Source organism: Neisseria sp. P0016.S008, from assembly GCF_051957775.1.
GTDB lineage: Bacteria > Pseudomonadota > Gammaproteobacteria > Burkholderiales > Neisseriaceae > Neisseria > Neisseria flavescens_B.
This window is the reverse complement of record NZ_JBQCWB010000006.1, coordinates 56,915-140,153: the sequence shown is the minus strand read 5'-3', so window position 1 is coordinate 140,153 and position 83,239 is coordinate 56,915. Positions and strand designations below refer to the sequence as shown.

79 protein-coding genes, 1 tRNA gene, 2 pseudogenes and 1 CRISPR repeat array are annotated in these 83,239 nt (G+C 50.6%); of the genes and pseudogenes, 41 read left to right on the top strand and 41 right to left on the bottom strand.

The annotated features are described in order from the left end of the window. Window positions 1-205, top strand: a pseudogene (locus ACTHS8_RS09015) (hypothetical protein); the annotation flags it as partial. 36 nt (window positions 206-241) lie between these two features. On the opposite strand, the gene ACTHS8_RS09010 reads toward ACTHS8_RS09015, so the two are convergent. Next, window positions 242-1,054: a cytochrome C assembly family protein gene (locus ACTHS8_RS09010; protein ID WP_440373510.1), complete on the bottom strand. Its 813-nt coding sequence runs from the start codon at window positions 1,052-1,054 to the stop codon at window positions 242-244. Window positions 1,055-1,236: 182 nt separating this feature from the next. Between ACTHS8_RS09010 and ffh the strand changes: the two genes are divergently transcribed. Next, window positions 1,237-2,607, top strand: coding sequence for a signal recognition particle protein (gene ffh, locus ACTHS8_RS09005; protein ID WP_003684000.1), 1,371 nt, complete (start codon window positions 1,237-1,239; stop codon window positions 2,605-2,607). A gap of 102 nt (window positions 2,608-2,709) precedes the next feature. Here the strand turns inward: ffh and ACTHS8_RS09000 are convergent, their stop codons facing one another. The 14 genes and pseudogenes from ACTHS8_RS09000 to ACTHS8_RS08935 all read right to left on the bottom strand — a co-directional run bounded on the left by ACTHS8_RS09000 (window position 2,710) and on the right by ACTHS8_RS08935 (window position 14,298). Next, entirely contained in the window at window positions 2,710-3,009 is a 300-nt protein-coding gene (locus ACTHS8_RS09000) for a hypothetical protein (protein WP_440373509.1), read from the bottom strand. A 141-nt stretch (window positions 3,010-3,150) separates the two neighbouring features. Beyond that, complete coding sequence (locus ACTHS8_RS08995) at window positions 3,151-3,846, bottom strand: thiol:disulfide interchange protein DsbA/DsbL (protein ID WP_254321154.1); 696 nt, start codon at window positions 3,844-3,846, stop codon at window positions 3,151-3,153. A gap of 170 nt (window positions 3,847-4,016) precedes the next feature. Further along, window positions 4,017-6,127 (bottom strand): annotated as a pseudogene (locus ACTHS8_RS08990) (TonB-dependent receptor). Window positions 6,128-6,286: 159 nt separating this feature from the next. Further along, window positions 6,287-6,820, bottom strand: coding sequence for an alpha/beta hydrolase (locus ACTHS8_RS08985; RefSeq protein WP_440373508.1), 534 nt, complete (start codon window positions 6,818-6,820; stop codon window positions 6,287-6,289). A gap of 10 nt (window positions 6,821-6,830) precedes the next feature. Further along, window positions 6,831-7,175, bottom strand: coding sequence for a hypothetical protein (locus ACTHS8_RS08980; RefSeq protein WP_049330844.1), 345 nt, complete (start codon window positions 7,173-7,175; stop codon window positions 6,831-6,833). After that, entirely contained in the window at window positions 7,162-7,941 is a 780-nt protein-coding gene (locus ACTHS8_RS08975) for an exodeoxyribonuclease III (RefSeq protein WP_003684015.1), read from the bottom strand. Before ACTHS8_RS08975 ends, ACTHS8_RS08980 begins: the two co-directional genes overlap by 14 nt. A gap of 45 nt (window positions 7,942-7,986) precedes the next feature. Then, entirely contained in the window at window positions 7,987-9,300 is a 1,314-nt protein-coding gene (argA, locus tag ACTHS8_RS08970; protein ID WP_440373507.1) for an amino-acid N-acetyltransferase, read from the bottom strand. After that, window positions 9,297-9,692, bottom strand: coding sequence for an MJ0042-type zinc finger domain-containing protein (locus ACTHS8_RS08965; RefSeq protein WP_039862294.1), 396 nt, complete (start codon window positions 9,690-9,692; stop codon window positions 9,297-9,299). The genes argA and ACTHS8_RS08965 overlap by 4 nt, the downstream gene beginning before the upstream one ends. 99 nt (window positions 9,693-9,791) lie before the next feature. Next, window positions 9,792-10,433, bottom strand: a complete 642-nt coding sequence (gene pyrE, locus ACTHS8_RS08960; RefSeq protein WP_003682682.1) for an orotate phosphoribosyltransferase — start codon at window positions 10,431-10,433, stop codon at window positions 9,792-9,794. A 170-nt stretch (window positions 10,434-10,603) separates the two neighbouring features. Beyond that, window positions 10,604-11,074, bottom strand: a complete 471-nt coding sequence (gene rlmH, locus ACTHS8_RS08955; protein ID WP_440373506.1) for a 23S rRNA (pseudouridine(1915)-N(3))-methyltransferase RlmH — start codon at window positions 11,072-11,074, stop codon at window positions 10,604-10,606. Window positions 11,075-11,235: 161 nt separating this feature from the next. Next, complete coding sequence (gene pyrH / locus ACTHS8_RS08950) at window positions 11,236-11,955, bottom strand: UMP kinase (RefSeq protein ID WP_002243681.1); 720 nt, start codon at window positions 11,953-11,955, stop codon at window positions 11,236-11,238. A 216-nt stretch (window positions 11,956-12,171) separates the two neighbouring features. Then, on the bottom strand, window positions 12,172-13,026 hold the full coding sequence (gene tsf / locus ACTHS8_RS08945; RefSeq protein WP_107724181.1) for a translation elongation factor Ts: 855 nt from the start codon (window positions 13,024-13,026) through the stop codon (window positions 12,172-12,174). 123 nt (window positions 13,027-13,149) lie between these two features. Further along, window positions 13,150-13,878 (bottom strand): 30S ribosomal protein S2, encoded by a 729-nt coding sequence (rpsB, locus tag ACTHS8_RS08940; protein ID WP_002230071.1) that lies wholly within the window; start codon window positions 13,876-13,878, stop codon window positions 13,150-13,152. A 177-nt stretch (window positions 13,879-14,055) separates the two neighbouring features. Further along, window positions 14,056-14,298, bottom strand: a complete 243-nt coding sequence (locus tag ACTHS8_RS08935) for a hypothetical protein (protein ID WP_070695203.1) — start codon at window positions 14,296-14,298, stop codon at window positions 14,056-14,058. A gap of 78 nt (window positions 14,299-14,376) precedes the next feature. Here ACTHS8_RS08935 and ACTHS8_RS08930 point away from each other — a divergent pair, with 78 nt between their 5' ends. Then, window positions 14,377-14,967, top strand: coding sequence for a 5-formyltetrahydrofolate cyclo-ligase (locus ACTHS8_RS08930; protein WP_440373505.1), 591 nt, complete (start codon window positions 14,377-14,379; stop codon window positions 14,965-14,967). A 95-nt stretch (window positions 14,968-15,062) separates the two neighbouring features. Further along, window positions 15,063-15,650 carry a GNAT family N-acetyltransferase gene (locus ACTHS8_RS08925; protein WP_250601559.1) on the top strand — a complete coding sequence of 196 codons (588 nt, stop codon included), beginning with the start codon at window positions 15,063-15,065 and terminating at the stop codon, window positions 15,648-15,650. Window positions 15,651-15,807: 157 nt separating this feature from the next. Here ACTHS8_RS08925 and mnmG read toward each other — a convergent pair whose 3' ends face one another. Together mnmG and amgK are read right to left on the bottom strand one after the other, a co-directional pair. Beyond that, window positions 15,808-17,703, bottom strand: coding sequence for a tRNA uridine-5-carboxymethylaminomethyl(34) synthesis enzyme MnmG (gene mnmG, locus ACTHS8_RS08920; RefSeq protein WP_440373504.1), 1,896 nt, complete (start codon window positions 17,701-17,703; stop codon window positions 15,808-15,810). An 84-nt stretch (window positions 17,704-17,787) separates the two neighbouring features. After that, window positions 17,788-18,792: an N-acetylmuramate/N-acetylglucosamine kinase AmgK gene (gene amgK, locus ACTHS8_RS08915; RefSeq protein WP_003749406.1), complete on the bottom strand. Its 1,005-nt coding sequence runs from the start codon at window positions 18,790-18,792 to the stop codon at window positions 17,788-17,790. Window positions 18,793-18,861: 69 nt separating this feature from the next. On the opposite strand from amgK, the gene ACTHS8_RS08910 reads away from it, so the two are divergent. The 3 genes from ACTHS8_RS08910 to ACTHS8_RS08900 all read left to right on the top strand — a co-directional run bounded on the left by ACTHS8_RS08910 (window position 18,862) and on the right by ACTHS8_RS08900 (window position 23,171). Further along, the gene (locus tag ACTHS8_RS08910) at window positions 18,862-21,261 is read left to right on the top strand and encodes an LPS-assembly protein LptD (RefSeq protein WP_440373503.1); all 2,400 of its coding nucleotides are present in this window, start codon (window positions 18,862-18,864) and stop codon (window positions 21,259-21,261) included. Further along, on the top strand, window positions 21,258-22,247 hold the full coding sequence (locus ACTHS8_RS08905) for a peptidylprolyl isomerase (RefSeq protein WP_440373502.1): 990 nt from the start codon (window positions 21,258-21,260) through the stop codon (window positions 22,245-22,247). Before ACTHS8_RS08910 ends, ACTHS8_RS08905 begins: the two co-directional genes overlap by 4 nt. A 114-nt stretch (window positions 22,248-22,361) precedes the next feature. Then, the gene (locus tag ACTHS8_RS08900) at window positions 22,362-23,171 is read left to right on the top strand and encodes an alpha/beta hydrolase (RefSeq protein WP_440373501.1); all 810 of its coding nucleotides are present in this window, start codon (window positions 22,362-22,364) and stop codon (window positions 23,169-23,171) included. Between the two features lie 257 nt (window positions 23,172-23,428). On the opposite strand, the gene ACTHS8_RS08895 is transcribed toward ACTHS8_RS08900, so the two are convergent. Together ACTHS8_RS08895 and rsmI are read right to left on the bottom strand one after the other, a co-directional pair. After that, complete coding sequence (locus ACTHS8_RS08895) at window positions 23,429-24,049, bottom strand: DUF1269 domain-containing protein (protein ID WP_440373500.1); 621 nt, start codon at window positions 24,047-24,049, stop codon at window positions 23,429-23,431. A gap of 222 nt (window positions 24,050-24,271) precedes the next feature. After that, complete coding sequence (gene rsmI / locus ACTHS8_RS08890) at window positions 24,272-25,159, bottom strand: 16S rRNA (cytidine(1402)-2'-O)-methyltransferase (protein ID WP_070624695.1); 888 nt, start codon at window positions 25,157-25,159, stop codon at window positions 24,272-24,274. 65 nt (window positions 25,160-25,224) lie between these two features. Here rsmI and ACTHS8_RS08885 point away from each other — a divergent pair, with 65 nt between their 5' ends. The 6 genes from ACTHS8_RS08885 (at window position 25,225) to ACTHS8_RS08860 (ending at window position 29,074) form a co-directional block, all read left to right on the top strand. Then, window positions 25,225-25,572 (top strand): YraN family protein, encoded by a 348-nt coding sequence (locus ACTHS8_RS08885; RefSeq protein WP_003680646.1) that lies wholly within the window; start codon window positions 25,225-25,227, stop codon window positions 25,570-25,572. A gap of 4 nt (window positions 25,573-25,576) precedes the next feature. After that, window positions 25,577-26,170 carry a phosphoheptose isomerase gene (locus ACTHS8_RS08880; RefSeq protein WP_003680645.1) on the top strand — a complete coding sequence of 198 codons (594 nt, stop codon included), beginning with the start codon at window positions 25,577-25,579 and terminating at the stop codon, window positions 26,168-26,170. A gap of 74 nt (window positions 26,171-26,244) precedes the next feature. After that, window positions 26,245-26,856 (top strand): BON domain-containing protein, encoded by a 612-nt coding sequence (locus ACTHS8_RS08875; RefSeq protein WP_150538015.1) that lies wholly within the window; start codon window positions 26,245-26,247, stop codon window positions 26,854-26,856. A gap of 67 nt (window positions 26,857-26,923) precedes the next feature. Beyond that, on the top strand, window positions 26,924-27,529 hold the full coding sequence (locus tag ACTHS8_RS08870) for a hypothetical protein (RefSeq protein ID WP_440373499.1): 606 nt from the start codon (window positions 26,924-26,926) through the stop codon (window positions 27,527-27,529). 42 nt (window positions 27,530-27,571) lie between these two features. Continuing rightward, window positions 27,572-28,372 (top strand): type I methionyl aminopeptidase, encoded by an 801-nt coding sequence (map, locus tag ACTHS8_RS08865; protein ID WP_223168821.1) that lies wholly within the window; start codon window positions 27,572-27,574, stop codon window positions 28,370-28,372. 405 nt (window positions 28,373-28,777) lie between these two features. Further along, complete coding sequence (locus ACTHS8_RS08860) at window positions 28,778-29,074, top strand: helix-turn-helix domain-containing protein (protein WP_003680641.1); 297 nt, start codon at window positions 28,778-28,780, stop codon at window positions 29,072-29,074. A gap of 95 nt (window positions 29,075-29,169) precedes the next feature. Here ACTHS8_RS08860 and ACTHS8_RS08855 read toward each other — a convergent pair whose 3' ends face one another. Genes ACTHS8_RS08855 through ACTHS8_RS08845 form a run of 3 tightly spaced genes read right to left on the bottom strand, consistent with a single transcriptional unit; the run spans window position 29,170 to window position 31,559 of the window. Continuing rightward, window positions 29,170-30,120, bottom strand: a complete 951-nt coding sequence (locus tag ACTHS8_RS08855) for a YheT family hydrolase (RefSeq protein ID WP_440373498.1) — start codon at window positions 30,118-30,120, stop codon at window positions 29,170-29,172. Between the two features lie 12 nt (window positions 30,121-30,132). Next, entirely contained in the window at window positions 30,133-30,759 is a 627-nt protein-coding gene (locus tag ACTHS8_RS08850; RefSeq protein ID WP_440373497.1) for a phosphatase PAP2 family protein, read from the bottom strand. Next, window positions 30,759-31,559 carry a competence/damage-inducible protein A gene (locus tag ACTHS8_RS08845; protein WP_440373496.1) on the bottom strand — a complete coding sequence of 267 codons (801 nt, stop codon included), beginning with the start codon at window positions 31,557-31,559 and terminating at the stop codon, window positions 30,759-30,761. Before ACTHS8_RS08845 ends, ACTHS8_RS08850 begins: the two co-directional genes overlap by 1 nt. A gap of 110 nt (window positions 31,560-31,669) precedes the next feature. On the opposite strand from ACTHS8_RS08845, the gene argG reads away from it, so the two are divergent. The 5 genes from argG (at window position 31,670) to ACTHS8_RS08820 (ending at window position 35,188) form a co-directional block, all read left to right on the top strand. Beyond that, window positions 31,670-33,013, top strand: a complete 1,344-nt coding sequence (gene argG, locus ACTHS8_RS08840) for an argininosuccinate synthase (RefSeq protein WP_070645264.1) — start codon at window positions 31,670-31,672, stop codon at window positions 33,011-33,013. 42 nt (window positions 33,014-33,055) lie between these two features. Then, window positions 33,056-33,271 carry a DUF4177 domain-containing protein gene (locus tag ACTHS8_RS08835; protein ID WP_003749376.1) on the top strand — a complete coding sequence of 72 codons (216 nt, stop codon included), beginning with the start codon at window positions 33,056-33,058 and terminating at the stop codon, window positions 33,269-33,271. Window positions 33,272-33,316: 45 nt separating this feature from the next. Continuing rightward, complete coding sequence (locus ACTHS8_RS08830) at window positions 33,317-33,913, top strand: DUF4240 domain-containing protein (RefSeq protein WP_070873822.1); 597 nt, start codon at window positions 33,317-33,319, stop codon at window positions 33,911-33,913. Between the two features lie 178 nt (window positions 33,914-34,091). Continuing rightward, complete coding sequence (locus tag ACTHS8_RS08825; protein ID WP_107724199.1) at window positions 34,092-34,541, top strand: DUF3290 domain-containing protein; 450 nt, start codon at window positions 34,092-34,094, stop codon at window positions 34,539-34,541. Window positions 34,542-34,555: 14 nt separating this feature from the next. Next, window positions 34,556-35,188, top strand: coding sequence for a DUF421 domain-containing protein (locus ACTHS8_RS08820; protein WP_049336846.1), 633 nt, complete (start codon window positions 34,556-34,558; stop codon window positions 35,186-35,188). 72 nt (window positions 35,189-35,260) lie between these two features. Here the strand turns inward: ACTHS8_RS08820 and ACTHS8_RS08815 are convergent, their stop codons facing one another. The 3 genes from ACTHS8_RS08815 to ACTHS8_RS08805 form a co-directional block, all read right to left on the bottom strand. Continuing rightward, complete coding sequence (locus tag ACTHS8_RS08815) at window positions 35,261-35,632, bottom strand: DUF488 domain-containing protein (protein WP_107867926.1); 372 nt, start codon at window positions 35,630-35,632, stop codon at window positions 35,261-35,263. A gap of 64 nt (window positions 35,633-35,696) precedes the next feature. Further along, complete coding sequence (gene trpC, locus ACTHS8_RS08810; protein WP_440373495.1) at window positions 35,697-36,479, bottom strand: indole-3-glycerol phosphate synthase TrpC; 783 nt, start codon at window positions 36,477-36,479, stop codon at window positions 35,697-35,699. Between the two features lie 143 nt (window positions 36,480-36,622). Continuing rightward, the gene (locus ACTHS8_RS08805) at window positions 36,623-38,095 is read right to left on the bottom strand and encodes a malate:quinone oxidoreductase (RefSeq protein WP_440373494.1); all 1,473 of its coding nucleotides are present in this window, start codon (window positions 38,093-38,095) and stop codon (window positions 36,623-36,625) included. A gap of 431 nt (window positions 38,096-38,526) precedes the next feature. On the opposite strand from ACTHS8_RS08805, the gene ACTHS8_RS08800 reads away from it, so the two are divergent. The 3 genes from ACTHS8_RS08800 to ACTHS8_RS08790 all read left to right on the top strand — a co-directional run bounded on the left by ACTHS8_RS08800 (window position 38,527) and on the right by ACTHS8_RS08790 (window position 40,571). Continuing rightward, a complete protein-coding gene (locus ACTHS8_RS08800; RefSeq protein ID WP_440373493.1) occupies window positions 38,527-39,021 on the top strand; it encodes a hypothetical protein in 495 nt (164 codons plus the stop codon). A gap of 82 nt (window positions 39,022-39,103) precedes the next feature. Beyond that, window positions 39,104-39,733, top strand: coding sequence for a 16S rRNA (guanine(527)-N(7))-methyltransferase RsmG (rsmG, locus tag ACTHS8_RS08795; protein WP_285071347.1), 630 nt, complete (start codon window positions 39,104-39,106; stop codon window positions 39,731-39,733). Between the two features lie 67 nt (window positions 39,734-39,800). Beyond that, window positions 39,801-40,571, top strand: coding sequence for a ParA family protein (locus ACTHS8_RS08790; protein WP_440373492.1), 771 nt, complete (start codon window positions 39,801-39,803; stop codon window positions 40,569-40,571). A gap of 145 nt (window positions 40,572-40,716) precedes the next feature. On the opposite strand, the gene ACTHS8_RS08785 is transcribed toward ACTHS8_RS08790, so the two are convergent. The 5 genes from ACTHS8_RS08785 to lpt3 all read right to left on the bottom strand — a co-directional run bounded on the left by ACTHS8_RS08785 (window position 40,717) and on the right by lpt3 (window position 48,990). Next, a complete protein-coding gene (locus ACTHS8_RS08785) occupies window positions 40,717-40,953 on the bottom strand; it encodes a hypothetical protein (RefSeq protein ID WP_314765977.1) in 237 nt (78 codons plus the stop codon). A gap of 240 nt (window positions 40,954-41,193) precedes the next feature. After that, the gene (locus ACTHS8_RS08780) at window positions 41,194-43,389 is read right to left on the bottom strand and encodes a DEAD/DEAH box helicase (protein WP_440373491.1); all 2,196 of its coding nucleotides are present in this window, start codon (window positions 43,387-43,389) and stop codon (window positions 41,194-41,196) included. A 14-nt stretch (window positions 43,390-43,403) separates the two neighbouring features. Further along, a complete protein-coding gene (locus ACTHS8_RS08775) occupies window positions 43,404-44,369 on the bottom strand; it encodes a DUF1837 domain-containing protein (protein WP_314765980.1) in 966 nt (321 codons plus the stop codon). 20 nt (window positions 44,370-44,389) lie between these two features. Further along, complete coding sequence (locus tag ACTHS8_RS08770; protein ID WP_440373513.1) at window positions 44,390-47,311, bottom strand: DUF3418 domain-containing protein; 2,922 nt, start codon at window positions 47,309-47,311, stop codon at window positions 44,390-44,392. Between the two features lie 101 nt (window positions 47,312-47,412). After that, entirely contained in the window at window positions 47,413-48,990 is a 1,578-nt protein-coding gene (gene lpt3, locus ACTHS8_RS08765; RefSeq protein WP_440373490.1) for a lipooligosaccharide phosphoethanolamine transferase, read from the bottom strand. A 472-nt stretch (window positions 48,991-49,462) separates the two neighbouring features. Here lpt3 and ACTHS8_RS08760 point away from each other — a divergent pair, with 472 nt between their 5' ends. Further along, window positions 49,463-49,873, top strand: coding sequence for a hypothetical protein (locus ACTHS8_RS08760; protein WP_440373489.1), 411 nt, complete (start codon window positions 49,463-49,465; stop codon window positions 49,871-49,873). Window positions 49,874-50,206: 333 nt separating this feature from the next. Then, window positions 50,207-51,355, top strand: coding sequence for a Fic family protein (locus tag ACTHS8_RS08755; RefSeq protein WP_107697223.1), 1,149 nt, complete (start codon window positions 50,207-50,209; stop codon window positions 51,353-51,355). 251 nt (window positions 51,356-51,606) lie between these two features. Here ACTHS8_RS08755 and hrpA read toward each other — a convergent pair whose 3' ends face one another. The 4 genes from hrpA to ACTHS8_RS08735 all read right to left on the bottom strand — a co-directional run bounded on the left by hrpA (window position 51,607) and on the right by ACTHS8_RS08735 (window position 54,762). Beyond that, window positions 51,607-53,001 (bottom strand): ATP-dependent RNA helicase HrpA, encoded by a 1,395-nt coding sequence (gene hrpA / locus ACTHS8_RS08750; protein ID WP_440373488.1) that lies wholly within the window; start codon window positions 52,999-53,001, stop codon window positions 51,607-51,609. A 108-nt stretch (window positions 53,002-53,109) separates the two neighbouring features. After that, window positions 53,110-53,496, bottom strand: a complete 387-nt coding sequence (rsfS, locus tag ACTHS8_RS08745) for a ribosome silencing factor (protein ID WP_002246503.1) — start codon at window positions 53,494-53,496, stop codon at window positions 53,110-53,112. A 58-nt stretch (window positions 53,497-53,554) separates the two neighbouring features. Continuing rightward, window positions 53,555-54,160 (bottom strand): nicotinate-nucleotide adenylyltransferase, encoded by a 606-nt coding sequence (gene nadD / locus ACTHS8_RS08740; RefSeq protein WP_107769492.1) that lies wholly within the window; start codon window positions 54,158-54,160, stop codon window positions 53,555-53,557. Further along, on the bottom strand, window positions 54,157-54,762 hold the full coding sequence (locus tag ACTHS8_RS08735) for a beta-class carbonic anhydrase (protein ID WP_440373487.1): 606 nt from the start codon (window positions 54,760-54,762) through the stop codon (window positions 54,157-54,159). The genes nadD and ACTHS8_RS08735 overlap by 4 nt, the downstream gene beginning before the upstream one ends. A 120-nt stretch (window positions 54,763-54,882) precedes the next feature. Here ACTHS8_RS08735 and ACTHS8_RS08730 point away from each other — a divergent pair, with 120 nt between their 5' ends. Together ACTHS8_RS08730 and ACTHS8_RS08725 are read left to right on the top strand one after the other, a co-directional pair. After that, complete coding sequence (locus ACTHS8_RS08730) at window positions 54,883-55,773, top strand: DUF4743 domain-containing protein (RefSeq protein WP_440373486.1); 891 nt, start codon at window positions 54,883-54,885, stop codon at window positions 55,771-55,773. Between the two features lie 15 nt (window positions 55,774-55,788). Next, window positions 55,789-56,730 (top strand): ABC transporter ATP-binding protein, encoded by a 942-nt coding sequence (locus tag ACTHS8_RS08725; RefSeq protein WP_440373485.1) that lies wholly within the window; start codon window positions 55,789-55,791, stop codon window positions 56,728-56,730. 74 nt (window positions 56,731-56,804) lie between these two features. Here ACTHS8_RS08725 and ACTHS8_RS08720 read toward each other — a convergent pair whose 3' ends face one another. From ACTHS8_RS08720 to ACTHS8_RS08700, 5 genes are all read right to left on the bottom strand, one after another. Further along, a complete protein-coding gene (locus ACTHS8_RS08720; RefSeq protein ID WP_440373484.1) occupies window positions 56,805-59,636 on the bottom strand; it encodes a valine--tRNA ligase in 2,832 nt (943 codons plus the stop codon). A 96-nt stretch (window positions 59,637-59,732) separates the two neighbouring features. Then, a complete protein-coding gene (gene zupT / locus ACTHS8_RS08715) occupies window positions 59,733-60,542 on the bottom strand; it encodes a zinc transporter ZupT (protein WP_004520220.1) in 810 nt (269 codons plus the stop codon). Between the two features lie 180 nt (window positions 60,543-60,722). After that, the gene (locus ACTHS8_RS08710; RefSeq protein ID WP_440373483.1) at window positions 60,723-61,979 is read right to left on the bottom strand and encodes a D-amino acid dehydrogenase; all 1,257 of its coding nucleotides are present in this window, start codon (window positions 61,977-61,979) and stop codon (window positions 60,723-60,725) included. Between the two features lie 83 nt (window positions 61,980-62,062). Further along, on the bottom strand, window positions 62,063-63,454 hold the full coding sequence (locus tag ACTHS8_RS08705; RefSeq protein WP_440373482.1) for an alanine/glycine:cation symporter family protein: 1,392 nt from the start codon (window positions 63,452-63,454) through the stop codon (window positions 62,063-62,065). Window positions 63,455-63,824: 370 nt separating this feature from the next. Beyond that, complete coding sequence (locus tag ACTHS8_RS08700) at window positions 63,825-64,682, bottom strand: ATP-grasp domain-containing protein (RefSeq protein ID WP_440373481.1); 858 nt, start codon at window positions 64,680-64,682, stop codon at window positions 63,825-63,827. A 126-nt stretch (window positions 64,683-64,808) separates the two neighbouring features. Between ACTHS8_RS08700 and ACTHS8_RS08695 the strand changes: the two genes are divergently transcribed. The 5 genes from ACTHS8_RS08695 (at window position 64,809) to ACTHS8_RS08675 (ending at window position 68,944) form a co-directional block, all read left to right on the top strand. Then, window positions 64,809-66,044 carry an FAD-binding domain-containing protein gene (locus ACTHS8_RS08695; protein ID WP_440373480.1) on the top strand — a complete coding sequence of 412 codons (1,236 nt, stop codon included), beginning with the start codon at window positions 64,809-64,811 and terminating at the stop codon, window positions 66,042-66,044. Window positions 66,045-66,191: 147 nt separating this feature from the next. Further along, window positions 66,192-66,911 (top strand): septum site-determining protein MinC, encoded by a 720-nt coding sequence (gene minC / locus ACTHS8_RS08690; protein WP_440373512.1) that lies wholly within the window; start codon window positions 66,192-66,194, stop codon window positions 66,909-66,911. Window positions 66,912-66,937: 26 nt separating this feature from the next. After that, a complete protein-coding gene (gene minD, locus ACTHS8_RS08685) occupies window positions 66,938-67,753 on the top strand; it encodes a septum site-determining protein MinD (protein WP_440373479.1) in 816 nt (271 codons plus the stop codon). 3 nt (window positions 67,754-67,756) lie between these two features. Further along, complete coding sequence (gene minE, locus ACTHS8_RS08680; protein ID WP_003680625.1) at window positions 67,757-68,020, top strand: cell division topological specificity factor MinE; 264 nt, start codon at window positions 67,757-67,759, stop codon at window positions 68,018-68,020. 3 nt (window positions 68,021-68,023) lie between these two features. Beyond that, on the top strand, window positions 68,024-68,944 hold the full coding sequence (locus ACTHS8_RS08675; RefSeq protein ID WP_004520212.1) for a hydrogen peroxide-inducible genes activator: 921 nt from the start codon (window positions 68,024-68,026) through the stop codon (window positions 68,942-68,944). 63 nt (window positions 68,945-69,007) lie between these two features. Here ACTHS8_RS08675 and ACTHS8_RS08670 read toward each other — a convergent pair whose 3' ends face one another. Beyond that, window positions 69,008-69,220 (bottom strand): glycine zipper 2TM domain-containing protein, encoded by a 213-nt coding sequence (locus ACTHS8_RS08670; protein ID WP_154954168.1) that lies wholly within the window; start codon window positions 69,218-69,220, stop codon window positions 69,008-69,010. Between the two features lie 254 nt (window positions 69,221-69,474). Between ACTHS8_RS08670 and ACTHS8_RS08665 the strand changes: the two genes are divergently transcribed. Both ACTHS8_RS08665 and ACTHS8_RS08660 read left to right on the top strand, forming a co-directional pair. Continuing rightward, window positions 69,475-69,924 carry a CopD family copper resistance protein gene (locus tag ACTHS8_RS08665; protein WP_049330770.1) on the top strand — a complete coding sequence of 150 codons (450 nt, stop codon included), beginning with the start codon at window positions 69,475-69,477 and terminating at the stop codon, window positions 69,922-69,924. A gap of 33 nt (window positions 69,925-69,957) precedes the next feature. Continuing rightward, window positions 69,958-70,932 (top strand): TerC family protein, encoded by a 975-nt coding sequence (locus tag ACTHS8_RS08660; protein WP_440373478.1) that lies wholly within the window; start codon window positions 69,958-69,960, stop codon window positions 70,930-70,932. A 67-nt stretch (window positions 70,933-70,999) separates the two neighbouring features. Here the strand turns inward: ACTHS8_RS08660 and ACTHS8_RS08655 are convergent, their stop codons facing one another. Continuing rightward, window positions 71,000-71,398: an Ag473 family lipoprotein gene (locus ACTHS8_RS08655; RefSeq protein ID WP_188209984.1), complete on the bottom strand. Its 399-nt coding sequence runs from the start codon at window positions 71,396-71,398 to the stop codon at window positions 71,000-71,002. 182 nt (window positions 71,399-71,580) lie between these two features. Here ACTHS8_RS08655 and ACTHS8_RS08650 point away from each other — a divergent pair. From ACTHS8_RS08650 to cas2, 9 genes are all read left to right on the top strand, one after another. After that, window positions 71,581-71,656: transfer RNA gene (locus ACTHS8_RS08650), tRNA-Lys, on the top strand. 300 nt (window positions 71,657-71,956) lie between these two features. Beyond that, on the top strand, window positions 71,957-73,399 hold the full coding sequence (gene aldA, locus ACTHS8_RS08645) for an aldehyde dehydrogenase (RefSeq protein WP_440373477.1): 1,443 nt from the start codon (window positions 71,957-71,959) through the stop codon (window positions 73,397-73,399). A 137-nt stretch (window positions 73,400-73,536) separates the two neighbouring features. Then, a complete protein-coding gene (locus ACTHS8_RS08640) occupies window positions 73,537-74,112 on the top strand; it encodes a hypothetical protein (RefSeq protein ID WP_440373476.1) in 576 nt (191 codons plus the stop codon). Window positions 74,113-74,352: 240 nt separating this feature from the next. Next, the gene (locus ACTHS8_RS08635; protein ID WP_283129670.1) at window positions 74,353-74,478 is read left to right on the top strand and encodes a hypothetical protein; all 126 of its coding nucleotides are present in this window, start codon (window positions 74,353-74,355) and stop codon (window positions 74,476-74,478) included. 75 nt (window positions 74,479-74,553) lie between these two features. Continuing rightward, window positions 74,554-76,065: a lysine--tRNA ligase gene (gene lysS / locus ACTHS8_RS08630; RefSeq protein ID WP_049323415.1), complete on the top strand. Its 1,512-nt coding sequence runs from the start codon at window positions 74,554-74,556 to the stop codon at window positions 76,063-76,065. A gap of 262 nt (window positions 76,066-76,327) precedes the next feature. Then, a complete protein-coding gene (locus tag ACTHS8_RS08625; protein ID WP_440373475.1) occupies window positions 76,328-77,752 on the top strand; it encodes an alanine/glycine:cation symporter family protein in 1,425 nt (474 codons plus the stop codon). Between the two features lie 270 nt (window positions 77,753-78,022). After that, window positions 78,023-81,271 (top strand): type II CRISPR RNA-guided endonuclease Cas9, encoded by a 3,249-nt coding sequence (cas9, locus tag ACTHS8_RS08620; protein WP_440373474.1) that lies wholly within the window; start codon window positions 78,023-78,025, stop codon window positions 81,269-81,271. Between the two features lie 66 nt (window positions 81,272-81,337). Beyond that, window positions 81,338-82,252 (top strand): type II CRISPR-associated endonuclease Cas1, encoded by a 915-nt coding sequence (gene cas1, locus ACTHS8_RS08615; RefSeq protein ID WP_440373473.1) that lies wholly within the window; start codon window positions 81,338-81,340, stop codon window positions 82,250-82,252. Continuing rightward, complete coding sequence (gene cas2 / locus ACTHS8_RS08610) at window positions 82,245-82,571, top strand: CRISPR-associated endonuclease Cas2 (protein ID WP_063076233.1); 327 nt, start codon at window positions 82,245-82,247, stop codon at window positions 82,569-82,571. Before cas1 ends, cas2 begins: the two co-directional genes overlap by 8 nt. A gap of 63 nt (window positions 82,572-82,634) precedes the next feature. Further along, window positions 82,635-83,198: direct repeats of the CRISPR family, unit length 36 nt; unit sequence ATTGTAGCACTGCGAAATGAGAAAGGGAGCTACAAC. Between the last annotated feature and the right edge of the window lie 41 nt (window positions 83,199-83,239).

The following is an 83,239-nucleotide window of genomic DNA, read 5'->3' as shown; positions in this document are numbered from 1 at the left end:
CTGTCTGCTTCGTTTTCTTCACCGCGTCAGCAGCGAAGAACCGAACTATACGCCTCACAACAAAACCAGTCAACACCTTTCTCGAAATTATTTTCAGAAATTTAACCACCACCCTGTTTTAACAGGGTTTTTATTTTATAAAAAACTCCAACAACCTTCCTACGCTATCCATACATACAAAAAACACAAAACAAAGGCCGTCTGAATTGCTCTTTCAGACGGCCTTTTTTATGATTTCTATTTATCCAATGCGTTGAAGGACAATTTCTAGGACGAATTTGCTGCCTACATAGGCCAAAATCAGACTGACAAATCCGACAATAGTCCAAACTGCGGCTTTTTTACCGCGCCATGCGGTCATGCTGTGCTTCAACAATAATGCGCCATAAATCAGCCACGACATAATACTGAAGATGGTTTTATGCGTGAAGGTCATCGGCTTGCCGAAAACGGTTTCTGCAAAAAACGTACCGCTGATAACTGAATAGGTCAATAAGACGAATCCTGCCCACATACCTTGGAACATGAGTTTTTCCAAACTCAATAATGGCGGCAAGAAGCTGACCAATGCGGAAAAACGGCGTTTGTGCAGATTGCGGTCGAGCAAAAGGATCAGAATGGCAAATAAGGTAACGATGCCAAATAGTCCGTATGCAAGCAATGATGATGCAATGTGTGACAGTGGCAATAAATCTACGATTTGGCGGCCTGAAAAATTACCCGGGAAAAGGAAACCCAACAATAAGGTCAATGCGGCACAGGGATACAATAAGAGCTGCACCCCGCGCAGACAGTAAAAGAAGCTGCCCAGGCAGTACATCATCAACATCAGCCAAACTATCAGACTGAGCGAATAACCAAAACCGGTAATCAATACCCTATCCTGCAATACCGGGAACATCAATGCTGCACCATGTACCAATAATGCGCCGCTCAAAATCAGCAACTCGGTTTTCAGCGGGTAAGACTTATTATTGTGCTTTTTATGTTGCACCCAGGAAAATGCGCCCAATCCAGCATACACCAGCATAAGGCAGATTAAGACAATCGGCATAAATATCTTTCTCAATAGACGTGTGAACACTAAATGGGCAGCCGGCAGGGTTTCAGACGGCCTTGCTGTGCGTGTTTGTGTTCTTGAAGCATAACTTCGGACTATCGTGTAAAATAATCCGAATTTTATTTTAACAAAGAATGCCCTGTATTGGGCAGCTATTCTCATTATCAAGGATAAGTATGTTAGACAACCTGACCAACCGCTTCAGCAAGGTACTTAAAAATATTCGCGGCCAATCAACGCTGACCGAAGACAATATTAAAGAAGCCTTGCGCGAGGTTCGTCTTGCCCTGCTGGAAGCCGACGTTGCATTGCCCGTCGTTAAAGAATTCGTCAACACAGTCAAAGAACAGGCCCTTGGCCAAGAAGTCGTCGGCAGCCTGACGCCTGACCAAGCCTTTATCGGCGTGGTCAACCAAGCCTTAGTCGAACTGATGGGCAAGGAAAACAAAACGCTGGATTTATCGGTTTCACCGCCTGCCATCGTTTTGATGGCTGGTTTGCAGGGTGCCGGTAAGACAACAACTGTCGGCAAACTCGCCCGCCTGCTGAAAAACGATCAGAAGAAAAAAGTTTTGGTGGTATCTGCCGACGTTTACCGCCCTGCCGCGATTGAACAGCTGCGCCTGTTGGCCGAACAGGTCGGCGTGGACTTTTTCCCATCCGATACCAACCAAAAACCGGTTGAGATTGCGACTGCCGCCGTCGATTACGCCAAAAAACATTTTTACGATGTCTTGATGGTCGATACCGCCGGCCGTTTGGCAATCGATGAAGAGATGATGAACGAAATCAAAGCGCTTCATGCGGCGGTCAACCCGGTTGAGACTTTGTTCGTTATCGATGCCATGTTGGGTCAGGATGCGGTGAACACTGCTCAGGCATTTAATGAAGCTCTGCCGCTGACCGGTGTCGTATTAACCAAGATGGACGGCGACTCGCGCGGCGGTGCGGCATTGTCCGTACGCCATGTAACCGGCAAACCGATTAAATTTATCGGTGTCGGCGAGAAAATCAACGGCCTCGAACCTTTCCACCCCGACCGTCTTGCCAGCCGTATTCTCGGCATGGGCGACGTATTAACCCTGATTGAAGACGTTCAAAAAGGTATTGATGAAGAAGCCGCCGCCAAAATGGCGAAAAAACTGCAAAAAGGCAAAGGCTTCGACCTCAATGACTTTAAAGAACAAATCCAACAGATGCGCAATATGGGCGGCTTGGAAAACCTGATGTCGAAAATGCCGGGCGAACTGGGTCAAATATCGAAACAAATCCCCGAAGGTACAGCTGAAAAAGCGATGGGCAAAGTAGAAGCCATCATCAACTCGATGACTCCAAAAGAACGCGCCAACCCTGCCCTGCTCAAAGCCAGCCGCAAACGCCGTATTGCAATGGGTGCAGGCACGACCGTGCAGGAAGTAAACAAATTGCTCAAACAGTTTGAACAAATGCAACAAATGATGAAGATGTTCAGCGGCAACGGCTTGGGCAAACTGATGCGCTTGGCCAAAGGCATGAAGGGAATGAAAGGAATGTTCCCGGGTTTGTAAACCGATTTGACAGAAAACGCCGTCTGAAAAGTTTCAGACGGCGTTTTTGTTTTTACTCTAGCAAGAATTACTATTCACATATAACTATGAAATCTATTCCTTTTAAGGATTTTCATAGCGTACCGATGCCTCTTCCAACATTTCCCATTGGCCACCACTACCATGGTAGGTTTCGGCACCAAGCCTGAAAACGGCATTGCAGTGCGTACATTGAAAATAATGTACCACGAAATCGTTCCAACCATATATGTCACGATTCCCCTGAGAATCAATATGGGTAATGTAACCACTATTGGCGATGGTTTTAGCAAAATCAAGGCTGGGACCATAAACTTTGTCGTAGGCTGGGGTAATGTCGATGAGCGTGCCGTCTGCTAAACGATCAGAGGCTCGCAGTAACATTTGCGATAATTCTTTCGGAACCCTGATACGAACGGTAGGTCGCAGGTCAGAACAGTAATCACACATTGTTTGGATCTTTCAGCATAGTAAAGGAAAACAAAGTGGAAGGAGCACGAAATCCTTACTCATTCAATCCTCAACTTATTGCGGCTTTTTCTGCTCTTCGCGTACTTTGTCCACCAACTGGTCAATCGTGGTCATGCCGGACTGCCAGTCTTTAAATTCAACTTGGTATTTGCCGCCGACGATAACGGTCGGTGTGCCGCTGATTTGGAATTTATTGGTCAATTCTTCCATTTGAGCCGCACGCGCTTGGCTTTCGGGCGCTTCAAATGCAGCCAATACTTTTTTGCCGTCAAACGCGGTTTGCTCGGACAGCCATTTTTTCAGGGTATCGGTATCGGCCAAGTTGATTTTTTGGTTAACCATCGCATCGAAAATATGGCTGTTGGCCTTATCTGATTCGCCGGCCATTTCCACTGCGGCCGCCAAACGTGCCAAAGGTTTCATTTCGTCACCCCACACGACATGCTCGCGACGCAGGTAGGTATCGTCTTTAAACGTTTTGGTGTGTTCGCTCAAAACCGGCTCCAAATGGGCGCAATGCGGGCAGAAGTAGCCGAAGAATTCCAATACTTCAACTTTGCCGGCCTGTTGTTGCGGAATAGGCGTAGACAATACAGTGTAGTTCACGCCTTCGGTCAATGGGGCTGGTGCTGCCGGAGCGGATGCGCTGCTTTGGGCGCTGTCTGCCGGAACGCTGGTTTCAGCCTGTTTGCCGCAAGCGGCCAATGCCAACAGGGTCAATGAAGTCAAAGCTAAGGTTTTCAGTTTCATAGGTATCTCTTTACATTCAAATCAATGTGCGGATTTTATGGCATTTTGTTGAAGGCGTGTTCAATTTGAGTGAAAAAATGTGTTTAGTTTTATTTCAGCCTTTATAAAGGCCGTCTGAAATATGACTTAGATAATTAGCCTTATTTTCAGACGGCCTTTGCCTGATTTCATCAGAAACGATAATTTACCCGGGCAGTATAGCCGCGCGGATTACCCGGCATAGAATCCGAACGCCAATATTTTTGATTGAGAAGATTGGCAGCGGCAAAGGTAACGTTAACATTTTTATGGTTCCAGCCGAGCATGGCATCAACTCGGGCAAAGCCTGGAAGCGTAGTCACTTCTTTGCTTCTTGAGTCGTAACCGTAGCGTTTGCCTGTACCGGTTACGCCGATTTCGCCATAGAGGTTTTCGGTTGGTGTGTAACGGAAAAACAGGTTGCCGGTAACGTTGCTGATGTTGTCCAAATGGATGCCCACGCGGTTGGGATTTTCCTTGTCCTCAACCACTTTCGCCTGCATCACGCCCAACGAACCGCGCAGATAGAGTTTTTTGGGGATGATTTGCCCGATGGCGGACAATTCCACGCCGCGCGAACGGTATTTACCGCCGACTGCCCAAGTGTAGGGATCATTTTGCGCGTCGGGGCGGTAGCGGATATTGAAGCGTTCGATTTGGTAGGCAGACAACGTAGTGCTGAGGAAGTCGTCCAGCCAACTGCTTTTCACGCCGGTTTCGTATTGGCGGGTGCACTCGGGGTCGGCGTTGAACACGGCGGCAGATGACGTGTCGATACTCAAATAGCCGCCGCGTCCGCCATAAGGCGCGAAGCCTTTGTTATACGAGGCGTAAAGTGTGTGGACTGGGTTGATGTTCCACACTGCGCCGATGTTGGGGCTGAACGAATGGCCGCTGTATTGGCGGTGGCTGCCGGTGAGTTTGTTTTCGGAATTAAAGGTATATTTGTCGTAACGGCCGCCGAGGACGAATTTCAAATCGGGCGTAGCGGAGAAGATATTTTGACGAAGATGCCGTAGGAGTCGGCTTTGTGGCGGTTTTGGGTCAGAATAGGCTGCAATCTGCCCGAAGCCGGCCAGCTTGCGCGGTCGTATGGATCGATGGAAGCGGAAAAGGCGCGGCTGTAACCTAAGTTCGGGTTGCGGTGTTCGCGGCTGTAATCCATGCCTACGGTCAGGTGGTTTTCAAAACGGCCGATGTTGTAGTCGCCGTTAAGCGTGAAGTTAGACGATAGGGTTTTGTTGTCGGTCTGCTGCCAAGCGTAGTTGCGTTTGATTCGGCTGCCGTTTTCGCTGCCTGCATAGAAATGGTCGAAATCCTGCGCTGCCGTGCGATGGGCGAGCTGCCATTGGGCGCGCCATTTGTCGTTGAAGGCGTATTCGAGGTCGGAACGCCAAACTTGCAGTTTGTCTTTGACAAAATCGTTCGGGTGGGCGAACCCCATGCGGTAAGGCAGTCCGAAGCGGTCGTACACGGACTTGGTCGGGCTGCGGTCGGGCGTGCGCTCCACATTGTCGTAGGTGTATTGCCCCGTCCATTTCAAGCCGTTGTCGAGTTTGACGGTAATGCTGGGCGAAACCATGACGTTTTTGCTGTCTATGCCGCTGCGGAACGAATTGGCGCGCCCGACTTCGCCGGTGAGGCGGATGGCGACGTTTTTGTTCAGCACTTCGTTAATGTCCATATTCAGGCTGCGGTTTGCCCACGAGCCATAAACCGCACCGATGTTGCGGCTTTGTTTGAAGTTGGCGTATTTGCTGACCATGTTGATGACGCCGCCGCCGTTGGTACGCCCGTAAAGCACGGAAGACGGGCCTTTCAGGATTTCCACGCGCTCGATGTTGGCGGTGCTGCGGCGCACCTGCCCGCTTTCGCGCACGCCGTCACGGTAAATATCGGATGCGTCGGCTTGAAAGCCGCGCAGGAAAATGCTTTCGCCGCGCATATCGTAGGCAGCGTCGATGCCGGCGTTGCCTTCAAGGATAGAACTCAAATCATTCGTGCCGTAATTTTTGTTTTTCTGGATATTGAGCGTATCGACGGTTTGCGGCGTTTCTTTAATGAGCTGTCCGTTGCGGGTAACGGCAGCTTCGTCGTAATTGATGTAGCCTTTGAGTACGCTGGTATCGGACTGTCCGACCACAGAAACAGTGGGCAAAGTAGCGGTGTAATGTTCACCATTGCCCTGCGTATCGGCGGCAGCAACAGGGAAGGAAGCGATAATCAGCGTGGGTAATAAAGCCAAATGAAATGGTATTTGCATTTTTATACTCAATTTAACAAAACAGCCGAATTATATTGCCTCGGATAATAAATGAGAATAGTTTTTTTTAATTATATTTAACATGATAGTTGTAAACAAAGGCCGTCTGAAACACATATCAGTTTCAGACGGCCTTTGTTTATTAATAGACACTTCAAACTACTTACTCAACAGCATTTCCTGCATCAGCTTCATGCCCCATTGCCAGCCACCGAGTGCACCGTTCAACTGGCCGGAATGCGGCGATTGAAGCAGGCGTGCATGCCAGCGGTCAGCCTGTTCTTGCGCCCAACCGCGTGGCGTGCCGTTTGTTTCGGCGATAACCAGCGCTGTACGGCAAGGGCAGCGGACACGCTGGAACGTATGGATTTCATCCTCGGGAAAAGCTTCTGGACGCGGCGAGACCAAAATAATATTGGTCAGGCGTTTTTGTGTCATGATGTCGGCTTGATACAACCATGCTAAAAATGCGGACACGCCGGCACCATGAGCCACGACGGCAATATTTCTGCTGACGATATGCTCGAAGGCCGTCTGAATGGCGTGTTGCCATTCGGAAATGGTTTGTCGCCCATCAGCTTCGGCAGTTTGAACAATCGGATAGCTGACCGCCCAGCGATCTATCCACATTTCCGCTTCATCCTCATCGCGTATCAGAAACAGTGCCATTTCTTCGAGTTCGAAGCTCTGCATTTCAGACTGCCTATTTGAGCAAGTCATTGAGTGTAAATGCAATCAGCAATGCGGCAGGCACGCTGAGGATGGCACAAGTCGCCAGACAAAGTACGATGTTGGCAATCAGCCGCCAGCCCTTCCAAGCAAAGCATTTGGCCGCAATCAGCAGGCAAGGCAGGGAAAACAGCAACCATACCAACGCCCAAGTCGGATTGGCCTTGGTCGGCGCAACCCAGCCGGACATCCGCGCCAGCATAAACACCGCCCACACCAGCATAGGCAATACAAATGCCGCCACAACCCACGCCGCGCCTACGCCGGTTTTGCCGTTTATATTCCAATCATATTTACCAAAAACCTTATTCGGCAACATAGTCATACTCCACAACTAAAGGGGCGTGATCCGAGAATTTTTCGTCTTTATAAACATGTGCGGAAACGGCTTTGGCGGCCAACTCCGGCGTAACCATCTGATAATCGATACGCCACCCGACATCTTTCGCATACGCTTGTCCGCGGTTGCTCCACCAGGTATAGCCCGGCACATCGGGATAAAGTGTGCGCCACATATCCGTCCAACCGAGCTTGTGGATGACTTTGCCTATCCATTCGCGCTCTTCAGGCAAGAAGCCCGAATTTTTCTGATTGCCCTTCCAGTTTTTCAAGTCGATGTTTTGGTGGGCAATGTTCCAGTCGCCGCAGACGACGATGTCGCGCCCTTCGTTTTTCATGGCTTCGAGCATGGGATAGAACGCGTCCAAAAAGCGGTATTTCACTTGTTGGCGCTCTTCCGCGCTGCTGCCGCTGGGCAGATACAGCGAAATTACCGACAACTTGCCGAAATCGCAACGGACAAAACGGCCTTCCCTGTCAAATTCTTCAATGCCCATGCCGATTTGCACATTGTCGGGTTTGCGTTTGCTGTACACCGCCACGCCGCTGTACCCGCGCTTTTCGGCGCAATGCCAGTAGCCGTGCATACCGTGCGGATTTTTCATATCGTCTGACAGGTCGGCCTCTTGAGCTTTCAGTTCCTGCACGCAGACGATATCGGCACCGGAAGCGGCGATGTATTCATAAAAACCTTTTTTATAGGCGGAGCGGATGCCGTTGACGTTGGCAGAGATAATTTTCAACATAAGATTTGAGTAATTTTTAAAAACGGATAATAGGATTGAAGTTTTTCAGACGGCCTGCAAGTCATAAACAAATACTTTGGAATTGCGGCCGTTGGCATTGTATTCCTGCCGGCGTTCGGCAGGCAGGTCATCGGCTGAGGCCGTCTGAAAGCCCCGTTCGACAAACCATTCGCCCGTATGCGTGGATAAGGCGAAAAGCGTTTTGATATTTAAGGCGCGTGCTTTTTGAAACAGATGTTCCAACAGCAATTCGCCGTATCCGCCATCGCGCGCTTCGGGCGACACCACCAGACAGGCCAATTCGCCGCAGTCCGGTTCGGAAAAGGTTTTCAACGCCACACAGCCGTAAATGTTTTGATCATGTTCCAATACAGAAAAACTGGAAATATGGTTTTCCAAATACTCGCGGCTGCGGTGTAACAAGATTCCTTGTTCCTCCAGCGGGCGGATTAAGGCAATGATGTGCGGAATGTCGTCGCTGCGTGCCTGACGGATGGAAACAAACGGCTCACGCGCAATAGATGTACCGCTGCCCTCGCGGGTAAACAGCTCGCGCAACAGGCTGCCGTCTTCACGGCCGTTGAGAATCTGCACCCGCGATACGCCGTTTTCCAACGCGCCTACCGCCGCATGCAGCAAATCGGCCGGCGCATCGGGATTGTCGTGTATCAGCTCCTGCACTTCGCCGACAGACAAAGTATTAGCTAACGAGCCGTCGGAGCGGCGGATACCGGCTTCTTCGGTCAAGAAAACCAGTTTCTCCGCCTGCAAAGCCATGGCCACTTCCTGAGCAGTTTCGCACATACTCAGATTGAAGGTTTTACCGCTGTACGAATGTCCCAAAGGGCTGATAAGCACCACCGCGCCGCCATCCAAACGCAAACGGATTTCTTCCGCGTCGATTTTGCGGACGGTGCCGGTATAGCCCATGTCCACACCGTCGATAACGCCCAACGGACGGGCGGTAATAAAGTTGCCGCACGCGATAACCGGCAGCTTACTCCGTTGCGGCGCGGATACGCTGCTGAACAAAGCTGCTTCCACATCGCTGCGGATAATCCCCGCCACCTGCTTCACTTCCATCAAAGTTGCTTCATCGGTAATCCGTCGGCTGCCGCTGTATTTCGGAACAAAATCCCGACCCGAAGCCAATTTGTCGAGCAAATGCCGCGAACCGTGCACCAAGACCAAACGCAAACCCAAGCTGGCCAACAGATTCAAATCTGCGGCCAAACGAATCAGGGTTTCGCCTTCCAACAGGCTGTCGGTCACGCCGACCACCATGGTTTTGCCGCGCAAATATTGGATATAGGGCGCGGCCTCACGAAAGCTGGCGACAAAATGGGCGATGGCACTCATAGCAGGGCAAGATAAAAGAGTTGCATAATCAAAACCGTCAGAGCAATCAACGATGCCAAAGTCCAGTTGAAACCGTCCTTACGCGTTTTGACCGCCGCCTGCTCTTCCGCCTTAGGCTCTTCCTTAAGCGCGCTGTTGAGCAAATCAGAAATTTCTTTGCGCGAGAGTTTGGAATGTTTGAGGATTTGCGCACCGATATTATGCACGAGGCGCACATCCGTTACCGCCACAGGCAGATGGGCCGGATCGGCCGGCAGGTTGCCCGACAGATAATCCTTGGCCTTAAACATCCCCGAACAACGCGTGCAGACCACGAAACCCTGCGCCACGTTCAACTGGGCATCTTTCACCCAATGCGGTGTTTTACAATGAGGACAAGAACAAGCAGGCATGAGTATTTTCCGTAAGTGTATTGAATCAAAAATATATTTTAGCCAATGTTTCAGGCCGTCTGAAAACTGTTTCAGACGACCTGAGCATGATGTTATGGTTTAAACCGCGCCGTAACGTTCGCGATAAGCTTTGACCGGCTCGAAGAAGCCGCCAAATTCGGCATTGTTTTGCAAGAGCGTAAACAAATCGTTCAAGTTGGCAATCGAAACCACCGGCAGGCCGTATTGTTTTTCCACTTCCTGCACCGCCGACAATTCGCCCGTGCCTTTTTCCATACGGTCGAGCGCAATGGCCACTGCGGCTGGCGTTGCGCCTTCGGCCTCAATCAGTTTGACCGACTCACGCACGGATGTACCGGCGGAAATCACATCATCGATAATCAGCACGCGGCCTTTCAAAGGCGCACCCACCAACACGCCGCCCTCGCCGTGGTCTTTGGCTTCTTTGCGGTTGTAGGCAAACGGTACGTTTACGCCTTTTTCCGCCAACATCATCGCTGTTGCCGCTGCCAAAATAATGCCTTTATAGGCTGGGCCGAACAGCATATCGAACTTCACGCCGCTGGCAATAATTGCCTCGGCGTAAAACTTCGCCAGCTGCAAAGTCGATGCGCCGTCATTGAACAAACCGGCATTGAAAAAATAAGGCGACTGACGGCCGGCCTTAGTTGTAAATTCGCCGAATTTCAACACGTTTTGTGCCAAAGCGAATTTGAGGAAGTCTTGACGGAAATCGGACATTTGGGTTCTCCCGAAAGATGTTGATTTATCAAAGAAACGATTATAAAGGATTCATGCGGAAAAATCAGGCCGTCTGAAAGCAGGTTCAGCCCCGCTTTAAACCGACTTGCCCTATTCCCTTTCAAACCGATAAGGCGGCATTGCCTTCTTATCCTAGCAATCAAAACGGATTATTCCCGATGATACGGATGGTTGTGCAAAATTGAAACGGCGCGATAAAGCTGCTCGGTCAATAAAACGCGTACCATGCCGTGCGGCAAAGTCAGGCTGGAAAGGCGCATCATCATGTTTGCCTGCTGTTTCAAACGGTCGGTCATGCCGTCTGCGCCGCCGATAATAAAGCAGACGTGTTCGCCGTTTTGCTGCCAGCCTTTCAAATGTTGTGCCAATTCGACCGAAGTCGGCGCTTTGCCGCGCTCGTCCAATACCACCAAAAACGCGCCCTGCGGTATGGCTTCCAACAGGCGTTTTTCTTCAGCCGCCATGCCCTGAGTCGCATTCACACCCGCGCCGCGTTTCTCTGGCTTGATTTCTTTCAGCGCATAATTGACATCGCGCCCGAAGCGTTTGGCGTACTCGCCGACGGCTTCATCCACCCAACGCGGCATTTTCGTGCCGACAGCCAAGACGGTGATATTCATGGAGTATCCTTTTGTTCTCGAATTGTCGGTTGGAAATTATGGTCAAGCAAGTTCTTAACCTGTTCAAACCATGGGAACTGCCCGCGCAACCGACTGAAAATAAAAGGCCGTCTGAAAGCCGAATGTATCCCGTTCGGCTGTTTCAGACGGCCTTTCAATGATTAGCAGTGAACCAGTGTACCTTCGTTTTCGCCGGTTACCACGCGTTTGAGCGAGCCTTCTTTAGCAATGCCGAATACCACGATATTGAGTTTGCGTTCGCGGCAGAGGGCGAAAGCGGTGGCATCCATCACTTTGAGGTTTTTCAACAAGGCTTCGTCAAAAGTAATGGTTTCGTAACGTGTTGCAGATGGGTCTTTTTTCGGATCTGCGGTGTACACGCCGTCAACGTTGGTGGCTTTGAGCATCACGTCGCAGTTCATTTCCGCACCGCGCAATGCGGCGGCAGTGTCGGTCGTGAAGAATGGGTTACCGGTACCGGCGGCGAAAATCACAACTTTGCCTTCTTCCAAATATTGAATGGCTTTAGGACGGGCGTAAGTTTCAGCGATTTGCTGCATGGAAAGTGCGGATTGTACGCGCGCTTTGATGCCTAAAGTTTCAAATGCGTCTTTGAGTGCCAACGCGTTCATCACGGTTGCCATCATGCCCATGTAGTCGGCAGTGGCGCGGTCCATGCTGCCTGCTTGTGCAGATACGCCGCGGAAAATGTTACCGCCGCCGACAACAATACCGACTTGCACGCCCATTTTAACGACTTCGGCAATTTCGCCGACAGTTTGAACGATGGTATCGTGATTGATGCCGAACGGATCGGAACCCATCAGGGATTCGCCGGAGAGTTTCAGTAATACGCGTTTGTATTTGATTTGTTGTGTCATGGGATACCTTGCTTTCTTGAATGTCGTCGGTCGGAGTTGGGCCGTCTGAATTTCAAACGGTCGGATTACAATGATATGGTGTGTCGTTCTATTATTGTTTTGTTTTCAGACGGCCTGAATATTCGGCCGTCTTAAAATAGGTACCGTAAACGGTTTTCTCAAAAAAAAGCACCCTGATTCGTTTGGAATCTAGGTGCTTTCTTTTTCATAAGTGCCTTACACTTTAGCAGCGGCAGCAACTTCAGCTGCGTAGTCAACAACGGCTTTCTCGATACCGTCGCCTACTTTGTAGCGTACGAAGCTAACCACTTCAGTGCCGTTTTCTTTAGCGAATTGGGCAACGGTTTGGTCAGGGTTCATTACGAATGCTTGGCCGTTCAGAGTGATTTCAGCCAAGAATTTGCGGATACGGCCTTCAACCATTTTAGCGGCGATGTCGGCAGGTTTGCCGGAAGCGATAGCTTGTTCGGTGTAGATGTGGCGTTCTTTTTCAACAGTTTCAGCATCTACTTCGGCTTCGCTTACGCATTGTGGTTTAGCGGCAACGATGTGCATACCGATTTTACGTGCTACGTCTTCAGAGCCTTTGAACTCAACCAATACGCCTTCGGTAGCCAAAGCACCGTGGATGTAGGCAACCAGTTGGTTGGCAGTGTCGATCACTTGGAAGCGGCGAACAGACATGTTCTCGCCCAATTTGGCGATGATGGCTTTGCGTTCTGCTTCAACCAGTTCGCTCAGTTCTTCAACGGTAGCCGGTTTTTTCTCGGCAGCAGTTTTAGCAACGAAGTTGGCGAACTCTACGAAGCCGGCGTCTTTAGCAACGAAGTCGGTTTCGCAGTTTACTTCAACCAATGCACCGACATTGCCGTTGATCGCGTAAGCCAATACGCCTTCGGCAGCAGTACGGCCAGCCAGTTTACCGGCTTTCGCACCAGATTTAATACGCAGGATTTCTTCGGCTTTGTCGAAGTTGCCTTCAGCTTCAACCAAGGCTTTTTTGCATTCCATCATGCCCAGGCCGGTAGCGGCGCGCAGGTCGGCAACCATTTTTGCAGTAATTTCTGCCATTTTGAATCTCCTAGATTTTTGGGAACACGGCCATTGCCGTGTTTGGAAATAGTGGCCGTCTGAAACGGATTTCAGGACGGGATTTGAGAAAAGGGGCATAACGCCCCTCTTCTGTGTACCGAATTACTCGGCAGCAGCTTCTTGGGCAGCGGCTACAGTTTCTTGCAGCGCTTGGTTTTTGCCTTCCAAAACTGCGTCAGCGATGCCGCGGCAGTACAGGCGGATAGCTTTAGCGGAGTCATCGTTACCAGGGATAACGTATTTCACGCCGTCAGGGCTGTTGTTGGTATCGACTACAGCGATAACAGGGATGCCCAATTTTTCAGCTTCAACCAGAGTACCTTTTTGGTAGCCAGTATCGATAACGAAAATCGCGTCAGGCAGGCCTTTCATGTTTTTGATACCGCCCAAAGAACGTTCCAGTTTTTCAACGTCTCGTTGCATTTCCAGAATTTCTTTTTTGTTGAAACCGCCTTCAGCAGCGTTTTCCAGGGCAGCAGTTTTTTCTTCCAGGCGTTTGATGGATTGCTTAACGGTTTTGTAGTTAGTCAGCATACCACCCAACCAGCGGTAATCAACGAAAGGCATACCGGCACGGGTAGCTTCTTCGCGGATGATGTCGCGGGCTTGGCGTTTGGTACCTACGAACAATACTGTACCTTTGTTGGCAACCAGACGACGTACGGCTTCTTGCGCCTCTTGGAACATCGGCAGGGTTTTTTCCAAGTTTACGATATGGATTTTGTTGCGCGCACCGAAAATGTATTGAGCCATTTTCGGGTTCCAGAAACGGGTTTGGTGACCGAAGTGAACACCGGCTTCAATCATCTGACGCATAGTAATTTGAGACATGTTATTTCCTTGAAAGGGTTAAAGAGCACACATTCAATCGCATAGAACTTGATAGGCGGCGCCTATTGTCAAGCACCCTTCGGCGAAAGTGGGCATAAGTTTTAAAAAATAAAAGAGTGTTTCCGAAATCGGAAACTGACGGATTATAGCGGATAAGGGGCCGTCTGAAAAGGGATTTTATACCTTCCCGTCCTGTTTTTCATCCGCCTGTACCGCCTTTTGGCGGGCCGCTTCAAACTCCGCCTGCTCCTGCCGTTTCATCAGGCGGTTGCGGCGGCGGATGGTTACGACGAAGACCGTGAACACGGTGGGCAACACTGCCCAAAAAACCAAATAAATCAACGCGCGCGCAATACTCGGCTGCGCGGCGGAAAACATCACGGCAACAAAAAGATAGCCGATGACGATAATGTGCCACATCGTGTGCGTCCTGTTTGAATGTTAACAAAATCGTTATAATCGCAACATTCTACCGCAATCCCGAAAGGCCGTCTGAAAATGAGGAATCCCGAAAAATCGGCACTACGCAAACAGTTCCGCCGCGCACGCGCCCAAATGAGCGCCGACGAGCGAAACGCCGCCATCGAAACCATCAACCGCCTGCTCAAGCCCTACATCAAAAAAGGACGGAAAATCGGCGTGTATTGGCCGATGGGCAAGGAATTGCGATTGGACGGATTTGTCCGTGCCGCACAAAAACGCGGCGCAAAACTCTACCTGCCCTATATCGAACCGAACACGCGGCGGATGTGGTTCACCCCCTACCCTGCCGACGGTGCCAAACAAGAACGCAAACGCGGCCGCGCTAAATTGCATGTCCCCCAATTTACCGGCAAAAAAATCCGCGTCCACCAACTCAGCCTGCTGATTGTCCCCATCGTCGGCATCGACAAACGCGGCTACCGCCTCGGACAAGCCGGCGGCTATTACGACGCCACCCTCTCCGCCATGAAATACCGCCTACAAACCCAAACCCTGGGCGTAGGCTTTGGCTGCCAACTGACCGACACCCTGCCGACCGAACCCCACGACCTACCGCTGGACGGGTTTGTATCGGAGTCGGGCGTGCTGATGTTCAAACATCATTAATCAATAGCTTTCAGACGACCTCAGAGATGCCGTCCGTTAAGACACTATAAAAGGTCGTCTGAAAACTCAAACCATCAAATACAAAGGAAACCCCCATGACTGATTTCTCATCCACTCCCGTTTTATCCTTCGATCGCGTCCGTCTCGAACCTTTAACAACGGCACACGAAGCCGGTTTGCGCGAAGCAGTTTGCGACGGCGAAGTTTGGAAGCTGAACGTAACCACCGCGCCCGAACCCCACCAAGTAGCTGACTATATCCGCACCGCCATACAAACCCGCCTCGCCTTTGCCGTCATCGACGAAGACACGGGAAAAATTGTCGGCTCGACTTCGCTTTACCACATCGACCCCGCCATCCCACGCCTCTACATCGGTTTCACATGGTATGCCCTGTCGGCACAGCGCACGCACATCAATACCGCCTGCAAAATCATGTTGCTCGACTACGTTTTCGACACTTTAAACTGCCGTTGCGCCTGCTGGCAGACCGACAACCTCAACACCGCCTCCCAACGCGCCATCGAACGCTTGGGCGCACACCAAGACGGCATCTTGCGCTGCCACAAGCTGCGGAAAGACGGCAGCGTGCGCGATACGGTTGAATACAGCCTGCTGCGTGAGGAATGGCCGCAGGCAAGGGTAAAACTGCTCGAAAAAGCGGCAGCTTATGACGCGTCCTGAAAAAACGTTTTCTTCTTCATTTTTTCATCAGAACACGCCCATCTTGCTGACAATCAGAACTCTTTAAAAAATTAACGAAATAAGGTGCAACACCGTCAATCCCCTGATAAATAAAGGCCGTCTGAAAGTTTCAGACGGCCTTTTTTCGGATTAAACCTTACTTGGCATCTTTAAATCCGCGTTTCAAATGCACCATCAGCAACGCCACCGCTGCTGGGGTTACGCCGGAAATTCGGCTGGCTTGTCCGACGGTTTCGGGTTTGTGTTGGTTGAGCTTTTGCTGCACTTCGGCGGATAAGCCTTTGACTTTGCTGTAATCAATGTTTTCAGGTAGCCTCAATGTTTCCAAATCGCGGCGGCTGTCGATTTCTTCGTTTTGGCGGTCGATATAGCCTTGGTATTTGACTTGGATTTCCACTTGCTCAATCACGTTTTCAGGCAGCCTGCACTCGGGTTGTGCGCCTTCGAGCGTCATCAGTGCGGCGTAGTCGAGGTTCGGGCGGCGCAGGAGGTCGTGCAGGTTGGCTTCGCGGCTGAGTTTTTGGCCGAATACGCGCAGTTGCTCTTCTTCGGCGAGTTTTTGCGGCGTGTACCACGTTGTTTTCAAACGTTGGATTTCGCGTTCGATGGCTTCGCGTTTTTCGTTGAACATGCGCCATTGTTCTTCGCCCACCAAGCCGATTTTGTAGCCGTCTTCGGTCAGGCGCATGTCGGCGTTGTCTTCCCTGAGTTGCAGGCGGTATTCGGCGCGGCTGGTGAACATTCGGTAAGGTTCGTTCACGCCTTTGGTGATGAGGTCGTCCACCAATACGCCGAGATAGGCTTGTTCGCGGCGCAGCAGGAGCGGGTCTTGTTCGCGGACGTATTGCACGGCATTCGCGCCTGCGAGCAGGCCTTGCGCGGCGGCTTCTTCGTAGCCGGTCGTGCCGTTGATTTGTCCGGCGAAAAAGAGGCCTTGGATGGTTTTGGTTTCGAGGCTGGCTTTGAGGTTGCGCGGATCGAAATAGTCGTATTCGATGGCGTAGCCGGGGCGCAGGATATGGGCGTTTTCCAAACCTTTCATGCTGCGCACGAGGGCGATTTGGATGTCGAACGGCAGGCTGGTGGAGATACCGTTTGGATAGTATTCGTGCGTGGTCAGGCCTTCGGGTTCGAGGAAAATCTGGTGGCTGTCTTTGTCGGCAAAGCGGTTGATTTTGTCTTCGATAGACGGACAATAACGCGGACCGACGCCTTCGATTTTGCCGGTAAACATCGGGCTGCGGTCGAAGCCTGAGCGGATGATGTCGTGGGTTTGCGTGTTGGTATGCGTAATCCAGCAGGACACTTGGCGCGGGTGCATATCGGCGCTGCCGCGTACAGACATTACAGGAATGGGTGTGTCGCCGGGCTGTTCGATCAGTTGGGAGAAGTCAATCGTGCGTCCGTCAATACGCGGCGGCGTGCCGGTTTTCAGACGGCCTTGCGGCAGGTTCAATTCGCGCAAACGGCCGCCCAAGGATTTGGCGGCTGGATCGCCGGCGCGGCCGCCTTCGTAGTTTTCCAAACCGATGTGGATTTTGCCGGACAAAAACGTGCCTGCGGTCAACACGACGGCGCGTGCTTTAAACTCCACGCCCATCGCGGTAACCACGCCGCTGATGCGTTCGCCATCAAGCGTTACGTCTTCGACGGCTTGTTGGAAAAGGTCGAGGTTTTCTTGGTTTTCCAACATTTCGCGGATGGCGGCTTTATATAGGATGCGATCGGCCTGCGCGCGCGTGGCTCGCACTGCCGCGCCTTTGCTGGCGTTCAAGCGGCGGAACTGGATACCGGATTTGTCGGTGGCCAACGCCATTGCACCGCCCAATGCGTCGAGTTCGCGCACGAGGTGGCCTTTGCCGATACCGCCGATGGAGGGGTTGCACGACATTTGGCCGAGGGTTTCGATGTTGTGTGAGAGCAGCAGGGTTTGCGCACCCATGCGTGCGGCGGCAAGCGCGGCTTCGGTACCGGCATGGCCGCCACCGACGACAATCACGTCGTAGGTTTTGGGGTAAATCATGTAAGTCATGTTTATGTGTTCTGTAAAGGTTTCAGACGGCCTTTTGTTGATCAGGCCGTCTGAAAAGTGGAATCAAATCTTAAAAAACCAAGCTTAAAAGGTATAGCCTGTTTCCAATTCGTCATCGCCGACCAATTCGACCAGCAACGCATAGAGCGGCGCCAAATCGTTGTAACGGCGCGATACGCGGCGCAAGTAGTTCAAGAAGCGCGGGATTTCAGGGCGGTATTTGTCTTTGCCGTCGCGGTAGTACAGGCGGGCAAAAATACCGGCTACTTTCAAATGGCGTTGTACACCCATCCATTCAAACCAGCGGTAGAACTCGTCAAACTCGGCAGGTACAGGTAACTCAGCAGCGCGTGCTTTTTCCCAATAACGGATGACCAAGTCCAATACAAATTCTTCTTCCCATTCGATAAACGCATCACGCAGCAGCGACACCAAATCATAGGAAATCGGGCCGTAAAGCGCGTCTTGGAAGTCCAACACGCCCGGACGACCTTTTGCCAGCATCAGATTGCGGACGATAAAGTCGCGGTGGACATACACTTTAGGCTGCGCCAACAGAGGCGGCAACAGCGTGTCGACGGTTTGCTGCCACAACTGACGTTGCTTGAAAGTCAGCTCGCGACCCAATTCTTTGGCCACAAACCATTCGGGGAACAAGTTAATCTCGCGCAGCATGACTTCGCGGTCGTATTCCGGCAGTTTGCCGGGTTGGCTGGCTTTTTGCAGTTCGATCAGTTCGTCGATGGCTTCGAGCAGCAGGGCTTTGTGGGCGGTTTCGCTGTTTTCCTGATTCATGGCGGTCAGGAATGTGGTATTGCCCAAATCGTTCAACACCATAAAGCCCAACGCTTCATCCACATGAAGCACTTGCGGCACGTTGACCATGTTAAACAGTTTTTGCACTTTCAAATACGGCGCAACACTCATCTTCTCAGGAGGCGCGTCCATACAGATAACGGTCTGGCCGTCTGAAAACGTCGCACGGAAATAGCGGCGGAAGTCGGCATCGGCTGCCGCAAAGCTCAATTCAAACGGCTGGTTCGGGTAAACAGACTCCAGCCAGTTTTGTAATTCGGTTTGTCGTTGCATAGCGGTATCGCAGAATTTCAGGTTACAATAACCGCTATTCTAACTGGCAAACCGATTTAAGGGGCGATTTTGGCTCGTTTATTTTCACTCAAACCCTTGGTACTCGCCTTAATTATGGGCTTTGGCGCAACAGCCGTGCGCGCGGAAGATGCTTCTGTTCCGCAGGCGGAAGACTATACCCCTGCCCACGCCGCCGAATCCAAACCGGCAAAAACCAGCCAAAGCGAAGCCGATCCGCTTTCCTTGGGCAGCACTTGCCTATTTTGCGACCACGAAGATGCCAAGCCGGCCGAAACCGCCGAAATCAAACGCAGCGGCGAGCCAGCCCTGCCTGCCGATTACACCCGCATCAACGCCGATAAAATAGAAGGCCAGACCCAAGTCGGCGTCCGTGCCGAAGGCGACGTCATTGTCGAGCGCAATGCCGATGTTCTCAACGCCGATTGGGCGCAATACGACCAAGCCACCGATACCGTTACCGCCGGCGACCGCTTTACTCTGTATCAAAACGGTTCGACCGTAACCGGTGATCAATTGGTTTACAACCTCAAAGATCAAACCGGTTCCGGCACTGCCGTACGCCTTAATACCGAACAAGGCGGCCGCCGCCTTCAAAGTGTCAGCGAAAAAGCCGAACTCAAAGGCAAAGGCCTCTACAAACTCATCAATACTAAATTCAACACCTGTTCGCCCGGCGATGCCAGCTGGTATATCCAAGCACAAAGCATTGAAGCCGATGAATCGACAGGCATCGGCGTGGCCAAACACGCTTCGCTCGTATTCGGCGGCGTCCCCGTCCTCTACACGCCTTGGGCGGACTTCCCCATCAACGGCAACCGCAAAAGCGGCCTGCTCGTTCCGACCATTGCCACAGGTTCAGACGGCCTTGAGCTGAGCCTACCCTACTACTTCAACCTTGCGCCGAATTTGGATGCCACTTTCCGTCCGGGCATTATCAGCAAACGCGGCGTGCAACTGGGCGGCCAAGTCCGTTATCTGCAACCGAATTACAGCGGCGAAGTCGATGGCGACTGGATGCCGAACGACCAAAAAAGCGTCCACAACAACCGCTATCAGTTCAAATGGAAACACCAGCAGCAGCTGAACAGCAAAATCAGTGGCGGCATCAACTACAACCAAGTTTCCGACGACGATTACTACCGCGACTTCTATGGCCGCGAAGACATCGCGCGCAACGTCAACCTTGACCGTCAGGCATGGCTCAATTACAGCGACAAACTGCTAGGCGGCAGCTTCGACGGCTCGTTGCGCGTACAAAAATATCAAACGCTGGCCAACCAAGACGGTTATAAAGACGAACCTTATGCCATCATGCCCCGTCTGACCGGCCGTTGGCAAAGCCATATCGGCAAGGCTCAACTCAACGTGTTCGGCCAATTCACCCGCTTTGACCACGACACCAAGCAAGACGGCAGCCGCGTGGTACTCTACCCAAGCGTCAAATGGGACTTCCACAACCAATGGGGCTACATCCGACCTAAAGTCGGCGTACATGCCACTTATTACAGCCTCAACAGCTTCAACGGTCAAAGCGGCCGCAATGTCAGCCGCGTCCTGCCGATTATCAACGTCGACAGCGGCCTGACTTTCGAGCGCAGGGCCCGGCTCTTCGGCGGAGAATACCTGCAAACGCTTGAACCGCGCATGTTTTACAACTACATTCCGACCAAGTCCCAAAACGACCTGCCTAATTTCGACAGCTCCGAAAACAGCTTTACCTATTCGCAGCTGTTCCGCGAAAACCTGTATTCGGGCAACGATCGCATCAATTCGGCCAACAGCCTGACGCTGGCTACACAAAGCCGTATCCTCAACCCCAACACCGGTGCGGAACTCTTCCGTGCAGGTATCGGCCAGAAGTTTTATTTCAAAAAAGACAACGTCCTGCCTGACGGCAACGTCAGCAATTATCCGCGCAGCCAATCCGACTGGGTAGCCTTTGCACACGGCAACCTTACTCCGAGCACCCGCATTGATTTGGATATCCACTACAACCAAAACCTAAGCCGTGCCGAAAGCTACGCCGCTGGGATTACCTACAACCCCGAGCCCGGCAAAGTCTTAAGCGCGCGCTACAAATATGGACGCAACGAGCGCATTTATCTGCAAGCCAACGGCGACTATTTCTACGACAGACTCAGTCAAATCGACCTTGTCGCCCAATGGCCGTTGAGTAAAAACCTGTACGCCGTCGCCCGTTACAACTACGAAATCGAAGCCAAAAAACCGCTGGAAATGCTCATCGGTGCAGAATACAAAAGCAACTGCGGCTGCTGGAGCGCAAGCTTGGTCGGCCAACGCTATGTTACCGGCGAAAACAGCCACAAAAACGCCGTATTCTTCAACCTCCAACTCAAAGACTTGAGCAATATCGGCAACAACCCATTCGAAAAACTCCGCTTAGCCATCCCCGGTTACAGCAAAACCAACGAGGTAGTCAAACAATGAACTTCAAACCCCTGATTCTCGTCGCCGCACTCACTCTCGCAGCAGGCGCACACGCCGCTCCTAAAGCCAAAGCGACCAAAGCGCGTACCAACAAAACTCCAGTCGTCAGCGCCACTACCATGCCTGCCATACAAAGCGGCGTACATCTTTCAGACGGCATTGCCGCGGTTGTCGACAACGAAGTCATTACCCACCGCCAAGTAGCGCAAGCCGTAGCGCAAGCGCGTCAAACCATGCCGAAAGGCACACAAATGGACGCCAACGAGCTGCGCCAACAGGTTTTGGCCCAAATGATCAACCAATCCCTGATCCTCCAAGCCGGCAAACGCCGCAACATCCAAGCGACCGATAGCGAAATCGAAGCCGTCATCGCGCACAACCCCAACATCAAAAATCCGTCTGCCGCCGTCCGTCAAGACATCGCCGACAGCATTATTGTTGAAAAAGTGCGCCAACAGGCCATCATGCAAAACAGCCGTGTGAGCGACTCCGAAGTGGCACGCTACATCGAGCAGGCCAAACAACAAGGCATCACCCTGCCCGAAGCCGACCCCGTGCGCCAATATCATGCCCAACACATCCTCATTAAAGCCGACAACGACAATGCCGCCGTCGGCGCAGAAAGCACCATCCGCAAAATCTACTCACAAGCCCGCAGCGGCGCAGATTTCGGCGGTTTGGCACGCCAATACTCGCAAGACAGCAGCGCCGGCAACGGCGGCGACTTGGGCTGGTTTGCCGACGGCATGATGGTTGCCCCATTTGAAGAAGCCGTCCACAAACTCAAACCCGGCCAAATCAGCGCCCCTGTCCGCACCCAATTCGGCTGGCACATCATCAAGCTGAACGACGTCCGCGAAGCAGGTACGCCTGAAGAGCGCCAACAAAACGCCGTCCGCCAATACCTGTCCCAACAAAAAGCGCAACAGGCGACCACCAACCTCCTGCGCGAACTGCACAGCAGCTCCTACGTTGACGTACGCTAATTGCGCGTATTGTTAAAAAGACAGGAATCCGTACAATAAGGCCGTCTGAAATCCATTGTTCAGACGGCCTTTTTTCCCTTTACTTAAGCAACCCTTTGATTAAAGCACCCCATCATGCCCATCCGCCCCAACTGGCAAACCGCCACCCTGCTGCAAGCCGAAGAAACCTCCATTACCTCTACCCACACCGGCCGCACCTACCGCATTCAAGCCGCGGCACTCGGCGAACGTCCGGCAGGCGGCTATCCCGTGCTGTATATTCTTGACGGGGATGCCTTTTTCCCCGCCATCCTCAATATGGCGCAATCCCTGCTCATCAACCCCATCACCAAAAGCCATGCTGCCTGTCTGATTGTCGGCATCGGCTACACCGGCGGCACCATCCGCGACTTAAGCCAACGCGCACTCGACTACACGCCGCCTCTGCCCGACAACGCGCCCGAATCCGAACGCAAACAATACGGCCAAGCCGACCGCTTCAGCCGCTTTATCGATGACGAACTCTCCGCCCTGCTCGACAGCAAATACCGCATCGATGCCCAAAACCAAGCCGTCTTCGGCCATTCGTTCGGCGCCTTGTACGGCCTCTATTCCCTGTTCACCCGTCCCGAACGATTCCGCCATTATTTACTGGTTTCACCGTCTATCTGGTGGCAAGACCGCCGCGTACTCGATTGGCTGCCCGACGCTTTGCCGCAAGGAATCGGCATCCGCCTTGGCGCAGGCGAACATGAAGGCAGAAACAACCGTCCCGACCAAACCAGCCGCGGCATGGTCGCACAAGCCAAAATCCTTGCCGGCACTTTGCACCACCTCGGCGCAGATGTCCGCTTTACCCTCTACCCCAACGCCAATCACGGCAACGCCCCGTTTTACGCCCTGACCGACTGCATCGAATATTTGCGCAGCGCATGGCAGCGTTGAAGCAGGTTTGCCAAACATTGAGGCCGTCTGAAACGCAAACTTAGAAGCGTATTGAACCTATTGGATCAATCTAAAATCCAATTATAAAAAGGCCGAGACCTTCGCAATAACATAGGTTGAGACCTTTGCAAAGGTCTCGGGGCATGAAAAAGGGAGAGGCTACCTGAAAAATAGATTTTCAGGTAGCCTCAAACCGGTTTGGCATGCATCCGAAACGGAAAATTTGAGCGGTTACATACCTTGGGTTGGTGGCAGTGTTATTTCAACTTGGCTACCAATTCGTCGAATTTTTGTTTGATGTCGGCCTTGAAGGCTTCCACTTTCTCTTTGCGTTCGGCTTTGCGCTGTTTTTTCCAAGCTTCGTGTGCCTGACGTGCCACTTCTTCCTGCGCTTCTATTGCTGCCAATACGTCCTGTTGGGCAACGGCTGCATCTTGCCGGAGAATAACGGTTTTGAAACGGTGGAAGAAAGCATCCAATACAGCCTCGTCGGATTCTTGCGCCAAAATAATGATTGCAGTACTGCCGTTATCCAGTTTTTTGGCTGTATTTTCCAGCAACGCCCCCTCTCCCAATGTTTGGGCAGTGCCTACATCACTGCCGATGAGTGCGCCAGTAGCTCCACCCAACAGAACACCGATAGGACCGCCGAGGATGCCGACCAGCGAACCAATGAGGCCGCCCGTCCATGTGCCTTCGACCGTATTGGCGGTAAAGTCGGTGCTTTCTGCTGGGATAATCAGACCATTTTCCTTTTTAACCAAAACGGCTTGTGCCACCAAAGCATCTGTTGTCTGCGAGTAAGCTTTCAATTCAGAAAAGGCTTGATAAGCTTCGCTGGAGATGTCGAATAAGGCAACGATGATGTTTTGTTTCATAAGTCCACTCCCGTAGATTGAAAGATTTAAGAACATACTAGTTGTATGCAGTGTCATTGTAAATTACAAGGGGGGGGGGGGGAGCAATGCGGCAAACAGAACTTTACCTATATAAAGCCTGTAGAACCGGCAAACGGATAACGAACAATACCCAGCCTTTTGCCTGTAGGAAATCGTCGCATTGTTCACACCACAAGTTGAGAAAAATAAGCCTGCAAGACCTCAAGCGTCGTCTGAAATCCGTTTCCACTCCAACGCTAAATCGTACAAGGTTTTTTTGCTTTCGCCGGTAATCTTGGCGGCAAGCTCGGCGGCTTGTTTGGTCGGCAACTCGGCCGCAAGGATTTTCATCGTGTTTTGCGCCGCTTCAGGCAAATCGCTGTGTTTCTCTTTCACGGCAGGATGCAACACCAGCACCATCTCGCCACGCGTTTGGTTGCCGTCGTTTTTAAGGGCGGCTTGGATTTCGGCAACCGTGCCGCTGAGGAAGGTTTCAAACGTTTTGGTGATTTCGCGCGCCAATGTCAAACGGCGCTCGGGGAACTGCGCGGCCATATCCGCAAGGCTTGCTTCGATACGGTGCGGCGTTTCAAACATCACAATCGGAAAATCGGCTTCCGCCCATTTGGCCAGCAGCTTTTGGCGTTCGCCGGCCTTAGGCGGCAGGAAACCGTTGAAGTAAAAATCGGATTCCGTCACACCGGCCACGCTCAATGCCCCCATGACCGCGCTTGCGCCGACCACAGGCACCACTTTAAATCCGGCTTCGCGCACGCGGGCGGCAAGTTTCGCACCGGGATCGCAAACCGCAGGCGTACCCGCATCCGAAACTTGGGCGACGCTCAGGCCGTCTGAAAGATGGGCGATGATTTTATCGGCCATTTGCTGCTCATTGTGTTCGCGCACGCTCACAAGTTTGCCCTGAATGCCGTACGCACTCAAAAGCTGGGCGGTAACACGGGTGTCCTCGGCGCAGATAATGTCGGCCTTTTGCAGAACGGCCAGCGCGCGCAACGTTATGTCGGCTAAATTGCCGATGGGTGTGGCGACAACGTATAATGTCTGTTTTTCGATGCTGTCGACGGCTTTTTGCAGGTGTTTTGTGTACATAGATTCAAGGCCGTCTGAAACGGCGTCTCTTTAAAAACAATGATTATATAACGGGTAAACTTTTCATGCGCTTAAACCACAAACAGGGGGCGGCGGCCGAAGATGCGGCGCTGGCATTCCTGCTGGGCAAAGGCTGCTCGCTGCTGGCGCGGAACTGGCATTGCGCCTACGGCGAAATCGATTTAATCGTCAAAAACGGCGGTACGATTGTGTTTGTTGAAGTAAAATACCGCAAAAACCGAGGTTTCGGTGGTGCCGCATACAGCATCTCGCCGTCCAAATTATTGAAATTGCAACGAAGTGTAGAGTATTATCTGCAAAAGCACGGGTTAAACCATGCGCCCTGCCGCCTGGATGCGGTACTGATTGAGGGCGACGGCCAACCCGAATGGATTCAAAATATTACAGGTTAACCTCATGACAACATTACAAGAACGCGTTTCCGCACATTTTGCCGAGAGCATCCGCGCCAAGCAGGAAGCTGAAAAAGTACTGGTCGAGCCGACCGTACAGGCCGCCGAGCTGATGCTGCAATGCCTGATGAACGACGGCAAAATCCTGGCCTGCGGCAACGGCGGTTCGGCTGCCGATGCGCAACACTTCGCCGCAGAAATGACCGGCCGTTTTGAAAAAGAACGCATGGAATTGGCCGCTGTCGCACTGACAACAGACACTTCCGCCCTGACCGCCATCGGCAACGACTACGGTTTCGACCATGTATTCAGCAAACAAGTGCGAGCACTCGGACGTGCAGGCGACGTATTGGTCGGCATCTCCACCTCCGGCAATTCCGCCAACGTCATCGAAGCCATCAAAGCCGCACACGAGCGCGACATGCACGTCATCGCCATGACCGGCCGCGACGGCGGAAAAATCGCCGCCATGCTCAAAGATACTGACGTTTTGCTCAACGTCCCTTATCCGCGCACTGCCCGCATTCAGGAAAACCATATTTTGCTGATTCACGCCATGTGCGACTGCATCGACTCCGTCCTGCTCGAAGGCATGTAATCCTTTCTTTTCAGACGGCCCATCCCTTAAAGGCCGTCTGAACACCCAACCGTCCATACCCAAGGAAAAAGGATATGAAGAATATCAAACGCTACGCCCTCCCCGTTCTGACTGCGACCCTCTTGAGCCTGAGTCTGAGCGGCTGCGTCGGCGCACTGATCGGCGGTGCAGCCGTCGGCACCAAATCCGCCGTCGACCGTCGCACCACCGGCGCGCAAACCGACGACAACGTTATGGCACTGCGCGTCGAAACCACCGCACGCTCCTACCTGCGCCAAAACAACCAAGTCCAAGGCTACAAGCCCAAACTGAACGTTGTCGGCTACAACCGCCACCTGCTCCTGCTCGGCCAAGTGGCTACCGAAGGCGAAAAACAATTTGTTGAACGCATCGCCCGCTCCGAACAAGCCGCAGAAGGCGTGTACAACTACATTACCGTTGCCTCACAAGCACGTTCGCTCGGTGATGTGACCAACGATACTTGGGGTACATCCAAAGTCCGCGCAACCCTGTTGGGCCTCAGCCCGGCCACCCAAGCACGCGTCAAAATCGTGACTTACGGCAACGTGACCTATGTGATGGGCATCCTTACGCCTGAAGAACAAGCCCGCGTGACCCAAAAAGTCAGCACGACCGTCGGCGTACAAAAAGTCGTGACCCTCTATCAAAACTACGTTGCCAACTGATTCACAGGCAACCCGGGGCCGTCTGAACATTCAGACGGCCATTCCTCCAACAATTACCTGCCACATCATGTCCAAGAATAATAAAACCCCTTTCCAACTTAAGCCCAAACACCTAATCCGCGCTTTATTCCTTGTCAGCTTTATCGCCGTCGCAGCCTTGGTTGCCGGCGTATTCAGTACCCTAAACTCCGGCAAAACCGACGTACCCGAAAAAAGCCCTGCCGAACAAACCGACACACGCATTGAAGTTTGGCGCCCCAACGGTGCAGTCGAACCTGAAACCGTTCAGCCTGCCAAAGACGGCGATGCGAAAACCGCCTCCGGCAATCCTGTCGTCCCACAAGACGAAAAAGGCGAAAAAGCGGAAGAAGGTGTAAAAAACGACCGCTTCGCTGTACACCGCAGCAAACGCACAGAAAACAAACGCACTGAAGCCTACAAATCAGAAAACACACAATCCGACAACAGCAACCCTGCCGCTCAAAACAAACCTAAAGCAGACAGCCAGCCGGTAGAAAACAAAGCCGCAAGCAACAAACCTGCCGCACAAGCGGTAGAAAACAAACCGGAAAAAGCCAAAGCCCCCGAGTCCAAACCGACTCCGAAAGCCGAGCCTGAGGCCAAACCACAAGCCAAACCGCGCAATAAAGACAATCTCGACAACCTGTTTTAAACAGACGGCACACCCGTCCCGTTCAGACTGCCTCCATGCCGTCTGAAACAAGAAGGAAACCTCATGGACAAAGTCATCATCAAAACCCCCGAAGAAATCGAAAAAATGCGCGAACTCGGCCGCTTGGTCGCCGAAGCCCTCGATTACATCGGCCAATTCGTCAAACCCGGCGTAACCACCAACGAAATCGACAAACTCGTTTACGACTACCACGTCAACGTTCAAGGCGGTTATCCAGCCCCCCTCAACTACGGCAACCCGCCCTACCCGAAATCCTGCTGCACCTCCGTCAACCACGTTATCTGCCACGGCATTCCCGACGACAAGCCGCTGAAAGAAGGCGACATCGTCAACATCGACCTGACCATTAAAAAAGACGGTTTCCACGGCGACTCCAGCCGTATGTTTACCGTCGGCAAAGTTTCCCCGATTGCCCAACGCCTGATCGACGTGACCCACGCCTCCATGATGGCGGGTATCGAAGCGGTCAAACCCGGCGCCACCCTCGGCGATGTCGGCTACGCCTGCCAACAAGTTGCCGAAAATGCCGGCTATTCCGTCGTACAAGAATTTTGCGGACACGGCATCGGCCGCGGTTTCCACGAAGCACCGCAAGTAGTCCACTACGGCCGCAAAGGTGAGGGCCTCGTCCTCAAACCGGGCATGATTTTCACCATTGAGCCGATGATCAACCAAGGCAAACGCCATCTGCGCATCCTGAACGACGGTTGGACAGTGGTCACCAAAGACCGCTCCCTCTCCGCCCAATGGGAACACGAAGTTTTGGTTACCGAAACCGGCTATGAAATCCTCACCATCAGCCCTGCCAGCGGTAAGCCTTAACCTTGAAAAAACCTTCAGGCCGTCTGAAAACATAGATTCAGACGGCCTGAAATTTATTCGCATTCTCAACATAGAAAACCGAATAAAAACTCGAAATTAAGTTTCTACCCAAATTGAATTGTTTAATTATGTAAAAATTTGCTTACGCCATATTTAAGATAAACGCATAATTTGATGATTTATATAATGAAAATTTACCGAAATAATGAATTAAGAAATATTTACACAAATTATGGCAGACAGCGGAAAACTTCTTTCGAATATACTGTCTAATTATCTAGATCAGTCATTTGCAATACGCCCACATATCACCCCAAAAGCCTACAGGAAAAGGGATGCCGGCATTCTTGCAGACCCATTTTTATGCCTAGAGGCATGCAACAAATACCACAATAAGGAAGATTCATGAAATCGTTCGAAAAAATTGAAAACATCCGCGATATCCGTAAAAAACTCGGCCTGAACCAAATGGACTTCTGGAGCCGCATTGGTGTGACTCAATCCGGTGGTTCCCGTTACGAATCCGGCCGCAACATGCCTAAACCTGTACGCGAATTGCTGCGTTTGGTACACATCGAGCGCGTAGATTTGGCTAAAGTAAACCGTGACGACTTGGCCGTTGCGTCCTTGCTGAAAAACCGCGACCCTGAGTTGTACGCTTCTCTGAAAAAAGAAGCCAAAGCCGACAACAAAGGCAAATAATCAAGCCATTCAAAAGGCCGTCTGAAATTCGTTTTCAGACGGCCTTTTTACTTTCTACACGCTAAGGGCATGTCTGCATACATGCCCTTTTTCATTTACGGCTGATACTGTTTGAAATAGTCCAACACTGTTTGCGGCAGCCATTGCAGATTCAGACGGCCTTGATCGCGGCTGACGAAGCCGACATGACCGCCGTATGCCGGCTGCAGCAGTATAACGGCCGAGGACACGTCCCGCCCGGTCGGCAGGGCTTCTGGCGGCAGGAAAGGGTCGTTGACGGCATTAAGCAACAGCAACGGCGTATCCACGCCTTTCAGGAACGGCTTGCAGGAATTGCGGCGGTAGTAATCGTGGCGGTCGGCAAAACCGTGTAGCGGCGCGGTAAAGCGGTCATCAAAATCGCCAAGCGTTTTGCAGTTTTGCTGGCTTAAGGCCGTCTGAAACCGGGGAATCGCCTGGGCTTTCGGCAACAGCGAATTTAAAAAATAGCGCGTGTAAATCAAGCGCGTCATGCCCTGATCAAAACGCGTACCGGCCGCTACGGCATCAATCGGCGCGGAAACGACGGCAGAAGCGCGCGGAACGGCATTGCTGCCCTGCTCACCCAAATATTTGGCCAAAGCATTACCCCCCAAAGAAACGCCGACGGCGTAGATGGTTGAATAGCGTCGGGCCAGCGTGTTGAGCATAAAGGCGATTTCAGTCGTATCGCCGAGATGGTAGAACACGGGCGCGGTGTTTTCTATGCCGCCGCAACTGCGGAAATGGGCAACCACGCCGTTCCAACCGCGCTGCTGTACGGCTTTCATCAGCTCGACCGCGTAATGGCTCTCACTGCTGCCTTCCAGTCCGTGAAACAAAACCACCAACGGCGCATCGGGGTCGGCACTGTCGACAAAATCGTAGGCAACTTGGGTTTTGCCGGTACTGTCGGGCAGAAGCTCGCGGCGGTAGTCGGGCGCCTTGCCTTGCAGCAGTTTGGCAAACAGGGTGTCGGCATGGCCGTTTCTGAGCCAATAAGGCGTGTTGGGTGAACGTGTATTCATGATTTGTTTCTTCTATTTTTCAGACGGCCTGAAGATGAGCATATACACCAGCAAGGCAGTCAGCGTACCGTTTGTCCAGCCTGCCCAAACGTCGGTGGGATAATGCACGCCTAAATAAATGCGTGAAAACCCGGTCAACAGGGCAAAGGAAATACCGCCTATCCAAGCGGCGCGGCGGTAGCGCGTGCGGCGGCAAAGCAATATCAGCATGACGGCAATGGCGGCGGAAAACGTACTGTGGCCGCTAGGGAAGGAAAAATTGCTCTCTTCAATCAGGCGCGGCCAAAGCAACGGACGTTCACGGGCAAACCATACCTTCACAATCAGCATGTTCAAAGTCGGCACCAATGTCGCCAACACGCAAAACAGTGCCTCTCGCTTCTTATCGGCAAAATACAGGGCTGCGGCGACTGCGCCGATCAGCGGCACGGCAATCGCGGTTTTGCCCAGATAGTGCAACACGGTGGCAATCGGATCAAACCATGTGCCCGCGTGGGCATGGACGGCGTGCATCAGCGGCGGCTCAAAAGCAAAGCCGCCATATTGCGCCAGCCAAATGCCGATGATGAGGGTCGGCGGTAAAAACAGCAAAGAGGCAAAAGTCAGTGCGCGTCTAGATTGGGCTGGGGATAAGTGCATTATTCCACCGTTTCTTTCAAAGTCGCGCCAATCGCCTGCAAACCCTGCAACGCATCTTCCCATGCCGCATCCAGTAATCGGCAGGCCTCGCCTTCCGCTTTGATGCCGAACTCGATATGCGGCGGAGTATAACGGCCGTCTGAATCAGTACGGCCCACGGTGGGCAGGCTGTACGAACGGATACCGGCGTAGGTATGTTCAAGATGTTCCATAATCGGCGTAATGCGCGACTCGGGTTGGTCGAACACATACACGCTGCGGCTGCCGCGTTCGGTTTGGTTGAAGCGGTCGGCGTAATAAGTTTCCAATACCCATTCCGCCATCGGGTGCGCCATCACGGGGAAACCGGGAAAGAAATAGTGCTCGCGGATGGAAAATCCGGCGATGTTGTTAAACGGATTGGGCACCAATTCCGCGCCTTCGGGAAAATCCGCCATCTTCAGGCGTTGGGCGTGCTCCGGCGAATCGAGCGGTTCGCCGCGTTTCCGGGTAACGCCTTCGATAAACTTGGCGGCTTCAGGATGGCGGACGACAGGCAAATCCAAAGCGGCCGCGGCGGCTTGGCGCGTATGGTCGTCAGGCGTAGAACCGATACCGCCGGTAACGAAAGTCGGCAGGCCGTCTGAAAAGCTGCGGCGCAGCTGTTTGACCAGCAAATCGGGTTCGTCAGGCAGATATTGCACCTGATTGAGCTTCAGCCCGTGCGATTCCAATAAGGATTTAAAAAAGGCGAAATGCTTGTCTTGACGGCTGCCGTGCAGGATTTCGTCGCCGATGATGATGAGGTTAAAAGCGTTCATGATGAGGTTTCTTTAATACGGCCCTCCAAACATTCAGACGGCCTAATTGCTGACAATGTATTCCATTTATAAGATAATGGTTTCAACTTTTCAAGTCTGGAGGAATCCCAATGAGCCAAAACCATACCATTTTACAAAATCTCCCCATCGGTCAAAAAGTCGGCATCGCCTTCTCCGGTGGTCTTGATACCTCTGCCGCGCTGTTGTGGATGAAACTTAAAGGCGCACTGCCTTACGCCTACACCGCCAACCTCGGCCAACCTGACGAAGACGATTACAACGCCATTCCTAAAAAAGCGATGGAATACGGCGCAGAAAATGCCCGCCTGATTGATTGCCGCGCGCAGTTGGCACACGAAGGCATTGCCGCCATCCAATGCGGCGCGTTCCACGTTTCCACCGGCGGCATCGCCTACTTCAACACCACGCCTTTGGGCCGCGCCGTGACCGGCACCATGCTCGTTTCCGCCATGAAAGAAGACGATGTGAATATCTGGGGCGACGGCAGCACCTACAAAGGCAACGACATCGAGCGTTTCTACCGCTACGGCCTCTTGACCAATCCGGCACTGAAAATCTACAAACCTTGGCTCGACCAACAATTTATCGACGAACTCGGCGGCCGTCACGAAATGAGCGAATTTCTGATTGCCAACGGCTTCAACTACAAAATGTCGGTTGAAAAAGCCTACTCTACCGACTCCAATATGCTGGGTGCCACCCACGAAGCGAAAGACTTGGAATTCCTCAACAGCGGCATCAAAATCGTTAAGCCCATCATGGGCGTTGCCTTCTGGGACGAAAGCGTCGAAGTCAAACCCGAAGAAGTCAGCGTGCGCTTTGAAGAAGGCGTGCCGGTCGCATTGAACGGCAAAGAATACGCCGATCCTGTCGAACTCTTCCTCGAAGCCAACCGCATTGGCGGCCGCCACGGCTTGGGCATGAGCGACCAAATCGAAAACCGCATCATCGAAGCCAAATCGCGCGGCATCTACGAAGCCCCGGGCATGGCATTGTTCCACATCGCCTACGAACGCTTGGTTACCGGCATCCACAACGAAGACACCATCGAACAATACCGCATCAACGGCCTGCGCCTCGGCCGCCTGCTCTACCAAGGCCGCTGGTTTGACAGCCAAGCCCTCATGTTGCGCGAAACCGCCCAACGCTGGGTTGCCAAAGCCATCACCGGCGAAGTCACCCTCGAGCTGCGCCGCGGCAACGACTACTCGATTCTGAACACCGAATCGCCTAACCTGACCTACCAACCCGAACGCCTGAGCATGGAAAAAGTCGAAGACGCAGCGTTCACACCGCTCGACCGCATCGGCCAACTGACCATGCGCAACCTCGACATCACCGACACCCGCGCCAAACTGGGTATTTACTCGCAAAGTGGTTTGTTGGCATTGGGCGAAGGCTCCGTATTACCGCAGTTGAATAATAAGGAGTAGAATCAGGGGGCTTTAAAGCCCCCTTGTTTTTAAAGGAATAAAATGAAAGAATATAAAGCCGTCATTTATCAAGAGAACCTGCTGTCCAGTTTGGTTTTCGGCAGCGCCAAAATCAATCCGGTCAAATTCAGCGATTTCCTCAACAGCCACGCTTCGCAAGGCTGGAAGGTCGTTACCATGGAAAAAGACCAGCGCCGCATGCTGCTGTTTTTCGTGCGTGAAGCCTACGTCGTCATTTTGGAAAAAGAACGTGTTTAAACTCGGCGTCTATGCCTGTCTCGGATTATTCGAAAGATTGGAGCCATGACAATCAACGATTTTTGGAACATCATTGATCAAGCACGTCCTGAATCTCGCAATATTGGGGAATTCAACCAAAACTTGAATCGGTTATTGGAATCTTTACCAGATGAGGATTTATTATATTTCGATTATTTCTTTAAGATGTACGAATGCACAATTATTGCCAGTCCCAATAGATTAATTTGGTCTGCGCTATCTTTGGTGTACGGTGGTAAGCATAAATACAATACTTATGGCTTCGCAGCTTGGCTGATTTTGCAAGGTAAAAGCCACTATCTTGCTGTTTTACATGATGCCGATCGGCTGGCTGATACTGAAGCTACTCAAAACTATTGCAGTGGTAGTTTGAAGGGGCATGAGCATGAGTTTCCTGAACAACGTTACTTGGCAGGCAGAATATACAGCAAGAGAAACCGCATTGGTATTCGCGCATTCGAAAAAACTACCAAAGAATTCGCTCCAAAAGCCAACACAGAGTGGCAAAAAATCGAACAGCAAGAATTAAACTCTCCCACCTTTCAGTCCAATAGAAATTGGACACTGGAAGACCTTGCTGTGATACTACCCAATACCTATCAAAAATATATATGTGTATGAATGTACAATTAAATACATATCCGAAAAGAAAATGAAAGACGACGGATTTATCAACTGATACCGCTTTAAAAACACCCTATTTTGAAAACTTAACGCAACATCCTTGTTTAATAGACGAGGCCGTCTGAAATGTAAGTTTCAGACGGCCTTATTACCCTTCCCAAATTTATCAAATACCATGAAATTCTTTTCTCACTTTTATCTTGAAAATCATATGTATTTCCACGACTACTTGAAATATATCCTGATTTTCGCCGCCCTCGTCATCCTCCTGCTCACCGTATCGCAATACCTGCGCCACCGCATGGACACCAAATACCGCGATCTGAGCATTATTGCGCTGTTGTTGCTCATCCTCATCTGCGGCACGCAATATCTTTCATACAGCGAGCGTCAAAACTTTGCCGCCGATACTTCGCGCATGGTGGGTTTTCTCAATGCCTTGATTGAAAACCAAAAAGTTGAAAAACAAGACATCATCGTCAACAGCACGCGCCTGTTCAACGGCATGATTATCGGCATCAAAAACCAATACTACGAAGTCCATTTCAATCAAGACTTCTCCGCCTACACGCTGACGCCCATCAATTTGGTCAACAACAATATCGAACTCATCGATAAAGAATAACAGGATACACACACATGGAAGCATACTCCCTGCTCGCCCTCAAACTACTGATGGGTATTTTAGGTTTGATTTTGCAAATCAACCTCTTAGGTAAAGGCAACCTCGCGCCGACCTCCGCCATGGACCAAGTGCAAAACTATGTACTCGGTGGCATCATCGGTGGCGTGATTTACAGCGACAGCGTCGGCCTGTTGCAATTTTTCCTCGTGCTGATTTTGTGGACGCTGTTGGTCTTGAGCCTGAAATTCATCAAAAACCACAACCGCTGGGTCAAATCCATCATTGACGGCAAATCCGTCTGGGTTATCGTCAACGGCAAAATCCAAACCGATGAATGCATGAAAAACGGCATCAGCGCACACGACCTCATGTTCAAACTCCGCGCCGCCGGCATCTACGAAATCTCTGCCGTCAAACGTGCCGTGATGGAACAAAACGGCCAGCTCGCCGTCATTAAGTACGGCGACGAAAGCCTGCGCTATCCACTGATTACAGACGGCCAAGTTGACCCCGACATCCTCGAAATCATTAAGCGTGATGAAGAATGGCTACAACAGGAACTCGACCGCCTCCACCTTGAAGCCTCGCAAGTCTATATCGGCGAATACATAGACGGAAAATTGGTGGCACACCGTTATCCTTCTTGATTTGAAAATAGCAGGCCGTCTGAAACCTTGATTTCAGACGGCCTTTTTGTATTCAGCCCAAACACTGATTTTTTAATCGCGATATTCAAACCTTGCACCCAAAAATTGAGCCAGCGCAGAGACGTGGGAATGTCGGGGATCTTTGACGGCGGTCAGCAACAGGATATTGCCGTGCTGTTTTTCCAAATCCAGCAGCCGCTTGATGGCGGCCTGCTCGGTATCGCCTTGCAGCTCTTCATGATAACGGCTGACAAAACTGTCAAAATTCTCAGTCGGATTTTCGTGATACCAGCGACGCAGGTTTGCACTGGGTGTAATGTCTTTCAGCCAAAGCGCAGTGGCAAAAACCTCTTTGCGGACGCCGCGCGGATAAAGGCGGTCGATAAAGACGGCGGTTTGTTTAGAATCGGGTTGATAGGCGTAAATGCGCTGTACGGTAAACATTTTTTCTCGTCTCCAATGGATTCAGGCCGTCTGAAAATTCAGACGGCCTGATGCTTTTTAGGGTTTAAAACAGTTTTTTGACTTCGGCTTCGATATCGTCGGCTCGCATAAAGGTTTCGCCGATCAGGAAAGTATGCACGCCGTGGCCGCGCATGAAATCGACGTCTTCTTTGTTGCGGATGCCGCTTTCAGTTACAACGGTTTTGCCGCTCAACTCAGGCAAGAGGTCGAGGGTTTGTTGCAGGGTCACTTCAAACGTACGCAGGTTGCGGTTGTTAACACCCCACAACGGTGTGGTCATGTTGCGGCATTTTTCCAGCTCGGACGCATCGTGCAACTCCAACAATACAGTTATGCCCAATTCGTGGGCAACGGCTTCAAAACGCTCAAGCTGCTCTGCTTCCAAGGCGGCGGCAATCAGAAGAACCGCATCCGCACCCCACGCGCGCGCCTGATAGATTTGGTATTCGTCAATGATGAAATCTTTACGCAAGACCGGCAGCGCCACAGCCGCACGCGCCTGTTTCAAATACTCGGGCGAACCTTGGAAATAAGGTTCGTCCGTCAACACGGACAAACAGGCCGCACCCGCTTTTTCATAAGCAACGGCGATTTCGGCAGGATGAAAATCAGGACGGATCAGGCCTTTGCTCGGGCTGGCTTTTTTGACTTCGGCAATAATGGCAGGCAGATTCTGCGCGTGTTTTTCACGGATCGAGCCGATAAAGCTGCGAACCGGCGCGGCAGCCTGCGCTTGGGCTTTGATGTCTTCCAAAGAAACGGCGGCTTTTTGGGCGGCCACTTCTTCTGCTTTGGTGGCAAGGATTTTGTTGAGAATATCGGTCATGGCGTTTTTCTATTGGGGCTGATTTTCGGGTTTGAATCGTGCAACATGCTGTCGCAGATTAGATTTCAGACGGCCTGAATGCCGCTATTTTAATGGTTTGAAAAAAGGCGGGCAAGAATGCCCGCCTTTGTGTCTGCTTTAATTTAGTGATGAATGCCCAAAACGGTCGCGTTGTGGCTGATGATTTCGTCCGCCAAAGTCGGATTGTCGTTCAGCTTGATACCGTAGCCGGGCACCAATTCTTTCAGACGGCCTGACCATGACTCGATACGGCCAGGGAAGCATTGGTTGATCAGCTTAATCATCAAAGGCACGGCGGTTGATGCACCTGGGGATGCGCCCAGCAATGCGGCCAGCGAGCCGTCGGCATGGGCGACGATTTCGGTACCGAATTGGAGTACGCCGCCTTTTTTCGGGTCTTTTTTGATGATTTGTACGCGTTGACCGGCGGTAATCAGTTCCCAATTATCAGGATTGGCTTCCGGATAATACTCTAAGAGAGAATTAAAACGTTCTTCTTTGGTTTTACGCAATTCGCCCAAGAGATATTTGGTCAGCGGCATATTAGCCCAACCGGCGCGGAGCATAGGATAGAGGTTGTCCATTTGGATGGACATCGGCAGATCCATGAGCGAGCCTTGTTTGAGGAAGTTGGGGCGGAAGCCTGCATATGGGCCAAACATCAGATGACGCTCGCCGTTCACGTTGCGGGTATCCAAGTGCGGAACGGACATAGGAGGCGCACCAACGGAAGCCTGACCGTACACTTTGGCATTGTGTTGGGCAACGGTTTCAGGGTTGCTGTTGCGGAAGAACAGGCCGGAAACAGGGAAGCCGCCGTAGCCTTTGCCTTCCGGAATACCGGATTTTTGCAGCAAGGTCAGTGCGCCGCCGCCTGCGCCGAGGAACACGAAACGGCTGCGGAGGGTCAAATGGTCTTCATGGTTTTCGGTATTGCAGGTTTTGAGTACCCACGCGCCGTCAGATTCGCGTTTGATGTCTTCAACATGGCGGTTGAATTCCATTTTCACGCCTTTTTCGCGCAGATATTGCACCATTTGACGGGTCAAGTTACCGAAATCAACGTCCGTACCTTCGGCGGAGTAGTTGGCGGCAATGGGTTGGCTTTCATCACGACCGTTGACAACCAGCGGCGCCCATTCGGCGATTTTGGCGCGGTCGGTAGAAAACTCCATTTTTTCAAAGAGTTTTTGGGTTTTGAACACGTCGAAACGTTTTTGCAGATAACTGCAATGGTCGGCGTTCATCACCAGCGACATATGGGGGACGGAATTGATGAAAGAACGGTCGGTCAGTTTGCCTTCTTCGACCAAAGTCGCCCAAAATTGGCGGCTGATATGGAATTGTTCGGCAATATTGAGGGCGCGGGTCGGATCGATCGTGCCGTCGGCAGTCAGGGGGGCATAGTTCAATTCACACAGCGCAGAGTGTCCCGTACCGGCATTGTTCCATGCATTTGATGATTCCAACGCTACATCTTCCAAGCGTTCAATCAGGGTGATTTCCCAAGATGGTTCGAGTTCTTTGAGCAATACGCCCAAAGTGGCGCTCATAATGCCGCCGCCTACTAATACGACATCGGTTGCTTCAGCCATGGTTTTACTCCTACTAAAGTCAGGCATGGTTTGCCTTGTGGTTATCTATCATTATAAACAACTGATTTCAGAGGAATTGTTTTTTGGTTTTGTTGTGTGTGAAACTTTTTGCCTGCTGAGTTTCCGAGCGTAAATGGCGGAAGGCAGTTTCGGTTTGGGTTCCAGATTTCAGGTCTTTATAATATGTTATTAAGAATTTAGTAGATTTTACGGAGAAATGCAAAGATTTTCTGTTCGGTTCATATAAAAATAATAGATTAGGCCGTCTGAAAACGTTTTCTTACCCTTTATCTGCCAATGTTTGCCAAGAAAAAAGAATTTTTCATTTCTTTTTTAATTGACTGTTTTTGTCAGCAATTTCAGCAGCAGACTAACGTGAATCAACCGCCGATCTGCTATCATTTCAACTTATTTCCCCAAGGCAAGCCGCCATGTACCTGACTCAAGAAAAGCCCTACCGCCCCCTATTGGTGGCACTGATGTTCCTCACCCTGCCGCTGGCGATGATATTGCACAATATCGTACAAATCGCCTTTTCAGACGGCCAAGGCCTGTTGGTCACGCTCAAAGACGGCGCATGGGCATGGCAAAGCGGTTGGCAAGATTCCGTCGCATGGTTTGTCTGCGGCATGTTTGCCTTCCTCAACCTGCCGATTGCAGGCGGACTGACCAAGCTGGCGTATAAAAAAATGATGCGCCGGCATTCGCGTTACGCCATCTTCCTTGCCGGTGTCGCAGCGTGTGCCTCAGCGGCGGCGGGTTTGATTTTTGAAGCCATCTTAGGCAATGCCGCATTGGCCGGTATGCGCGGGCAAGGCGTGTTCTACTACACCCTCTCCGTGTGGATCATCGCCATGCTGACCCTGCCCAAACAACTCACGCGCGCACCAGAGCAGCCCATCGTCTTTCACAAAATGAAACGTTGATTCAACAGACGCAAACATTTTCAGACGGCATGCTTTCCGTTACCATTACATCCAACGCGTTTTAACCAATAAGGAATAACAAATGAATCAGGCGCAACAGCTCCGCGACGGCATACAGGCACTGGGTTTGGACATCGACGAAGCCAAACAGGCCAAACTGCTAGACTATGCCGCCCTGCTGCAAAAGTGGAACAAAACCTACAACCTGACCGCCCTGCGCGATCCCGCCCAAACCGTCAGCCATCACCTGCTCGACAGCCTGACCCTCCTGCCCTATATCGAACACACCCAAACCATGCTCGACGTCGGCTCCGGCGGCGGACAGCCCGGCATACCCACCGCCATCTGCCGCCCCGACCTCGACATCACCCTCCTCGATGCCAACACCAAAAAAACCGCCTTTTTACAACAAGCCGTCATCGAACTCGGCCTTAAAAACGTCCGCGTCATCAGCGGCCGCGTAGAAGCCGCCGCCGACTGCCGCGCCGACGTCATCACCAGCCGCGCCTTTGCCGAACTCGCCGACTTCGTCAACTGGACCGAGCACCTCCTCAAAGACGGCGGCTACTGGGCGGCCATGAAAGGCGTATACCCGCAAGAAGAAATCGACAAACTGCCCGAAAGCGTCGCCGTCGAAAAAGTCGAAGCATTGCACGTCCCCCAACTCAATGCCGAACGCCATATCGTCATCATCCGCAAAAAGGCCGTCTGAAAACAACCCAAGCATACCGAATAACGGTACAATCCAGCCATCCACACTTAACACGACAGCAAAGCACATGAGCGCACAAATCCTCGCCGTCGCCAACCAAAAAGGCGGAGTCGGCAAAACCACCACCACCGTCAACCTAGCCGCCTCCCTGGCCTCCAAAGGCCGCCGCGTCCTCGTCGTCGACCTCGACCCCCAAGGCAACGCCACCACAGGCAGCGGCATCAACAAAGCCACCATCGAAAACGGCGTTTACCAAGTCGTCCTCGGCGAAACCGACATCCCCAACGCCGTCGTCCGCAGCAAAGAAGGCGGCTACGACGTATTGGGCGCCAACCGCACACTGGCCGGCGCAGAAGTCGAACTCGTCCAAGAAATCGCACGCGAAATCCGCCTCAAAAACGCCCTGCAGCTCGTTGCCGACGACTACGACTACGTCCTCATCGACTGCCCCCCGTCCCTGACCCTGCTCACCCTCAACGGCTTGGTTGCCGCCAGCGGCGTCATCGTCCCCATGCTTTGCGAATACTACGCCCTCGAAGGCATTTCCGACTTAGTCGCCACCGTCCGCAAAATCCGCCAAGCCATCAACCCCGACCTCGACGTAACCGGCATCGTCCGCACCATGTACGACAGCCGCAGCCGCCTCGTCGTAGAAGTCAGCGAACAGCTCAAACAACACTTCGGCAACCTGCTCTTCGACACCGTCATCCCCCGCAACATCCGCCTCGCCGAAGCCCCCAGCCACGGCCTCCCTGCCCTCGCCTACGACGCCCACGCCAAAGGCACACAGGCTTATCTCGACTTGGCCGACGAACTGATTGCACGGTTGGAAAAATAAACAGAAATATGAATATAAGAAGGCCGTCTGAAAGTTAAAGAGTACTTTCAGACGGCCTTTGGTTTGATTGGAAAGAATTTTTTCAGAAGACCGCGTGCGTGCGTATCGCGCACACCCTACACATAGATTTCAAACTCTTTATGATTCATAGGTAGGGTGTGTGCCCGAAGGCACGCACGCGGTTGCAGGCTACAGCTTGCTTAATGTACAAATCACTATCCAGCTTCAGCCATACCGAATAGTTTTCCGAACCGCACACCTCCGCCCGATAACGCCCTGAGAAAGTTTTTTGGACGTCGCGAACCTTGCCCTGCTGAAAATACAGCAGACCGCGTTCGGCGATGTGGGGCGGGAACAGGTGGAGCGGATGGATACGGGGCATGGTTTGCTTCCAAGAAGTTGTTGAAACATGGGGAGTTTACTGGTTCGGGCGATGTTTGGGGAGAGGGTAGAGGGAAGATTTGCTTTGCAAAGGGGCAAAAGGTCGTCTGAAAATGGGTTTCAGACGACCTTTTGGGGAGGGTTAGAAAGGGAAGATGATAGTTTAGAAAAATGTATACTCTTAAATCGTGAGTTGTAACTAGCTTAAGTAAGATAGACAATAATAATATATATGTGAACTTTATAAATTTTGTTGAAACTTATCCCTTTCATATTTCAATAAGTCTACTTTAGGGTCTAGGAAAATTTTATTAGATCTAATGAAATTTAAAGCTTCATCTTGAGTAAGTTCATTTGGCACAACAGTTGAAATTTTTCGAATAGCTGTAGAAGGGATTCCATAATCAATTAAAATAGATAAGTTTTGAGGTAGGAAGTCATTTTCTAAAGCGGTAGCGTAGAATAAGTAGTTTCCTGGAGTTATACTCATCTCCTTTGCCACGAATTCTTGTAAGGAATGTAAAACCTTCAACCATTTTGGTATTTTAAATTGTAAAAAACTTCTAAAAAATTTGAAAATTTTCTGAATGGCTTCATCCCATCTCTCTTGATCAGTCGGAAATTTATTTTCCTTTTCCCTTTTTAGATAATCAACAGTGCTTATTATTAATGGATATAAATCTTTCTGCATTCCATAGAAATGCGTAAAATATATAAACTGCTTACTAGAAACTTCTAGATGATCATACCTATCATCCTGTAAAAATTCAAGGCATAAGTTTAAACAAAAACTAAGTTGATCATAACTAGGATATTTATCCCAGATAAGTAATGAATATTCATTCTTTAGAAATATTTTTTTTAATTCTTTTAATAGGTTAATTTGTCCTTTGATATTAATATTATTTCTTGCTAACAACTCTTTTTCTTTGGTAGATAATTCATTAATAAGCTTAATGCTTGGGTTATTCAGATCTTTTATGTCCGATTCTCTTAAATTAATCAATACTTCATCCTGAATAGGATTTTGTTCAAAGAAAGGGATATCTACCACTACTTTTTCAGCAGCTGGCGGTTCTTCAAAATTAAAAATCTTTCCAATATAATGGGACATCAGTCTGCCAGCTCTCCCTCTCATATTACTATAATCAAAGAAATCAATATCATTTGTTCCTTTTTTCTTATTAAAGTAAATTATATTTTCTGTATTCGTATTTACTCCTTCGATAATTGTTGTGGTACAAAATATTGTATTTATTTTTCCAGAGTTAAATAAATCTATCATGGTGGACGATATATGCCTAGGCAGTGTTCCATCATGAACGCCTATTCCGAATTTAATGAGGTTTGTAAAGCTCCATTCCTCTGAAACATGTTTTTTAATCCATTCTATAATAGAAATATCATTGTTTTCTTTTGTGTAAACATCATTTTTTCTTATATAATCCATGTATTTTAAAGCTAATTTTTTTGCTTTTCTAGGAGAGGAGCAGTAAACTAAGCTATTTTTATTTTTTAATTTTATTGCTAATAATTCAAAAAGTATATTTTCTTTTTTTACTATCGTATTAAAATCTTTTTTCTTATATTCTTTATAAATGTTGTGTTCTTCACATAAAACCAAGCTATCTGTTAGTTTAATAAATTTAGCATTATATTTACTAGCAAAACCTTCTGATATGCCTTCAATATTGGGACCTAATAAATAAAATTGGCAGTTATAAGAATATATGGCTTTCAAGAAAGCATTATTTATAGATGCAGACCTACCATCATCACGTTTTGCACTCAATTTATAAAATTCATCTATTACTAGAAAATCTATTGATGTGAAATATGGATATTCAATAGCACGTTCTGCTGTAAATAGAAAAATATTGTTTGTATCGCTTGGTTCTTGAGATGTCTTTATAATTAACTTATATATATCTTTATATTTTGATAAATTCTTTCTTGTTTCATCAAGCAATGCCAATGTTGGTTGTATAATTAGTAAATTTTTATATCGGTTTGATGCTACGATATCTTCTATAAGCAAACTTTTTCCGAAACTTGTTGGCGCACTTACTACGATATTGTTTCCTTGAAAAATTAAATCAATAATTTTCTTCTGAGCATCATGATAATATTTTTTATCTACCCCAGATGATTCATTCATATTTTTACGGATTTCAGCGGCTGTGGATGTGGTGTATAATCCTTCTTTTTCTAAGTATGGATAAAATCCAACTGATTCAATAATATCTGATAAAATATCATTCAAGGAGGCATCAAATTTTTTTCTGTTATCCAGAATATATATTAAAATAGCCCTGCCTTCTTCTTCATCTTCAAAGATAGTCTTGCTACATATATTATATATATTAAATGTTTCATCAAAATTAAAGATTTCTGAACTTTTAATTTTTTCAATTAAATCCGTAGTCAGTTTTCTCATTTTATATCCTTAAATTATATTTGTTGTAATAAATCTAATTTATTATGTAGTTTTTTTACTAGTTCTATTTTGTTGGGAACTGGGAATAAGATTAGAACTATATTTAATACATCCTTCAAAGGATGATTATAATGTTTATCAAAATACTGCTTAAGAAGTACCAAACTATCTATATATTCTTTTAAGAAAGCAGGATTATTTTCATCATCAAATTTGGTGAATAAATTACTTGAGTATGTACAGAATAAAGGTATTTTTATAAAATTTATTTTATCCTTTAGCGATTTTCCTGATGATAACTGCCTTACCCAGTAATCCCTATCTACTGTATTGATATGGTCAATATGATGGATATCATGTAGTCTCTTCGTGATAAGACTAAATTCATCATTTAAAAAGTCTCTGTTAAAATGATCATCTAAATCTTGTAGTAGAGCCCTAACACCTTGTTTAGGATCGCTATATAACTTTGATTCTCCTAGCCATAATGACTTACTTTGGGGTTCTATATGTATGCAATCAAAACCATGTACTGCGTGACCATATGAGTCTTTAAACCAAATTTTAGAGATTAAAGGAATGGTATTGAAGTTATCTCTTAAAATTAGGTGTAGAATTAATTCACCAAATTCTCCTCGTTTTAAATATTTCTCTTCAATCTCTAACTCATCAAGTTTGCTCTCATTTCCTGAGTGATATAATTCGGCGACGTCCTTAAATGCCTTTATCTTATATAATGATTTAGCTGCTTCGCGGAGTTTACGTCTTATCTCTTGAGGTGGTGTGTAGTTACCTTCATGCAATCCAAATGCAAAATCACATAAAGCATCAAAAATGATATCGACTAATGGCTTCCATCTATATGATTTTATCAATGGATTTTCTTCGTCATAATCAAACCCAACAAAAAAACCTTCTACATTAGAGTCTGTTAGCTGATTACATATATGCCGTTTTATAATATCTTCTGAATTGAACATTTTAAACTTGTAGCTCCTAATCACATTTTGTTCAGTATATCCCACACCTTCAACAACCTCTTCACCGACACCGGATACGGCGTCTTCAATTCCTGCGCGAACAGCGACACCCTCAATTCTTCAATCATCCATCTAAACGCGGCGAGGTCGTCTGAAACGGGCAATCCTTGTTTCACCAAACCGTCGGTTTTTTCCTGCCACATTTGTTCCAATTCCTGTATGTCGGCTTCGCGGGCTGCGTCGCGGGCGGGGTTGCTGATGTATTTTTCGAGACGCAGGGTCATGGCTTTGAGGTAGATGGGGAGGCGCGGCCATTGTGTCCACGGGGTGCGGGTGGCGAAGCCGGCGGCGAGCAGGGTTTGCAGGCGTTGGCGTATGAGGTGGGTGAGCGGGTGTTTGCCGAGTTTGCCGTTCAGTTCGGCGTAGGCGGCGGCGGTTTCCTGCAAGTAGCGGCTGAGGGCTTCTTTGACGGCGGGCAGGCGGCTGCGGGCGCGTTTGATTTGTTCTTTGAAGGCTTTTTCGTTGCGCGGCAGCTCGTCTTCACCGATAAAGGCGCGGTCGCAGACAGCCTGCGTGAGGTCGTCGCGCAGGGTGTCGGCGTTGATGTGTTTGAGCAGCATAGCGGCTTGGGTAAAGCCTTGGATGCCTTTGTTCAAATCTTTTACCTGCTCTTTTAATTGCAGCTTCATCAATTCAATGACACCTTGACGGTGTGCCTGTTCGGCAGCTTCGATGGTGTCAAACAGGCGCAGGGCGATGCGGCCGTCTTTTTCTTTTTGCAGGCCGAGATAGCCGGTGAGCTGTTGTTTGCCACGTGCGAATTTGATGGATTCGGGCAGGGTACCGATGTCCCATGCGGTAACGTTGTCGCGCTCGAATTCTTGGGTGTTGTCGCGGAAGGTAACGGCGGCGGCTTGGCCGAGTTGTTGTTGCAATTCGTGCAGTTTGCGACCGCCGGCAAGCTCTTGTCCGCCGTCGTCGATAATGCGCAGATTCAGATAGCAGTGTTCGGGCAATTCTTGCGCTGCCCATGCGTCTTGGTCGATTTGCTCGAGAATCCGCATATCGCCAGCACTTTTGGCGATAAAGTGCGCCAACTGGGGAATGATGGCCGCTTGGCGGTCGGGATTGCTTTCGAGAAATTTGGTGATGAAATCGGGTACGGGCACGCAAATGCGGCGGATTTGCTTCGGCAGGGCTTTAATCAGCAGCTGGATTTTTTCGCGCAACATGCCGGGCACCAGCCATTCGAGCGACGGCGCGTGCAGGCGGTTGAGGACGGTCAGCGGCACGGTCATGGTCACGCCGTCGAGCGGATGGTGCGGCTCGAAGCGGTAGGAAAGTTTGAACTTGCCGTCTGCGGTTTGCCAGAATTTGGGGAACTGCTCTTCGGTAATGTGCGCGGCGGCGTGTTGCATCAGATCGTCGCGGCTGAGGAACAGCAGACGCGGATTGTCGCGCTCGGCGTTTTTGAGCCAGGCTTCAAAGGTGCGGATATCGGCAAGGGGCAAAGGTTTCAGACGGCCTTTTTGGGATACTGGCTGCTTTTTGGGTTTGGGGTCGTCTGAAACATTTTGTCGGGTATGTGAACTCGGTTCATGCTCGCGGTTGTCCGTATCTTTGGAATCTGAGTGCGTAGCTTGCGCCACATGCCCTGCGTTGCGCTGGTTTGCTTGTCCGTTTTGATCGGCTGTCTTGTCCGACTGAGTTTGTCCGCCCTCTTCGCTTCCCCAAACTCCGCCTTTCGCGTCTTTCCACACCAGCTCAGGCAGGCGTTCGTTATAAAACGCAAACAGGGCTTCGTCATCGACCAATACGTCTTGCTTACGAGATTTGTGTTCGAGTTCGGTAATTTCTTTAATCAGCTTTTTATTGTGGGCAAAAAAGGCCGTTTGAAGATTGCTTTCTTGCGCCACCAATGCGCCGCGGATAAAGATTTCGCGTGCTTCTTCGGGCGCAACTTTGCCGTAAGACACGGGGCGGCGCGGCAATACGGTCAGGCCGTACAGCGTTACGCGCTCGCTGGCGACGACTTCGCCGCGTTTTTGTTCCCAGTGCGGCTCGAAATAATGATAGCGGACGAGGTGCGGCGCTTCCTGCTCTATCCATTCGGGCTGGATAACGGCCACGTCGCGCGCGTAAAGGCGCGTGGTTTCAACCAATTCTGCCGCCATCACCCATTTGGGTTTGGCTTTAAACAGGGCTGAGGCAGGGAAAAGGTGGAAGCGGCTGCCGCGCACGCCGGTATAGTCGTTGCCGTCGGGCGATTTCATGCCGACATTGGCGATAAGGCCGGTCAGTAGGGCGCGGTGGATTTGTTCGTAGCCGGCTTCTTTGGCAGCGCGGATTTGGGCACGGTGTTGTTTCTTATCCAGTTGTTTTTGTTTGAGTTTTGCGGATAAGTCTTGGTCGCCTTGGTTTTCAGACGACGTGAGCTGCTTGGCTTCGGGAGGTCGTCTGAAAGCGGCTTCCTTGGTGGTCAAACCCATTTCAATCGCGGTTTGGGCAAGCTGGTGGTGCAGCTCGCGCCATTCGCGCATACGCAGGTGCGACAGGAAATATTGACGACACCACTGCACCAGCTGCTTGTTGGACAAACCTTTGTCGCGCTCGCGCTGGAAGCTGTCCCAAATATTCAGATAGGCAAGAAAGTCGGATTGCTTGTCAGTAAAGCGTTCATGCGCCTTGGCCGCGGCATCACGCGCTTCCAGCGGCCGCTCGCGCGGGTCTTGAATCGACAGCGCGGACGCAATCACCAATATTTCCGCCATGCAGTCGTGTTTCTTCGCCGCCAGCAAAATGCGTGCGATTTTCGGGTCGATGGGCAGGCGCGCCATTTGTTCGCCGAGTTTGGTCAGGCGGTAGCGCGTGTTGGTACCGATATGGCCCGAACTGTTTTGCAGGCCGTCTGAAACATTGGCTGGGGTGGATCGGGCATCCATGCCTGATCCGCGTACTTGGTTTTTCATATTTTGCATAGCCTTGTCGGTCGGGCATCTTCCCCGACATCATCTTAATTTGTCTTTATTGGTTTTCACGCCGCTTATTGCGGATAAACATATTCTGCCTTGCCGTCGCGAATGTTCAAGCTGCCTGCATCGCCCGTAATCAGGTTGCCCGTTACCGAGCCTTCGCTACAACCTGAAACCGGCGTATCGTAGCCCAGCGTGTGAATCAGAAACGTTGAAAGCTGCTGGTGGAAGGCAATCTCGCAAGGCGCAAAAGCCTGGTTGGCAGCCTGTTGCACGGCCTTATCCGGGCTGTACAACACCAGCGGCACAAGATAGCTGTCGGGCTGCACCGTGCCTTGGTTGTAGGTATCTTGGCGCACATACTGGCCATGATCGGAGGTATAGGCAAACAGCCAGTTGCCGTCAGGCTGCTTTTGCAGCTGCTCGAATACGGTTTGAATCATTTGGTCGGTTTTGTGGATGGTGTTGTCGTACTTATCCACAATATTGGCTTCGCCGAATACTTTATCTTGCGGCTGCAACAATGCGCCGTATGGGACGTGCGAACCGCGTTGGTGCAACACAATAAAATGCTTGCCCTGCTGCAAATTGATTTTGTCGAACAGCGGCAGTAGCTTCTCATCGGGCATATTGTCGCCGTTGCCATAGCCAAGCTGCGTCGGCTGAATCAGATGATCTATCCATTTCTTACCGATTAAGTTCAAAATTGCCATCTCGTTTTCCGCCTGTGCGCTGTAAAAATACGTTTCATAGCCCTGCTCTTTAGCGAGGCGGAATATATTGGTATCGCCACTGCTGATTTGCTCGTAGCCGTTGGCATGCGGTATCGCATTGAAAAAGCTGGGCAGGGACACAGCCGTCATCAAAGCGGCGGAATAGCTTTGTTTCACAATCGGCTTAAAGTCAGCTTGCGACAGCTGGGTCAAAAACGGCGAAGTTTCGCGTCCGTAGCCAAACAATTTCAAATGCGCCGCGCTTTCGCTTTCGCCCATAATCAGGACGATATTTTGAACACTGCCCTGCCCGATTTTGCTTGGCGCTGGCTGTTTGAACACAGGAATCTTGCTTAAATCAAACAACTGATACGGCAACACGCGCCCGACAAAATAGCCGAAGCTGAAATAATTGGCTTTGATACGGCTGTATGTCGGTTTGGGCGAAATACCGTGTTCCTGCGTCGTACTGAAGGAGCGTCCAAAAATCAGCAACATCGCCGCAATAAACAAAATATCGGCGGCAAAATGCGTCTTACGGCGGAACTTAGCAAGGCTGCAAAACAACACAACTTCCAACACGCCCCACAACACAGGCAGCCACAACTTATCCAACATCGACGCACCCGCGCTGCCGACTTCGGTAACCTCTTTCAGCATCAGCCAATAATTAATGCCCGTCATCCAGCTTTGATAAACCGCGTAATGCACATTATTGGCAATAATGCTGAACGCAAAAAACACCGCAATCAACAAACGCGTCACCTTATAACGCGCAAACAGATAAAGCGCAGCAATCACAAATGTCAGCGCAAACGTTTCCGCCATTTTCGCCACCGGCAGGGTTTCAATCCCAAATACAAAGCGATAGGCAATTTCGCTGGCAGTCAATAAAGACGAATACAGAACAAGCGTAAAGAAAGATTTTTTCATCATTAATATTTCACAATAAAAATTTACCGATTGAGTTTTAAAACCCAATATTCCCTTTTCAATATTTTTTAGTTTCTCAATGATTTAGGCCGTCTGAAAATGAAACATGGCCTGCCATTTTATGAAGAAAGATTTTATTTTCAGATGGCCTCCACCGCACCTAATTCCAGCAATACCTGAAAACAGTCATTGATATACCGCGAGTCGGGCATTTCTAAAAATGGGAATGCTGCTAATAAAATACAGGGAATTTCAGGTCAATGGGCAGTCGTGCATTTTTCAGTATTCTCCTGGAAATACTGTAAACAACGCTACTAGTTTCTACACATTACCAAAATCAGTTACAATATTAACCAGATCAATAATATGCCTTTTATCAACAGTTAAAAGAAAATCTACTAATTTTTGTCTTGCCATTTTACATCCTAGAATTTTCATTAAAAAATATTTTTAAACTACTTCTATATTGGATTTAATGCTAATAACTTTATGTAAGTTTATTCTTAAATCAACGATATACATACCGTCTGACGACATTGGGTGTTCTAACGACTTAGACATCGCCCTTGCGCCGCGCCAATGGGGCATTGCGCCGAATCACCGTTTAAGATTTGAGCTGACCGCCGAAACCCCGCACGACCGCTGTCCCGCAACGGACAACGTGCCGAAAAACGACACCGAAGCCTGCCGCCTGACCCACGCCCAACAGGCGAACATCAAGGGCGCAACGTACCGCATTCTGCACGATGGCGGCACCCCGAGCAGCCTGAACCTGCCGCTGCTCTGGAACGAAAACCTGCGCCGCATCGAAACCGGCGACCAACCCGCCGCCGCCGACAGCCTGCTGCCGATGGACACCAATGTAACGCTGCCGTTGGTTTGGTAGGCAAGACTGAAGAAAGGTCGTCTGACAAAATACGGTTAAGCATTTTGAACGTCGGCGTTGCCGACGGGCTCGAAGCGCCGAGAAATCCCGTAAAGGATTTCGAGTAAAAATCCGGTGTAAAACGAAAGGTCGTCTGAAAGCTCTTTCAGACGACCTTTTGCTATCAAAGTGCGGTCGGTTTTGGGAAAGTTTTTTCAAAATCCGCTCCGGCAAAATTCAAGATAATATCTTTTGTGATAAAATTTAAGCCCGTTTGAAACCTAAAAAATATTTTTGATTTATCACAATATTTTTAAAAATATTCAGTTTTACCGCCGACGGAGATTCAAGATAATGCAAGCAACCTTTCAAGATTTTCCACTGACTTTGCTCAACCCCAGCTTTGATTCCGATTTGATTGATGTGCTGACCGAATTGGAAAAACTGCGCACCCTGCGCCTTTCGGGCGATGTGCATCCGCATCTGTTTATGCAGTTAAAAACCATCTTCCATATGCTGGAAAGTATCGGCTCGGCAAGGATCGAGGGCAACCACACCACGCTGGCGGACTATGTGGAAAGTCAGCTTGACAGCGATTCGGCGCAGTCGGAGCAGTTGGAGGAAATCCGCAACATTGAAACCGCCATGCGCTACATTGAGGAAACCCTCGGCGAGGGCGACCCGATTAGCGAGCATTTTATTCGGGAGCTGCACAGCCTGACGGTAAACGGGCTGAAACGGGAAGGCGACAAAACCCCGGGGCAATACCGCAGCCACGCCGTTGCCATCGCCCAATCCGCCCACTTGCCGCCCGAGGCGTTTAAGGTGGCGGATTATATGCAAGAGCTGGTGGCGTTTATCAACCAGCCCGACAAGCCCAAATACGATTTGATGAAAATCGCACTGGCGCACCACCGTTTCGGCTGGATACACCCCTTTGGCAACGGTAACGGGCGAACCGTGCGGCTGCTGACTTATGCGCTCTTGGTCAAATACGGCTTTAACGTGCAGGCAGGCGGACGGGTACTCAACCCCACCGCCGTGTTTTGCAGCGACCGCAACCGTTATTACGAAATGTTGTCGCTTGCCGACGGCGGCACGGCGGCGGATTTGGAGGCATGGTGCACTTATGTGCTGTCGGGCATTTCGCGCGAACTGCAAAAAGTGGACAAATTGACCGACCGAGCCTTTTTAAACCAACAGATTTTGCTACCGGCGATTCAGTTTTCCCTGCAACGGGGGCATATTACCCATGACGAAGCAAAAATTTTGACCTTTGCCTGCCAGCAAGGCGAATTTAAAGCGGGCGATTTGCAAACCCTGTTTCCGCAAAGCAACAGCAACCGGCGCACCTATCAAATCAAAAAACTGACGGAACAAAAATTCATCATGCCGATAGAGCCGAACGCCCGTGTCTATACGCCCAATTTCGCCCAATCCTATTTGATTCGCGGCGTGATTGAAGCGTTGCGGAATAACGGGTTTATCGGTGGGTTGGAGTAGTTTCAAGTAGCCAAAAAAATCGGCTTAGAACATGAAAAGGCCGTCTGAAACGCCAGTTATCGTTTTTCAGACGACCTTTTACCATCAAAGTGCAGTGCGATATTACTCAAAATCCCTGTGGGGATTTTTCGCCCCTGCGGGGTTGTTGCAAGCGACGCTCAATATACCCAACCGCATTTTGTCAAAAATTTTAACGGCCTGAAAACGCTTGCTTCGAACGTTTATTTTTTGAACGGCGCATTTTGCTGTTTTCAGACGGCCTCCACCGCCCCCAACTCCAGCAACACCTGAAAACCGTCATTGATATACCGCGAATCGGGCATTTCTAAAAATGGGAATGCCGCTACGTCGCCCAAGTTCAGCGATGCCATGCGCAGGATGACGGCGGCAAGGTTGCTGCGGACGATTTCGGGATCGGTAAATTCAGGGCGGCTGTTGAAATCTTCTTCTGAAAACAATCGGATACATACGCCTGCAGAGACGCGGCCGCAACGGCCCGAGCGTTGGCGGGCGGCGGCTTGGGAGATTTTCTCGACATGAAGCTGCTCCACCTTTGCCCGTGCGGAATAGCGTTTAACGCGCGCGAGGCCGGTGTCGATGACGTATTTGATGCCCGGCACGGTGAGCGAGGTTTCGGCGACGTTGGTCGCCAGCACGATGCGGCGTTTTGCGCCTGAAGGGTGGAAGATTTTGTGCTGCTCGGCGTGCGACAGACGTGCGAATAGGGGCAGGATTTCGTCGTTGCGGCGCAGCGTGGATTTGCGCATGGCTTCTGCCGCTTCGCGGATTTCGCGTTCGCCTGGCAGAAACACCAAAATATCGCCTTCGCCGTAGCGCGCCAATTCGTCGGCCGCATCGACAATCGCGTCGGTCAGCTCGACTTCTGCATCGTCTTCGTCTTTGCTGGTCAGCGGTCGGTAGAGGATTTCGACAGGATACGTCCGTCCGCTTACTTCCAGCACAGGCGCGCCGTTGAAGTGTTGGGAGAAGCGTTCTGCGTCTATCGTTGCCGAGGTGATGATGACTTTTAAATCGGGGCGGCGCGGCAGCAGCTGTTTCAAATAGCCCAAGAGGAAGTCGATATTCAGGCTGCGTTCGTGCGCTTCGTCGATGATAATCGTGTCGTAGGCGGCGAGATAACGGTCGGTCTGGGTTTCTGCCAACAGGATGCCGTCGGTCATCAGCTTGACACAGGCATCGCGCGAGGTGTGGTCGGTAAAGCGCACTTTATAGCCGACCGCGCTGCCGATTTCGGATTTCAGCTCTTCGGCAATCCGCTCTGCTACGGAACGCGCGGCAAGGCGGCGCGGCTGGGTATGCCCGATCAAGCCTGCCGCCCCGCGCCCGAGTTCCAAACAAATCTTGGGCAGCTGCGTGGTTTTGCCCGAACCGGTTTCGCCGCAGATAATCGTTACCTGATTTTCGGCAATGGCTTTTTTGATTTCGTCGAGTTTTTCGTGAACAGGCAGCGTGTTGTCAAATTCGGGCTTGGGCAGTTTGGACAGGCGTTGTAGATAGAGGTCGTACGATTTTTTGTATTTTTCCTCAACCTTGGCCAAGCCGCCGTATTTATTGGGGTTTTTAAAGGCAGATCGCAGAAAATGGCGGTCTTTGGAGAGGGTTTGGGCGAAATCGGGTTGCGGCATGATGGTGCAATAAATTAAATAATGTGAAAAGAATGGAATTATAGCAAAAGGCCGTCTGAAACTTGCTTGCTTTCAAGTTTCAGACGGCCTTTGTATGGATAAACCGTTTTAGTCGGCGGCGTGCCAAGGTTTTTGCATACCGGCGTGGAAACTCGGTTTTTCTCCGCCCCACAAGGTGTCGATGTCGTAAAAGTCGCGCACGGCAGGGAGCATGACGTGGACAACGAGGTCGCCTGCGTCGACGAGCGTCCATTCGCCGCTGTCGCCTTCGGTGCTGAGGATTTCGAAACCGGCTTCTTTCAAATCGACGGCAACGTTGTTCGCCAGTGCTTTGACTTGGCGTGTGCTGTCGCCGCTGGCAATAATCATGCGGGCGAACAGGGAGGTTTTGTCTTGGGTTTCCAAAACAGAGATGTCTTTGGCTTTGATGTCTTCGAGGGCGTTTACGGCTACTTCGACCATTTTTTGCAGGTCTTGCAATTCTTGTTCGTTCATTATTTTCCTAGTTGAAATGTTTTCAGACGGCATTATAGCTTATCTGCCTGAATAAACGCTATTTTTCATAGAGTTTGTGTTGGCGGATGTATTGGGCAACAGGTTGCGGCAGGCCGTCTGAATGGTGCGTTTTGGCGAGATCGGCGCGGATTTGGGTGGAGCTGGTGTTGTGCAGCGGCGCGTTGAGGATGCGGACGCTGCCGTTTTGCAGGGCTTCGCCGAGCCATGCGTGCAATTCGCGCGGGGTTTTGTTGAGGTTGTCGCCTTGGCGCATGGCGATGGCGATATTAGTCTGGCGCACGAGGGTTTGCCATTTTTTCCATGTGTGCAGCTGCATCAGGCTGTCACTGCCCATCAGCCACCACAGTTGCGCGCCGGGAAACTGCTGGCGGAAGATTTGGACGGTGTCAAACGTATAGGTCGCGCCGTCGCGAACGATGTCGCAGTCGCTGGCGGCGAATTTCGGCTCGTCGGCGATGGCGAGTTCGACCATATTGAGACGCTCTTGTGCCGGCGTGCGCGTGCTGTCTTTGTGGTACGGGTCGCCTGCCGGCAGGAAGACGACAAGATCCAAACCGATTTCGTCGGCAAAGGCGCGGGCGATGTGGAGGTGGCCGTTGTGGATGGGGTCAAACGTGCCACCGAATAATCCGATGTTTTTCATTTCGTGGTGGTGTCTGCGTTAGATGTTGGGCCGTCTGAAGCAGGCAGGCTGCCGTCAACAATCAGGTTGAGCTTGCCTGTGGTCGGGTGGATGACCAGGCCGTGGATGGCGATGTTGTCGGGCATCAGCGGATGTTTGCGAATCAGCTCGACGGTATGGCGCACGCTGTCTTCGACATCGTCAAAACCGGTCAGCCAGCCGTCCAAATCGATACCGGCGTTGCGCAGGGTTTCGATGCGGTCGTCGGGGATATTGCTGTCGTGTACGCGTTGGAGGAACTCTTCAGCGTGTAGTCCGCGCATACCGCAGTCGTGGTGGGCAATGACCATGATTTCTTTGACTTTGAGTTCAAATACGGCGACCAACAAACTGCGCATCACCGAACCCCAAGGGTGGGTCACCAGCGCGCCGGCGTTTTTGATGAGCTTGGCATCGCCATTTTTCAAACCCAACGCATTGGGCAGCAATTCGATAATGCGCGCGTCCATGCAGGAGAGGATGGCCAGCTCGCGGCCGGGGTATTTGTTGGTAAAGTATTTTTCGTATTCGCCTGTTTCGACGAAATGTTGGTTATAGGCGAGGATTTCGCTCAATTCGCTCATGATGTGCTCGTTTCGGATGGTTTACTCTATTATAGCGGTTTTCGGGTAGTGCGGTTGTTTTGCAAATTCGCCGTAAACGGCTAAAATCAACGTATCTTTAGTTCTTTTGGAGGATGTGCCGTGTCTCAGTCTTTCCGCTTTGAACAGGTATTCGCGCCCGATGTCCACGATGCATTGTGGGATTGGGCGCAAACCAGCTATGGCGCATCCGACGATTGGTGCATTCTGTATCTCAACGGCCTGCCTTTAGGCCGTCTGACCCCATTATGGCGCGAACGCCTCGGACAAGATTGGACAGGCAGGCAGTCTACCTTTTCAGACGGCCTGAATTTGGAAACCGACAGCTGGCCGGAAATGGGCGACAGTTTGCAAACGCTGGCGCAACAATGGCGCGAGTGCGGTTGGCTCAAAGGTTGGCGCGATGAAAAGTTCGACATCTGCGACCAGTCGGGCAAGCCTTTATGCGCACTCGAACGCGCCGCCTTCCGTCCGTTCGGCCTGATGAGTCAGGCAGTGCATTTGAACGGATTGGTCGAAACAGAAAACAGTCTGCGCTTTTGGATAGGCCGCCGCAGTCCGCACAAAGCCGTCGATCCGAACAAACTCGACAACCTGACCGGCGGCGGCATCAGCAGCGGCGAAAGGCCGTCTGAAGCTGTCTGCCGCGAGGGCGAAGAAGAAGCAGGCATTCCCGCTTCGTTAACCCCCCATATCCGACCGACCGCCCAAATATATAGTTTGCGCCCCGTTAACCGCGGTGTCCACAACGAAATCCTGCATATCTTCGACATCGTCCTGCCCGAAAACTTCCAACCCGCCAACCAAGACGGCGAAGTAGCCGGTTTTGAACTGATGGACATCCCCACCCTGCTCGATGCCATGTTGGACGGAAACATGATGCACGATGCCCAGCTGGTTACGCTTGAAGCCTGCCGTCGATACGGCCTGATAGACCTCAAACATCCGCTGTCCGCATGGCTCGACAGCATCCGTTGCCGACCCCATTTTTAAAGGCCGTCTGAAACCATGTTGCAACTCAAAAACATCAACAAACGCTTCGGCAGCAAAACCGTTGCCCAAGACATCAACCTAAACGTCGAAGCAGGCGAAATCCTCGCCGTACTCGGCCGCTCCGGCTGCGGCAAATCCACCCTGCTCAAAACCATCGTCGGCCTAGTACGTCCCGACAGCGGCGAAGTCTGGCTCAACGGCGACAACATCACCGACATGCCGTCTGAAAAACGCAATATCTCGCTGATGTTTCAAGACTACGCCCTTTTGCCGCATTTGTCCGCCCTCGACAACGTCGGCTTCGGCCTCAAAATGCGCCGTCTGCCCAAAGCCGAAATCGAAGAACAATCCATGCAGGCCTTGCGCGACATCGGTTTGGAACACGAAGCGCAACGCAAACCCGAAAGCCTCTCCGGCGGCGAACAGCAACGCCTCGCCCTCGCACGCGCCCTCATCACGCGCCCGTCGCTGTTGCTCTTGGACGAAGCCTTCTCCAGCCTCGACACCCACCTGCGCCACCACCTGCGCACCCTGACCGCCGAACGCATCCGCAGTCAAAACATCCCCGCCATCCTCGTGACCCACTCCGCCGAGGAAGCCTGCACCATGGCCGACACCATCGCCATCATGCACGAAGGCCGTATCCTCCAACACGGCACACCGGAAACCCTTATCCGCCGCCCCGTCAATGCCCAAGCCGCACTACTGCTCGGTTTGGCCAACACCGGCGACACTCGCTACATTCCCCAACATGCCATCCGATTCGACCCAAACGGCACAGCCGTCCGCATCAGCGAAGCCATCCCCCTCGCCGAAGGCACACGCCTTACCCTCGCCCATCCGCAATACGGCGATTTGATTTGGTATCCCCATGCCGACCACGATACGGACAAACCGCAAACCGGACAGGAAATCCGCATCAGCGTGGATGAAAATCAGATTGTTTGGTTTGATTGAATGTGATGGAGATTAAAAAAGAAAAAGGCCGTCTGAAATTTAAGTTTCAGACGGCCTTGTCTATTCAATCAAAATCAGTCTTTCAACTTCGCCAACTGATTTTGAACTTTCGCCATTTTGTCTTCCAATTCCGCCAAATCGGCTTTGTCTTTTTCCACCAAATGCGCCGGGGCTTTTTCGGTGTAGCCAGGTTTGGAGAGTTTGGCGTTGAGTTTGTCCAAGGCTTTTTGCAGCTTCTCGGCTTCTTTGCTCAAACGGGCGGTTTCGGCGGCTTTGTCGATTTCGACTTTCAGCATCAGGCGCGCGCCGTTGCAGACGGCGACAGGTGCGTCTTCTGCTTCCGGCAGGCTGTCCACCAGCTTGGCTTCGGTCAGTCGGGTCAGCGACGGCAGGTATTTGAGCAGGCCTTCGAGTTCTGCGCTGCCTTCGACGAAGAGCGGCGCTTTCACGTTCGGGGCAATGCCCATTTCGCCACGCAGTTTGCGCACTTCTTCCACCAAGTCTTTCAATGCGGCCATTTTGTCGAAGGCCGTCTGAACGATTTTTTCTTTATCGGCTTGCGGATAGGCGGCCAACATGATGCTGTCGGCGGTTTTGGCATTCGCCAGAGGCGCAACGACCTGCCACAGCTCTTCGGTAATGAAAGGCATGATTGGGTGCAGCAGGCGCAGGATGGTTTCGAGTACGCGCACGAGGGTGCGGCGTGTGGTGCGCTGTGTTGTCGGGCAGCCGGTTTGGATTTGCACTTTTGCCAGCTCGATGTACCAGTCGCAATATTCGTTCCACACAAATTCGTACAACGTTTGCGCGGCAAGGTCGAAACGGTAAGTTTCAAAGGCTTCGGCAACGGCGGCTTCGGCTTGTTGCAGTCTACCGATAATCCATTGATCGGCGAAGGTAAACGCCAACGGCTGCATTTCGTCTTGACCGCAGTCTTTGTCTTCGGTGTTCATCAACACGAAGTTGGTGGCGTTCCACAATTTATTGCAGAAGTTGCGGTAGCCTTCGGCGCGTTTGAAGTCGAAGTTCACGCTGCGCCCCAAGCTGGCGTAGCTCGCCATGGTGAAGCGCAATGCGTCCGCACCCATGCTGGGGATGCCTTCGGGGAAGAGTTTTTTCGTGGCTTCTTCCACTTTCGGCGCGGTTTCGGGTTTGCGCAGGCCGGTGGTACGTTTTACCAGCAGTTTTTCCAAGTCGATACCGTCGATCAAATCCACAGGGTCGATGACGTTGCCTTCGGATTTGGACATTTTTTTGCCTTCGTGGTCGCGCACGATGCCGTGGATGTACACGTCTTTAAACGGTACTTTGCCGGTGAAGTGGGTGGTCATCATAATCATGCGCGCCACCCAGAAAAAGATGATTTCGTAGCCGGTAACCAAGACATTGGACGGCAGGAAGGCTTTGAGTTCGTCGGTTTCAGACGGCCAGCCCAGTGTGGAGAACGGCACGAGCGCGGAGGAGAACCATGTGTCCAATACGTCTTCTTCGCGGGTCAAACCGGTTTTGCCGGCTTGTTTTTCGGCTTCTGCCTGATTGCGGGCAACGTAAACATTGCCTGCTTCGTCGTACCATGCAGGGATTTGATGGCCCCACCACAATTGGCGCGAGATACACCAGTCTTGGATGTTGTTCATCCATTGGTTGTAGGTGTTGACCCAGTTTTCAGGGATAAAGCGCACTGCGCCGCTGTCGACGGCTTTTTTGGCTTTGTCGGCAAGGCTCAAGCCTTTGAACTCGCTGTCAGGCTCGCCGCCGTTTGGCGTGGCGGACATAGCGACGAACCATTGGCTGGTCAGCATCGGCTCAATCACTGAGCCGGTACGGTCGCCTTTCGGCGTCATCAGCGTGTGCGGTTTGATTTCGACCAAGAAGCCTTGTTCCTGCAAATCGGCAACCATTTGTTTGCGCGCGTCAAAGCGGTCCAAGCCTGCGTATTTTTCAGGCAGGGCAAAACCTTGTTGCGCTTCGCCTTTGAAGTTGAACACTTCGGCGTTTGCCAACACTTTGGCTTCCAAATCGAACACATTAATCAGGCGCGTGTCGTGGCGTTTGCCGACTTCGTAGTCGTTGAAGTCGTGTGCGGGCGTGATTTTCACGCAGCCGGTACCGAAGTCTTTTTCAACGTATTCGTCAGCAATCACGGGAATGGTGCGGCCGGTCAGCGGCAGGATTAATTCTTTGCCGATTAAGTGGGTGTAACGTTCGTCTTCAGGATTGACGGCTACGGCCACGTCGCCCAGCAGCGTTTCGGGGCGGGTGGTCGCCACGATAACGGCTTCGGCAGGATTGTCCGCCAGCGGATAGCGGATGTGCCACATAGAGCCTTGTTCTTCCACGCTTTCCACTTCCAAATCAGACACTGCGGTACCCAATACCGGATCCCAGTTCACCAAGCGTTTGCCGCGGTAAATTAAGCCTTGCTCAAACAGGCGCACGAACACTTCGGTCACGGTTTCGGCGCGCACGTCGTCCATCGTGAAATACTCGCGCGTCCAGTCGGCAGAACAGCCCACACGGCGCATCTGCTGCGTAATCGTACCGCCGGAAACTTCTTTCCATTCCCACACTTTTTCCAAGAATTTTTCACGGCCCAAGTCATGACGGGACACGTTTTGCGCGGCAAGCTGACGCTCGACCACGATTTGTGTGGCGATGCCCGCGTGGTCGGTGCCCGGGATCCAGGCGGTGTTGCAGCCTTTCATGCGGTAATAGCGGGTCAAGCCGTCCATAATGGTTTGGTTGAAGGCATGACCCATGTGCAGCGTGCCGGTTACATTGGGCGGCGGCAATTGGATGGAGAAAGACGGTTTCGTCAAATCCATATCAGGCTGGAAATAGCCCTGCTCTTCCCAGTTTTGATAATGTTTGGATTCGATTTCGGCTGGATTGTATTTGTCTAACATGATGGAACTTTGTGAAATTAAGGTTATTTTTGATGTGCGGATTATAACGCAAAAAGGCCGTCTGAATCATTTCAGACGGCCTTTGGCATACGGGTTTTAAAAATGGAACAATACCAGGCTAACGGCGATTACCGCCATACCCGTTGTCAGGCCGTAAACGGTTTCGTGGCCGTCTGAATAACGTTTGGCGGCCGGTAATAGCTCGTCCAACGCCAAAAACACCATCACACCAGCTATCACACCGAATACCGAACCAAACACGGCAGGCGACAAAAACGGCTGCAAAATCAAATAGCCCAAAGCCGCCCCCAAAGGCTCGGCCAGGCCAGATAGCAGACACGCCCATACCGTTTTCTTACGGCTTCGGGTGGCAAAATAAACCGGCGCGGCGATGGAAATGCCCTCCGGAATATTATGGATGGCAATCGCCAAGGCCAAAGGCATCCCGACCGCCGGATTTTCCAAGGTGGCAAAAAACGTCGCCAAGCCTTCGGGAAAGTTGTGCGCCGTAATCGCAAACGCCGCCATCATGCCGACTCGCGCGATATGGCGACGTTTGCTTTCTTGAAACGACGGATCTTGAGCATCCAAGGTTTCATGCGGGTTCGGCACCAGGCGGTCAATCAGCGCGATGCCGCCCATCCCAGCCAAAAATGCCATGGTCGCTGCCGCAAACGCGTGGTCTTTATCATAAATTTCAGCGAACGCCTCACTGGATTTACTGAAAATCTCCGTCAGGGAGACATACACCATCGCACCGCCGGCAAATGCCAAACCAAACGACAACACGCGCGGATTGGGCGTTTTGGAAAACATCACCAAGCCGCTACCTAATACGGTAAACAAACCGGCAGCCAGCGTGATGGAAAAGGCAACGGCCAAATTGGACATCGAAAAATCGGGCATGAGAAAACCTGCGCTAAAAGCTGGGACAGGTTCAGACTAACACTTTTTAATGCATATGATAATAGTTATTATTTATTTTATTGATTGGATACCAGGATTTTGAAACAAAAGGCCGTCTGAAAAATAGTTTTCAGACGGCCTTTAAATTTGAAATGTCGCTAAACCTTATCGCTTTCCAGCTTAAGCCTGATAGCGCGACAGGCTCAAATCGTCGCTTCGGATTTCTGTGTCTTTGCCGCTCACGATATCGGCGGTTAATTTTGCCGAACCCAGCGACATGGTCCAGCCCAAAGTGCCGTGGCCGGTATTTAGGAAGAGATTATCAAAGCGGGTGTGCCCGATTAACGGCGTGCTGTCGGGCGTCATCGGTCTGAGTCCGCTCCAGAACAATGCTTGGCTCAAATCGCCGCCTTCTGGGAACAAGTCGTTGACGACCAAAGCCAAGGTTTCGCGGCGTTTTTCGGGCAGTTTGATTTCGTAGCCCGACAATTCCGCCATGCCGCCGACGCGGATTCTGTTGTCAAAGCGCGTGATGGCGACTTTGTAGCTTTCATCGAGAACGGTGGAAACCGGCGCGCCGTCGGAATTTGTAACCGGCAGGGTCAAGGAATAGCCTTTGACGGGATAAATCGGCAGATTGAGATCTAACTGAGCCAACACAGTCCTGCTGAAGCAACCGAGCGCGCAGACAACGGCATCTGCTTCAAACCGCCCTGCTTCGGTTTCAACGGCTTTGATGCGCAGCCCGTTGTGGTCGATGCGGCTGATGGTTTGGTTGAAATGAAACTGTACGCCCTTTTCTTGACACAATTTGTACAGGTTTTCAGTGAAGAGGTGGCAGTCGCCGGTTGCGTCCGCAGGCAGGTGCAGGCCGCCGGCAATTTTGGCGGTAACGCGTGCAAGCGCAGGCTCGAATTCTGCGCATTCTTCGGGTTTCAGACGGCGGTACGGCACGCCGTAGCGTTCCAAAACGGCAATGTCTTGTTCTGCCGCTTCAACTTCTTTAGCCTGGCGGAAAATCTGCAACGTCCCTTTTTTACGCCCTTCAAAATTCATGCCGGTTTGCGCTTCAAAACGGCGGAACATTTCACGGCTGTATTCGGAAATCCTGACCATGCGCTCTTTATTGATTTGATAGCGCGCTGCCGTGCAGTTTTGCAGCATTTGCCACAGCCATTCGATTTGATACAGGCTGCCGTCAGGGCGGAACAGCAAAGGCGGATGGCTTTTAAACAGCCATTTCAGTGCTTTGGTCGGGATACCGGGTGCAGCCCAAGGCGTGGTATAGCCGTAAGAAAGCTGGCCTGCATTGGCAAAACTGGTTTCCATCGCCACGCCCTCGGCGCGGTCGATGACCGTTACTTCATATCCTGCCTCTGCCAGATACCACGCGGAAGATACGCCGGCCACACCAGCACCTAAAACAAGCACTTTCATTTTTCTCCTCCTCTGACTTTTTTCAAAACAAACTTAATATACATCAGGCCGTCTGAATGTTCAGGTTCAGACGGCCTTGGACATTAATGCGGCAATTCGCCGTTTTTGATTTTTTGTTTGAAGTCGCGTGTTTCATTGACGATGACTTTCGCCATCAACAAAAGCGCAATCAGATTAGGCAATGCCATCAAGCCGTTGAATGTGTCCGAAGCCAGCCACACCAAATCAAGGCTCAACACGGTTCCCAGCATGACCGAAGAAACATAACCGACGCGGTACAAACCGGCAAACTTCTCGCCGAAGACGTAAACCGCGCATTTCTCGCCGTAATAACACCAGCCGAGAATGGTTGAGTAGGCAAAGAAAATCAGGCCGATGGTGACAATCCAGCCGCCGATGCCGGGCAGCATTTTTTGGAAAGTGACGGTTGTCAGCGCCGCGCCGCTCAATTCAGGTTTCACAAACTCGCCGCCTGTACCGAGCAGACCCATGACCAATACGATGCCGGTAATCGAGCAGACAACAATGGTGTCCAAAAAAGTACCGGTCATGGAAACCAAAGCCTGACGGACGGGGTGGTCGGTTTTCGCGGCTGCGGCGGCAATCGGCGCAGAACCCATACCTGCCTCGTTCGAGAACACGCCGCGCGCCACGCCGTAACGGATGACCGTACCGATGGCGCCGCCTGCCACAGCTTGCGCGCTAAACGCATCGGAGAAAATCAGTTTGACGGCGGGCATCAGTGCGTCAGAATTCACGACAATAATGGAAATACCGCCTACTACATAAAACACAGCCATGGCAGGTACGATAAAGGATGCGGCTTTGGCGATGCCCTTAATGCCGCCCAAAAGCACAATGGCCGTTAATACGGTCAATATCACGCCGGTGTAGGCAGGTTCGACACCGAAGCTGGTTTGCACTGCCTGCGCAACCGAGTTGGACTGTACCGAGCTGCCGATACCGAATGAAGCGAATGTACCGAACAGCGCAAACGCAACAGCCATCCATTTCCAGTTTTTGCCCAAGCCTTTTTCGATGTAATACATCGGGCCGCCGGACATTTCGCCTTTGGAATTGGTGACGCGGTATTTCACCGCCAACACGCCCTCGCCGTATTTGGTTGCCATGCCGAAAATAGCGGTCATCCACATCCAAAATACCGCGCCCGGGCCGCCGGTTACCACCGCAGTCGCCACACCGGCGATGTTACCCGTACCGATGGTGGCGGAAAGTGCGGTCATCAACGCCGCAAAATGGGAAATATCGCCTTCGTGGTCTTCGCCGTCTTCATGCTTCTTTGACGGCACAAACGCCTGTTTCAGCGCATAACCCAACATGGTGAACTGCAAGCCTTTCAGCAAAACGGTCAGCAAAATGCCCGTACCGACCAACAGCATCAACATAATAGGTCCCCAGACCCAGCCGCTGATGGTTTCGAAAAAGGCTTTGAGATTGTCTAAAAACAATTGCATGGCTTTCTCCTTTGTCTGTTTTATTTTTTATGCACTACTTTTTGTAGTGTCATGTAATTTCAGCACAGAATATTCAATAAGACAATATCTTTCTTTTTAAAAAGATTTTTGAGGTTTTACCCTAAAAAGATATCTATTTAGACCGGCCAGATTGTTTACAATCCGCTAAAAATAAAGGCTGCGGCCGAGATAAAATGCCAAATGAAAGTTAACCAACCATCAATTAAGACTGCAACAATTAAAATGACACAATCGACAAATGGCACATTATTGAAAAATACAAACACGCAAATCTTGTTTAAAAAAAGCCTCAGGCCGTCTGAAAGATGGTTTCCAGACGGCCTGAGGCTTGTTAATTATATTGATAAAGTCAGGTTGATGAATGTTGCCCAAGCAACTGCGCCAACACTCGGGCAAAGCGTTCCGGCGCGCCTTCACTGGTGTGCAAATACAGGGCGGGCTCGATAAGTTCCAATTCATTGAGCAGGAAGGTGTCGCCGACCAATGTGCCGTCCACTCGGGCGTAAACCGGCATTTGCGGCAAAGCGGCCAGTACGTCTTGCGCGGCACGGATGGCAAACTCGGGCGGCTCGATACCGAACACCGACACGCCATAGGCCGAGTTGGCGCGCCATTCGCCTTGGGGCGGCTGACGGCGCACGGCATGGCTGAATGTGCCGTTGAAAAACACCAGCGAGGTTTCGCCTGCCGTTTCGATTTCGCGGATATAAGGTTGAACAATCATGCCTTGCGGATAATCCACCATATCCACGTCCAATATCTCCGCACAAACTTTAACCACGCCTTTGCCGCTCTGCCCGAATGCCGGCTTGATGACCGCTTCCGTCCAGCCTTGTCGGTTTAGGATGTCAGCCAATTCGGCTTTTTGCGGCGGAACGAACACGCTGGGAATCACTTGCGTGCCGCGTTCTGCCAAATCACATAAATAAGTCTTTTCCATATTCCAAGCCATCAGCTCGGGCGGATTGATAAAACGCTGCCCCGCCTGCTCGGCTTGCTCCAGCCATTTGCGGAAGGCTTCGGGTTCGGTAGCATAATCCCATGCACACAAAGGCAGTAAAAATGGCGCGGACGGATGGTTTTGCCACGCATCAAATACGGTTTTCACGCCCATGGTTTCCAAGCATGCCGCCAATGTTTTCAGGTTGTCCGATGGTTCGGGATAAGTTTGGCAGGTAATGAGTGCCAAAACGGTTTGCTCGGTCATGGTCGCCGCCTCATTGCTAAAACCAAAATTATATAGCAAAATCAAACCAAAAGATTTTTCAGACGGCCTGATACATGAGGCCGATTCTGATAAAATGGTCTCCCCTTTTTTCGTCGGAACATGCTCATGAAATCTGCTCACGTCCTTGTCTGGTTCCGCCGCAACCTCCGCCTGCACGACAATGCCGCGCTTAATGCCGCCGTTGCAAGCGGTTTGCCCATTGCCTGCGTCTGGGTCAGCCAAAGGCCGTCTGAAAACCACAATCCGCGTCAAAGCCTGTTCCACTATCAAGCCGCGCAAGAGCTGCATACCCGTCTGGCGGCGCACCATATTCCTTTATATGTCGTCGCCTCCGACGAAGACCTCCTCCCCTTGGCTGCTGCGCTCAATGCCCATACCGTCATCACAGACGAAGCCTACACCGAAGCCGAAATCCGCCAAGACAACCGCCTCTGGCACAATTTCGACCGAGCAGGCATTGCCCTGCAACACGCCAACGACCGCGGCATTTTGGCCAAATCCCCCCTCATGGATGCCAACGGCCTGCCCTACACCGATTTTGCCGCCTATAAACAAGCATGGTTGCAGGCTTATTCAGGACAAAGGCCGTCTGAAACCGAATTACCTGTTCAAACCGGACAAAACGTTCAACTGTTTCCAGCCCATACCGGCGCGGTATTGCCTGCCTATCAGCAAGGCGGTGAAACCGCAGCCTTAACGCAATGGCACGCGTTCAAACAGAATTTGGTTCACTACCCGATTACCCAAAACTTTCCGGCACGAAAAAACACCAGCCTCCTCAATGCCTACCTGTCCGCAGGCTGCATTTCCCCGCGCCTGCTGGCCGCCGAAGGCTTGGCAAACCGACATTTCGAGTGGCTGGACAAGCTTATTTTCCGTGACTACTGCTACCAGCTCGCCTACCACCGCCGCCTACCCGAAACAACCGATGCCGCTCCGGTACGCGAATACTGGCGACACGGCCAAACCGGCGTACCCATCATCGACGCCTCCATCCGCGGCCTCGAAGCCACCGGCCACTTACACCCCGTTCTCCAGCAACTGTGCGCTCACTATTTCTGTCATGCGCTCAACTTCGACCCCAACCAAGGCATCGCGTGGACAGCCTCCGTCCAAACCGGCACCGACCCCGCGCTCAACCAAGCCAACTGGCACCTCGCCGCACAAGACATGGCCACCGTCCGCTATGCCCACAGTTCGCATCAAATCGATCCCGACGGCAGCTACATCCGCAGTTACATCCCCGAATTGGCACATCTGCCGTCCACCCTCATCCACACGCCGTGGGCCGCCGCCGATGACATCGACACACACGGCTACCCCTTTCCCAAGGCCGTCTGAAACCTGCGTTCACACCAAAAAACCACACTAAATACAGCTGAAAAACGTTCAAACAAAATATTTTGGTTTCAGACGGCCAAACAGATTGAATAGCCAAGATTTACACGGTAAACTTACGTCATTAAAAAATTTTATTATTTCATGACAATGAAACCCGCATTCGACATAAAAACGTCACGTTTGGACGTCTTATCCATCCATCTGCACACCGCAGATTTAACCGAATTGGAAGAATTCCTGCGCCAACTGGCAGGCCAATCCCAAGACGAATTCGTTCCCTTCATTTTAGACGTACAAGATTTCGACTATCCCGAATCCATCGATTTGGGCGGTATGATTTCCCTGTTTGCCCGTTACGGCATGCAAATTTTAGGGCTGCACCACACCAGCGACACATGGGCGGCAGCGGCGGCGCGTTATCACTTGGTATTCAAACAAGGCAACTCCACCCAGGCAGCCGACACACAGGCAGCACCTGCCCCACGCCAAGCACCGCAGCCGCAAGACGTACAAGCCACCGTCATCAACAATCCGACCGTATTGGTCAGCACGCCCGTGCGTACCGGCCAGCAGGTTTACGCTGAAAACGGCGACCTCATCGTCACCGGCATCGTCAGCCAAGGTGCGGAACTTATCGCCGACGGCAACATCCATATTTACGCCCCCATGCGCGGCAGAGCGTTGGCCGGTGCAAAAGGCAATACCAACGCACGCATCTTTATTCATTCCATGCAGGCCGAATTAGTCTCCGTTGCAGGTATCTACCGCAACTTCGAGCAAGACCTGCCCGAGCATCTGCACAAAAAACCCGTACAAGTATCATTGCAAGACAACCGACTGGTTATCAGCGCAATCGACGCCGAATAAACATCAGTACTTAAAAAGGAAATATCGTGTCCAAAATCATCGTAGTAACTTCAGGTAAAGGCGGCGTAGGCAAGACCACTACCAGCGCCAGCATCGCAACCGGCCTGGCCCTGCGCGGCCACAAAACCGCCGTGATCGACTTCGACGTCGGTTTGCGCAACCTTGACCTGATTATGGGTTGCGAACGCCGCGTCGTATACGACCTCATCAACGTCATCCACGGCGAAGCGACTCTCAACCAAGCCCTGATTAAAGATAAAAACTGCGAAAACCTCTACATCCTGCCTGCATCGCAAACCCGCGATAAAGACGCGCTGACCCGCGAAGGCGTGGACAACGTGATGAAAGAGCTGGCCAGCGAAAAAATGGGCTTCGAATTCATCATCTGCGACTCCCCTGCCGGTATCGAACAAGGTGCACTGATGGCACTCTACTTTGCCGACGAAGCCATCATTACCACCAATCCGGAAGTATCCAGCGTCCGCGACTCCGACCGCATCCTGGGTATTTTGCAAAGCAAATCTCGCAAAGCCGAACAAGGCAGCACTGTTAAAGAGCACCTGCTGATTACCCGCTACTCCCCTGAGCGCGTAGCCAAAGGCGAAATGCTGTCTGTACAAGACATCTGCGACATCTTGCGTATTCCATTGATCGGTGTGATTCCTGAATCACAAAACGTTCTGCAAGCTTCCAACGCCGGCGAACCTGTCATCCACCAAGACAATGCCGCCGCCGCAGAAGCCTACAAAGACGTTATCGCCCGCCTCTTGGGTGAAAACCGCGAAATGCGTTTCCTCGAAGCTGAGAAGAAAAGCTTCTTAAAACGACTGTTCGGAGGTTAATACATGTCACTGCTCGATATGCTGTTCGGCAGAAAGCCGAAAACCGCCACAGTCGCGCGCGACCGCCTGCAAATCATCATCGCGCAAGAGCGCGCACAAGAAGGCCAAGCCCCGGACTATCTGCCGACCCTGCGTAAAGAGTTGTTGGAGGTCCTGTCCAAATACGTCAACGTATCATTGGACGACATCCGCATCTCCCAAGAGAAACAAGACGGCTTGGACGTTCTTGAGCTGAACATCACCCTGCCGGAACAAAAAAAGGCTTAACACATGACCTTGACCGAATTGCGTTACATCGTAGCCGTCGCACAAGAACGTCACTTCGGACGTGCCGCACGACGCTGCTTTGTCAGCCAGCCCACCCTCTCCATCGCCATCAAAAAGCTGGAGGAAGAGCTGTCGGTATCCCTGTTCGACCGTAGCAGCAACGACATCATCACGACCGAAGCGGGCGAGCGCATTGTCGCCCAAGCCCGCCGAGTTCTGGAAGAAGCGGAACTCATCAAGCACCTTGCCAATGAAGAGCAAAACGAATTGGAAGGCGCGTTCAAACTCGGCCTGATTTTCACCGTTGCCCCCTACCTTCTGCCCAAGCTCATTACCGCGCTGCGTGAAACCGCGCCGAAAATGCCGCTGATGCTGGAAGAGAACTATACCCACATCCTGACCGAGTCGCTCAAACGTGGCGATGTCGATGCAATCGTCGTTGCCGAACCGTTCCAAGAGCCGGGCATCGTGACCGAGCCTCTGTATGACGAACCTTTCTTCGTCATTGTTCCCAAAGGCCATCACTTTGAAGAACTCGATGCCGTTACTCCTCAGCTTTTGGGCGAAGAACAAGTGTTGCTGCTGTCCGAAGGCAACTGTATGCGCGACCAAGTGTTGGCAAGCTGTTCCGAATTGGCTTCCAAACAAAAAATCCAAGGTTTGACCAATACCCTGCAAGGCAGCTCCATCAACACCATCCGCCACATGGTTGCCAGCGGTTTGGCCATCAGCGTCATGCCGGCTACCGCATTGACCGAAAACGACCATATGCTTTTCAGTATTATCCCGTTTGAAGGCAATGCGCCGCACCGCCGTGTTGTTTTGGCCTATCGCCGCAACTTTGTCCGCCCGAAAGCACTGACTGCTTTGCGCACTGCTATTTTGCAATCGCAACTGACCGGTGTAACCTTCGTCAACGAATAAACCGCAAAACAAAAGGCCGTCTGAATGTTCAGACGGCCTTTTTATTTTTAACCGAATAAAGGATTAGTAGTGGGTATGAACTTGACTGCCGATAACGCCACCCAAAGCCGCCCCACCCAAGGTAGAGCCGGTATCGCCACCAATCAAGTTACCTGCCACGCCACCCAATACCGCACCAGCAGCAGTGTTGCGTTGGGTTTGGGTCATATTGGCACATGCACCCAAAGAAGCGGCCAGCATGATCAAGGTCACAGTTTTTGCAAAAGTTTTCTTCATGGTTTGATTCTCCATCAGGGGTTAAGCTGTATATGAAACAGTATGGCACAACCTTTCATTAATATATTTTCTGATAAGTAAAGACAGATTAAACTAAGATAACGCCCTTGATGAACGGTTAAATGCGAAAATAAACGGCAATTCCAAAAGAATATTTATAAAATTTAATATATTTGGCATAAAATTGCGCATACATCAACCGCATTCGGTAGTGATACAATGACGACTTGTCTGAATTACCGGAAACACCTGTCATGAGTATCTACGCACTGGCACACATCATCCACGTTTATTGCGCGATTGCCTTTGTCGGCGGCGTATTTTTCGAAATGCTGGTCCTCTCCGTTTTACACACCGGCCGCGTTTCACGCGAATCGCGCCGCGAAGTCGAACGTGCCATGTCCTATCGTGCCGTCCGCGTGATGCCGCCTGTCGTCATTACCCTGTTCATCAGCGGCATTGTGATGGTGTACAACCGCTACCTGCCGATACTGCACCACCCATTCGACAGCTCCTTCGGCATCATGCTGAGCATCAAAATCCTGTTGGCAATAAGCGTTTTGGTACATTTTGCCATCGCCGTCGTCAAAATGGCACGGCATACCCTTACCGTCGGCTGGTCGAAATACATACACGCCGTTGTCTTCAGCCATATGCTGTTTATAGTCTTTTTTGCCAAGGCGATGTTCTACCTGTCTTGGTAAACCTTACCCATACCCCACACACAAGGATTTTTTATGACCCAATACCCGTCCGTCGGCTCGCCGATGTTTTACGGCATCTTCTTTATTGCCGTCTTAATCATGATCGCCATCGATATGGTATCGCTGAAAAAAAACGGCGCCCACAAAGTCAGCATCAAAGAAGCCCTCGCTTGGAGCGGCGTTTGGGTGGCCGTATCCTGCGCATTTGCAGGCTGGCTCTATTTTGAATTGGCGGGCAACCCGACTTATGGGGCCGTTGTCGCCAAAGAAAAAGTCCTCGAATTCTTCACCGGCTATGTGCTTGAAAAATCCCTTGCCGTTGATAACATCTTCGTTTTCCTGATGATTTTCAGCTACTTCAAAGTCGAACCCAAATTCCAACACCGCGTCCTGCTCTATGGCGTATTCGGCGCCATCGTCCTGCGCGCCATCATGATCTTCATCGGCGCAACCTTGGTACAACAATTTGAATGGATTTTGTACCTCTTCGGCGCATTCCTCTTATACACCGGCATTCACATGATGAAGCCCGAAGCCGAAGCTGAAGAAGACCTTTCCCAAAACAAGATCCTGACTCTGCTCAAAAAAGTCATCCCGACCAGCCAACAGTTTGACGGTGAAAAATTCTTTACCATTGAAAACGGCAAACGCATCGCTACGCCGCTTTTACTGGTATTGATTATGATCGAATTGAGCGACGTCATCTTCGCCGTGGACAGCATTCCCGCTATTTTTGCCGTAACCACCGACCCTTTCATCGTTCTCACTTCCAACATTTTTGCCATCTTGGGCCTGCGTGCCATGTACTTCCTGCTGGCAGACTTTGCCGAACGCTTTATTTTCCTCAAATACGGCTTGGCTTTCGTATTGAGCTTTATCGGTATCAAGATGCTGATTATGCACTGGGTACATATCCCGATTTCCATTTCCCTGTCCGTCGTCTTCGGCGCACTGGGAGCGTCCATCCTGACTTCTTTGGTGTATACGCGTCAGCAAGAGAAAAAATAATCTGCCGATATAAAAAGGCCGTCTGAAAAACATTTTTTCAGACGGCCTTTTGGTATCGGACACCAGCTTATTTAGCAGCGTCTTTCAATTTGTCGGCAGCTTCTTGAGTTGCATCGGCAGCTTTACCCAAAGCATCTTTAGCCGCATCTTTGGCAGCATCTTTAGCATCAGAAACCGCATCTTTAGCTTCTTCAACCGCTTTACCGGCAGTTTCTTTAGCATCGGAAATTGCTTTCTCCGCAGTTTCCTTCGCATCGGCACCGGCTTCTTTAGCGTCAGAAACAGCCTGTTCAGCAGCGCCTTTAGCTTCGGAAGCAGCAGCATCGGCAGCAGAAGCCGCGTGTTCGGCAGCAGCGTTCACATCAGAAGCAACGGCAGAAGCCGCTTCTTGAGTTTCCTGTTTCGCCTCTTGAGAACAAGCAGCCAAACCAGCTACCATCATCGCAGCAATCAATAATTTTTTCATGTTGTATATCCTTTGGTCTAAAAAATATCCATCAGAACTGACAGATTAGAAAATCATAACATAATTAATACTCAAAAAAGGAAGAATTAACGCCAAATAACAGCCGATTTACGTTTTTTGAAAAAAATTTCAAAAAAACAGTTGACAAAAAGAAACACGTTTCCTATAATACACAGCTTATCGGGTCGTTAGCTCAGTCGGTAGAGCAGCGGACTTTTAATCCGTTGGTCGAGCGTTCGAATCGCTCACGACCCACCAAATATGAAAACCTGCTTTAAAAAAAGCAGGTTTTTTTATATTCTCCATCAAGCCTTTCTTCACTCGATACCTACTTTATTATCAACATCAAGAATATTCGAGCTTTGTCACAATGCTGTTATAGATATAACTCAAAGCATCACCAACCTCTTGAATCAATCAAACCCAACTCCCCACCCATCACCTTTTTCTAAAAACTTCCAAATACCTACCATCAACCCACGCCAAATCCTCTTGTATGCCAGACAATTTAGGCATAGACTAAAACTACATCCAACTACAACAACAGGAGAAGGTTTGATGAAACAACTGTCTATGTATATCAACGGCCGCTTTGAAACCGACTTTAACGGCACATGGCGTGATGTTTTGAATCCGGCAACCGAAGAAGTCATCGCGCGTGAGCCTAAAGGCGGAAAAGCCGATGTTGATCGTGCCGTTACCGCGGCCAGAGATGCACAAACTGCATGGGAGCGTTTGCCTGCCGTTGAGCGCGGCGCATACCTGCGTAAAATTGCCCAAGGCATCCGCGAACGAGCCGACGAGCTGACTGACACCATTGTTGCCGAAGGCGGCAAAACCAAAGATTTGGCACGTATTGAAGTCATGTTCACTGCCGATTATCTCGATTATCAAGCCGAATGGGCGCGCCGTTATGAAGGCGAAATCATCCAAAGCGACCGTCCGCGCGAAAACATTTTATTGTTCAAACGTCCTTTGGGCGTGATCGCCGGCATTTTGCCGTGGAACTTCCCATTCTTCCTGATCGCCCGCAAAATGGGCCCGGCTTTGGTAACAGGCAATACCATCGTCGTCAAACCAAGCAGCGTTACCCCGATTAACTGCCACATCTTTGCTGAAATCGTTCATGCTTCAGGCTTACCGGCCGGCGTATTCAACGTCGTCAACGGCCCAGGCGCAGAAATCGGCAATGCCTTGGCATCACATCCGCAAGTCGATATGGTCAGCCTGACCGGTTCTGTCGATGCCGGCCGTCAAGTGATGGAAGCTGCCGCCATCAACATCACCAAAGTCTCACTGGAACTGGGTGGCAAAGCCCCTGCCATCGTCCTGAAAGATGCCGACTTGGATCTGGCCGTCAAATCCATCTTGGCTTCACGCGTGGGCAATACCGGCCAAATCTGTAACTGCGCCGAACGCGTGTATGTCCACAGCAGCCTGAAAGACGCATTTATTGAAAAAATGACCGCCGCCATGAAAAGCGTGCGCTACGGCAACCCGGCCGAAGCCGAACCCGGTGCACTGGAAATGGGTCCGCTGATTGAAGAGCGCGCCGTAAAATCCGTTGCCGAAAAAGTCGAACGCGCAGTCAAACAAGGCGCTACACTGGTCTGCGGCGGCAAACGTGCCGACGGCAAAGGCTACTTCTTCGAACCTACCCTGCTGACCGATATCGACAACAGTATGGACATTATGAAGGAAGAAACCTTCGGCCCCGTCCTGCCGGTTGCCACTTTCGACACACTCGATCAAGTCATCGCCTTGGCAAACGACAGCGAATTCGGCCTGACCAGCTCCGTCTATACCACCAATCTGAATGAAGCGTTTTATGTAACCCGCCGCCTGCGTTTCGGCGAAACCTACATCAACCGCGAAAACTTCGAAGCCATGCAGGGCTTCCATGCCGGTTGGAAAAAATCAGGTATCGGCGGCGCGGACGGTAAACATGGTTTGGAAGAATATCTGCAAACCCAAGTCGTTTATTTGGAAACCGATATCTAACTGCCGATACGGCCCTTCATAAAACAAAAGGCCGTCTGAAGTTGATTTTTCAGGTTAAACTGCACCCCAAAAGTTGCTACTCCAACTAACAAGGTGCAGTTTTTTATAACTAATTTTTATTAAATAGGAAAGTAACCATGTTGCACAAAATCGGGATGATAAGCGCATTGATCTTGGGTTTTGCCATGCCGGCTGCTGCCGAATGTTTGATTCAAAAAGACAGTATCGGAGGAATTAAATTAGGGCAGAACTTAAAGCAGGTAAAACAGAAATTCCCGAAGGCAAAAATGGAAAGAGAAAGCGATGCCGAAGGTGTGGCGTTTGTTGCCATTACGCTGTCGAAAGACGTTATGGTTTTGGCTTTTCAAAATGGAGACAACGATCCTGATTCTCCTATAAAACTCCATAAAAAAATTAATTTTTTGGAGACCGATTCTCCTACCTGTCACACGGCTTCAGGTGTACACCCGGGCATGAAGATTAAAGACGCAGAAGCCAAGCTAGGCAAAGTCAAAGGAATCCAACTATCAGAAATCGAAGCGCGTGAATACGCAACATTTGCCCGTCAACCGAAACATTTCGGATTTAGAGTAGAGCAGGGAGCAGGGATTTATCCGGGTAAAGGTGAAGCACCGAATCAAACTCGGCATTACCGTCAAACAGGACGTATTGAGGCAATTTCCGTATCTCAATCCAGAGGTTTTGATAATTGAAGAGCAAGATATTAGACAGAATGAACTGCACCCCCAAAGTTGCCCTCTAACTAACAAGGTGCAGTTTTTTATGACCCAATATATATTACACTTCAAATACTAAGCCATATTCCACTAGCTGCACATAATGTAACCATACAGCACAGACCAATACTGTATCTCACGCACCCATCTGCGACGTTGGATAACCGCCTGTCAGGAAAGCGGCATCGGCGCATTCAAACCCTTCAGTCTAAAATCATGATCGACCACCGCAAAAATCCCTTCATCGCCGACAAGCCGATCACAAAAATACAGCTTGGGGAGGCAGTTCAGGTTTCAGACGGCCTTTCTGCCTTTATAGAAAAAAACACCGACATCGCGTAAAATAGAGCCAATTTTTCACTTTATTCAGGCCGTCTGAAAACTCCGGCAGCCTGACTCATTTTTCCGGAAAACACCATGAGCGAACAAAACAATCCGCAAATCGAGCCGCAGTTGGACGAAAACCAAATCATCGCCCTGCGCCGCGAGAAACTGCACAACATCCGCAAAGAACGCAACGCCTACCCTAACGATTTCAAACGCGACAGCTTTGCCGCCGACCTGCATACCCAATACGGTGAAATCAGCAAAGAAGAACTCGACCCGCAAGGCATTCCCGTCAAAGTTGCCGGCCGCATGATGCTCAAACGTCAAATGGGCAAAGCCAGCTTCGCCACCATTCAAGACGTTACCGGTCAAATCCAGCTTTATTTGAACAACAAAGGCGTGAGCCAAGAAGTTTTGGACGATTTCAACCACTGGGACTTGGGCGACATCGTCGGCGCGGAAGGTACTTTGTTCAAAACCAACCACGGCGAATTGACCGTGCGCGTGTCCAACATCCGCCTGCTGTCCAAATCCCTGCGCCCTCTGCCGGACAAACACAAAGGTTTGAGCGATCAGGAAACCAAATACCGTCAACGCTACGTCGATTTGATTGCCAACGAAGAGTCGCGTAATACCTTCATCAAACGCAGCCAAATCATCCAATCCGTGCGCAATTTCATGGTCAACGAGCATTATTTGGAAGTTGAAACCCCAATGATGCACCCAATTCCGGGCGGTGCGACAGCGAAACCGTTCGTTACCCACCACAATGCCTTGGACATTCCGCTCTACCTGCGCATTGCGCCTGAGCTGTATCTGAAACGCTTGGTTGTCGGCGGTTTGGAACGCGTGTTTGAAATCAACCGCAGCTTCCGTAACGAGGGTATGTCCGTGCGCCATAACCCTGAATTCACCATGATCGAATTCTACGAAGCCTTCTCCGACTACGAACGCATGATGCAAATGGCGGAAGACATCATCCGCAACGCTTCCCGCGCGGTAAACGGCACGGCGAAAATCAGCTACAACGGCAAAGAAGTCGATTTGGAAAGCCCATTTGAACGCCTGACCATTCTCGGTGCCATCAAAAAATACAATCCGCACTACACCGATGAGCAGTTGAACGATGAAGAATGGCTGAAAAAAGAAATCGTCAAACACGGCGAAAGCCTGCCTCCTTCTCCAGGCATCGGCAGCCTGCAACTTGCCCTGTTTGAAGGTTGCGCCGAGGGCAAACTGTGGAACCCGACTTTCATCATCGACTACCCTGTCGAAGTATCGCCATTGGCACGTGCATCCGACAGCAAACCAGGTTTGACCGAACGCTTCGAGCTTTTCGTGGTCGGTCGCGAATTGGCAAACGGCTACTCCGAGTTGAACGATCCGGAAGACCAAGCCGAACGCTTCAAAGCGCAAGTGGCGCAAAAAGACGCCGGCGACGACGAAGCCATGCACTACGATGCCGACTACATCCGCGCTATGGAATTCGGCCTGCCGCCGACAGGCGGCTGCGGCATCGGTATCGACCGCTTGGTAATGTTGCTGACCGATTCGCAAACCATCCGCGACGTGATCCTGTTCCCTCAAATGCGTCCCGAATAACGCATTGAAATAAAATCAAGGCCGTCTGAAAACAAGACTCTGTTTTCAGACGGCCTTTTTGTTCAAATATGTAAAACGGAAGAGTTTAAATCAATAAATCCTTTACATCATAATAATAAAATTACATGATAATCAAAAAGATAATATAAAAAAGAATATGTAAACGTTTTTCAGTTTGTTGACAGTCTGCTAGAATACATCCAGTTACAGACAGCCTCCACACACAGGCCGTCTGAAAATGCAGAAACTCTGAAAGGTTTGTATGGATCAATTTTTCGAACAGCTTCACGGCTGGATAAACGCCATCAACGACCCAATGTGGTCGGGGTTGGTATATATGCTTTTAGGCGCAGGCCTCTTTTTCACCGTTACCACCGGTTTTGTACAATTCCGCCTCTTCGGCCGCAGTATCAAAGAAATGCTGGGCGGCCGCAAACAAGGTGATGATCCGCACGGAATCACACCGTTCCAAGCATTTGTTACCGGCTTGGCCAGCCGCGTAGGCGTGGGCAACATCGCCGGCGTGGCGATTGCCATCAAACTCGGCGGGCCGGGCGCGGTGTTCTGGATGTGGGTAACTGCCTTAATCGGCATGAGTTCGGCGTTTGTCGAATCTTCACTGGCCCAACTGTTCAAAATCCGCGACTACGACAACCACCACTTCCGCGGCGGCCCTGCCTACTACATCACTCAAGGCTTGGGACAAAAATGGCTGGGCGTTTTGTTCGCCCTGAGCCTGATTTTCTGTTTCGGCTTTGTATTTGAAGCCGTACAGACCAATACCATCGCCGATACCACCAAAGCGGCATGGGGCTGGGATCAACACTATGTCGGCGTCGCCCTGGTCATTCTGACTGCCCCGATTATCTTCGGCGGTATCCGCCGCGTATCCAAAGCCGCGGAAATCATCGTTCCGCTGATGGCGGTTTTATATCTCGTCATAGCACTCTTCATCATTGTTACCAATATTTCCCTGATTCCTGACGTGTTCGGTCAGATTTTTTCCAACGCGTTCAACTTCGATTCGGCTGCAGGCGGTTTCCTCGGCGGTCTGATTTCGACCACCATGATGCAGGGTATCAAACGCGGCCTGTATTCCAATGAGGCGGGTATGGGTTCCGCGCCGAACGCCGCAGCCGCAGCCGAAGTGAAACACCCCGTCTCCCAAGGCATGATTCAAATGCTGGGCGTTTTCGTCGATACCATCATCGTCTGCTCATGCACCGCCTTTATCGTCTTGACCTATCAACAGCCTTACGGCGACCTGAGCGGTGCGGCGCTGACCCAAGCGGCAATCGTCAGCCAGGTAGGCGAATGGGGAGCGGGCTTCCTTGCTGCCATCCTGTTTATGTTTGCCTTTTCAACCGTTATCGGCAACTATGCCTATGCCGAGTCCAACGTCCAATTCATCAAGAGCCATTGGCTGGTTACCGCCGTTTTCCGTATGCTGGTTTTGGCATGGGTCTACTTCGGTGCAGTTGCCAACGTACCCTTGGTATGGGATATGGCAGACATGGCCATGGGCATCATGGCATGGATTAACCTCGTTGCCATCCTGCTCCTGTCCCCACTTGCCTTCCTGCTGTTGAAAGACTACACAGCCAAGCTGAAAATGGGCAAAGACCCAGAGTTCAAACTCTCTGAACACCCTGGCTTGAAACGCAAAATCAAATCCGATATCTGGTAACACCAAAGGCCGTCTGAAATTTCAGACGGCCTTTTTAATCCCTGCCATTTAGACAAAACGATGCCCCTTAAAGCAGAAGCCTTTAAGGGGCAGAGCGTTGCGGCCCATCTTTTCAGACGGCCTTATTGTAGCAACGTTTCTCATTTCGCAGTGCAACAATATGGACAGATTCTAATTCCAAATCGACACCCAGTCAAGCATTTCATTTGCATAGTAATACTTACCTAGGATATATTTATACTTACCAAACATCACATTACGGAGAAACTGATGGCTGCATTCAAACCCAATCCAGTCAACTACATCCTCGGCCTCGATATCGGCATCGCATCCGTCGGCTGGGCGATGGTAGAAATTGACGAAGAAGAAAACCCCATCCGCCTGATTGATTTGGGCGTGCGCGTATTTGAGCGTGCAGAAGTACCGAAAACCGGCGACTCTCTTGCAGCGGCAAGACGCTTGGCACGCAGCGTCCGCCGCCTGACCCGCCGTCGCACCCACCGCCTGCTTCGAGCCCGTCGCCTATTGAAACGCGAAGGCGTATTACAAGCCGCCGATTTTGATGAAAACGGCTTGATCAAATCCTTACCGAATACCCCATGGCAACTTCGCGCCGCCGCATTAGACCGCAAACTAACGCCTTTAGAGTGGTCGGCAGTCTTACTACATTTAATCAAACACCGCGGCTATTTGTCGCAAAGAAAAAACGAGGGCGAAACTGCCGATAAGGAGCTTGGCGCTTTGCTCAAAGGCGTAGCCGACAATGCCCATACCTTACAGACAGGCGATTTCCGCACACCGGCCGAATTGGCTTTAAATAAATTTGAAAAAGAAAGCGGCCATATCCGCAACCAACGTGGCGATTATTCGCATACGTTCAGCCGCAAAGATTTGCAGGCGGAGCTGAATTTACTGTTTGAAAAACAAAGAGAATTCGGCAATCCTCATGTTTCAGACGACCTTAAAGAAGGTATTGAAATCCTGCTGATGACACAACGTCCCGCCCTGTCCGGCGATGCTGTTCAAAAAATGTTGGGGCATTGCACCTTAGAGCCGACAGAGCCGAAAGCCGCTAAAAACACCTACACCGCCGAACGTTTCATCTGGCTGACCAAACTGAACAACCTGCGTATTTTAGAGCAAGGCAGCGAGCGGCCATTGACCGATACCGAACGCACCACGCTTATGGACGAGCCATACAGAAAATCCAAACTGACTTACGCACAAGCCCGTAAGCTTTTGGATCTAGACGATACCGCCTTTTTCAAAGGCTTGCGCTATGGTAAAGACAATACAGAAGCCTCAACATTGATGGAAATGAAGGCCTACCATGCCATCAGCCGTGCGCTGGAAAAAGAAGGATTGAAAGACAAAAAATCCCCATTAAACCTTTCTCCCGAATTACAAGACGAAATCGGTACGGCATTCTCCCTGTTCAAAACCGATGAAGACATTACAGGCCGTCTGAAAGACCGTGTTCAGCCCGAAATCTTAGAAGCGCTGTTGAAACACATCAGCTTCGATAAGTTCGTCCAAATTTCCTTGAAAGCATTGCGCCGAATTGTGCCTCTCATGGAGCAAGGCAAACGTTACGATGAAGCCTGCGCCGAAATCTACGGAGACCATTACGGCAAGAAAAATACGGAAGAAAAGATTTATCTGCCGCCGATTCCAGCTGACGAAATCCGTAACCCAGTCGTCTTGCGCGCCTTATCTCAAGCCAGAAAAGTCATTAACGGCGTGGTTCGGCGTTACGGCTCCCCTGCACGTATTCATATTGAAACGGCAAGGGAAGTAGGCAAATCGTTTAAAGACCGCAAAGAAATCGAAAAACGCCAAGAAGAAAACCGTAAAGACCGGGAAAAAGCCGTCGCCAAATTCCGAGAGTATTTCCCCAATTTTGTCGGCGAACCCAAATCCAAAGATATTCTGAAACTGCGCCTGTACGAGCAACAACACGGCAAATGCCTGTATTCGGGCAAAGAAATCAACTTAGGCCGTCTGAACGAAAAAGGCTATGTCGAAATCGACCATGCCCTGCCGTTCTCGCGCACATGGGACGACAGTTTCAACAATAAAGTGCTGGTATTGGGCAGCGAAAACCAAAACAAAGGCAACCAAACCCCATACGAATACTTCAATGGCAAAGACAGCAGCCGCGAATGGCAGGAATTTAAAGCGCGTGTCGAAACCAGCCGTTTCCCGCGCAGTAAAAAACAACGGATTCTGCTGCAAAAATTCGACGAAGATGGCTTTAAAGAACGCAATCTGAACGATACGCGCTACGTCAACCGTTTCCTGTGTCAATTTGTTGCCGACCATATGCGGCTGACAGGTAAAGGAAAAAGACGTGTCTTTGCATCCAACGGGCAAATTACCAATCTGTTGCGCGGCTTTTGGGGATTGCGCAAAGTGCGTGCGGAAAACGACCGCCATCACGCCTTGGATGCCGTCGTCGTTGCCTGCTCGACCGTTGCTATGCAGCAGAAAATTACCCGTTTTGTACGCTATAAAGAGATGAGCGCGTTTGACGGTAAAACCATAGATAAAGAAACAGGAGAAGTGCTGCATCAAAAAACACACTTCCCGCAACCTTGGGATTTTTTCGCACAAGAAGTCATGATTCGCGTATTCGGCAAACCGGACGGAAAACCCGAATTTGAAGAAGCGGATACCCCCGAAAAACTGCGTACCCTGCTCGCAGAAAAATTATCTTCTCGCCCCGAAGCCGTACACGAATACGTTACGCCACTATTTGTTTCGCGTGCGCCTAATCGGAAGATGAGCGGTGCACATAAAGATACTTTGAGATCTGCTAAACGATTTGTTAAACATAATGAAAAAATTAGTGTTAAACGAGTATGGTTAACCGAAATCAAGTTGGCCGACCTTGAAAATATGGTTAATTATAAAAATGGTAGGGAAATTGAGCTATATGATGCTCTTAAAGCACGTTTAGAGAAATATGGAGGTAATGCTAAACAAGCATTTGACCCTAATAACAATCCGTTTTATAAAAAGGGAGGACAACTGGTTAAAGCTGTAAGGGTCGAAAAAACCCAAGAGAGCGGAGTCTTATTAAATAAAAAAAATGCTTATACCATTGCAGATAATGGAGACATAGTACGTGTTGATGTGTTCTGTAAAGCGGATAAGAAAGGAAAAAATCAGTATTTTATTGTTCCCATCTATGCTTGGCAGGTTGCTGAAAACATTCTTCCTGATATTGATTGTAAAGGATACCGGATTGATGATAGCTATACATTCTGTTTTAGCTTGCATAAGTATGATCTGATTACTTTTCAGAAAGATGAAAAATCTAAAGTAGAATTCGCCTACTATATCAACTGTGATAGCTCTGATGGACGATTCTATTTAGCTTGGCATGATAAAGGCTCTAAAGAACAGCAATTCCGTATTAGCACCCAAAATCTTGTATTGATGCAAAAATACCAAATCGACGAATTGGGCAAAGAAATCAGACCATGCCGTCTGAAAAAACGCCCGCCTGTCCGTTAAATTAATCTATCCCTGTTTCAGACGGCCTGAAGCAGGGATTTTTTATATCAAAATAAGGGGAAAAACATGACTTGGCGCAGCCTACTTATTCAAAACGGCGGCAAACTATCTTTGCAACGTCGGCAACTGCTGATTCAACAAAACGGCGAGTCCCACACCGTACCATTAGAAGACATCGCCGTTATCATCATCGAAAACCGCGAAACCCTGATTACCGCCCCGCTCTTATCAGCCTTAGCCGAACATGGCTCAACCCTGCTGACATGTGACGAACAGTTCCTGCCCTGCGGACAATGGCTGCCTTATGCCCAATATCACCGCCAACTTAAAATCCTCAAGTTGCAGCTGAATATAAGCGAACCCTTAAAAAAGCAACTCTGGCAACATATCATCCGCCAAAAAATCCTAAATCAAGCATTTGTCGCAGACGAAACAGGCAATGATCTTGCAGCCAAACGACTGCGCACTTTGGCAGTCGAAGTCCGTTCGGGCGATACAGGAAACCGTGAAGCCCAAGCTGCCGCCCTCTACTTCCAAGCCCTCTTTGGAGAAAAGTTTACTCGCAGTGACAACAATGCCGTCAATGCCGCATTGAACTACACCTACGCCGTACTCCGTGCAGCAGTTGCACGCACCCTGACCTTATATGGCTGGTTGCCTGCATTAGGCTTGTTTCATAGAAGCGAACTAAATCCATTCAACCTCGCCGATGACTTTATCGAACCCTTACGCCCATTGGCTGACCTGGTCGTTATGCATTTGTATGAACAAGGCCGTCTGAAAACTGATCTGACACCCAATATAAAACAAAACCTTACCAAGACCCTTCACTGTCAAATCTGCATCGAACAGCAACATTTCAGCACCTTGGCTGCCATAGACCAAATGATTTCCTCATTTCAAGCCAGCGTAACCAATAAAAACGCCAAACAGCTGAAACTGCCTGAAATCTTGCCATTGAAAGAATACCAATATGAGTGAAGCCAAATTTATGAGGATTATTATCTTCTTCGACCTACCGGTTACCACTGCAGCAAAACGCAAAGCCGCTAATCAATTTCGCCAGTTTCTATTAAAAGATGGATACCAAATGCTCCAACTTTCCGTATACAGCCGTATTGTCAAAGGTCGTGATTCGTTGCAAAAACACCACAATAGGCTATGCACAAACCTACCGCAAGAAGGTTCAATCCGCTGTTTGGAAGTGACAGAAAAGCAATATGCCACCATGAAACTGCTGTTGGGAGAGCTGAAAACCCAAGAAAAAAGGGTAAATTCCGACCAACTATTATTATTTTAAGTCCTATTTTTCAGACCAAATAAAATGGGAAACCCTTATAGAATAAGGGTTTCCCGTTGAGGTATTGTAGCACTGCGAAATGAGAAAGGGAGCTACAACCGCTGGCTGCGCCAATACACCGCCTTGAACATTGTAGCACTGCGAAATGAGAAAGGGAGCTACAACGTCAGACTTGAAGAATATTAAAAAGCTGGTATTGTAGCACTGCGAAATGAGAAAGGGAGCTACAACTCAGCATATGAGCTTGCTGATGGTGAGTTGATTGTAGCACTGCGAAATGAGAAAGGGAGCTACAACATTCATTAAGAACCAACCATTGCTTGAGAGATTGTAGCACTGCGAAATGAGAAAGGGAGCTACAACATTAGTAGCTAGTTTAAGAAATATACCTAAATTGTAGCACTGCGAAATGAGAAAGGGAGCTACAACTTCAGAATTGACCGTATAGACGGCGGCGTTATTGTAGCACTGCGAAATGAGAAAGGGAGCTACAACTAGATATATAAGATAGCGTTTATTAACGGCATTGTAGCACTGCGAAATGAGAAAGGGAGCTACAACTAGGCTTGCTGTTTGCCAAAATGCTTGCTTATTGTAGCACTGCGAAATGAGAAAGGGAGCTACAACTTCGTGAACGTCGTGGCTATCAATGGCTTCATTGTAGCACT

Bases quoted from the DNA above. Each gene is read 5' to 3' on its own strand.
- ACTHS8_RS09010 (WP_440373510.1), bottom strand. From the start codon at position 1,054: ATGCCGATTGTCTTAATCTGCCTTATGCTGGTGTATGCTGGATTGGGC.
- ffh (WP_003684000.1), top strand. From the start codon at position 1,237: ATGTTAGACAACCTGACCAACCGCTTCAGCAAGGTACTTAAAAATATT.
- ACTHS8_RS09000 (WP_440373509.1), bottom strand. From the start codon at position 3,009: ATGTTACTGCGAGCCTCTGATCGTTTAGCAGACGGCACGCTCATCGAC.
- ACTHS8_RS08995 (WP_254321154.1), bottom strand. From the start codon at position 3,846: ATGAAACTGAAAACCTTAGCTTTGACTTCATTGACCCTGTTGGCATTG.
- ACTHS8_RS08985 (WP_440373508.1), bottom strand. From the start codon at position 6,820: ATGCAGAGCTTCGAACTCGAAGAAATGGCACTGTTTCTGATACGCGAT.
- ACTHS8_RS08980 (WP_049330844.1), bottom strand. From the start codon at position 7,175: ATGTTGCCGAATAAGGTTTTTGGTAAATATGATTGGAATATAAACGGC.
- ACTHS8_RS08975 (WP_003684015.1), bottom strand. From the start codon at position 7,941: ATGTTGAAAATTATCTCTGCCAACGTCAACGGCATCCGCTCCGCCTAT.
- argA (WP_440373507.1), bottom strand. From the start codon at position 9,300: ATGAGTGCCATCGCCCATTTTGTCGCCAGCTTTCGTGAGGCCGCGCCC.
- ACTHS8_RS08965 (WP_039862294.1), bottom strand. From the start codon at position 9,692: ATGCCTGCTTGTTCTTGTCCTCATTGTAAAACACCGCATTGGGTGAAA.
- pyrE (WP_003682682.1), bottom strand. From the start codon at position 10,433: ATGTCCGATTTCCGTCAAGACTTCCTCAAATTCGCTTTGGCACAAAAC.
- rlmH (WP_440373506.1), bottom strand. From the start codon at position 11,074: ATGAATATCACCGTCTTGGCTGTCGGCACGAAAATGCCGCGTTGGGTG.
- pyrH (WP_002243681.1), bottom strand. From the start codon at position 11,955: ATGACACAACAAATCAAATACAAACGCGTATTACTGAAACTCTCCGGC.
- tsf (WP_107724181.1), bottom strand. From the start codon at position 13,026: ATGGCAGAAATTACTGCAAAAATGGTTGCCGACCTGCGCGCCGCTACC.
- rpsB (WP_002230071.1), bottom strand. From the start codon at position 13,878: ATGTCTCAAATTACTATGCGTCAGATGATTGAAGCCGGTGTTCACTTC.
- ACTHS8_RS08935 (WP_070695203.1), bottom strand. From the start codon at position 14,298: ATGTGGCACATTATCGTCATCGGCTATCTTTTTGTTGCCGTGATGTTT.
- ACTHS8_RS08930 (WP_440373505.1), top strand. From the start codon at position 14,377: ATGAGGAATCCCGAAAAATCGGCACTACGCAAACAGTTCCGCCGCGCA.
- ACTHS8_RS08925 (WP_250601559.1), top strand. From the start codon at position 15,063: ATGACTGATTTCTCATCCACTCCCGTTTTATCCTTCGATCGCGTCCGT.
- mnmG (WP_440373504.1), bottom strand. From the start codon at position 17,703: ATGACTTACATGATTTACCCCAAAACCTACGACGTGATTGTCGTCGGT.
- amgK (WP_003749406.1), bottom strand. From the start codon at position 18,792: ATGCAACGACAAACCGAATTACAAAACTGGCTGGAGTCTGTTTACCCG.
- ACTHS8_RS08905 (WP_440373502.1), top strand. From the start codon at position 21,258: ATGAACTTCAAACCCCTGATTCTCGTCGCCGCACTCACTCTCGCAGCA.
- ACTHS8_RS08900 (WP_440373501.1), top strand. From the start codon at position 22,362: ATGCCCATCCGCCCCAACTGGCAAACCGCCACCCTGCTGCAAGCCGAA.
- ACTHS8_RS08895 (WP_440373500.1), bottom strand. From the start codon at position 24,049: ATGAAACAAAACATCATCGTTGCCTTATTCGACATCTCCAGCGAAGCT.
- rsmI (WP_070624695.1), bottom strand. From the start codon at position 25,159: ATGTACACAAAACACCTGCAAAAAGCCGTCGACAGCATCGAAAAACAG.
- ACTHS8_RS08885 (WP_003680646.1), top strand. From the start codon at position 25,225: ATGCGCTTAAACCACAAACAGGGGGCGGCGGCCGAAGATGCGGCGCTG.
- ACTHS8_RS08880 (WP_003680645.1), top strand. From the start codon at position 25,577: ATGACAACATTACAAGAACGCGTTTCCGCACATTTTGCCGAGAGCATC.
- ACTHS8_RS08875 (WP_150538015.1), top strand. From the start codon at position 26,245: ATGAAGAATATCAAACGCTACGCCCTCCCCGTTCTGACTGCGACCCTC.
- ACTHS8_RS08870 (WP_440373499.1), top strand. From the start codon at position 26,924: ATGTCCAAGAATAATAAAACCCCTTTCCAACTTAAGCCCAAACACCTA.
- ACTHS8_RS08860 (WP_003680641.1), top strand. From the start codon at position 28,778: ATGAAATCGTTCGAAAAAATTGAAAACATCCGCGATATCCGTAAAAAA.
- ACTHS8_RS08855 (WP_440373498.1), bottom strand. From the start codon at position 30,120: ATGAATACACGTTCACCCAACACGCCTTATTGGCTCAGAAACGGCCAT.
- ACTHS8_RS08850 (WP_440373497.1), bottom strand. From the start codon at position 30,759: ATGCACTTATCCCCAGCCCAATCTAGACGCGCACTGACTTTTGCCTCT.
- ACTHS8_RS08845 (WP_440373496.1), bottom strand. From the start codon at position 31,559: ATGAACGCTTTTAACCTCATCATCATCGGCGACGAAATCCTGCACGGC.
- argG (WP_070645264.1), top strand. From the start codon at position 31,670: ATGAGCCAAAACCATACCATTTTACAAAATCTCCCCATCGGTCAAAAA.
- ACTHS8_RS08835 (WP_003749376.1), top strand. From the start codon at position 33,056: ATGAAAGAATATAAAGCCGTCATTTATCAAGAGAACCTGCTGTCCAGT.
- ACTHS8_RS08830 (WP_070873822.1), top strand. From the start codon at position 33,317: ATGACAATCAACGATTTTTGGAACATCATTGATCAAGCACGTCCTGAA.
- ACTHS8_RS08825 (WP_107724199.1), top strand. From the start codon at position 34,092: ATGAAATTCTTTTCTCACTTTTATCTTGAAAATCATATGTATTTCCAC.
- ACTHS8_RS08820 (WP_049336846.1), top strand. From the start codon at position 34,556: ATGGAAGCATACTCCCTGCTCGCCCTCAAACTACTGATGGGTATTTTA.
- ACTHS8_RS08815 (WP_107867926.1), bottom strand. From the start codon at position 35,632: ATGTTTACCGTACAGCGCATTTACGCCTATCAACCCGATTCTAAACAA.
- trpC (WP_440373495.1), bottom strand. From the start codon at position 36,479: ATGACCGATATTCTCAACAAAATCCTTGCCACCAAAGCAGAAGAAGTG.
- ACTHS8_RS08805 (WP_440373494.1), bottom strand. From the start codon at position 38,095: ATGGCTGAAGCAACCGATGTCGTATTAGTAGGCGGCGGCATTATGAGC.
- ACTHS8_RS08800 (WP_440373493.1), top strand. From the start codon at position 38,527: ATGTACCTGACTCAAGAAAAGCCCTACCGCCCCCTATTGGTGGCACTG.
- rsmG (WP_285071347.1), top strand. From the start codon at position 39,104: ATGAATCAGGCGCAACAGCTCCGCGACGGCATACAGGCACTGGGTTTG.
- ACTHS8_RS08790 (WP_440373492.1), top strand. From the start codon at position 39,801: ATGAGCGCACAAATCCTCGCCGTCGCCAACCAAAAAGGCGGAGTCGGC.
- ACTHS8_RS08785 (WP_314765977.1), bottom strand. From the start codon at position 40,953: ATGCCCCGTATCCATCCGCTCCACCTGTTCCCGCCCCACATCGCCGAA.
- ACTHS8_RS08780 (WP_440373491.1), bottom strand. From the start codon at position 43,389: ATGAGAAAACTGACTACGGATTTAATTGAAAAAATTAAAAGTTCAGAA.
- ACTHS8_RS08775 (WP_314765980.1), bottom strand. From the start codon at position 44,369: ATGTTCAATTCAGAAGATATTATAAAACGGCATATATGTAATCAGCTA.
- ACTHS8_RS08770 (WP_440373513.1), bottom strand. From the start codon at position 47,311: ATGGATGCCCGATCCACCCCAGCCAATGTTTCAGACGGCCTGCAAAAC.
- lpt3 (WP_440373490.1), bottom strand. From the start codon at position 48,990: ATGATGAAAAAATCTTTCTTTACGCTTGTTCTGTATTCGTCTTTATTG.
- ACTHS8_RS08760 (WP_440373489.1), top strand. From the start codon at position 49,463: ATGCTAATAACTTTATGTAAGTTTATTCTTAAATCAACGATATACATA.
- ACTHS8_RS08755 (WP_107697223.1), top strand. From the start codon at position 50,207: ATGCAAGCAACCTTTCAAGATTTTCCACTGACTTTGCTCAACCCCAGC.
- hrpA (WP_440373488.1), bottom strand. From the start codon at position 53,001: ATGCCGCAACCCGATTTCGCCCAAACCCTCTCCAAAGACCGCCATTTT.
- rsfS (WP_002246503.1), bottom strand. From the start codon at position 53,496: ATGAACGAACAAGAATTGCAAGACCTGCAAAAAATGGTCGAAGTAGCC.
- nadD (WP_107769492.1), bottom strand. From the start codon at position 54,160: ATGAAAAACATCGGATTATTCGGTGGCACGTTTGACCCCATCCACAAC.
- ACTHS8_RS08735 (WP_440373487.1), bottom strand. From the start codon at position 54,762: ATGAGCGAATTGAGCGAAATCCTCGCCTATAACCAACATTTCGTCGAA.
- ACTHS8_RS08725 (WP_440373485.1), top strand. From the start codon at position 55,789: ATGTTGCAACTCAAAAACATCAACAAACGCTTCGGCAGCAAAACCGTT.
- ACTHS8_RS08720 (WP_440373484.1), bottom strand. From the start codon at position 59,636: ATGTTAGACAAATACAATCCAGCCGAAATCGAATCCAAACATTATCAA.
- zupT (WP_004520220.1), bottom strand. From the start codon at position 60,542: ATGCCCGATTTTTCGATGTCCAATTTGGCCGTTGCCTTTTCCATCACG.
- ACTHS8_RS08710 (WP_440373483.1), bottom strand. From the start codon at position 61,979: ATGAAAGTGCTTGTTTTAGGTGCTGGTGTGGCCGGCGTATCTTCCGCG.
- ACTHS8_RS08705 (WP_440373482.1), bottom strand. From the start codon at position 63,454: ATGCAATTGTTTTTAGACAATCTCAAAGCCTTTTTCGAAACCATCAGC.
- ACTHS8_RS08700 (WP_440373481.1), bottom strand. From the start codon at position 64,682: ATGACCGAGCAAACCGTTTTGGCACTCATTACCTGCCAAACTTATCCC.
- ACTHS8_RS08695 (WP_440373480.1), top strand. From the start codon at position 64,809: ATGAAATCTGCTCACGTCCTTGTCTGGTTCCGCCGCAACCTCCGCCTG.
- minC (WP_440373512.1), top strand. From the start codon at position 66,192: ATGAAACCCGCATTCGACATAAAAACGTCACGTTTGGACGTCTTATCC.
- minE (WP_003680625.1), top strand. From the start codon at position 67,757: ATGTCACTGCTCGATATGCTGTTCGGCAGAAAGCCGAAAACCGCCACA.
- ACTHS8_RS08675 (WP_004520212.1), top strand. From the start codon at position 68,024: ATGACCTTGACCGAATTGCGTTACATCGTAGCCGTCGCACAAGAACGT.
- ACTHS8_RS08670 (WP_154954168.1), bottom strand. From the start codon at position 69,220: ATGAAGAAAACTTTTGCAAAAACTGTGACCTTGATCATGCTGGCCGCT.
- ACTHS8_RS08665 (WP_049330770.1), top strand. From the start codon at position 69,475: ATGAGTATCTACGCACTGGCACACATCATCCACGTTTATTGCGCGATT.
- ACTHS8_RS08660 (WP_440373478.1), top strand. From the start codon at position 69,958: ATGACCCAATACCCGTCCGTCGGCTCGCCGATGTTTTACGGCATCTTC.
- ACTHS8_RS08655 (WP_188209984.1), bottom strand. From the start codon at position 71,398: ATGAAAAAATTATTGATTGCTGCGATGATGGTAGCTGGTTTGGCTGCT.
- aldA (WP_440373477.1), top strand. From the start codon at position 71,957: ATGAAACAACTGTCTATGTATATCAACGGCCGCTTTGAAACCGACTTT.
- ACTHS8_RS08640 (WP_440373476.1), top strand. From the start codon at position 73,537: ATGTTGCACAAAATCGGGATGATAAGCGCATTGATCTTGGGTTTTGCC.
- ACTHS8_RS08635 (WP_283129670.1), top strand. From the start codon at position 74,353: ATGATCGACCACCGCAAAAATCCCTTCATCGCCGACAAGCCGATCACA.
- lysS (WP_049323415.1), top strand. From the start codon at position 74,554: ATGAGCGAACAAAACAATCCGCAAATCGAGCCGCAGTTGGACGAAAAC.
- ACTHS8_RS08625 (WP_440373475.1), top strand. From the start codon at position 76,328: ATGGATCAATTTTTCGAACAGCTTCACGGCTGGATAAACGCCATCAAC.
- cas9 (WP_440373474.1), top strand. From the start codon at position 78,023: ATGGCTGCATTCAAACCCAATCCAGTCAACTACATCCTCGGCCTCGAT.
- cas1 (WP_440373473.1), top strand. From the start codon at position 81,338: ATGACTTGGCGCAGCCTACTTATTCAAAACGGCGGCAAACTATCTTTG.
- cas2 (WP_063076233.1), top strand. From the start codon at position 82,245: ATGAGTGAAGCCAAATTTATGAGGATTATTATCTTCTTCGACCTACCG.